This window comes from Pseudonocardia charpentierae (assembly GCF_031845345.1).
GTDB lineage: Bacteria > Actinomycetota > Actinomycetes > Mycobacteriales > Pseudonocardiaceae > Pseudonocardia > Pseudonocardia charpentierae.
Genome location: NZ_JAVREJ010000010.1, coordinates 1 through 115,343, shown reverse-complemented (window position 1 = coordinate 115,343; position 115,343 = coordinate 1). Strand labels below are relative to the sequence as shown.

Here is a 115,343-nt window from a genome sequence, read left to right as displayed (position 1 = left end):
CCGGCTCGCAGCCCCGGCCGAAGAAGTAGGCGGTGCGGGCGTGTAGGAGATCCACGGACGTGTCCGGCAGTGGGAGCGCCGCCGCCCCGGCCTGCAGCACCCGGATCCCGGGACGGCCCGCCAGCCGGGTGCGGGCACGGGCGACGAGCGGGGCGTGGGGCTCGACTCCGGTGACCGTCGCGGCACCGGTGAACAGCGGCAGGTGAAAGCCGTCGCCGCACCCGACGTCGAGCACGTCGCGGCCCTCCCACGGCACGGCCTCGCGCAGGGCCGTCCAGACCGCGCCGTGGACGTCCTGCGCCCGGTTCTCCCACTCGTAGACGTCCGGCCAGTTCCAGATGTTCGGGCTGGGGATCGGCCGGTCGCGGGAGCCGTGGGACGCGGCGGCACGGCGGAAGGCGCGTGTCACGGCCGTGCCCCTACCGGGTGGATCCTCACTGCATGGGGACGAGCAGGCCGAGCACGAAGTAGGACACGACGGCGGTGGGCAGCATCGAGTCGAGCCGGTCCATGAGGCCGCCGTGGCCGGGCAGCAGCCTGCCCATGTCCTTGATGCCGAGATCCCGCTTGACCAGGGACTCGACGAGATCGCCGAGCGTCGCGCTGACCACGAGCAGCGCACCGGTGAGTGCGCCCTCCCACCACTGCCCCCCGAGCATCAGCGTGAGCGTGAGCGCACCGGTGATCATGCCCGCGACCAGCGAGCCGCTGAAGCCTTCCCACGACTTCTTGGGGCTGATCGACGGCGCCATCGGGTGTCTGCCGGCGAGCACGCCGATCGCGTAGCCGCCCACGTCCGACGCCACCACGCACAACATGAACGTCAGCGCCCGGCCGACGCCGTCCGGCTCGACGGTCAGCATCACCACGAAGGAGCAGAACAACGGCACGTAGACGGCGGTGAACATGCCTGCCGAGACGTCGCGCAGGTAGTGCGCGGCACCGGCACGCATCCGCCACACCAGGCAGCCGAGCGCGGTCGCGACGAACGACAGCGCGAGCCCGCGCAGACCGAACGGCCAGCTCGACCAGATCATCGCCTGGCCGCCGACGAGCAGCACCGGAAGCGGCACCTCGATGCCGGCTCCGCGACGCAGCGCGTCGCGCAGCTCCCAGGTCGCCACCGCCGTCGCTCCCGCGAGGACCCCGACGAACGTCTGCCGCACGGTCAGCAACGGCACGAGGATGATCGCCCCGAGACCCAGCCCGACGGCGATCGCCGAGCCGAGGTCGCGCCCGGCGCGTGAGGAACGGGCGGCCGGGGGGTGCTCCGACGCGGTGAGGTCGCGAGCCGGCCGGTCCGGCGCGGGGACGTCGGGGGATGCGGTCACCGGCAGCGGCCCTCTTCTCGGGGCTCCTCGTCGCGGCTCGCGGGCGAGCCGCGCGGTCTGGATCAGACCTCGAGGAGCTCGGTCTCCTTGTGCTTGACCAGGTCGTCGATCTGGTGCACGTAGCGGTCGGTGGTGCCCTGGAGCTCCTTCTCGGCGCGGCCGACCTCGTCCTCGCCCGCCTCGCCGTCGCGCACGATGCGGTGGAGCTCGTCCATCGCCTTGCGCCGGATGTTGCGGATGGTGACGCGCGCGTCCTCACCCTTGCCCCGGGCGACCTTCACCATCTCGCGGCGCCGCTCCTCGGACAGCTGCGGGATGACCACGCGGATGATCTGGCCGTCGTTGCTCGGGTTGAGCCCGAGGTCGGAGTCGCGGATCGCCTTCTCGATGGCCCGCAGCTGGCTGGCGTCGTAGGGCTTGATGATCGCCATGCGCGCCTCGGGGATGTTGATCGAGGAGAGCTGATTCAGCGGCGTCATCGCACCGTAGTAGTCGACGACGACCCGGGAGAACATGTTCGGGGTCGCCCGGCCGGTGCGGACGCTCGCGAGATCGTCCTTGGCCACCGTGACGGCCTTCTCCATCTTCTCCTCGGCGTCGAAGAGCGTCTCGTCGATCACGGCTGCTCCCTAAGGGCTCTTCGACCGCGCGCCGGGGTCCGGCGCGGGCGTGCTGACCAGGGTGCCGATCCTCTCACCCGCCACTGCGCGGGCGATGTTGCCCTCGGTCAGCAGGTTGAACACGATGATCGGCATCCGGTTGTCCATGCAGAGGCTGAACGCGGTGGCGTCGGCGACCTTGAGGCCCTGCTCCAGCGCCTCCCGGTGGGTGATCTCGTCGTACATCTTGGCGTCGAGGTCGATCTTGGGGTCGGCGGTGTAGACCCCGTCGACGCTCTTGGCCAGCAGCAACGCCTCCGCGCCGATCTCCAGCGCCCGCTGTGCACCCGCGGTGTCCGTGGAGAAGTAGGGCATGCCCACGCCGGCGCCGAAGATCACCACGCGGCCCTTCTCCAGGTGCCGGATCGCCCGGCGCGGGATGTAGGCCTCCGCGACCTGACCCATGGTGATGGCGGTCTGGACGCGGGTGTCGATGTGGTGCTCGCGCTCCAGGAAATCCTGCAGCACGAGGCAGTTCATCACCGTGCCGAGCATGCCCATGTAATCGGCGCGGGCACGTTCGATCCCGCGCTGGTGCAGTTCGGCGCCGCGGAAGAAGTTGCCGCCGCCGATGACGACGGCGATCTGCGCGCCCGTCGCCACGACCTCGGCGATCTGCCGGGCCACGGCGTCGACCACCACGGGGTCGACGCCGACGGCCCCGCCGCCGAACATCTCGCCGCCGAGCTTGAGCAACACGCGACGGAAGCCGGGGCGGGAGCCCTCACGGATGGCGTCCACGCGATCAGGCCTGGCCGACCTCGAAGCGGGCGAAATCCTTGACCGTCAACCCGGCTGCGTCCACCAGGGACTTGACGGTCTTCTTCGGGTCCTGGACCGAGGGCTGCTCGAGCAGCACGACGTCCTTGTAGTAGCCGTTGACGCGGCCGTCCACGATCCGGGCCAGCACCTGCTCGGGCTTGCCCTCCTCGCGTGCCGTCGCCTCGGCGATGCGGCGCTCGTTGTCGAGCAGCTCCGCCGGGACCTGGTCGCGGGTGGTGAAGCGGGGCCGCGCGGCGGCGACGTGCATCGCGACACCGCGGGCGGCGTCGGCGTCGGCGCCCTCGTAGGACACCAGCACGCCGATCGCGGGCGGCAGGTCCGTGGAGCGGCGGTGCAGGTAGAGCGCGACGGGGCCGTCGACCGTGATGTAGCGCTTGAGCTCGAGCTTCTCGCCGATCCGCGCGGACAGTGCCTGCACGGCGTCCTCGACGGTGCCCTCGCCCAGCTTCGCGGCGCGCAGGCCGTCGAGGTCGGAGGGCTTCTGGTCCAGCGCGACCTGCAGGATCTGGTCGGCCAGCGCCTGGAAGTCGCCGCTCTTGGCCACGAAGTCCGTCTCGCAGTCCAGCTCGACCATCGTGCCGCCGGCGGCGACGACCAGGCCGTTGCTGGTGGCGCGCTCGGCACGCTTGCCGACGTCCTTCGCGCCCTTGATGCGCAGCAGCTCGACGGCCTTCTCGATGTCGCCGTCGGACTCCTCGAGCGCCCTCTTGCAGTCCATCATCCCGGAGCCGGTGAGCTCACGGAGCCGCTTCACGTCGGCGGCGGTGTGGTTCGCCATCGTGGGTCTCTCACGTCCTTGTCTGAAGGTGTGCGCCGTGCGACCGGGTGGAAGGCACGGAGCGGGGTGTCAGCCTGCGGTCTGCTGGGTGCCGTTGGAGCTGGCGGCAGCAGCGGCGGGGGCGGCGGCCGGGTCGGTCGCCTCGGTGGCGGTGTCGGGCAGGCTGGCGCCGTCCGAACCGGTGCCGCTGGTGAGCAGCTCCTGCTCCCACTCGGCGAGCGGCTCGTCCGTGCCGGTGCCGGCCTCGGCACCCTCGCCGCGGGCGCGCTGCGAGCGGGCCATCAGGCCGTCGGCGGCGGCGCGGGCGATCACCTTGGTGAGCAGCGCGGCGGAGCGGATCGCGTCGTCGTTGCCCGGGATCGGGTAGTCGACCTCGTCCGGGTCGCAGTTGGTGTCGAGGATCGACACCACCGGGATGCCCAGCTTGCGGGCCTCGCCGACCGCGATGTGCTCCTTCTTGGTGTCGACGATCCACACCGCGCTCGGGACCTTCGCCATGTCGCGGATGCCGCCGAGGGTCTTCTCCAGCTTGGTCTTCTCGCGGGTGAGCATGAGGATCTCCTTCTTGGTGCGACCCTCGAAGCCCCCCGTCTGCTCCATCGCTTCCAGCTCCTTGAGGCGCTGGAGCCGCTTGTGGACGGTCTGGAAGTTGGTGAGCATTCCGCCCAGCCAGCGCTGGTTCACGTACGGCATGTTCACCCGGCCCGCCTCGTCGGCGATGGCCTCCTGCGCCTGCTTCTTGGTGCCGATGAACATGATCGTGCCGCCGTGCGCGACGGTCTCCTTGACGAACTCGTAAGCCCGGTCGATGTAGGAGAGCGTCTGCTGCAGGTCGATGATGTAGATGCCGTTGCGCTCGGTCAGGATGTAGCGCTTCATCTTCGGGTTCCAGCGCCTTGTCTGGTGCCCGAAGTGCACGCCGCTGTCGAGCAGCTGCTTCATGGTGACGACGGCCATGGCCGGTGTTCACCTCTCGGTCCGACGCGACCACGAGGCCGCGCCACGGTTGTCGCGATGCGCCGGTCGGCGGCACCGCCCTGGCGTCGCGCCGGAACCCGGACCCGTGTCCACGTGTCGGCGGCGAGCCGCCGGCCGTGGTTCGCGGGACCGCCCGGGCACCGTTCCGCAGGCCGACCCTGTGGCCGGAAACCTGACGGGCACGCGGACGCGCGAAGTCACCTCGTTTTGTCGAGGTGCGATGTCGAGCATACGCCGCGGGCTCCACCCGCCCTTCCCCGCATCCCGCGTCGATGTGCAGTTGTCCACATCGACGTCGACCCGTCCACACCATCGTGGCGGGGGTTCCCCCGGCGCCTCGCCGGCAGCACGGTCGGAGCATGGACGGCTCACCGACGACAGGCCTTCTGCGGCGCACCGGACGGACGGCGCTGCGACGGCTCGCGGCGGTGCTGTTGTCGGCGGCCGGGATGCTCGTCGTGATGTGCACGGGCACGCCGCCCGCCGCGGCAGCGCCGATCGGGATCACCTCGGCCGACCCCGGGCCACGCGGCGGCGCACCGGGCACCGTCCGGTACTCGTGGCCGCTGTCGCCGGTGCCGGCGGTCGCGGCGCCGTTCCGCGAGCCGACGCACCGGTTCGGCCCGGGTCACCGCGGGGTGGACCTGGCGGCGGCGCCGGGCGGCGCCGTGATCGCCGCCGCGGCGGGCACCGTGGTGTTCGCCGGACTCCTCGCCGGCCGCGGCGTCGTCTCGCTACAGCACGCGGACGGGCTGCGGACCACCTACGAACCGGTGGTCCCGGCCGTCGTCGCCGGGACCACCGTGGGATCGGGGGCCGTGCTGGGCGCGGTCGCCGCCGGTCATGGAGCCTGCCGGACGGCCTGCCTGCACTGGGGGGTACGCCGCGAGCGGGGCAGCTACCTCGACCCGCTCCTGCTGCTGATGCCGACGCACGTCCGGCTCCTGCCGGTACCCGAGCCGTGGCCCGGGCCGGCCTCAACGGGCGAGCTCCCCGAGCCGGGTCCGCAACCGGCCCACCAGACGGCTGTGCAGCTGGCTGACCCGCGACTCGGTGACGCCGAGCATCCTGCCGATCTCGGCGAGGGTGCGGTCCTCCAGGTAGTACATGCGCAGGACCAGGCGGTCCCGCTCGCCGAGCTGGTCGACCGCGTGCCACAGCTGCCTGCGGGTCTCCTGCTCCTGCAGGGCGACCGCCGGGTCCGGGCCTGCACAGGCCAGCATGTCCAGGGAGCCGCCGTCGGCGCCCGAACGGAGTTGCTCCACGCTGAAGGTCCGCGCCGCGGTGTTGCTGCGGAGCTCGCGCAGCGGCATCCCGAGGGCGTCGGCGACCTCCCGCTCGGACGCGGTCCGCCGCAGGTGCATCGCCAGCTGTTCGCGGACCCGCTCGGCCTCGCGGACACGGAGCCGGATCGTCCTAGGCACCCAGTCCTGCGCACGCAGCTCGTCCAGCACGGCGCCGCGGATGCGCGGCACGGCGTAGCTCTCGAACCGTGCACAGCGGTCGGGGTCGAACCGGTCGATGGCCTCGAGCAGCCCGAACACCCCGGACTGCACGAGGTCGGCCGGCTCGACGTGCGCGGGCAGGCGCTCCGCGGTGCGGTGCGCCACCATCCGCACCAGAGGCCGGTAGTGCACGGCCAGGTGGTCGCGGGTGCGGCGGCACGGGGCGCTGCGATGGGCGGTCCACAGCGCGGTCGCCACACCGCCCGTGGCGCAGGTCCGGGAGAGCGCGGTGGCCAACGTGGTCGCGAAGGCCGCCGGACCGCCGGACTCCGAGGCGAGTGGATCTCCTGGCGTGGGGTCGGACACCGGTGGCTCGCCGGCGACGGTGGTGATCGCGATCGGGTCATGCTCGAGGATGAGCCTGCTCATGGACCACCTTCAGCCGTTCGACGGTGACGTGCGTGTAGAGCTGAGTGGTTGATAGCTTAGCGTGACCGAGCAACTCCTGTACGTAACGGAGGTCCGCGCCGCCGTTGAGCATGTGGGTTGCCGCCGCGTGACGGAGGCCGTGCGGCCCGATGTCCGGGACGTCCGACACGGCCGTCACGGCCCGGTGGACCACCGTCCGGGCGACGCGGGGGTCCAGCCGTCCGCCCCGGGTTCCGAGCAGCAGCGCAGGTGGGGACCCTGCACGGGCGAGCGCCGGACGGCCCACCGCTTTCCAGGCTTGCAGGGCTCGGCCGGCCGGGACCCCGTACACGACGGTGCGCTCGCGGTCCCCCTTGCCGACGACGCGCAGGGCGCGGCGCTCCTCGTCGACGTCGTCCAGATCGAGACCGCACAGCTCGGCGACCCGCATCCCGGTGGCGTAGAGCAACTCGACGACCAGCCGGTCCCGCATCGCCACCGGATCACCCTGCTCGGCCGCGGCACCGGTGGCGTCGAGAACCGCGGCGGCCTGCTCGTGGTCGAGCACCGTGGGCAGGGCGGACCGCGGGCGCGGGGCGACGAGCCGGGCTCCGGGGTCGTCGGGCAACAGGCCTCGGCGGTCGGCCCACGCGGTGAACGTCCGGGCGGCGGCGGACTTGCGCGCGAGAGTGGACCGCGCGGCTCCCGCAGCGTGCGCGTCGGCCAACCAGCCGCGTAGCCGTGCGAGGTCGAGGCCCCGCAACGCGGGCAGTCCGGCCAGCAGGCCGGCGAGGTCGGCGCGGTAGGCCCGCACGGTGTGCGGCGACCGACCCCGCTCCAGCCGCAGGTGCTCGACGAACTCCGCCAGGGCTCGCTCCACGTCGGGTGCGTGATCCGGCGGGGCGCACGGCTCGGGGTCCGGGGTCATCGCACGACCGTGGAGGGCGGGGCCGGGCCGGTCAAGCACCGTCGCGGAGCGCGTCGCCGGCACGGGCGCCCTCACCGTGCAGGGAGCGCAGGAGACCGGCCAGCCCGCCGTCCGCCCGGCCGCGCAGCCGCGCGCTCGTCCGCACCCGAATCCCGATGGGTTGAGCCAGCGTGTAGCCGGCGGCCGCGAGGCGTTGCCACAACGCGTGGTCCTCCCCCGCCCCGTCGCACGGGAAGCCGCCGAGGGCGAGGTACGCGTCGGCGCGCACACCGAGGTTGGCGCCATACATATGGCGGTGCGCGACGCCGTGCATCCCGTGCTCGACGATCGTGCGGTAGCGGGAGAGGGCCGCTGCGGCCAGGTGGTCGGTCGCCGTGAGGTCGGCGAGGCCGGCCACCCCGTGGACGCCGTCGGCGGCGTGCCGCAGATGCGCGCGGGCCCAGTCGGCCGGGACGGTGGTGTCGGCGTCCGTGCTCAGCAGCCAGATCCCGGCCGCGGGATGACCGGAGAGCCGATCGAGGAGCGCGCGCAGGCCGAGGTCGCGCAGTGCGCCGACCCCACCTCCGCGAGGCCGACCGACCGACCCGGCACGCCCGATCGTCGGGCACGGTTCGCTCTCGTCGTCCTGCACCGTCAGCATCGTGGCCTCGGGCCAGTCGGAGAGCGCGGCGGCGACCCGCTGCGGGGTCGCGTCCGTGCAGCGGTCGAGCACCACCGCCACCGCGGTGTCGACGCCGTCCGGCACGTGGGCGAGGGCGCGACGCAGGCTCCGGAGGCACCTGCCGATCCGCTCCTGCTCGTCGCGGGCCGGGACGACGACACCGACGGCCGCGACCGATGGGTCCGGCGTGAGGGCGAGGGCGGTCACCGGCGCCGCGACACCAGCAGGACGAACCTGTCCGACGTGCTCGACGACGGTCGTGAGCTCGGGCCGGGCACGCAGCATCCGGTGGGTGGCCACCGCATCGCGCGGGGCCTAGGCCGGCCAGCCCCGCCAGTGCACCACCACGACGTCCCCGCCGGGCTCCACGGCCGTCAGGGTCCGGTCCAGCGTGGCCTCGACGGCGGCGTCGTCGAGGTAGTAAAGGACTTCGCTGAAGACCGCCAGGTCGACCGGCTCCTCGGGCACGGCCTCAGGCAGTGCGGATCGCTCCACGCGGACGCCGGGGCTGTCCGCGACCCGCTCGCGGGCCTGCCGGACCGCGTCGGCCACCGGGTCCGACGCCAGCACCGCATCACAGCGCGCCGCCAGCTCCCGGGTCAGCTCGCCGGTCCCGCAGCCGGGCTCGAAGGCCCGGCGGTACCGCTCGCGCGGCAGGCTCGCCAGTACGACGGCCCGCTTGCGCCGCTCGTACCAGGATCCGGCCCGCCACGGATCCGCGCCGTCGGCGTAGAGCTCGGCGAAGCGCGCGACCGGCGCCGAGGCCGTGCGGGCGACGCGGAACAGCAGCTCCGCGGGTCGAGCCGTGTGCGCCAGCATCGCGGCGTCCAGCACCGGCGGTGAGCCGTCCGGGCCGGGGCCGACCTGCGAGGTGAACGCGGCGACGGCGGCCCGCTTCGCCGCGAGGGCCGCGGCGTCGAGCCGGAGCAGGCGGGCCCGGTCCCACGGCACGGTGGGGTCGCCCGGGGTGAGCCACGCCCACATCCAGATCGGGTAGGCCCAGCCGTGCGCCGTGACCGGCGCGACGTCGGCGGCCGCGAGCCCGGCGGCGCGGTGGTCCGGGTGCGGATCGCCGTCCCAGGGAGCGAGGTAGGCGTCGGCGTCGGCGAGCAACGGCCGCAGCGCCGTGCGCAGCGCGGCTGCGCATCCCTCGAGCCCCGAGTCCGGCAGGCCCAGCCAGTGCACGTCCACGTCGTCGAGCCCCTGCGCCCGCAGCGCCGCGGCCAGTTCGAGGCGCCGGGCACGAGCGAGCGCACGCCGGCCGTCGACGTCGAGCGCCGGGTAGGCGGCCTCCCCGTCGGTGGCCACCGCGAGGGTGATCCGGGCACCGGCCCGGTGCAGGGCCTGCAGGCAGCCGCTCGCGCCGAGCGTCTCGTCGTCGGGATGGGCCGCGACGACCGTGACGCGGTGGTGTCCGGCAGGCTCGAACAGCGACGGACCGCGTTCCTCCAGCGCCGTCGTCCAGTCGTGCACCGGGGTGACCGGCCGAGCCGCTGCCGACGGCGCCGGTGAAGCTTCGCTCATGCCGAGCGCCACCGGTCGACGACCTGGCCGCCCAGCGCCGCGTGGTCCCGCTCCGCATGGTGCTGCCGCACGTACAGCGCGAGATCGGCCAGCGCGCGGGCCAGGCCCACGTCCCGGCTCAACGGCGCCGGGCCCACGATGCGCGGCACGCGGTCGAGCACCTCTCGCGTCGCACGCTCCACCGCGGCACGGACGGTCGCGACCGCGAGGCCGTGATCCGCCGCCGGGTCGTCGTCGACCGTCGCGGCGGTCTGCGCGAGCAGCGCGTCCGATGCGGCCAGAGCGGCGTGCAGTTCGCCGACGTGGGCGAGCTGGTGCGCGTCCGGTACCGGGCGGAGGTGGCCGAGCACGCGGTCGAGCACCCCGGCGGCCCCGCCCCACCACACGGCCGCGACGCCGGCACCGCCGAGCGCGAACCCCGGGCGCGCGACGTACCAGCCGGGTGGGCCGACCAGATCGGCGTCGGCGACGGCCACCTCGCGGAAGGCGACGTCCAAGGTGTCGGCATCCGCCATCGCGGCGGTGCACCAGCTGTCGGGCTCCGGCTCGGCGCCGGCCACGCGGACGTCCACGTCGACGAGCAGCCGTTCCGTGGACGACGAGTCCGCGGCGGGGTCGGCGACGAGGAGCACCCGGTCGAGCACCCGGGCGCCTGAGCAGAACCGCATGTCCCCGGTGAGCACGCGGGACGTCCGGCCCTGCTCGAGCCGGACCGCGGCACCACCGGAACGCGATGCCCAGACTCCGTAGAGAGCGCCCGGCACCGGGGGGCGACCGGCTTCGGCGAGGATCGCGAGGGCGTCGACGTGCCCTTCGGCGAGCCGCGCGAGGGAGAGGTCGCGACCGCCCCAGTCGGCCAGCGCCGCCCAGCGTCGGGCGGTCTGCCCGGCTCCGGGTAGCGGCAGGTCGAGCTCCCCGGCGTGCAGCATCTGCCGCAGCTGCCCGGCGAGGGGTCCGTCACCCGCCCGAACGCCTCCCACCGCGCTCGCGACCTCCACCACGCCCGGGCCGCCGATGGACCGGTCGAGTGGGCGGGCGACGTGCGGGCGCCGTCTGGATCATGGTCGCATCTTCCCCGCAGGGTGGCCCACGAATCCGCCACGGCCGGCTTTGTGACCAACGTCTGCCCCGCTTAGCCACCCACCCCACCCCCGGCCCGCAGCAGCCACAGCCCGTCGCGGCTCTGGGCGAGACCGCGCCGCTCGAGCTCGGTCAGTGCGGCGCGGATCGCGTCCGGCGGCACCCCGGACTCGCGGGCCAGCCACCGCGTGTCGCGTGCCCCCTGCGCGGGCAGCGCGTCGTGCACCAGGGCGGCAGCCTTTCCCAGGCCGTCCGTGCGGCGGACCGCCGTCTCCGGCTCGGGCGCCAGGTCGACCCCGAGGCGTCCGACGGCTTCCAGCACGTCGTCGACGGAGGTGACGAGCAGCGCACCGTCGCGGATCAGCTGGTGGCAGCCGGCCGACGGCCCGGAAGTCACCGGTCCCGGAACGGCCATCACGAGCCTGCCGAGCGTCTCGGTGTCGATCGCGGTGCGCTGTGCACCGCTGCGCAGTGCCGCCTCGACGACGACCGTTCCTCCGCCGAGCGCCGCGATCAAGCGGTTCCGCACCAGGAAGCGGTGCCGGGCGGGGACACTCCCCGGCGGGTACTCGCTCACGACGAGGCCGGTCGCCGCGATCCGCTGGAGCAGGGTGGCATGGCCGGCCGGGTAGGCCCGGTCGACGCCGCACGCGAGCACCGCGACCGTCGGGCCGTCGGCCGCCAGGGCCCCGCGGTGCGCAGCTCCGTCGATCCCGATGGCCGCGCCGGAGACCACCGTCGTCCCGGCCGCGGCGAGGCCGGCGCCGAACTCCCCGGCGAGGTGCGTGCCGTATCCCGTCGCCGCCCGCGCGCCGACCACGGCGACCGCGCGGTCGCTCAGCTCGTGCGCCGACCGCGGCCCGCGTACCCACAGGGCCACCGGCGGCGCGAGGGTCGCGACACCGCTGAGCGTGCACGCGGCGAGCGCGCTGTGCGGCCATGCCGGGTCTTCGGGCACGAGCAGCCGGGCCCCCACAGCGTGCGCGGCTGCCAGGTCCGCCTCGGAACGGTCGATCGTGCGGCGGGCCGCGGTCTCGCCGGCGACGAGGTCCGGGACGTCCGCGGCCCGCACCCGGTCGGCCGCCTCGACCGGTCCCAGGGCGTCGACGAGGGCGATCAGCGCGGGCGACGGCGGTTCGGCCACCCGCGACAGGTAGGCCCGGGCCCGGAGCACCTCGGCGGAGGGGCAGCTCATGCCGCCCTCCGGTCGCGGAAGTACAGCGCCTGCTCGACGCTCTCGCGGTCCGGCCGGGCGAGCCCCTGCAGATCGGCGACGGTCCAGGCGACCCGCAGCGCCCGGTCCGCGCCGCGCGCCGTCAGCTCACCGCTGCGCAGCCCCGCATCGAGCGGCCGCACGACGGCGGCCGGCAGTGCGAACCGCGTGCGGAGCGCGGGACCGGGCACGTCGGCGTTGCACCGCCAGCCGTGCGCCACCCACCGTTCCTCCGCCACCGCGCGGGCAGCCAGGACCCGGGCGCGGACGGTCGCGGTGTCCTCCGCAGGCTCGCCCACCGCGGACAAGGCCGTGACCGGGTACAGGCGTGCGCGCAGGTCGACGCGGTCGAGCAGCGGTCCGGACAGGCGACCGAGGTAACGGCGCCGCACGAGCGAGGGGCAGACGCAGTCGCGGTCGTGCGCGGGGGCGCACGGGCACGGATTCGCGGCGAGGACGAGCTGGAACCGGGCCGGGTAGCGCACCGTGCCCTCCGTCCGGGCGAGCCGGACCTCCCCCTCCTCCAGCGGGGTACGCAACGCGTCGAGAGCGTGGCTCTTGAACTCCGGAGCCTCGTCCATGAACAGCGTGCCCCGGTGCGCGAGTGAGACCGCGCCCGGTTTGGCGAGCCCGCTGCCCCCGCCGACCAGCGCCGCCATCGACGTCGAATGGTGGGGCGCCACGAACGGCGGCACGCGGGTGAGCCCTTCGGCGGGAAGCCGGCCCGCCACCGAGCGGATCGCGGCGAGGGCCAGCGCGTCGTCCGCGGAGAGCTCGGGCAACAGCCCGACGATGCGCTGGGCGAGCATCGTCTTCCCGGTCCCGGGCGGCCCGACCAGCAGCAGGTGGTGCCCACCGGCCGCGGCGACCTCGAGCGCCCGGCGTGCGTCGTCCTGCCCGACGACGTCCGCGAGGTCGTGGGACGGCGCGGCCGACAGAGCGGGCGGCGGTCCCGGCCGAGTCAGTACCGGGGCGCCCTCCAACCAGGCGAGGACCTGCCCCAGCGTCGCCGCTCCGTACACCTCGATCCCGTCCACGAGCGCGGCCTCGGGCAGGGCGGCCTCCGGCACCACCACCCGGCGGAGACCCGCCGTGCGGGCCGCGAGCAGGCAGGGCAGCACGCCGCGCACGGCTCGCAGGCGCCCGTCGAGCGCCAGCTCACCGACCAGGACGGTGTCCTCCAGCGCGCGTTGCGCGACCGTCCCGGCCGCCGCCAGCACGCCGCAGGCCAGGGCCAGGTCGAAGCCACTCCCGGTCTTGCGCAGGGTGGCCGGCGAGAGCGCCAGCACCACCCGCTCGTTCGGCCACGTCCGACCGGAGTTCACCACCGCCGCCCGCACCCGGTCGCGCGACTCCTGCAGCGCCGTGTCCGGCAATCCCACCAGGTGCACGCCGGGCAGCCCACCCCCGATGTCGGCCTCGATCTCGACGATGTGGCCCTCGACGCCACGCAGCGCCACCGACCACGCCCGCGCCAGCCCCATCAGAACGCCGCCTCGTAGTGCTGCAGCGTCGCCGGGCGACCCGGCTCCATGAGGACCGCGACGACGTCGAACCGGATCTCGCACCACCGCACGTGGTGCGTCGCCAGCCAGGCTTGGGTCAAGCGGCGGATCCGCGCGGCCTTGCGTGGTGTGACGGCCTCGGCGGGCTCGCCGAACCGGGTGCCGGACCGCGTCTTGACCTCGCACACCACCAGCCGGTCGCCGTCCACGGCGACGACGTCCAGCTCACCGTCGCGACATCGCCAGTTCCGCGAGAGCACCACCAGCCCGCGTCGTTCCAGGTAGTGCACCGCCTCGTCCTCGCCGCGGCGGCCCAGCTCGTCCTTCGCTGCCATGCGTCAACGATCGGGGCTCCGGGGGCCGCCCGACAGACTTGGTCATCTTCTGTGGACGGCCGCACCCGCATGGGGACAACCGGGGCTGTCGGCAGGCCGGAGCCCGGGACTGTCGGTGGGACGTGCTAGGAGCCGAACGGCCCGTCGCCCGGCAGGCGCAGGTCCGGCTTGTCGAGCTCCTCGACGTTCACGTCCTTGAAGGTGAGCACCCGCACGTTCTTGACGAACCGTGCCGGGCGGTACATGTCCCACACCCAGGCGTCCGACATCCGGACCTCGAAGTAGATCTCCCCGTCCGCGTTGCGGGCAGCGACGTCCACGGAGTTGGCCAGGTAGAAGCGGCGCTCGGTCTCCACCACGTAGGAGAACTGGGACACGATGTCCCGGTACTCCTTGTAGAGGGTGAGCTCCATCTCGGTCTCGTACTTCTCGAGATCCTCGGCGCTCACTGTTGCATTCCTCCCAAGTCCGGCGGGACGTCTCCCGGCCCGCCTTCCCCGTTCCTGTGATTGTCATTGTGGACCAGGGCGGACGAGCCTCCCACAGCGGCGCGCACGTTGACGAACGAGTACCGGTGGACGGCGCTGGGCCCGTGGGCCGCGAGCGCCGCGTCGTGGACCGGCGTGCAGTAGCCCTTGTGGGCGTCGAAGCCGTACTGCGGCAGCTCGGCGTGCAGCTCCACCATGATCCGGTCGCGGGTCACCTTCGCGAGCACAGACGCCGCGGCGACGCAGGCCGCGGCCTGGTCGCCCTTCGGCACAGCGAGCGCAGGACGGCCGAACCCACGGACGGCGAATCCGTCGGTGAGGACGTATCCCGGGGGTGTGACCAGTGCCGCGACGGCCCGGCGCATGCCTTCGATGTTCGCCACGTGCACCCCGCGCCGGTCGATCTCGGCGGGCGGGATGACGACCACGGCGCTGTCCGCGCAGCGACGGACGATCAGGTCGTAGTACTCGTCGCGGGCGGCCGGGGTGAGCAGCTTGGAATCCGTCAGCCCGTCCAGCCGCCTGGCGTCTCCGGGCCGGAGCACGCACGCGGCGACGACCAGGGGGCCCGCACACGCCCCACGGCCGGCCTCGTCCACGCCGGCCACCGGCCCGAGGCCGTGCCGGTGCAGCGTCGACTGCAGGGTCCACGTCCCCGACGAGCGGCGGACGACGGCCCGGGAGGGGCGCCACTCGGGCGGCAGCGGCGAGCGGCGGACAGATCGTGCGGTCATCGCGACGAGCGTGTCAGGTGCGCCGCCGACGCCGCGCAGGGGGCCGCACATCAGACGCCAGGAACTGCTCCCGTCGCGGACGCCGGAGCGCCGGCACGGCGGCGAGCACGGCCAGGGCCGCCGAAGGACCGCCGATGCTTCCGGCCATGGCCTCAGCCATCCCCACCGCGTCCGTGTGCGGGTCGACCGCGGCGATCGTGCCGAACCTGTCGAACGGCATGACGATCAGGCGGGCCTGGCCGATCACGTTCTCGAGCGGCACCGCGCCGTGGCCGGGAACCCGCGAGTCGGCGGAGTTGTTGCGGGAGTCGCCCATCATCCACAGCTCGTCGGCAGGCACCGTGACGGGCCCGAACGGCGCCTGCCGCGCCGGCCCCGCCTCGGGCAGGTAGTAGATGTAGGGCTCCTCGAGCGGCTTGTTGTCGACGAGCACCCGGTTGCGCGGGTCGCAGCAGGCGATCGTCTGGCCGCCCACGGCGATCACGCGCTTGACGAAGTCCTTCTCGTCCGGCGGCGCGAGCCCGATGAGCGACCCGAGCCCCTGCAGGCCACGCACCAGCGGGCTCGCGGGCTCGTCGACCGTGAACTCGCTGCGCCAGCTGTCGGGCCCGCGGAAGACCACGACGTCGCCAGGCTGCGGATCGCGGAACCGATACGTGATCTTGTCGACCAGCACGCGGTCGTTCACGCACCCCGTGCACCCGTGCAGCGTGGTCTCCATCGATCCCGACGGGATCACGTAGACCTTCGCCAGGAACGTCTGGATGAGGAACGTCAGCACCAGGGCGACGACGACGAGGATCGGCAGTTCGCGCCAGAAGCTGGGCCGGCGACGCCGACCCGACCGAAGCGATTTGCTACCCGCCTTCGGAGCCTGGTAGCTCGACGCCGGGCGCTCCGTGGGCGAGCCGCCGAGCTGCCGCCGTCGCCGTGACTCGCTCGAAGGCTTCTCGTCACAGGGCTCCGGTACGTCGTCCGCGACGACGGGCAGCGATTCCGTCGGCTCGTCGTCGACGGGCCGACGCGAATGTCGCACCGTCGGCACCTCGGTACTGCGCCGGTCACGCGGCGGGACCGGGCGGCCGGGCGAACGCGGCACCGCCGTCGGTTCCGCCGGACCGTACCGACGGGGATGTGCCCGCCGGTCGTCGGGGAGCTCGGATAGCGCCACGCGACGAGGCTACGGCAAGCCCGACCGACGCCGTCAGGACGCGGAGGTCGTCTCCCGCTTCTCCTTGATCTTCGCGGCCTTCCCGCGCAGCTCACGGAGGTAGTAGAGCTTCGCCCGGCGGACGTCACCGCGCGTGAACAACTCGATCCGGTCGATGTTCGGCGAGTGCACCGGGAAGGTGCGCTCCACGCCGACGCCGAACGACACCTTGCGGACGGTGAAGGTCTCGCGGGCACCGGCGCCCTGCCGACGGATGACCACGCCCTGGAAGATCTGGATGCGGGAGCGGTTGCCCTCGATGACCCTGACGTGCACCTTGAGCGTGTCGCCCGGCCGGAAGGCGGGGATGTCGGAGCGCAGTGTCTGCGCGTCGAGGGCGTCCAGGGTGTTCATCGGGGGGTCCGTTCCTCGTCTGATCGCGGTCATGCGTGGGCGCCACTCCGCACGTGGGGTTCGGCGCCCGGCGGGCCCGACGCTCGTGCGTCGGACGCCAGCAACCCGTCCATAGTGCCAGACGGCGCAGCGCGCCGTGAAATCAGCCCTCGTCAGCCAGGGAGCTGAGCAGACTCCGGTCGGCGGCGTCGAGGGCGCCGTCGGGCAGCGCCGCGAGCAGCTCGGGCCGCCGGGACGCCGTCCGCTCCAGTGCCCGGTCCCGGCGCCACCGGGCGATCGCGGCGTGGTTACCGCTGCGCAGCACCGCGGGGACTGCATGCCCGCGCCAGACCTCCGGACGGGTGTACGAGGGGCCTTCCAGCAGCCCGTCGGAGAACGAGTCCTGCTCGGCGGACGCGGGATTGCCCAGCACGCCGGGGAGCAGTCGGACCACCGCCTCGACCATCACGAGGACGGCCGCCTCGCCGCCGACGAGCACGTAGTCGCCGATGCTCACCTCGTCGACCGGCATGCGCGTGGCGGCGTCGTCGACGACCCGCTGGTCGATGCCCTCGTACCGGCCGCACGCGAACACCAGGCGCTCCTCCGACGCCCACGCCCCGGCTGTGGCCTGCGTGAACGGACGACCGGCCGGCGTGGGCACCACGAGTCGGGGTGGCCGCGGATCGTCGGCGACGACGGCGTCGAGCGCCTCCCCCCACACCTGCGGCCGCATGACCATGCCGGGCCCCCCTCCGTAGGGGGCGTCGTCGACCGCCTGGTGGACGTCGTGGGTCCAGGTGCGCAGGTCGTGCACGGCGAGGTCGATCAGCCCCCGCTCGATCGCGCGGCCGAGCAGCGCCTCGCGTAGGGGCATGAGATAGGCCGGGAAGATCGTGACGACGTCGATCCGCACGGCCCGATGCTCGCAGGGCGGCCGTCCGGGAGTGCAGCATGGTGGCTTTGCTGCACTCCGACCGCAGCAAAGCCACCATGCTGCGGTCCTCGGCGGACCCCGGTTCAGCCCGCCCGCCGCCCCCGCAACAGCTCCTCGACGATCACCCGCGCGACGTCGAGCTGCACTCCCCGCGCGACGAGCACGTCGTGCGCGATGCCCTCGCCGTGCACCATCCCCAGCAGCATGTGCTCGGTGCCGATGTAGTTGTGCCGCATCCGCAACGCCTCACGCAGCGACAACTCGAGCGCCTTCTTCGCCTCCTTGGCGAACGGGATGTGGCCGCCGATCCAGCGTCGCTTCGGCGAGCGGGGCCGGTCCAACGCGCCCGGGCCGAACGCCTCCTCGACGCGCCTGCGCACCTCGTCGAGATCGATTCCCAGCGCGGCCAGCGCGTCGGCATCCGCAGCCGAGCCATCCGGCGCCGTCTCAGGACGGGCGGCCAGGTCGGCCTCGACGTCGGCCTGCCGCACCGAGAACCCCTCGAGCACCATGATGGCGAGGTTGTCCGGCACCGCGAACAACGCGCGGAGCACGTGGCCGGTGTCGATCGCGGAGTCGCCCCGCTGGCGGGCGTCCTGCTGCGCCAGCACGACGACGGTGCGGGCCTTCTCGGTGAACCGTTCGAACATGACGTCTCCCCTACGACACGATGCGGCGGTACTTCTTGTGCACCGCCTGCCTGCTCACGGCCAGCGAGTCCGCGATCTGCTGCCAGGACCAGCCCTGCGCGCGGGCGTTGGCGACCTGCAGCTCCTCCAGCGACTCCGCGAGCCGCCGCAGGGCCGCGACCGCCGCCAGTCCGACGGCGGGATCCCTGCTGGACGCCGCGGCCGCGACGTCGGTGGCCTCGCTCATGTCGTCAACCTAGGTTGACGTGAGCAACTTGTCAACCAAAGTTGACGTCGAGAACACGAAGAAGGGCGCCCGCCGGGTAGGTGGGGGCCCTCGCCGTCGATCAGAGTTCGAGCAGACCCTCAGGCGGGGTCAGCACCACCCGGCGCCCGTCGAGGTCGACGGTCGGCACGATGGCACGGACGAACGGCACCAGAGCGTCCGGCGCGTCCGGGCGGGCGACGACCAGCAACTCCCCGCCGGGGCCGTGGGCTATCTCCCGGACCATGCCGACCACGGTGCCGTCCTCCAGCTCGGCGGACAGGCCCTCCAGCTGGTGGACGTGGAACTCGTCCGGGTCGCCCGTCGGCGGCAGGGTCGCGGCGTCGACGAGCAGCCGGCTTCCGCGGAGGGCCTCCGCGGCGTCGCGGTCCACGGCTTCGACGAACCGCACGAGCAGACGACCGGAGTGCGGCCGCGCCGCTTCCACGGTCAGCACGCCGGCGTCCGTGCCGTCCGGCAGCCTCCGCGTGAGCACCGCACCCGGTGCGAACCGCTCCTCGGGAGAGTCGGTCCGCACCGCGACGACCACCTCGCCGCGCAGGCCGTGCGCCCGCCCGACCACTCCCACCAGGAGTGGCGGCGGGGTCGGCTGGGCCTCAGCGGTCGGTGTCGACGACATCCACCCGCACACCCCGACCACCGATGCCGTTCACGACGGTGCGCAGGGCGGTGGCGGTCCGTCCACCCCGGCCGATGACCTTGCCCAGGTCTTCCGGGTGCACCCGGACCTCGAGGGTCCGGCCACGCCGTGTGGTCACCAGGTCCACGTGCACGTCGTCCGGATGGTCGACGATGCCCCGGACCAGATGTTCGAGAGCGTCCGCGAGCACACTCACGCGACCTCCTCGGTCAGGACTCGGACGGGGCCTCAGCCGCGTCGTCAGCCTTCGGGCGCCGGTCGGCCTTCTTCCGCGGCGTGGTCGCCTCGGTGGCGGGCTCCTCGCCGGCGGCTGCGAGCGCGGCCTGGAACCGGGCCAGCTTGTCCAGCTTCTCCGCCTGCGGCTTGAGGGTGCCCTCCGCGCCGGGGAGACCCTTGAACCGCTGCCAGTCGCCGGTGATCTCCAGCAGGTGCTGCACCGGCTCCGTCGGCTGTGCACCGACGCCGAGCCAGTACTGGGCGCGCTCCGAGTCGACCTCGATCAGGCTCGGCTCGTTCTTCGGGTGGTACTTGCCGATGGTCTCGATCGCCCGGCCGCTGCGCCGCGTGCGCGAGTCGGCGACGACGATGCGGTAGTACGGCTGGCGGATCTTGCCCAGCCTCATCAGCTTGATCTTGACGGCCACGCTGTCCGGTGCTCCTCGCTCAAGTGGTACTCGTAGTCGGCTTGTGCCGATGAGAACTGCACAGCTCGCGTGGGGTTACGGGCCGCGCGGTCCTCGACGTCTGGGTGGCCGCGGCACAGTAGAGGGCCAGCCGCGGGGCCGATCCACCATTGTGCCAGACGGTCCGCCGTCAGGAGCATCCAGCTGGTCGTCCCACCTGTGGATCAGCCCATGTCGGCCGGCAGCACACCGACGAGCGCCAGGGCGAGCACCACGCCCGGAAGCAGGTTGTTCACCTGGTGGGCGACGACGCTGGCAGCCAGCCGGCCGGTCTGCATCCGCGCGAACGCGATCGGCAGTGCGACCACGAAGAGCAGGGGCGTGCGCGTGAACTCGAAGTGGGCCAGCGCGAACAGCAGGGTCGTCACCACGAACGGCACCCAGCGCGGCACCGCGTAGCGCTCCACGGCCCCCCACAGCAGGCCCCGGTAGACGATCTCCTCGCACAGCGGTGCCAGGACAACCACGACGAGGGCGACACCGATCGCCGCGAGCGGCCCGGCACGCAGACCCTCGAACACGTCGCCCACCGCCGAGCTGGCCTGATCCGCGCCCACCAGCACCACGTAGAGCAGGGACGCCGGGATCGTGACCACGAGCCCGCCGACCCCGTAGAGGACGCCGACCCGCACGTCGTGCCACGACCAGACGAGGCCGAGGTCGGTCCGCGGACCGTTGCCCCGCAGCCGCGTGATCAGGACGGCGGTGCCGGCGGCGAGCACCGTCGGCACCGCGAGGGCGACGGTGAGCGCACCGACGGACACCGGCCTGCCGAGGAAGGCGAAGCCGATCAGCAGGGACACCCCGAGGAACACGGCCTCGACGACGACGTAGGCGCCGATCCCCCAGCGGTGCGTGCGCCGCAGGGGAACCGGGACTCCATCGGGCACCCGGAGGTCGGGAACCGTGGCGGCCTCGACGTCGACCAGGTCGGCTACAGGTGGCTGTGACGGTGCGGGGACCACGACACCCGGATCGGGCACGGTCCGCGGCAACGGAATGTCCTGACGCGACGGGCCGACCGGTTCGCAGGATGCGCTCCGCTCCCCTTCCGGTGCTCCCACGCTCTCGACGCTACAGCCCGCGTTCGACGGACCGCTTGCTGACGACCGGGCGATCCGCCTTCCGTGGAGGACTGGGTGAAAGAAAGATCGGAGACGAGCATCGGCGCTGTCGCGGGACCCTTCACCGTGAACCGATCGGGCCCGCCGGGACCCCTCGTTTGAGGGGTCGAGGCCCCCGCATCGTCGGCTTCCGCTGCGAACGGGCAGGACAGACGATTGTTCGACGGTTTCTGTCCACCCCACGCGGTGCCGACGAGTTCTGGGGGATCGCGATGGACGACGGCACGCGTTCCGTCAGGTTGTGGCACATCGTGCTGACCCTGCTTGCCGCGACGCTGACGGCGCTGGCCACGGCCCCGACCGCGGCCGCGAGCGCCCTTGCGGGACTCACGGCCGAGGCCGCGATCGGCATCGACGGCGTCGACGTCTTCGCCACGTCGACGAGCTCGGCACTGCAGGTCGACGGCCAGGACGGCAGGTTCCCGACCACGCCGATGCGACACGACGGCGACAGCACCCGCTTCTATGCCCGCGTACCGGTCAGTCCGGGCCAGTCGGTCACCTCGGTCACCGTCCGCGACACCCAGGCCGACCCGCCCACCACCGTCTCGGTCGACGTGCAGGCGATCTCGATCCTTCAGGCCACGTACGACGGGGCGACGCTGACGATCGCCGCGGTCACGGACGCGACGAAGTACCCGCTCACGGTCGACGCCGGCGGTGCCGTCGGCATCCTGTCCTCGTCGGCCCCGGTCACGTTTCCGCTCTCCGCACCGCCGCGGACGATCACGGTGTCGTCCGGCGCGCTGCGAGCCGTCGCACCGGTGACGATCACCGACGGCACGGCGTCCACCGACGGCACGGCGTCCACCGCCGTCACCGCAGCTGCGCCACCGACCGCGACCGTCGCTGCGGCCACGCTGTCCGCCCCGCGTGGGGTCGCCACCGCCATCGACGGCAGTGGGTCGACGAACGCCACCACCTTCAAGGCAGTGATCAAGAACGGCCCGCAGGGCGCGACCTTGGTCGACGACTCCACCAGCAGACCGTCGATCCTCCTGCCGACCTGGGCGGCACCCACCGACGTCCTGCCACGCGTCGCCGCGGCCCTCACGCCGACGGTGGTCACCTTCACCGCGACCAACGGCACGGCGTCGAGCACCGTGGACGTCACCGTGAATGCGGTCGGCGACACCGTGGCCGTCTCCACGGCCCGGTCGCGAGCTGGAGCGGAGTTGCAGGTCGCCGGCACATCGACGATCCCCGGCGTGGGCCCGACACTCGCACCCCCGACCCAGGTCGTGGTGTACGCCCGCCCGAACCTGGTCGACGACCCCACCGGCCTCGAGCAGGGCTGGGTCAAGGTCGGCTCGGCAGCGGTCGACGCCACGGGGGCGTTCTCGGTCCGCCAGCGACCGGCATCGAACGTCGCCTACGTCCAGTACCTGGTGCAGACCTCCCGCGGCACCCAGGTGGCGGGCGCGCTGAGCCGATAAGCCCAGCGCTCTACCGCGACGAGGGCCCGTCGCCTCCCGCGACGGGCCCTCTTCCTGTGACCCGTACAACAACGTCCCCTCGCATTGGGGGCCGGTGCTCCCCCCTAGCTCGGCTGTGGCAAATCGCAGGTAAAGCGAACGCTGAGGAGACCTCAAAGGACCGCTTCACAGGGGTGGGCGGCATTCGGGAGCACAGGAGCACCACATGAAGATCCCCAGTCGGACCGGGGTCACCGCTGGGGTGACCACTGGTTCGCCACCGGACGAGCGGTCGCGGGGGCGCCGCCGCCGGGCCGTCGTGGCCGGGCTCGTGGCCTCGGGCCTGGTCGGCACCTCGTTGATCATGCCCGGCATCGCGGCCGCCGCCGTGCCGGCTTTCCCGGACAATGTCGTGGTCTTTCCCGACCGCGACTTCGTCACCCTCGAGGGCTATCAGGACCACGTCGGCCAGACCGCGACCGTCGAGGTCTGGCGTGGCACCCAGATCGTCGGCTCGGCGCAGGGCGTGGTCGAGGCGGGCGATGTCGCCTTCGAGATCAATCACCCCGGTGGCGTCTGCTGGGGTGCCGGCACGAACCTCAAGGTCACGCCGGACATCAAGCCGGGCGACCGGGTGTCCATCCGGTTCGGCACTGCCGCGAACGCCGCTGCGGACGACTCCACCACGGTGGCCGACGCGTTCGTCAACGCGAAGTCCTCGCTCGACGAGGCCACGAGGACGCTCACCGTCACCGGCCACTTCAATCCGACGCTCGACCCCACCCGGGTCGAGCAGCGCATCGTCAACCCGGATCTCACGGGCACCGACGTCGCGCGTCGGGACGTCCGCGCGGTCCCGGGCGGGCTGGTTGCCGCCCCCAAGGGGGGCTACTCGTCCGACCTCGTGATCACGGGCGACACCTTCAAGGCCACCTACGTGTTCAACACCATCGAGACCGCACGGATCGCCGCCACCGGCGGTGGCGAGCGGTTCATGTCCTGGCAGGAAGAGGACGCAGAGGCGAACCGTCAGGGCCTGACCATCGCCGAGTACGGCGAACTCGGCGGTCCCGGAATGGGTGGTTGCCCCGCCGGCCCCACCGACGTCGCCGCCCCGGCCGGCACCGCCCAGGTGATCCGGTCCGGCGCCTCGGCCCAGGTCAGCTGGACGCCGCAGACCGCTGTGCCCGACGCATCGCCGGTGAGCGGCTACAGCGTCCTGGCCATCGACACGAGCGTGACACCGGCTGCGCAGGCCGGTGTGCGCACCGACGCCGCCGGCAAGCAGGCCACGATCAACGGCCTCGTCGAGGGCAAGAACTACACGTTCGAGGTCCGCTCACTCGCCGCGGACGGCAGCAGCAGCAAGCCGTTCACGATCGGCACGGCGGGCACCGGCGGTACGCAGACGCCCGGCGCGGAGGCCGGCATCACCCTCGCCCCCGGCGCGGGTGCCACCGATCTGACCGCGGTCGCGACCGGACTGGTGACTGCCACTCCCAACTCGACCGGCGGACAGATCTGGTACACCGACGGCCCGGTGGATGTCGTCACCGGCGACGCCCTCGCCGAGACCGCCAAGCTCTACACCGCCCCCGTTGCGGTGACGGCGCCCGTCCGCTTGTCGTTCGCCTACTTCAATCCGGACGGCAACGTTGCTCAGGCGTCGGGCTACTACAAGCCCGGTACATCACAGCCGGCTCCGGTCGCGCCGACCGGCCTGGCGTCGTCGGCGATCGGCTCCGACCGCGTCACCCTGACCTGGGCAGCCGTGACCGGTGCGACCGGATACCAGGTCGAAGCCACGCCGGCGCTGGCAGTCCCGATTGCGGCGACCACGGCGGCCACGCAGGTGGTCACGGGCTTGGCGCCGAACACCGCGTACACCTTCACGGTCAAGGCCAAGAACGCGGAGGGCACGCTCGGCCCGGCGTCCAACTCGGTGCCCGTCACCACGACGGCGACCACCGACCGGGTCACGATCGGTACGGCCCGCTGGAAGGCCGGTGACTTCCGGGTCAGCGGCACCGGCTCCGTCAACGGCAACACGGTGCAGATCTACCGCGCCAACCCCGACGGCACGATCGGCACGCAGACGATCGGGACCCCGACCACCATCACAGCGAACGCGTTCGACATCCGCCTCAGGAACGGCGCCGCCCCGGCGACCAACCCGGGCCGGATCTTCCTCAAATCGAGCGGCGGCGGGGTGACCGGACCCTTCACCGTGACCAACGGCTGACCTACCCGCACCACACCGAGGGCCCCGTCGCAGCCGGCGACGGGGCCCTCGGCCGTTTCGGCAAAGCAACGGCCAAGACATGGCCGAATGTGTGCTGTCCCTCAACGACGGGGTGCTAGTGTCCTGCGCCGTTGATTCGGCGTAGAAGTCGTCCGAGTCGTTCGAGGATGTCCTCGGCGGTCTTGGTCCAGATGAACGGTCTTGGGTTGTCGTTCCAGGCCTTTACCCAGGTTCGGATGTCGGCTTCGAGGGCGTGGACGCTGCGGTGGTCACCGCGTTGGAGCAGGTCTTCGGTGAGGTAGGCGAACCAGCGTTCGACTTGGTTGAGCCAGCTGGAGTAGGTCGGGGTGTGGTGCAGGGTGAAGCGGGGATGACGGGCCAGCCATGTCTTGATCGCCGGGGTCTTGTGGGTGCCGTAGTTGTCGGCGATCAGATGGACCTGCAGGTGCGCGGGGACCGTGGCGTCGATCTTGGTGAGGAACTTCTTGAACTCGACCGTGCGGTGCCGGCGGTGCAGCGAGGAGATCACGGTGCCGTCGGCGGTGTTGAACGCCGCGAACAGGCTGGTGGTGCCGTGACGGACGTAGTCGTGGGTGGCACGCTCGGGCATGCCGGGCATCATCGGGAACGCCGGCTGGGACCGCGCCAGGGCCTGGACCTGCGACTTCTCGTCCACCGACAGCACGACTGCACCCTCGGGCGGGTTGAGGTAGAGCCCGACGACGTCGAAGACTTTCTCCACGAACAACGGGTCGTTTGACAGCTTGAACGTCTCGGCGCGGTGCGGCTTGAGTTCGAAGGTCTTCCAGATCCGTCCGATGCTCGAGCGCGACAACCCGGTCCGTTCGGCCATCTTCGCCCGCGACCAGTGCGTGGCGTTCGCCGGCGTGGACTCCAGCGTTGCCACGACAACGTCCTCGACTTGCTCGGCGGTGATCGACGATGGGCGACCGGGCCGCGGATCATCGGCCAGCCCGTCGAGGCGGGCCTGCACGAACCGGGCCCGCCACTTACCGACCGTCTGGGGCGAGACCCCGAGTTCGTCGGCGACTGCGGTGTTGGACCGACCCGCCGCGGCGGCCAGCACGATCCTCGACCGCATCGCCAGCGCCTGCGCCGAGGTGGCCCGCCGCGCCCACCGCTGCAACTGCTCGCGCTCGTCATCGGTCAGTTCCAGCACGGCTTTGGGGCGTCCGGTCCGGGCCATACCTCCAGTCTACGACTTAACTTGCGAAATACTGGCGCAGGACACTAGCACCTCCTTCTCATGGCTGCTGATCAGCCGACTTCCGACGGATTCTGTGCGGCATCGACTGCGCCGGCTGCGGCTGCCGGGAGCACGTTCGACGCCCGGGGCGCCACCGCCCAGACCCGCCCGCGGTTCGAGTAATCGCTCGCAGTAGCGGCGGCGGTGAGAGCCCGGCCGTGGCGGTGCCGTAACCACCCGCACGACCGCACGACCTGAGGGCCCCGTCGCCTCCCGCGCGACGGGGCCCTCACCCCGTCCGGAGCACGCGGGGCGGAGGGAACGCGGCGTTGGGCAAGTCGTACTTATCCAACGCCGCGTTCGCTCACCTCAGGCCGGGCGCTCAGGACCAGACGTCAGGGGCGGTACGGTCGCCCGCGCAGCAGCACCAGTTCGGGATGACGCAGGGCTGCAGGGTCCGCCCGCGGGTCGTCGCGGTAGACGACCAGGTCCGCCTGCGCCCCGAGCTCCACCGCAGGCCGGCCCAGCCACGCCCGCGCCGCCCAGCTCGCCGCACCCAGCGCGTCCGGCACACCCGCGGCGTGCAGCGCCGCGACCTCGTCCGCGATCCGGCCGTGCCGGATGCCGCCGCCCGCATCCGTGCCTGCGTACACGGGCACTCCCGCTTCCGCCGCGCGTCGCACCACGTCGCGGGCCCCGGCGTGCAGCTCCCGCATGTGCGCGGCGTAGGTCGGGAAGCGGCGCGCGCTGTCCGCGATGCCGGGGAAGTTGTCGACGTTGATCAACGTCGGCACGAGCGCAGTTCCGCGGCGGGCCATCTCGGCGATCAGGTCGTCGGTCAGCCCGGTGCCGTGCTCGATGCAGTCGATCCCCGCGGAGATCAGCCCGGCCAGCGCGTCCGTCCCGAAGACGTGTGCGGTCGCCCGCGCGCCCTCCGCGTGCGCCGCGTCGATCGCCGCCACGAGCACGTCGTCCGGCCACACCGGGGCGAGGTCGCCGACCTCCCGGTCGATCCAGTCGCCGATCAGCTTGACCCAGCCGTCGCCGTCGCGGGCCTGCTGCCGGACCGCGTCCGGGAGCAGCGCCGGGTCGTCGAGCTCGACGGCCAGACCCGGGATGTAGCGCTTGGGCCGCCCGAGGTGCCGACCGGCGCGAATGATCTCCGGCAGGTCCGCGCGCCCCTGCAGCGGCCGGGTGTCGACCGGCGAGCCGCAGTCACGGATCAGCAGGGTGCCCGCGTCGCGATCGGTCTCCGCCTGGCCGACGGCCTCGTCGAGCGGCACCGCGCCGTCCGGTCCGAGCCCGACGTGACAGTGCGCGTCGACCAGTCCGGGCACGAGGAAGCCGCCGTCGACCAGGGTGTCCGCCCCGACTCCCGGGTCGACGAACACGCCGCCGTCGACGTGGAGCTCGACCTCGTCGGCTCCAGCAGGTCCGAGCAGGGTGCCCCGCAGCCGGTGCACGCTACTTCTTCGGGAACTTCAGCTTCGACGGGTCGAAGCCGGGGGGCAGCTGGTCCATCCCACCCAGACCCGGAGGAAGCTCGCGGAGGCTCGGCGGCAGCTGGGACAGGTCGGGCATCCCCGCAGGCAGCCTGGCCGGCCCTCCCTGGCGAGCGGCCGGGCGTCCCTTGGCGCTCTTCTTCCCCTTGCGGCTCTTGGCGAGGCGCTTGGTGGCGCTGCGGCTGCCGAACCCGAACTGGCCCGCCATCTGCTTCATCATCTTGCGGGCCTCGAAGAACCGGGTGACCAGGTCGTTCACGTCGCCGACGGCCACCCCGGACCCGTTGGCGATGCGCAGCCGACGGGAACCGTTGATGATCTTCGGGTCAGCCCGCTCCGCCGGCGTCATGCCGCGGATGATCGCCTGCAGCTTGTCGAGCTGCCGGTCGTCGACCTGCGAGAGCTGGTCCTTCATCTGGTTCGCACCGGGCAGCATCCCGAGGATGTTGCCGATCGGACCCATCTTGCGGATCGCCAGCATCTGCTCGAGGAAGTCCTCCAGCGTCAGCTCGCCCGTGCCGATCTTGGCGGCGGTCTTCGCCGTCTGCTCGGCGTCGAACGCCTGCTCGGCCTGCTCGATGAGGGTGAGCAGGTCGCCCATCCCGAGGATCCGGCTCGCCATCCGGTCCGGGTGGAAGACGTCGAAGTCGGCCAGCTGCTCGCCGTTGCTCGCGAACAGGATCGGCTCGCCGGTGACCTGCCGGACGGACAGCGCGGCACCACCGCGCGCGTCGCCGTCCAGCTTGGTCAGCACGACGCCGGTGAAGCCGACGCCGTCGCGGAACGCCTCGGCCGTGGCCACGGCGTCCTGGCCGATCATGGCGTCGACGACGAACAGGGTCTCGTCCGGCTGCACGGCGTCGCGGATGTCCGCGGCCTGCCGCATCAGCTCGGCGTCGACACCGAGGCGGCCCGCGGTGTCGACGACCACGATGTCGTAGTGCTTCTCGACGGCGTGCGCGACGCCGCGGCGGGCCACATCGACGGGATCACCGACGCCGTTGCCGGGTTCGGGAGCGAACGTGGGCACGCCCGCGCGCTGGCCGACGATCTCCAGCTGCGTCACGGCGTTCGGGCGCTGCAGGTCGCACGCCACCAGCAGAGGCGTGTGGCCCTGCCCCTTGAGCCAGCGCGCCAGCTTTCCGGCCAACGTCGTCTTGCCGGAGCCCTGGAGGCCGGCAAGCATGATCACCGTCGGCGGCTCCTTGGCGAACCTCAGCCTGCGGGTCTCCCCGCCGAGGATGCCGACGAGCTCCTCGTTGACGATCTTGACGACCTGCTGGGCGGGGTTGAGCGCACCCGAGACCTCGGCGCCCTTGGCCCGCTCCTTGATCCGGTTGATGAAGGCGCGCACCACCGGCAGGGCGACGTCCGCCTCCAGCAGCGCGATGCGGATCTCGCGCGCGGTGGCGTCGATGTCGGCGTCGGAGAGACGCCCCTTGCCGCGCAGGTCGCGCAGGGCCTCGCTGAGCCGGTCGGAGAGGGTGTCGAACACACCACGAGACTACTTGCAGGGGCTGGGGTCCAGCACCAGTCCCGCCCGGGCCGCGGAGCGGTCCGCGACGGTGACCGTCCGCCAGCCGATCGCGCGGCCCTCGCGAAGGGCGACGGTGGTGGCCGCGGCCCGGCGGACGTGCCCGGCGAACGAGGCCGACGGGATGAGCCGCCCGCGGTCGCGCTGGCCGCGGAGGGCCTCGGCGGGGTCGACGTGCAGCCACAGCAGGTGCGCGGTGCGGCCGGTCATCGCAGCGACCAGCGCGACGGCCGACCGCAGGACGGTCGAGGTCGCGGGCAGGTGCACGACGACGGTCGACGCGTCCGAGAACGCGGCACGGACGACGGCGGCGCGGTGCCGTAGGTGCACCAGCGCGCGGTAGCGGCGGTAGGGCAGGCGGGGGAACCGGCGGGCGAGCGCGACGCGGTGGTCGTCGGAGTCGAGGACGACGATCCCGGGGCGGCGACGCAGCCCGGCGAGCAGCGTGGACTTGCCGGCGCCGGGCATGCCGGCGACGAGCACGAGGGCCCGCCGGGACACGGCGAGGCGGATCGGGGCCGACCCGGCGTGACCGCGGCGGTGCGGCGCGCGGGCAGCGCGCGGCGCCGGGACGGCGGGCACGGGCAGCTCGAGGGTGGTCACGCCGGGTCAACGTCCGGTACGACCGGTTCGTTCCACGCCGACGGCCGGCCGGAGGGATTCGCACCGGCGATGCCGACGCCGGATCAGCGGGCCGCCGCGAGTACCGCCGTCTCCATCTCGCGGCGCCGCGCCGCCGTCGGCCCGCCCTCCAGCCGGCACCGGATGCCGAAGGAGTCGACCACCGACGAGCCCAGCGTCGCCACCCGGGCCCACTGGATCTGCGCGTTGCACGCCTCCAGCGCCGCCGCCACCCGGTGCAGCATCCCGATCCGGTCCGTAGCCCGCAGTTCCAGCACCACGCCACCGGTCGCCTCGTCGTCGAACCACAGCGCCCGCGGCGGGGTGGGCACCTCGCCCGGCGGGAGTACCGGGGCGTAGTCGCGCTCCTTGCGGGCCAGCGCCTCGCCGAGCACGAGCGAGCCGTCGAGCACCCGCCCCAGCTCGGCGCGGAGGAGGGCCGGATCAGGCAGACCGCCGAACCGCGGCGACACCGTGAGGCGCAGCACCGCGACCGGCGACGGCTCTGCGCCGTCCGGCGCGTCGCCGGGCCCGGTGGCGGTCTCCAGCTCGGCCGCGTGCACCTCCAGCGAGTGCAGCGCGAGCACCCCGGCCGCGGCCGAGAGCACTCCCGGGCCGTCGGCGACGACGATCAGCACCGTGGCCGGCTCCCGCTTGGTGAACCGCACCTGCGGGCGGCCGCCCGCAGCGACCGCCGCCACCAGATCCGGGGCCACGGGCTCGGACGGGACGCGACCGATCCGCTCGCCCGCCAGCGCGGACCGGCAGCGCCGCGCCAACTCGCCGAGCAGCGTCTGCTTCCACGGGCTCCACACACCGGGCCCGGTGGCCAGCGAGTCGGCCTCGGCGAGGCCTTCGAGCAGGTCGAGCAGGAGGCCCGTACCGCCGTCGACCTTGCGCGCCCCGTCGGTGGCCGCGAGGGTCTCGACGACGCGGGTGATGGTCGCGGGATCGTCCAGGTCGCGGCGGGTCGCGGTGTGCGGTAGCAGCAGGTGGTGGGCGACCATCGCTCCCAGCAGCGCGACGTCGGGCTCACCGAAGCCCAGCCGCCGGGCGATCTGCTGGGTGACCGACTCCCCCACCACGGAGTGGTCGCCACCGCGGCCCTTGCCGATGTCGTGCAGCAGGGCGCCGACCAGCAGCAGGTCCGGACGGGCGACCTGAGTGGTGAGCCGCGCGGCGAAGGCCGCGGCTTCGACGAGGTGCCGGTCGACCGTCCAGATGTGCGCGCGGTCGCGGGGCGGCAGGTCACGCACCGCGCCCCACTCCGGGAACAGCCGGCCCCACAGCCCGGTGCGGTCGAGCGACTCGACGACGTCCACGAGCGCCCGCCCCGCGCCCAGCAGCGACAACAGCTCGTCGCGCGCCGCCCGCGGCCAGGGCTCGCGCAGCTCCGGCGCCGTGTCGGCGAGGTGGTGCAACGTGCCGGCGGCGACCGGGAGCCCGGTCCGGGCGGCGGTTGCCGCCACGCGCAGGACCAGCGCGGGGTCGCGGGCCGCGGCGGCGTCGCGGGCCAGCGCCACCTCTCCGAGGTGTTCGACGACCCCGGCCGCCAGCGGGCGGCGCACCGGCGGGCGGCGCAGCGCGGCCAGCCCCCGGCGGGGCAGTGCGGACCGTGCCGAGCGCAGCCCCACCTCGGCGGCGAACGCGATCGCGCGGGCCGCGCCGGACAGGGCCCTTGCCAGGTCGAACCGGTCGCCGATCTCCAGCACGGCGGCCACCTCGTCGGCGTCCTGGGCGCGCAGGACGTCACGGGGGCGTCCGGCGAGGCGGTGCAGCTCGGTGCGCACGTCCAGCAGCAGGTCGCGCGCTTCCAGCACGTCGCGCCCGGGGCGGTCGAGGAGTTGCGCGACCGCGAGCGCGTCGATCAGGTGGACGTCGCGCAGTCCGCCGTGCCCGTTCTTCAGGTCGGGCTCCACACGGTGGGCGATCTCCCCCACCTTCGTCCAGCGGCCGCGGGCGGCGTCGGCGAGCTCGTCGAACCGGCCCCGGATCCCCGCCCGCCAGGCCTGCCGGACGGCACCGCGGACGGTGTCGGAAAGGGACTCGTCGCCCGCGATGTGGCGGGCCTCGAGCAGCCCCAGCGCGGCGCGCAGGTCCATCGCGGCGACCTGGACGGCCTGCCCGGGCGTCCGTACGGAGTGGTCCAGCCCGATCCCGGCGTCCCACAGCGGGTACCACATCTGCTCGGCGAGACGCTCGATGTCCTTGCGACCGTCGTGCAGCAGCACGAGGTCGAGGTCGGAGTACGGCGCGAGCTCGCGGCGGCCCAGCGCGCCGACCGCGACGAGTGACGCGCGTTCCGTGAGGCCGATCGCCTGGGCGTGCGACGACAGCCAGAAGTCGTGGAGGTCGACCAGCGCCGCGCGCAGCGCCACGGGGCCGAGCCGGCGGCGGCCGCCCGCCTGGGCCAGCAGCACCGCCTTGGCCCGCACGAGGTCCTGCGCCGACGTGGGTGCCGTCGGCACCGGGCCGGTGGCTCCGGGGTTCGTCGAACTCACAGCGCGTCGGCACCCCGCTCCCCGGTCCGGACGCGGACCACCGTCTCGACGGGCGTCACCCACACCTTGCCGTCGCCGATCTTGCCGGTACGCGCCGCCTTGACGACGGAGTCGACGACCCGATCCACCGCGGCGTCGTCGACGACCACTTCGACGCGCACCTTGGGCACGAAGTCGACGTGGTAATCCGCGCCCCGGTAGAACTCGGTGTGTCCGCGTTGCCGACCGTAGCCCGACACCTCACCGACCGTCATCCCGGACACGTCGACGCGTTCGAGCTCGGAGCGCACGTCGTCCAGGGCGAAGGGTTTGAGGATCGCGGTCACGAGCATCATCAGGGAGGCTCCTTCGCCGGGTCGGGGAACGGGTCGGGCGGAAACGGCGGGGCCCGCCGCACCGGGATGGGTGCGGCGGGCCCGGGCCGTGCCGGCGGCGTCTGTGGGCGCCGCCGTTGTCGAACGACGTCAGACGGCGTCGCCGCCGCGCTCTCCCGTGCGGACACGGACGACGCTGTCGACCGGGATCACCCAGACCTTGCCGTCGCCGATCTTGCCCGTGCGGGCGGATTCAACGATGGCGTCGACGACCTTGTCCGCGAGGGTGTCGTCGGCGACGACCTCCACCCGGACCTTCGGCACGAAGTCGACGGAGTACTCCGCACCCCGGTAGACCTCGGTGTGGCCCTTCTGGCGGCCGTAGCCCTGCACTTCGCTGACCGTCATGCCCAGCACCCCGATCTGCTCGAGGGCACCCTTGACGTCCTCCAGGACGAACGGCTTGACGATCGCCGTGACCAGCTTCATCGGGGCTCAGCCTTCCTTGCTGGCGTGGGCGGGGACGTGGGCGGCGGCCTTCGCGGTCGCGGCGTCCGGGCGAGGCGTGCCCCCACCGCTGATGCTGCGGAGGGTGGAGAAGTCGTAGGCCGTCTCGGCGTGCTCGGCCTCGTCGACGCCGTTCGACTCCTGCTCGTCGTCCACCCGCAGACCCATGATCGCCTTGACGACCAGGGCGATGATGTAGCTCAGGACGAACGAGTAGATCAGCACCGCGGCCGCACCGACGATCTGGCGCCACAGCTGGTCGACACCGCCGCCGTAGAACAGGCCGGCGACGCCCGCCGGGCTACCCGGGTCGGCGAGGAAGCCGACCAGGATCGTGCCGGTCAGACCACCGACGAGGTGCACGCCGACCACGTCGAGCGAGTCGTCGTAGCCGAAGCGGAACTTCAGGCCGACGGCCAGCGCACAGAGCACGCCGGTGATCACGCCGAGCAGGATCGCGCCCATCGGGGAGATCGACGAGCAGGACGGGGTGATGCCCACCAGGCCCGCGACGATGCCGGAGGCGGCGCCGAGACTGGTCGGGTGGCCGTCGCGGATCTTCTCGGTGACGAGCCAGCCGAGCATGGCGGCGCAGGTCGCGACGATCGTGTTGATCATGGCGAAGCCGGCGATGCCGTTGGCGCCCAGCGCCGAGCCGGCGTTGAACCCGAACCAGCCGAACCACAGCAGGCCGGAGCCGAGCATCACGAACGGCAGGTTGTGCGGGCGCATGGCCTCACGCGGCCACCCGCGGCGCTTGCCGATGACGAGACAGAGAGCCAGCGCCGCCGCACCGGAGTTGATGTGCACCGCGGTGCCACCGGCGAAGTCGATCGCGGCGAGGTCGTTGGCGATCCAGCCGCCGACGACGCCGGTCGCGTCGCTCGAGAAGGCGAAGACCCAGTGCGCCACCGGGAAGTACACGACCGTGGCCCAGATCCCGGCGAACACCAGCCAGGCGCTGAACTTCATGCGGTCGGCCACCGCGCCCGAGATCAGGGCGACGGTGATGATGGCGAACGTTGCCTGGAAGCCCACGAACACCAGGGCCGGGATCGTGCCCGAGAGCGGGTACGAGATGGCGTCGCCGGTGTAGCTGCCGACGAACAGGCCCTTGAGGCCCCAGGCCTCGAACGGGTTGCCCAGCAGACCCCCGCCCACGTCGTTGCCGAAGGCCATCGAGTAGCCGTAGAGCGCCCACAGGATGCCGACGAGTCCCATCGCGCTCAGGGACATCATCATCATGTTCAGCACGCTCTTGCTACGGACCATGCCGCCGTAGAAGAACGCCAGCCCCGGCGTCATCAGCAGCACCAGCGCGGTGCTGGCGAGCATCCACGCGGTGTCGCCGGTATCCAATCCGTCCACGGAACTCCTCCCGTCCAGGCCGCCATCGGGGTGCGGCATATGGAGGAAATCGTCGGAGCGCCGTGTTTCCGTCGTCCTCCGCTCGCGTTTCCTGGAGGTGAACGAGGCAGCCGGAGAGGTTACAAGCGCATTACCGGGCCCGTTTCCGTGGGCCCGGTCACGCGTACGTCCCGGTTGTGCAACGAACCGTACCAACAACACGGTGCGCGAGCATGACGGCCGTCACGTCGCCCACGGGCACCTCTCGGCGACCGTGAACGACTGCGCCGTCACGGCGTCACGTCAGCAGGGCGTCCACGAAGGCGGCGGGTTCGAAGGGCGCGAGGTCGTCCGGACCCTCTCCGAGCCCGACGAGCTTCACCGGCACGCCGAGCTCGCGCTGCACGCGGAAGACGATGCCGCCCTTCGCGGTGCCGTCGAGCTTGGTCAAGACGATGCCGCTCACGTCGACGACATCGCCGAAGACCCGGGCCTGGATGAGACCGTTCTGGCCGGTCGTGGCGTCGAGGACCAGCAGTACCTCGTCGACCTCGGCCTGGCGGGAGACCACCCGCTTGACCTTGCCCAGCTCGTCCATCAGGCCGGTCTTGGTGTGTAGGCGGCCTGCGGTGTCGAGCAGCACGGCGTCGGCGCCCTCCTCCGTGCCCCGCTTCACCGCGTCGAACGCGACGCTCGCCGGGTCTGCGCCCTCGGGGCCGCGCACCACCGTGGCACCCGCCCGCTCGCCCCAGGTGCCGAGCTGCTCGGCGGCCGCGGCACGGAACGTGTCGGCGGCACCGAGCACGACGTGCCGGCCGTTCGCGACGAGCACCCGGGCGAGTTTCCCCGTGGTGGTGGTCTTGCCCGTGCCGTTGACGCCGACGATCAGCAGCACCGCGGGCCGTCCGTCGTGCGGGAGGGCGGCGACCGAGCGGTTCAGCTCCGGGCGCAGTGCGTCGGTGAGGACGTCGCGCAGGAGCTGGCGCGCCTGTGCGGGGGTGCGGACGGCACGCCGGGCGAGCTCGACCCGCAACGTCTCGACCAGCTCCGCGGTCATCTCCGGCCCGAGGTCGGCCTGCAGCAGCGTCGCCTCGACGTCTTCCCACGACTCCTCGTCGAGCTCACCCGCGCCGAGCAGGCCGAGCAGGCCCTGCCCGAACCCGGACCGGGAGCGCGCGAGCCGCCCCCGCAGCCGGTCCAGCCGGCCCTCCGCAGGATCGATGGCCTCGCTCGGGGCGGCCGGTGCGGTGGGCGCCGGTGCGGTGGATGCCGGAGCGGGTGCAGGTGCCGGAGCCACGGGCGGCGCGGCCGGTGCCGTCGTGGGAGGTGCGGGGGGCGCCGTCGTGGGAGGCGCGGCGATCGGCGGCACCAGGGTGGGGGCCGAGCCGTTGGCCGAGCGCGGCTCGTCCGGGGCCGGCGCTGTCGGTGGGTACGGGGTGGTCGGCAGCGTGGGGGCCGACCGTTCGGGCGCCGGCGGAGCGACGGTCTCCGCGGCCGGCGTCGGGACGTCACGTTCCGGCGCAGTGGTCTCCGGCGCGGTGGTCTCCGGCGCGGTGGTCTCCGGCGCGGTGGTCTCCGGCGCGGTGGTCTCCGGCGCAGCGGTCTCCGGCGCAGCGGTCTCCGGTACCGCGATCTCCGGCGGGGCCGGCGGGGCCTGGGGTACCGCGGACTCCGCCGTGGGCACGGCACGTTCGGGAGCGACGGTGGCGGCCGGGCCTGCCGGTGCTGCCTCCTGTGGGGCCTGCGCCGGACGGAGCTCCGGGGCGTCCGGTGGCGGGGCCTGCGGGGCCGCCTCCGGAGCGATCCCGGGCACGCCCGGCTGCGGAGCCGAGGTCGGGGCGGCTTCCGGCGGGACGGCGGACGCGCCCGGTGGCGGGGCCACCGGGGCCGCCTCCCCCAGCGTGGGTGTGGCGGTGGGGCCTGCCGAGAAGGAGAACCCGCTCTCCGCCTTGTACGAGCCGCCCTTGCGCGGCGGAGTGGGACCGGACTCCCGCTCGAGCCGCTCGGACTCGCGCAGGCTGATCCGACGCTGCCTGCGCAGCACCAGGCCGAGCACGGCGGCGATCAGGAATACCGCCACGACGACCGCGACGACGATCCACAAGGTCTGCGTGGTCACCGCTCCACCCTGTCACGCGCGCGCGGCGGAAGCTGCCCCGAGGGGGCCGCGACGTCACGACGCGGCGGGCTCCGCGGCGCGGAGACGCTGCGAGATCACGGTGGTGATGCCGTCGCCGCGCATGGACACGCCGTAGAGCGCGTCGGCGACCTCCATCGTCGCCTTCTGGTGGGTGATGACGACGAGCTGTGACGTGGTGCGCAGCTCCTCCATCAACAGGATCAGGCGCCGGAGGTTGACGTCGTCCAGCGCGGCCTCGATCTCGTCGAGCACGTAGAACGGCGAGGGGCGCGCCCGGAAGATCGCCACCAGCAGCGCCATCGCCGTCAGCGAACGCTCGCCGCCCGACAGCAGCGAGAGGCGCTTGACCTTCTTCCCCGGCGGCCGGGCCTCCACCTCGATGCCGGTGGTGAGCATGTCCGACGGGTCGGTGAGGACGAGGCGGCCGTCGCCGCCCGGGAACAGCGTGGCGAACACGATCTCGAACTCGCGTGCGACGTCCGTGTAGGCCTCGGTGAACACCGCGAGGATCTTGTCGTCGACCTCGCGGACCACCGTGAGCAGATCCCGGCGCGTGTTCTTGAGGTCTTCGAGCTGCGTGGACAGGAACCGGTAGCGCTCCTCCAGCGCGGCGAACTCCTCCAACGCCAGCGGGTTCACCCGGCCCAGCAGCCCGAGGTCCTTCTCGGCACGCGCGGCACGGCGCTGCTGGGTGGCGCGGTCGTAGGGCATCGGCGGGGGCGCCACCACGTCGTCGCCCCGCTCGCGGGCCGCCTCGTACTCGGCCATCTCCGCCGCGGACGCCGGAACGGGCACGTGCGGCCCGTACTCGTCGGCCAGGTCGTCCGCCGCCAGTCCGTGGTCGTCGAGCACCTTGGAGGTGAGCGCTTCCAGCCGGGCCCGCGACTGGGCGCGGAGCACCTCGTCGCGGTGCACGGCGTCGACGAGCTTCTCCAGGAGGGAGGTGAGCCGGGTCGTCACCGTGCGCACCTCGACCAGCGCACGCTCCCGCTCGGCGCGTGCGGCCGCAGCGGCGTCGCGCTCGACGGCGGCCGTGGCGAGCGACTCGGCGATCGCGGAGCAGGCCGTCTCTCCGGCGGAGACGACGACCGCGGCGATCCTGGCTCCGCGTTCGCGGGCCGCCCGCGCGGCGACGGCCCGGGCCCTGGCCTGGCGCTCCGACGACGCCTGGCGGCGCAGCGAGTCGGCCCGGCCGGCGATCGCCCGGGCGCGCTCCTCGGCGGTGCGCAGCGCCAGCCGGGCGTCGACCTCGGTGGCGCGGGCACGGGTCAGCGCATCGGCAGCAGCATCGCGGATCCCGGTGTCGGGCTCGTCGTCGACCGGTTCGTCTTCGGCGACCGCGAGCTGGCGCTCTGCCGCCTCCAGCGCCAGCAGCGCGTCGGACCGCTTCGCCTCGACCGCGTCGCGCCGTACCCGCAGCCGCTCGGCCTCGGCACCGGCCGACCGCACGGCCTGCTCCAGCCGGCCCAGCTGGGCCGCGGCGGCGCTCGCCCGGCGCTCGGCGGCCGTGCGGGCCTCCCGGGCAGCAGTCAGGTCGGCCAGCCGCGCCGCTTCCTCGGCCCGCGCGCCCTCCACCGCCGGTCGCACCCGGGCCAACTCGTCTTCCACGGCGTCGCGGGCGGCCACGGCCTCGTCGACCGCCGCCTGCACGTCCAGCGCGCTCGCCCCGCCACCCGAGCCGCCCGACGCCCGCTCCGGGGCGAGCAGGTCGCCGTCCGTCGTCACGGCGGTCAGCCCGGCGGCCACGACTGCGTGTGCCGAGTCGAGATCGTCCACCACCACGACCCCGGACAGAACCCGGCCGACCGACGCGGCCAGCGCGGCGGGCGCGTGGACGAAATCGGCCGCCCACCGCCCCACCGGCGGCGGGCCTTCGGCCGATGCGCCCACACGCACCCCCGGCCCGTGTCCGCCGTCGACACCCGCGTCCACCCGCCCCACGAGCAGCGACGCCCGTCCCGCATCCGCCACACGCAGGTGGCGCAGGACGCCGACCGCGGCCTCCGCCGACTCGACCGCCACGGCGTCGGCCAGCTCCCCGAGTGCGGCCGCGACGGCGGTGCGGGCCTCGGCGTCGACCGAGACCAACCCGGACAGCGCCCCCACGACGCCGTCCGGGCCGGTGTCGCCCAGCAGCGCGCTCGAGCCGTCGCGCCGGGCCAGGCCGACCGACAGCGCATCCACCCGCGCGCGCCAGTGCGCCCGCTGCTGCTCGGCGGCCCGCTCGGCCGCGACCAGCTCCCGCACCCGCGTGCGCGCGGCCTCGTGAGCCTGGCCCGCCTCCGCCACCCGATCCCCGAGGCCGTCGTCGGCCTCGGCGTCCACTCCGGTCGCGTCGCGGGCGGTCTCGAGCTCCTCCTGCGCCGTCCGGGTGCGCATGTCCGCCTCGCCCAGCGCCTCGGACAGCCGCTCGATCTCCTCGGCGTTCGCCGAGACACCGCTGCGCAGGGCCTCCGCCCGGCCGGCCAGCGTCGCGAGCCCGGCCCGGCGGTCGGCCAGCGCCCGGACGGCGGCGACGTGGGCGCGTTCCGCAGCGGCGAGCGTCGCCTCGTGCTCGGTGCGCTCCTCCAGCACCTCGGCGAGCTGCTGCCGGGCGTCGACGACGGCCTCGGCCAGCTCCGCCTCCTGCTCGGCGACGATCTCGGCCTCGGCATCCAGCTCGTCCGGGTCGCGCCCCGGGGTGCGCGTGTCGCCGACGTCGGCGAGGTGCCGCGCGCGCTCCTGCGCGAGGCCGACGGTGCCGCGCAGGCGTTCGGCCAGCGTCGAGAGCCGGTACCAGGTGTCCTGCGCGGCGGCGAGCCGCGGCGCGTCCTGGGTCAGGGCGTCTTCCAGCCGCTGTTGCTCGGCGCGGGCCACGGCGAGCTGCTCCTCGACCTCCAGCCGGCGGGCCCGCGCGGCCGACTCGTCGGCCTCCTCCCGGGCCAGCTCGCCGCGCAGCGTGACGAGGTCGTCGGCGGCCAGCCGAAGACGCGCGTCGCGCAGCTCCGACTGCACCGCCTGCGCGCGCCGGGCGATCTCCGCCTGCCGCCCGAGCGGCTTGAGCTGGCGGCGCAGCTCGGTCGTGAGGTCCGTCAGGCGGGTGAGGTTGGCCTGCATCGAGTCGAGCTTCCGCAGCGCCTTCTCCTTGCGCTTGCGGTGCTTGAGGACGCCCGCGGCCTCCTCGATGTAGGCACGGCGGTCCTCGGGGCGGGACTGCAGCACGGAGTCGAGCTGCCCCTGCCCGACCACGACGTGCAGCTCGCGGCCGATCCCCGAGTCGCTGAGCAGCTCCTGGATGTCGAGCAGGCGGCACGCCGTGCCGTTGATCTCGTACTCACCGGCGCCATCGCGGAACATGCGGCGGGTGATCGAGACCTCGGAGTAGTCGATCGGCAGCGCGCCGTCGGAGTTGTCGATCGTCAGCGTGACCTCGGCCCGGCCCAGCGGCGCCCGGCCCGAGGTGCCGGCGAAGATCACGTCTTCCATCTTCCCGCCGCGCAGCGCCTTGGCGCCCTGCTCGCCGAGCACCCAGCTGATGGCGTCGACGACATTGCTCTTGCCCGAGCCGTTCGGGCCCACGACACAGGTGATCCCGGGCTCCAGGCGCAGCGTGGTGGCCGAGGCGAAGGACTTGAAGCCCTTCAGCGTCAGGCTCTTCAGATGCACGCGCACTCCCCCGACCGGCCGACCACTCGTGTTCCGTGGCTGGGCGCAGGCTATCGAGCCGCCCCGACAGTTCCGGGAGCTCCCGGGGACGCTCAGCCCTCGACGAAGCCCCGAAGATCACCGCGAGCGCTGGTCCACTGCTCCACGACCTGCCGCACGGCCCCTGGGGCGTGCCCACCGCGCAGGGCCTCGAGCAGGGCCTCGCAGGCTGCACGGTCACCCTCGGCCACCACGGCCACCCGCCCGTCGGTCAGGTTGCGTGCGGAGCCCACCAGCCCGAGCTCCAGCGCCCTCGACCGCGTCCACCAGCGGAAGCCCACGCCCTGCACGAAGCCCTCCACCCAGGCGGTGAGGCGGACGACGTCGCCGGTGCCGGCGCTCCCCGAGTCGGTGCTCACAATCGCGCGACCGTATCCGACGGGCGCGGGGACGGATGGGACGTCCCGGGCGATGCCACGCACCGCACCGGTGCCGGCCCCGACCCGGGATTACGCTCGTCGGTGGAAGGGGGTGGGCACCGTGTCGGTGGTGGACAACGCGATCTACGTCGACGGACGGCGGAAGCTCGCCCCATCGTCGCTCGACACCGCCTTCAGCGCGCTGCGCAGCTGCTCGGACGAAGGCCGCAGCTTCGCCTGGATCGGCATGCTGCGCCCCGGTAAGGACGAGATCGACGCCGTCGCGCGCGAGTTCGGGTTGCACGAGCTGGCTGTCGAGGACACGGTCAACCAGCACCAGCGCCCGAAGCTGGAGCGGTACGGCAACACCGTCTTCGTGGTGCTGCGGCCCGCCCGCTACGTCGACCCCGTCGAGGTGATCAAGCTCGGCGAGCTGCACCTCTTCCTCGGCCCCGAGTTCGCGATCACGGTCCGGCACGCCGACGAGCCGGACCTCGCGGTGGTCCGCAAGCACCTGGAGGAGGACCCGGAGCTGCTCGCGCACGGCCCCTACGCGGTGCTGTGGGGAGTGCTCGACCGCGTCGTCGACGACTACCAGCCCGTGCTGGAGGGGCTGCAGGACGACATCGACCAGATCGAGGAGCAGGTCTTCGGCGGTGACGCCGCCGTGTCGAAGCGGATCTACCAGCTCAGCCGCGAGGTCATCGCGTTCTACCGCGCCGTCGAGCCGCTGCGCGACATCTTCGCGCAGCTGCGGTGGCAGTTCGGCAAGAACGGCGACACGACCGACGTCGAGCTGCGCAGGCGGATGCGCGACGTCGAGGACCACGCCACGCGCGTGCTGGAGCGCGTCGAGAACTTCAAGACGCTGCTGACCAACCTGGTGAACGTGCAGGCCACCCTGGTGGGGCAGCGCCAGAACGAGGAGATGGCCCGGCTCACCGAGGCGGGCTTCGAGCAGAACGAGCAGGTCAAGCGGATCTCGTCGTGGGCCGCCATCGCGTTCGCCCCGACGCTCGTCGCGGGCATCTACGGGATGAACTTCGACAGCATGCCCGAGCTGCACTGGGCACTGGGCTACCCGTTCGCGATCCTGCTGATGGTGCTGGCCGGCGGGCTGCTCTGGGTGCTGTTCAAGCGCAACGACTGGCTGTAGGTCGGCAAGAGATCAGCGACGCGGACGGGGCTGGCAGCGCGGGCATGAGAACGAGCTGCGGTTCATGAAGGACTCGCGGCGGATCGGGGTGCCGCAGCGCGGACACGGACGGTCGGCCTGGCCGTACGCCGCCAGCGAGCGGTCGAAGTAGCCCGACGCGCCGTTCACGTTGACGTACAGCGCATCGAACGACGTCCCACCCTGGGCGAGCGCTTCGTCCATGACCTCGGCGGCGGCCGTGAGCACCGTCCGCCCCTGCGCGCGGGTCAGCTTCTCCGTGGGCCGCGCGCCGTGCAGTTTCGCCCGCCACAGCGCCTCGTCGGCGTAGATGTTGCCGATCCCGGACACGGCCGTCTGGTCCAGCAGCGCGCGCTTGAGTTCGGTACGGCGGCGGCGGATCGCGGCGACGGCGTCGTCGAGAGAGAACGCGGGGTCCATCGGATCGCGCGCGATGTGCGCCACGGGGGCGGGCAGCAGGCCGCCTCCCACCGCGGGGACCAGGGGGTGCACCGAGAGGCCACCGAACGTGCGCTGGTCGACGAACCGCAGCTCCGGCCCCCCGTCTGAAAAGGCGAGCCGGATCCGCAGGTGCTTCTCGTCCGGCCGGTCAGGAGTGGCGACGAGCATCTGCCCGCTCATGCCGAGGTGCGCGAGCACGGCGTCGGACCCCGGCTCCCCACCATCGAGCTCCAGCCACAGGTACTTGCCCCGCCGGCGGGCCGCGGTGATCGTGCGCCCCTGCAGACGGGCTGCGAAGTCGCCGCCGCCTTCGAGGTGCCGCCGTACCGCGCGTGGGTGGGCCACCTCGACGCGGGCGATGGTGCGGTCGACGACGTGGTCGGCGAGGCCCCGCCGGACCACCTCGACCTCGGGCAGCTCGGGCACGGAAGGTCAGCCCGTGGTGGCGCCGGTGCCGGACGCCGCCTCGGCCGTCAGGGTCCGCCAGGCGAGCTGGGCGGCCTTCTGCTCGGCCTCCTTCTTGGTGCGGCCGTCGCCCGAGCCGAGCGAGCGGCCGCCGACCACCGCCGTGGCGGTGAACAGCTTGGAGTGATCCGGGCCCTCTTCGGCGATCCGGTACTCGGGCACGCCCAGATCCGCCGCAGCCGTCAGCTCCTGGAGGCTCGTCTTCCAGTCCAGGCCGGCGCCGAGCAGCGGGGCCGCCTGGAGCAGGGAGTCGAAGAGCCGGTGCACGACGGACCGCGCGGTCTCGAGGCCGTGCTCGAGGTACACCGCTCCGATCAGCGCCTCGGTGGCGTCGGCGAGGATGCTCGTCTTCGTCCGGCCGCCGGTCAGCTCCTCGCCGCGCCCGAGGTACAGGTGCGCCCCGAGCCCGGCCGGGCTCAGATGCGTGGCCACTCCGGCGAGGGCGTGCATGTTGACCACACTCGCCCGCAGCTTGGCCAGCTGCCCCTCCGGCAGATCCGGGTGGTCGCGGTACAGCCGCTCGGTGACGACCACGCCGAGCACCGAGTCGCCGAGGAACTCCAGCCGCTCGTTGGTCGGCAGCCCGCCGTTCTCGTACGCGAAGGACCGATGAGTCAGCGCGAGGGTCAGCAACTCCTCGTCGAGCTCGACGCCCAGAGCAGCGAGCAGCGGCTCCCGGTCCGTGACGGGCCCCTGCAGGCCGCGCTCAGCCATCGTGCCCGGCGCGGTCAGGCCGGGCTGACGACCTGGCGGCCGCTGTAGGTCCCGCACGTCGGGCAGGCCGTGTGCGGCGGCTTCTTCGCGCGGCATGCGCGGTTCTCACAGTTCACGAGGGTGGGAGCAGCAGCCTTCCACTGCGCCCGGCGGGAGCGCGTGTTGGACCGCGACATCCGGCGCTTGGGAACGGCCACGATGAATCTCCTTGCGGTAGTACAGGGACGCCTAGTTGGGCATGCGCTCGCGCAGAGCGGCCCATCGAGGATCCAGTGTCTCATGCCCGTGGTCCGGGCCGAGGTCGGCCCGGCGCTCGCCGCATTCCGGGCACAGACCGGGGCAGTCGTCGGAGCAGAGCGGAGCCAGCGGCAGGGTGAGTACCACGGCGTCGCGCACGGTCTGCTCCAGGTCGACGTGGTCGTCGGCCACCCGCGGCAGCTCGTCCTCGTCCGTGGTCTCGTCCGTGACGCTGTCCGGATAGGCGAACAGCTCACCGATCTCGACGGTGACGTGGTCGGTCAGGTCGTCCAGGCAACGCGCGCACTCGCCCGCCAGGGGCGCCGACGCGGTGCCGGAGACGTACACGCCCTCCGTGACCGACTCGAGCCGCACGTCGAGCACGATGGTCGCGCCCGGAGGCACGGCGAGGACGTCGAGGCCGATGCGTCGGTCGTCGCCCGGAGCGGGGACGTCGCGGTGGAACGCGCGCATGGCACCGGCACGCCTGCCGAGCTCGCGCGTGCTGAATACCCAGGGGTTCGCCGGGTCGACGTGCGTGGTCACCCGACCAGGGTAGGCCCGTCGGCCGCCTGCGTGCCGGGTGCCCGAGAACCGGGGCCCGGGATCAGTCGATGAGATCCATGCCGGTGCCGGACCGCCCCGGCGGCACCGCGGCCCCGTTCGCCGGCCGGCCCGTCCCACGCCACAGGCTCGCCCGGCTGCGGCTCACCATCTGCAGCGCGCCGCCCAGGCTCTCCTCGAGTTCGCGCAGGGTGGTGTCGACGTAGTTGTCGCAGTCGCGGCGCAGCCGGTCCGCCTCGGCGTCCGCCGCGTCGACGATGCGGGCAGCCTCGGCCCGCGAGGCCTGCACGACCTCGGCCTGGGACACGAGCCGGGCCTGCTCGGCGCGGCCGTCGGCGACGAGGCGCTCGTGCGCCGCCCGCCCCGCCGCCGCGAGCCGCTCGGCGTCGGACCGGGCGCGTTCGGTGAGGTCGGTGTACTGCCGGCGTCCGTCGGCCACCGCGAGCTCGGCCTCGTGCCGGGCCTGCGCCACGGTCGCCCCGGCCTCGGCACGGGCCTCGGCGACCAACCGCTGCGCCTCCCCCCGGGCCTCGGAGACGAGTTGCTCGGCGTCCGCGTTCGCGGTGGTGCGCGTGTGCTCGGCCTCCTGCTCGGCCTCGGCGACGATCTCGTCGCGGCGGTCGATGACGTCCTGGGCATCGTCCAGCTCGCCGGGGAGCGCCTCGCGCACGTCGTCGAGCAGCTCGAGGACGTCACCGCGGGGCACCACGCAGTTCGCGGTCATCGGGAGGCCGCGGGCCTCCTCGACGACCGTGACCAGCGCGTCCAGCGACTCGAAGACCCGGTACACGCGCCACATCCTCGCACCGCACACCGCCCAGACGGCGGATTGCACCCACCCGCGTGTCCGGATCCACCGTTCGGGATCACTCTCAGGGGCCCGAGGCCGGGGGACTCGAGCCCGAACGCTCGGCCACGCGCACCGCCCCGGCCTCAGCCCCCTGCCTCACGCGCGTTCGCGGATCCGCTCGACCATGCGCCGGTACACGGGCTCCGGCAGCAGGTGCGCGACGTCGCCCCCGTACGTCGCGACCTCCTTGACCAGCGAGCTGGACACGAAGCTGTACTCGGGGCTGGTCGACATGAACAGCGTGTCGACACCCGAGAGGCGCTGGTTCATCTGCGCCATCTGCAGCTCGTAGTCGAAGTCGGTGACGGCGCGCAGCCCCTTCACGATCGCCCGGATGTCGTGCTCGCGGCAGTAGTCGACCAGCAGGCCGTGGAACGAGCCGATCGTGACGTTGGGGAACACCCCGGTGACGTCCGCCAGCATCCCGATCCGCTCCTCCACGGTGAACAGGCTGCGTTTGCTCTTGTTCACCAGGACGGCCACGACGACCTCGTCGAACAGCTCGGACGCACGACCGATGATGTCGAGGTGCCCGTTGGTCACCGGGTCGAAGGAACCGGGGCAGACGGCGCGCCTCATGGGGCGCGACGCTACCGCGCCGGGATCGTCCCGTGCCGGTCGTGACCTGCGTCGTGCACCACTGCCGCATCCATGCCGCCGACGTGCAGGACCGTGTCGCCGTAGCGCCGCTCGCGCACCCCGACCAGCGGCGCCGGCCACGGGAAGGACGGTCCTCTGCCCCGTTCGACGACGACCACCGCGTCGTCGGCCAGCCAGCCGTTCGCCGACGCGGCGGCGAGCCAGCCGGCGACCTCGGCGTCGGGGGTGGCGTAGGGCGGGTCGACGAGCACGACGTCGTAGACGCGGTCTGCGGGCCCCGCGAGCACGGCCCCTGCCGACGAGGCCCGGACGGTCGCGCCCGGCAGGCCGAGGTCGGCGACGTTGCGCCGCAGCACCGCGGCGGCCCGCCGGTCCGACTCCACGAAGAACGCGTGCGCGGCACCGCGGGAGAGGGCTTCCAGGCCCAGCGCCCCCGAGCCCGCGCACAGGTCGAGCACGGCGGCTCCGTCCAGGCCGGGATCGGCGGTCAGCGAGCTGAACAGCGCCTCGCGGACCCGGTCCGACGTCGGCCGCGTCCCGGCCGGCGGCACGGCGATGCGCCGCCCCCCGGCCCGCCCGGCGATGATCCGCGTCACGGTCCCATCCTCCCCGTCGAGGGGCACGAACGGCCCGCCGGTGCGCGCCGAGGTTCGCAGCATGGTGGCTTTGCTGCACTCCGACCGCAGCAAAGCCACCATGCTGACGTCATCCGCACCGCCGTTGCGGACCCGCCGCTACTCCAGAACCACCAGCAGGTCGCCGCCCTCCACCTGCTCCACGGACCCGATCGCCGTTCGCGCCACCGTCCCGGCGCGCGGGGCGGTGATCGAGGCCTCCATCTTCATCGCCTCGATCATCGCGACCGTCTGGCCCTGCTCCACCGTCGCACCGCTCTCGACGGCCAGCGTCACCACGCCGGCGAACGGGGCCGCGACGTGGCCGGGGTTCGCGCGGTCCGCCTTCTCGGCGGTCTTCACGTCCACGGCGACCGACCGGTCCCGGACCGTCACCGGCCGGAGCTGGCCGTTGAGGGTGGTGACGACCGTGCGCATCCCGCGGGCGTCGGGCTCGGAGACGGCGCCGAGTTCGATCAGCAGCGTCACGCCCGGCTCCAGCTCGACGTTGTGCTCGACGTCCTGCTCGAGCCCGTAAAGGAAGTCCTTCGTCGAGAGCACCGACGTGTCGCCGTAGGCGGCGCGGTGCGCGGCGTACTCCCGGGTCGGCCCCGGGAACAGCAGGCGGTTCAGCGTGGTCCGGCGGGTGGCGACGTCGTCGGCGCGCAGGCCGGAGCGGTCGTCGTCGGTCAGCTCGGTGACGCCCTTGGGCGCGGGCCGGCCGGCCAGCGCGCGGGTGCGGAACGGCTCGGGCCAGCCGCCGGGCGGGTCGCCCAGCTCGCCGTGCAGGAACCCGATCACCGAGTCCGGCACGTCGTACTCACCCGGATCGGCCTCGAAGTCCTTGGCCTCCACGCCGGCACCCACGAGGTAGAGGGCGAGGTCACCGACGACCTTGGACGACGGCGTGACCTTGACGATCCGCCCGAGCATCCGGTCCGCGGCGGCGTAGTAGTCCTCGATCAGCTCGAACCGGTCGCCGAGCCCGAGCGCGATCGCCTGCTGCCGCAGGTTGGAGAGCTGCCCGCCGGGGATCTCGTGCGTGTAGACGCGGCCGGTCGGCGACGCGAGGCCCGACTCGAACGGCGCGTAGACCTTCCGCACGGCCTCCCAGTAGGGCTCCAGGTCGGCGACCGCCTGGCGACCCAGTCCGGTCGCCCGCGGCGTGTGGTCGGTCGCGGCGACCAGCGCGGACAGGGACGGCTGACTGGTGGTGCCGGCCATCGATGCAACAGCGCCGTCGACGGCGTCCACGCCGGCGTCGATCGCGGTGATCAGCGTGGCCAGCTGGCCACCGGCGGTGTCGTGGGTGTGCAGGTGGACGGGCAGGTCGAAGCGCTCGCGCAGCGCCGTGACCAGTGTCCGGGCCGCGGGCGGGCGCAGCAGGCCGGCCATGTCCTTGATCGCCAGCACGTGCGCGCCCGCGTCGACGATCCGCTCGGCCAGACGCAGGTAGTAGTCGAGGGTGTAGAGCGTCTCGGCGGGATCCGACAGGTCGCCGGTGTAGCAGAGAGCCACCTCGGCGACGGCCGTCCCCGTGGCCCGCACGGCGTCGATGGCGGGGCGCATCTGCCCGACGTCGTTGAGCGCGTCGAAGATCCGGAAGATGTCCATCCCGGTCGCCGCGGCCTCGGCGACGAAGGCGTCGGTCACCTCGGTCGGGTACGGCGTGTAGCCGACGGTGTTGCGTCCGCGGAGCAGCATCTGCGTGCAGATGTTCGGAACGGCCGCGCGCAGCGTCGCGAGGCGCTCCCACGGGTCCTCGGCGAGGAACCGCAGCGCGACGTCGTAGGTCGCGCCACCCCAGCACTCCAGGCTCAACAGCTCGGGCACCAGCCGGGCGACGTGCGGCGCGACGGCGGCCAGGTCCCGGGTGCGCACGCGGGTGGCGAGCAGCGACTGGTGCGCGTCCCGGAAGGTGGTGTCGGTGACCGCCACGGCGTCCTGCGCACGCAGGCGGGCGGCGAACCGCTCCGGCCCCAGCGCGGCCAGCAGCTGGCGCGACCCGTCGACGACCGGGGCGTGCAGGATCCCCTCCGGGAGCTTGTCGACCGGTTCGACGGTCGCCGGGCGCCTGCCGTTCGGCTTGTTCACCGTGGTCTCGGCGAGGTAGGTGAGGATCCTCGTGCCCCGGTCCGCCGAGCGGCGGGCGTCGAGCAGCTGCGGGCGCTCGTCGATGAAGCTCGTGGTGATCCGGCCCGCGCGGAAGTCGGGGTCCTCGAGCACGGCGGCGAGGAAGGACAGGTTCGTCGCGACGCCCCGGATCCGGAACTCCGCGATGGCCCGCCGGGCCCGGCGGACGGCGTTCCCGAAGCTGTAACTGTTGCAGGTGAGCTTGACCAGCATCGAGTCGAAGTGCGCGCTGACCTCGGCGGCCACGTGGGTGCCGCCGTCGAGCCGCACGCCGGGGCCGCCCGGCGAGCGGTAGGCGCTGATCACCCCGGTGTCGGGGCGGAAGCCGTTCGCCGGGTCCTCCGTGGTCACCCGGCACTGCAGCGCGGAACCGCTGACCCGGATCTGGTCCTGCCGCAGGTTCATCTCGGGCAGGGTCATCCCGCCCGCGATCCGCAGCTGGGCGATCACCAGGTCGCGGCCGGTCACCTGCTCGGTCACGGTGTGCTCGACCTGGATGCGCGGGTTCATCTCGATGAACACGTGCTGTCCGCGCTCGTCGAGCAGGAACTCCACGGTGCCGGCGTTGACGTAGCCGATGTGGCGGGCGAAGGCGACGGCGTCGGCGCAGATGCGGTCGCGGATCTCCGGGTCCAGGTTCGGCGCCGGGGCGATCTCGATGACCTTCTGGTGCCGGCGCTGCAGCGAGCAGTCGCGCTCGTAGAGGTGCACGACGTTCCCGTGGGCGTCGGCGAGGATCTGCACCTCGATGTGCCGCGGGTTGATCACCGCGCGCTCGAGGAAGACTGTCGAGTCGCCGAACGCCGCCTGCGCCTCCCTCATCGCGGCGAGTGCGGACTCGCGCAGCTGGTCCGGTTCGTCGACGCGGCGCATCCCGCGCCCGCCGCCGCCGGCGACGGCCTTGACGAACAGCGGGAATCCGACACCGTCCGCGGCCGCGACGAGCTCGTCGACGTCGGCCGAGGGCGGCGACGACCCGAGCACCGGCAACCCGGCCTCCCGCGCGGCGGTGATCGCCCGAGCCTTGTCGCCGGTCAGGTGCAGCACCTGAGGCGGCGGCCCGACGAAGATGATCCCGGCATCGGCGCAGGCCTCGGCGAGGTCCGGGTTCTCCGACAGGAAGCCGTATCCGGGGTAGACCGCATCCGCACCGGCCCGGCGCGCCGCGCCGATCACCTCGTCGACCGACAGGTAGGCCCGCACCGGGTGCCCGCGCTCGCCGATCAGGTACGACTCGTCGGCCTTCGCGCGGTGCAGGGAGTTGCGGTCCTCGTACGGGAACACCGCGACCGTCGCCAGATCCAGCTCGTAGGCCGCGCGGAAGGCGCGGATCGCGATCTCGCCGCGGTTGGCGACGAGCAGCTTGCGGAACACGGGACCCCCCGAGGAACGGCCGAGCGTGCGGTGGTCACCGCCGACTCACTGGTGGAGAAACCGTAACGGCGCGCACCCGTTCGGCCCAGGCGCAGCGGTGTGCAGTTCGGTACCAAGGACGTATGCCACATCGTCCGGGGCGGGGGCCCGACCGACGCGCGGCACGCGGCGCCCGGGAGTTCATGCGCGCCGGAGGGCGGTACCCGCACGCCCGTCGACGCCACCCGGCCTGGATGGCCACCTCGGCAGCGTTCTTCGCGATCGGCCTGCTGATGTGGTTCTTCCTCGCGGCGGTCGCTCTCGAGGTCGCCGGGGAGATGCCCGTCCCGGTCTTCCTCGGCATCGCGCTGCTGTTCGTCACCCGGCACCGCCGGCGCCGTCGGCGGAGCCGGCTCGGTGCCGCAGGCATCGCCCCGATCCCGTACCGGCAGCCGCCACCGCCCCGGCCGGTCCCGGTGCGCCCGGAGGCGGCCTGGGCCCGCGCCATGGAGCGGTTCGCCGCCCTGCGCGGGGAGTACGCCGCCTACGAGTGCGACCCGATGGCGGTGCTGCGGCTGCCGGCGCTGTCCGACGTCACGGTGCCGAGCACGGGCCGCTTCGTGGAGGCGTTCGCCGAGGCGCAGGCCCTGGAGACCGACGCGTTCCCACCGGTCGGGCACGCCTCGACGTTCGTCGCTGCGGTCGAGCGCGCCGAGCGGGCCTGGCGCGCCGCGCGCGACGCCGCCGAGCGGATCCGGCTGTCGAACCTCGCCCCGGAGGAGCGCAACGCCGTGGAGCGAGTGATCAAGCTGCTCACCACCGCCCGTGACTCGGACAACGACGCCGAGCGCCTCACCGCCTATGCCCGGGCACGCAGCGAACTGGCCCGCCTGGACCGGGCCGGCGTGATCCACATGCCACGCACGGCGCAGGCGGCGCTGGAGGTCGCAGGCCGCGGCCAGCTCCCGGCCTGACCGGCGCTTGCCGGACTTACGCTCAGGCCTTGTCCAGGTAGGCCGCGCGCTCCTCGTCGCCCACCGTCTCGGCCACCAGCGCGTGCAGCCCCGGGTGGCGCACCAGGCCGGGATCGCCGTCGACGATCTCCGTGGCGCGCACCCGCGCCTTGGCGATGATCTCCTCGTGGCGCAGCAGCGACAGCAGCCGCAGACCGGAGCGGCGGCCGGACTGCAGTGAGCCCAGGACGTCGCCCTCCCGGCGCAGTTCGAGGTCCATCCGGGCCAGCTCGAAGCCGTCCGTGGTGCTCGCCACCGCGTCGAGGCGCTCGCGGGCCGTGGTGCCCGCGGGCATGTCGGTGACCAGCAGACACACCCCGGGCGCCGAGCCACGGCCGACCCGGCCACGGAGCTGGTGCAGCTGGGACAGGCCGAAGCGGTCGGCGTCCATGATCACCATTGCGGTGGAGTTCGGCACGTCCACGCCCACCTCGATGACCGTGGTGGCCACCAGGACGTCGAGCTCGCCTGCGTCGAACGCGCGCATCACGGCGTCCTTCTCGTCCGGGGGCAACTTCCCGTGCAGCACGCCGATCCGCAGGCCCGCGAGCGGTCCCTCGGCCAGCTGGGGTGCCACCTCGAGCACCGCCAGTGGGGCGCGACGCTCGTCCGTGCCCGCACCGGCGTCATCCGGGTCGTCGGGGAACTCCGTGTCGTCCTTCCCCGTGTCGCCCCCCACCCGCGGGCACACGATGTACACCTGGTGCCCGGCGGCGACCTCCTCGTGGATGCGCTTCCAGACCCGCTCCAGCCACGTCGGCTTCTCCCCCGCCGGCACGACGGTGGTCGCGATCGGCGACCGGCCACCCGGCAGCTCGCGCAGCGCCGAGACCTCCAGGTCGCCGTACACCGTCATCGCCACCGTGCGCGGGATCGGGGTGGCCGTCATGACCAGCAGGTGCGGAGCCTTCTCGCCGCGCCCGCGCAGGGCGTCGCGCTGCTCGACGCCGAAGCGGTGCTGCTCGTCGACCACCACCAGCCCCAGCTCGGCGAACCCCACCCGGTCCTGGATCAGCGCGTGCGTGCCGACGACGATCCCGGCCTCGCCGGACTGCGCCTCCAGCAGGGCCTTCTTCTTCGCCGCGGCCGGCAGCGACCCCGACAGCAGCGTCACCCGGGTGGCCTGCTCGGCCCCGCCCAGCTCGCCGGCCTGCGCGAGCGGACCGAGCAACGACCGCAGCGAGCGGGCGTGCTGGGCGGCGAGCACCTCGGTGGGCGCGAGCATCGCGGCCTGGCGGCCGCTGTCGACGACCTGCAGCATCGCCCGCAGCGCCACCACCGTCTTGCCCGCGCCGACATCGCCCTGCACCAGCCGGTTCATCGGGGTCTCGGAGGCGAGGTCCGCGGCGATCTCGGCGCCGACCGACCGCTGGCCGGCGGTCAACGTGTAGGGCAGCCGGGCGTCGAAGGCCTCCAGCAGGCCGCCCGGCACGTGGGGATTCGCGGCCGCGGGACGCTGCACGGCCCGCTTGCGGCGCAGCGCGAGCGCGAGCTGCACACCCATCGCCTCGTCCCACACCAGCCGGTTCTTCGCGGCGTACTGGTCCGCCTCGGTCTCGGGCATGTGGATGCGGCGCAACGCCCTCCCGAGATCGGACAGGCCCTCGGCCCGGCGCAGCGACTCGGGCAGCGGATCCGTCGGGTCGTCGAGCAGCTCCAGCACCTGGCGGACACAGCGGGCGATCTGCCAGGAGTCGAACCCCTGCGTGGCCGGGTAGATCGAGACGAACGGCCGGACGCCCTCGCTCTCCTCGATCGGCTCGAACTCCGGGTGGGTGAGCTGCAGCTTGTCGCGGAACCGGGAGACCTGCCCGGAGAACAGCGCCCGCAGCCCGGGAACCATCACCGCCTTCAGCTTGTACGGGTTGAAGAAGGTGCAGTCGAGCCGCCGCCCGCGGCCGTCCGTGATCACGACCTGCATGAGCTTGCCGCGCCGGTGGCGCATGTCGCGCATGGTGACCTTCTCGACCTCGGCGAGCACCGTGACGTGCTCGCCGAGCTCCAGGCCTGCAATGTCGGTGAGCTTCCCCCGGTCGACGTACCGGCGCGGATAGTGGCGCACGAGATCGCCGACGGTGTGCAGGCCGAGCTTGGTCGACAGCGCGTCGGCCGCCTTCTTCCCGATCGGACCGAGCAGCGGCGTGTCGAGGTCGACCTGCGTCACGACGGTCATTCCACCCCCAGTTCCACCGGGTGGCCCGGACGCGCCCCCCGATGCACCACGACGTCCACTTCCGGATGCGACCGGCGCAGCTCGGCCACCAGCCCCTCGGCGAGCGCGTCGTCGACGCCGTCGCCGAGCAGCACGGTGACCAGCTCGCCACCCGCGGTCAACATGCGCGAAGCCAACCACAGGGCACCGACAGGAAGATCCGGGGCGATCAGCACCACCTCGCCGTCGACGAGTCCCAGCACGTCACCCGGCACGCACGGGCCGGCCCACGTGAGCGCGGCGGCATCGGCGATCCGGAGCACTCCCGACCGGGTGCCCGCCGCCGCCTCGGTCATCGCGACGACGTCGTCGGCCGCGTGCCGTCCGGGGTCGTGCACTGCGAGCGCCGCCAACCCGGCCACCACCGACGCGGTGGGCACCACCACGACCTCCTGTCCGGCTCGCCGGGCGGCCGCGGCCGCCCGCTCGGCGGCGAACGCGAGGGCACCGTCGCCGGTCACGAGGGCGACATGGCGCGCGGCCGTGCCGGCCAGCGCCCCGACGAGGCGGGCCTCGTCGACGTCGGCCGGGAGGTCGCCGGGCAGCGGGCAGTCGCGCACGAGCACGTCCGCGCCCACCTCGCGGGCGAGCGCCGCCACCTGCGGCCCGAAGACCACGGCGAGCACGGCGCGCGCGCGGGGGAAGACCTCCCGTCCGCGGTCCACCAGCGGCATCACCCGCACGCCGTGCGGCCGGCCCGCCGCCATCCCGGCCTCCAACGCGGCGCCGATGTCCGCACAGTGCACGTGCACGGTCCAGGTCCCGGTGCCGCCGGGAGCACCGTCGCCGACCACCGCCGCCGCGTCGCCGAGCCCGTCCAGCGCGACGCGCAGGGTGTCGGCCCGCGCGTCGTCGCAGCCGTCGAGCAGATACATGACCTCGTAGCCGCAGTCGGACGCAGCGGGCAGGTCCGTCGCGAGCGGACCCCGTGCAGCCGTGCCGCCGGTCGCCGCGAGCCCCCCGACCACGGCCGTCTCCTTCCGGACGACGTCGCCGATGTCGGGCAGCAGCGACACGAGCGCATCCAGGACGACGACGAGGCCCATGCCACCCGCGTCGACGACCCCCGCACGGGCCAGCTCCGGCAGCTGGTGCGGCGTCGCGCGCAGCGCGGTTCCCGCGGCTCCTGCGGCGGCGGCGGCGACCAGGTCGAGCCGGTCCGATCCTGTGGCCACCGCACCGTCCGCAGCGGCGGCGAGCACCGTGAGGACCGTGCCCTCCTGCGGCCGCGTGACGGCCTTCTCGGCCAGCCGGGCACCGCGGGTGAGGGCATCGGCCAGCACGGCTCCTGCGCACGGGCCGTCGACCGCCGCCACCGCCTCCGCCAGCCCGCGCAGCACCTGGGAGAGGATCACTCCGGAGTTGCCGCGCGCGCCGAGAAGCGCCCCGCGGGCGAGCGCGTCCGCGACGGCGACGACGGATCCGCCCGGGTGCGGTTCGGCCGCTGCCGCACGCATCGTGAGCAGCAGGTTCGTGCCCGTGTCGCGGTCCGCGACCGGGAAGACGTTGATCTCGTCGATCACCGCGCGATGCCGCTCCAGCTCCGCGACGGCGGTGCCTGCCCAGTGCTCGAGCAGGGCGGCGTCGAGCGTCGGGAACACACCGACGAGCCTAATGCTCGCCGACGGCGCCCGACCCCTGCGCAGGTGCCGCCGGTGCGCGGGTACTCTGGACGGCCGTGACCGGGTTCGCCCGGCAGATTGTGTACGTCTACCCCGAGGAGTGTCCGAGATGGCTGCCGTCTGTGACGTCTGTGGAAAGGGTCCGGGCTTCGGCATGTCCGTCTCGCACTCGCACCGCCGCACCCACCGCCGCTGGAACCCGAACATCCAGACGGTGCGCACCCGGGTCGACGGCGGGAACCGCCAGCGCCTGAACGTCTGCACCTCGTGCCTCAAGGCCGGCAAGGTCACGCGCGCCTGATCAAGCCTTCCCCACTGTCGGCCCGCTCCCCGTCCGGGGACGGGCCGACAGTGCGTGCTGCTACGGCAGCTTCCAGTCCACCGGCTCCCCGCCCAGCTCCTCGAGCAGGGCGTTGACGCGGCTGAACGGCCGCGAGCCGAAGAAGCCCCGGTCCGCGGACATCGGCGACGGGTGCGCCGACTCGACGTAGGGCACGTCGCCGAGCAGCGGGATCAGGTTGCGGGCGTCGCGCCCCCAGAGGATCGCCACCAGCGGCTCGCCCTCCCGGTCCACCAGCGCGCGGATCGCCTGCTCGGTGACGGCCTCCCAGCCCTTCCCGCGGTGCGAGCCGGGGCTCCCGGGCTCGACGGTGAGCACCCTGTTGAGCAGCAACACCCCCTGCTCGGCCCACGGCGTGAGGTCGCCGGTGGACGGCGCGGGGTGGCCGAGGTCGCTGCTGTACTCCCGGTAGATGTTGGCGAGCGACCGCGGGATCGGGCGGACGTCCGGCGCCACCGAGAACGACAGGCCGACGGCGTGCCCGGGCGTCGGGTACGGGTCCTGGCCCACGATCAGCACGCGGACCCCGTCGAACGGGTGCGTGAAGGCGCGCAGGACGTTGGCGCCTGCCGGCAGGTAGCGGCGCCCCGCGGCAAGCTCGGCGCGCAGGAACTCGCCCGCCTGCGCGATCACCGGCTCGACGGGGGCCAGCGCCTGCGCCCACCCGGCCTCGACGATCTCCGACAACGGCTTTCCGGCCACCCGCGGTCCCTCCACGATCTCCTGCACAAGGTCCCGCGCGCCGCCCGACGCAGCGCGCCTGGCGAGCCTAGGACTCCGTCCGGTCGGCGAACCGGCCGGGCCGCCCGGCCGGACGCCACGTCCGCGGACGGGCCCGGAAGGTGTGTACGAGTGTCAGCCGCGGGCGTCGTCGGAGTCCGACGGCGGGTCGTCGCCGACGAGCGCATCCGCCGGAAGGTGCTCGGCGAGCTCGTCGACGACCAGCCCGTCGTCCGGCAGCGCCCCACTGCGGTACGCCGCCCGCCCGACCAGCTGGGAGAGCACCGGTGCGCTGATCACCTGGAACAGCACGACGAGCACCATCGTGGCGGCACTGGCCAGCTCCACCCGCAGCGCCGCACCCAGGAGGATCAGCGACAGGCCCAGCGTCTGTGGCTTGGTCGCGGCCTGCAGCCGGGCCGGCAGGTCCGGCAGCCGCACGAGCCCGATCGCCCCGAGCAGGCACGACAGCGCCCCGAGCAGCATCAGGCAGGCCGCGATGACGTCCGCCACCGGCCCGGCGGCAACAGGATTCATCGGTGCCGCTCCCGCCGCACTGCCAGCCGCGCCGCCGCCGTCGACCCCACGAACCCCACCAGCGCCACGGCCGCCAGCAGCGGGATGTTCGACCCGTCGCGGTAGTACGCCACGTACACCCCCGCAGCCACGACGGTCAGCACGACGACGACGTCCAGGGCGACGATCCGGTCCAGCGTCGTCGGCCCGCGCAACAGACGGTAGAGCGCCAGCGCGGCGGAGACGCCCACCATCGCGAGCACGACCGCGAACACCACACCCATGTCAGCGTCCCCCTTCCGCCAGCAGGCGTTCCGCGGCGGCCAGCTCCTCGGGGGTGCCCAGCGCCGCGAGCACGCGTCGCTGCATGTCCATCGTGCGGCGGCGGCTGCGCTCCACCCCGGCCTCGTCCCGAGGGCCCAGCGCGTAGACGAACCACAGCCCGTGGGCGTGGTCGATCTGCAGCGCCATCGCCCCCGGCGACAGCGACAGCGCGTTCGCGATCACCGTGACCACCCGGTCCGAGCTGCTCAGCAGCGGCACCTCGAACACCGCGCCCCGGGCGGCGGGCCCGTACCGCAGCGTCTGCCAGCTCACCTCGGCGCCGGAGACGACGACGTCGTAGGCCAGGTAGCCGACCAGCCCCACCAGCCGCAGAGGACGCAGGGGCAGGTGCGCCTCGGCAGGCGGGAACCGGAACGCCCCGATCACGGCGACGGCCACGACCACCCCGCCGACGATCGACAACGGGGTGAACGTCCCCCAGAGCAGCACCCAGACCAGCGTCAACCAGACGATCTCGAGCACCCGCGGCCGCACCCGGGCCGTCCGGCGAGGCCGCTGCTTCGCCACCGTCGCGGTCACGGCGCGCTCCCCAGCACGGCCACGCGGTACCCGTCGCGGGCCACCAGGTCCGCACCGGCGCGACCGGTGACCTCCGACAGGGGCCCTGCGAACACGGCGATGGCGAGGCTCACCACCACCAGCCCGGCCGTGGCGGCGTACATGGGCCACGGCGTGCGCGCCGTGCCGACCTCCAGCTCGTCGTCCGGATCGGGGTCTTCGACCGTCTGGGCCTGCGTCCCCCAGAACACCCGCACCCAGACCTTGACCAGCGCGTAGAGCGTGAGGAAGCTCGCGACGATCACGACGCCCGCCACGACGGTGGACCCCACCCCGGCTTCGGCACCCGCCTGCAGCAGTTGCAGCTTCGCGACGAACCCGGCGGTCGGCGGCAGACCGGCCAGCGTCATCGCCGGGATCGCGAACAGCACGGCCAGGGCCGGGGAGGTCCGCAGCAGTCCGCCCATGCGGTCGAGCGCGACGGTCCCGGTCCGCCGCACGATCAGACCGCTGACGAGGAACAACGTGGCGAGCACCGTGATGTGGTGGGCGGCGTACAGCGTGGCTCCCGACAGGCCGCGGGCGTCGGAGACACCGAGCCCGAAGAGCATGAAACCGATGTGGCTGACGAGCAGGAACGACAGGAGCCGGTTGATGTCGTTCTGGGCGACCGCGCCCAGCGCACCAATGAGCATGGTGGCCACCGCGAACCACAGCATCAGCGTCCACGGCTGGTCGTGCGGGAAGAGCAGGGTCTGCGTGCGCACCATGGCGTAGAAGCTGACCTTGGTGAGCAGCCCGGCGAACAGCGCGGTGACCGGGGCGGGGGCGTTCGGGTAACTGTCGGGGAGCCAGAAGTGCAGCGGCACCATCGCCGCCTTGATCCCGAACACGACCAGCAGCATCAGCGAGAGAACGGTCCGCAGGCCGGGCGACAACGTCTGCACCCGCTCGGACAGGTCGGCGAGGTTCACCGTCGCCGTCGCCGCGTACACCATGGCGACGGCGGTGAGGAACAGCAGCGACGACAGCAGGCTGACGGTCACGTACGTCATGCCGGCGCGGATCGTCTGCGTGGTCGTGCGCCGCGTGATGAGCACGTACGAGGCGGTCAGCATGATCTCGAACGAGACGAACAGCGTGAACAGGTCGCCCGAGAGGTAGGCGAGCGAGACCCCTGCCGAGAGCACCAGGTACATCGGGTAGAACGTCGAGCTCGCCATCCGCCTGCCGTAGTCGGCGATGCGTTGGGAGATCGCGTACACGAGCACGGCGAGCGCGACCAGCGTCGAGACCAGCAGCAGCAGCGTCGACAACCGGTCGGCCACCAGGGCGATCCCCACCGGGGGCGCCCAGCCGCCCAGTGCGGCCACGACCGGCCCGGTGCGGTCGGCCGCCACCAGGAGCACGCCGGCCACGGTGGCGACGGCGCCCAGGGTGGTCAGCGCGATCACCCGCTGCGTGGCCACCGAGGTGCCCAGGACGACGGTGAGCGCGGCGCCGAGGATCGGCAGCAGCACCGGCAGGGTGGGCAGGACGGTCATCGCGCTCCCTCGTGGGAGCCGTTCGCACTCCGCCGTTCTTCGTCCGCGTCGTCGTCGCGGTCGTCGTCGCCGTCGGTCTCCAGCGTCGCGACCGGGAGCCGGGTCCGGGCGATGCGGCGGTCCTCGAGGTCGTCCTGCACCTCGTCGTGGCCGACCAGGGTGAACGAGCGGTAGCCCAGTGCCAGCAGGAACGTGGTCAGGGCGAACGTGATGACGACGGCGGTGAGCGCGAGCGCCTGGGGCAGCGGGTCCGCGAACGTGTCGGGCGGGGAGTTGCCGACGATCGGCACCCGGGCGGGCCGGCCACCGACGAGTTGGAGCAGCAGGTTGGTGCCGTGTCCGAGCACGACCACGCCGATCAGCACGCGCATCAGCGACCGCTGCAGCATCAGGTAGAAGCCGACGCTGTAGAGCACGCCGACGGTCAGCGCCATGACGAGGTTGACCGTGGGTGCCGTCACGAGATCGCCGGGGGTCACGTCGCCTCCCCCGCGCCGCGCATGTCGCGTTCGATGCCCGACCCGAGTGCCCGCAGCAGGTCCAGCACCACGCCGACGATCAGCAGGTACACCCCGACGTCGAGGAACAGGCTGGTCACGATCTCCAGCTTGCCGAGGAGCGGCACCGGCACGACCAGTTTGGCGCTCGTGAGCACCGGGGCCCCGAACAGGGCAGGGGCCAGCGCGGTCAGCACGGCGACGGTCAGCCCGACCCCCATCAGCACGGGCGGCCGGATCGTCACCACCGCGCCCGGGTCCGTCGATCCCCCGGCGAGGTAGCGCAGCACGAAGGCCAGTCCCGCGACGAGGCCGGCCGAGAACCCGCCGCCGGGACCGTAGTGGCCGACGCACAGGAGGTAGACGGAGAAGACGAGGATGGTCGGGAACAGCGCCCGCGAGGTGACCTCGAGCAGCAGGGTGCGCCGGCGCGGGTTGCGGCAGCGGCCCGGCAACAGCCAGGGGGTGCGCGGGAGGTCCCACGACTCGAACGGGGTCGACTCGGGGGTCGGGCGGCCCGAGGGCGCCGCCCCGTCGTCGTCGGGGCTGCTCAGCAGCGGATTCATCTCGGTTCGCTCGCGAACTCGCTCACGGGCGCACCTCCTCATGCTCGCTCGGCACAAGGGCTGTCCCCGCCGAACCCTCCGGCGGCTCCTCTCCGGCGACATCCCCGATGACCTCCGCCTCGTGCCCGGGGCTCCCCGCGCCGCTCTCCTTGCCCCTGCGCCTGCGCCTGTCGTAGGGCGTCGCGAGGACGAGGCTCGCGACCCCGACCGCGGCGACGAACAGCACGGTGATCTCGCCGACGGTGTCCAGCGCCCGGAAGTCGACGATGATCGCGCTGATCACGTTCAACGCGCCCGCGCCCTCCGGGGCGAGCCGGATGAACTCGGCGCTGGTCGTCGCCGGCACCTGGCGGGCACCGCTGAGGACGACCGCGGTCCCGGCGACCATCCCTCCCGCGACCACCGAGATGAGGGCCTTGGGCACCTGCGTCCTCGCTCGCTGCCGCTCGAGGGTGAACCGGCTCGGCATCCGGCGCAGGACGAACACGAAGGCGACCAGCGACAGCGTCTCGACGAGGAACTGGGCCAGCGCGAGGTCCGGGGCGCCGTCGACGATGAACAGCCCACCGACGCCGTAGCCGACCACCCCGACCAGCAGCACCGCGGTGAACCGGCGGCGTACGCGCACGAGCGCGAGCGCCGCGAGGGTCGCCAGCACGGCCAGAGGCAGCTGCAACGGCGCGTGGTAGATCGGCTGGTCCGGCCACGAGCCCCCGACCAGCACAGCCGTACCGGGCAGGGCCACGACGGTCACGAGGATGACGACGAGGTAGGTCGGAACCGAGCCCGCCTGCAGCCGCCCGGTGACGGCGGTCGCGACCCGTTCGGTGCCGCCGACGGCGATCTCGTAGGCATGCTGCGCCGACAGTGCCCGCGGGAAGTGGCCGGCGAGCCGCCCGACGCGGCTCCATCCGCGGTGGAGCGAGTAGCCGAGCACGAGCGCGACGGCCGACGCCAGCAGCGGCAGACCGAGGCCGTGCCACAGCGCGAGGTGGTAACCGGCCTCGACCGGCGACGTCGCCGGATACGCGCCGGCGTAGCTCTGGGCGTCGGCGTCGACGACGGGGTTCGCGATGCCGAGCACGAGCCCACCGAGCGCACAGAGCCCGGCGGGCCAGGTCAGCAGCGGCCCCGGCCCGTGCACGGGGGTGTCGGCCACGCCGGGCTTGCGGGCGAACGCACCCCACAGGAACCGGGCGCTGTAGGCGACGGTGAAGACCGAGCCCGCGACGAGCGCGAGCGTGACGAGCCTGCCCCGGAGGTCGTCCTCGGCGAGGAACGCCTCGAACCCGGCCTCCTTGCCGACGAAGCCCAGCAGCGGCGGCAGGCCGGCCATGGAGGCGGCCGCCGCGGCGGCGATGATCGCGCTGCCGCGCATCGACGGCCACAGTCCCGAGAGCTTGCGCACGTCGCGGGTGCCGGTGGCGTGGTCCACGATGCCGGTGACGAGGAACAGCGGGGCCTTGAACAGGCCGTGCGCGAGCAGCATCGCGATCCCGGAGATGGCCGCGATCCGCGTGCCGGCGCCGAACAGGACCATGAGGAAGCCCAGCTGGCTGACGGTGCCGAAGGCGAGCAGCCGTTTGAGGTCGTGCTGCGCCATCGCGCGCCAGCCGCCGATCGCCATCGTGGCCAGGCCGAGCACGACGACCGGCACCCACCACACGGCGGCGTCCGCCACCCCCGGTGAGAGGCGGGCCACCAGGTACACGCCCGCCTTCACCATCGACGCCGCGTGCAGGTAGGCGCTGACCGGGGTCGGCGCGGCCATCGCCGCCGGGAGCCAGGGGTGGAAGGGCAGCTGAGCCGATTTCGTCAGCGCGCCGACGAGGATCAGCGCGAGGGCGGCCGTGACCGTGCCGCCGCCCAGGCCGCCCGCCTGCCCGAGCGCCACGATCTCCGAGATCCGGTAGGTGCCGGCGGCCTCGCCGAGCAGGATGAACCCCAGCAGCATCACCAGCCCGCCGAACACCGTCACCAGCAGGGCCTGGACCGCCGCGCTCCGGTTCTCCCGCGCCTCGCCGCTCTGGCCCACGAGCAGGAACGACGTCACCGACGTCAGCTCCCAGAACAGGTACAGCGTGAGCAGGTCGTCGGCGAGGACGAGCCCGAGCATCACGCCGGCGAAGGCGAGCAGGAGCGCTGCGCTGCGGGTGCCGTCGGGCGAACTCTCCCCGAAGTAGCCGATGCAGTAGACGAGGATCAGCGCGCCGATCCCGGACACGAGCACGACCATCGCCAGCGCCAGGGCGTCGAGCCGGAAGCTCAGGGAGAGCCCCAGCTCCGGCGCCCAGTCCAGGGTGGCGCTCACGCCGGTGGTCAACGCCTCCCTGGCGTGTGCCAGGGCCCAGATCAGCGCGGCCGTCGGCAGCACCGCCGCCACCGCGAAGCCGGCTCGGCGGCTGCGGGCGGACACGAGGGGGAGCACGCAGGCCAGCACGAGATGGGCGACGACGAGCCCGAGCACACACACCCCCGTCCGTCATCTGGTCCGCCCGTCCGGGCGACTGTCCCGAGCGCTCCGGATCAGGTCCGGGATGACCTCCACGGGCGCCGTCGGGCACCGCCACCCTAGACGACAAGCGGCTCAGAACCCCCGGCAGACTAGCGGCGCAGGGGGGTACCCGAGCCTTTCGTGAGGACCCTCACGCGTCTCCACTGGAACGATTCAGAAGATCGATTCGCTGTACCGGGTGTACGACACGGGACAACGACAACAGGAGCTGACATGACAGACCTCATCCGTAACACCCTGCGCCGCCTCGACCGGTGGACGCTCGTGGTCTTCAACCCCTACATCGCCTCCGACCACCGGGCCTCCGACCACCGGCGCTGAACGCCGTGAGCGCGGAGCAGACAGCAGCGCCCCCTCCTCGGAGGGGGCGCTGTTGTGTTTCCGCGTCGAGCAGGGGTGGTCAGTGGTGTCCCATGTGCATGGGACCACCCTCGTCGATCTGGGCCATCTCGTCGGGCTCGGGCGGCATGGGCGGCTTCACGAACGCCCAGACGTAGAAGATGATGCCGACGATCAGCATCGACAACCCCATCCATAGGTTCAGAGCCAGGCCGCCAGCCTTGGCCAGCTCCTCGGGCGTCTCACCGATCAGTCCGAGGACGGTCAGGACCAGCCCGTAGACGACGAACAGCAGCCCGATGACCGAGCGCAGGTCGAAGAGGATGGCCGCCAGACCGGGCCGCTCCCGGAGCGTCTCCTCGATGCCGTGGTGCTCGTGATGTTCGTGCTTGTCGTGGTGCTCGTGCTTCTCGTGCGGCTCGGTCATATCGCTCACCACCAGATGATGTAGAGGACCAGAGTGAGGATGAGCACGGCCGTGCCCATGATCACGGGGTTCTTGATCCAGCCTGCGTCGGCGGCCGCCACCGGCCCGCGGCCCTTCTGGACCGGGGTCGACGTCGCCCAGGTGAGCCCGGCCAGCTCCTCGTCGGTCTTGCCCGGGGTGAACTGGGAGACGACGAAGGCGACGAGGCAGCCGACGACGAACGCCGCGCTCGCCCCCATGAAGCTACCGGCCTGCGACGAGACGTTGATGATGTCGGCGCGGACGAGCAGGTCGACGAGCACCGCGGTGGCCACCCCGGACAGCAGGGCGATCCAGGCGGACGTACCGGTCATCTTCTTGTAGAACAGGCCGAAGATGAAGATCGCGAACAGCGGGGCGTTGAAGAAGCTGGCCAGCGCCTGGATGTAGTCCATCAGGTTCGAGAAGCTGCCGGCCAGGTAGGCGGTGAAGATCGCGATCACGCACCCGCCCACGGTGACGGCGCGGCCGACCTTGAGGTAGTAGCCGTCCTCCCGGCCCGGCTTGACCCAGTCCTGCCAGATGTCGTAGGTGAACACCGTGTTGAACGAGCTGATGTTCGCCGCCATACCGGCCATGAAGGCTGCGAGGAGGCCGGCGATGGCGACACCCAGCGCGCCGTTCGGGAGGACCTCCTTCATCAGGAGCGACAGCGTGTTGTTGTAGGTGACGTCGGTGGCGCCGCCCGCTTTGAGGGTGACCAGCTGCGGGATGAGGACCGCGGCGACCATGCCCGGAATGACGATGACCAGCGGGACCAGCGTCTTCGGGAAGGCCCCGATGATCGGGGTCATCCGACCGGCGTTCATGTTCTTGGCCGAGAGCGCGCGCTGGACCTCGGCGAAGTTCGTGGTCCAGTAGCCGAACGAGAGCACGAACCCGAGCCCGAAGACGATGCCGAACACCGACAGGAACGAGTTGGAGATCTCCGTGATCGGGGTGCCCGGCCAGGACGAGAGCTGCTCGGCCCCGCCCGGTCCGGCGGTGATCTTCTCGACCAGCCCGGAGTAGCCGCCGACCCGGGCCAGCCCGGCGACGGTGACCGGGATGAGCAGCGCCAGGATGACGAAGAACTGCAGCACCTCGTTGTAGATCGCCGCGGACAGCCCGCCGAGGAAGGTGTAGCTCAGCACCACCAGGGCGGCCACCGGGATCGCGACCGCCTGTGGCCAGCCCAGAAGCGCCTCGAGCACCAGGCCCAGCGCGTACAGGTTGACCCCGGCGATCAGCAGCGACGCCAGTGCGAACACCACGGCCTGCACCCGCTGGGTGGTCCGGTTGAACCGGATCGCCAGGAACTCGGGGACGCTGCGGGCCTTGCTGCCGTAGTAGAACGGCATCATCACGATGCCCAGGAACACCATCGCGGGGACGGCGCCGATCCAGTAGTAGTGCGCCGTCGGGATCCCGTACTGGGCCCCGTTCGCCGTCATCCCGATGAGCTCGATGGCGCCGAGGTTCGCCGAGATGAACGCCAGCCCCGTCACCCAGGCCGGCAGGGACCTGCCGGACAGCAGGAAGTCGAGACTGGACGAGATGGATCGTCGGGCCACGAGCCCAATACCGAGTACGAGTACGAAGTAGAACGCGACCAACAGGTAGTCGAGCGCGTTCGCGTCGAGTCTCAGGTCTGTCTGGGCCTGAGCCAGGAATCTCATGCGTGGCCGCCTTCCGCCGCGTCGTCGCCAGCGAGGGGATCGTTCGCCACCCGGGCCGATCCCGCCAGACCTGATCGACGATTCACCCGTTCCTCGGAACCGGTTTCGCGAAGTACCGGCTGTTCGGCGAGTGCCTATAGACCCCGAAACCGGCCATTTCCGTGTACCCGGCGCTCATGTAGAGGGCCATCGCCTCGGGCTGGGACAGGCCCGTCTCCAGCACCATGCGGCGCCGTCCGGCACGGGCCGCGGTGCGCTCCAGCTCGCCGAGCACGGCCCGCGCGTAGCCCCGGCCACGGTGTGTGACCAGCACGAACATCCGCTTGATCTCCGCGTCGCCGTCGCGCAGCGGCTCGCCGAGCTCGCCGAGCTCGGCGTCGCGCGGCCGCCAGCCACCGCATGCGACCGGAGTGCCGGCGACGTAGCCGACGGTGAAGAACCCGTGCGGCGGGGCGAACTCGTCAGGGTCGACCGGAGTCGCGTCCCCGTCACCATATCGTTGCACGTACTCCCACTGAACGGCAGCGACGAGGAGCGTCACGTCCGGGTGTCCGTAGGCGCGAGCGTGCAGCTCCAGCACCCGTGTGATCAGTCGGTCGGGCTCGGAGCGGCGTCGTCCAGGACGGCGGTGCGGGTGCCGCCACCGTCGGCCCCCGAGCCAGCCTTCGCCTGCTGCCGCCAGTGCGTCAGCGCGCGCTCGGTGTAGCCGTTGGGCTCCTGCCGACCGGCGAACACGAGCTCGAGCGCGGCCTGGAACGACGGGCTGTGCTCGAGGTCCTTGCTCATCGGTGCGTAGCCGGGCTCCTTCGCGTTCTGCTCGTCGACGAGCACCGCCATGCGGGCGAAGGTGTCGCGGACCGTGGCCTCGTCGACCAGCCCGTGGTGGAGCCAGTTCGCGATCTCCTGGCTGGAGATCCGCAGCGTCGCCCGGTCCTCCATCAACCCGACTCCCTCCAGGTCCGGCACCGTGGAGCAGCCGATTCCCAGCCCGACCCAGCGCACGACGTAGCCGAGGATCGACTGCGCGTTCGTCTCGAGCTCGTGGCGCTTCTGCTCCTCGGTCAACTGCGCTCCGCGCTCCGGGAGCAGGGGCGCGACCAGCAGCTTCCGCCGGTCCGTGAGCGGGCGCTTCGCGATCTCGTCCTGCACGGCGTGCACGTCGGTGTCCAGGTAGTGCAGCGCGTGCAACGTGGCGGCGGTCGGCGAGGGCACCCACGCGGTGTTCGCGCCGGCCTTCGGCTGGGCGCCCTTCGTGTCGAGCATCGCCCGCATCCCCGCGGGCTGCGCCCACATGCCCTTCCCGATCTGGGCGTGCCCGGCGAAGCCTGCCCGCAGGGCGACGTCGACGTTGCGGTTCTCGTAGGCCTGCAGCCAGACGCTGCCCTTCTCGTCGTCCTTGCGGATCACTGGCCCGGCCTCGAACACGGTGTGGATCTCGTCGCCCGTGCGGTCCAGGAATCCCGTGTTGACGAAGATGACTCGCTCCGCGGCCCTGGCCACACAGGCTTCGAGGTTGACCGACGTGCGCCGCTCCTCGTCCATGATCCCGATCTTGATCGTGGTCGGCGGCAGGTCCAGCGCCTGTTCCACGGCGGTGAACAGGTCGACCGACAGGCCCACCTCGTCCGGGCCGTGCATCTTCGGCTTGACGACGTACAGGCTTCCGCTGCGGGAGTTGGAGAACCGGCCCAGCCCGCGCAGGTCGTACAGGGCCGCGACCGCGGAGACGAGGATGTCGAGGCACTCCTCCAGCAGCGGGTCGCCGTCGGCGGTGCGCACGGCGTCGAGCCGCATGTGGTGCCCGACGTTGCGGACCAGCAGCAGCGAGCGCCCGGGCAGCACGAGCTCGGACCCGTCAGCCAAGTCCGAGTTCACGGCGGTGTAGGTGCGGTCGCCGTTCACGGTGCGGGTAACCGTCTTCCCGCCCTTGGGGAAGGAGGCCTCCAGCTCGCCCGTCATCAGGCCGAGCCAGGCCCGGTAGCCACCGACCTTGTCCGGGCCGTCGACGGTGGCGACGGAGTCCTCCAGGTCGACGATCGTGGTGACCGCCGACTCGAGCACGACGTCCGCGACGTGCGCGTGGTGCTGCCCGCCGACCCGTTGCCCGCCGTCGATCGTCAGCTCGACGTGCAGGTTGTGCCGGCGCAGCAGCACCGCGTCCGGCGAACCCGGTTCGCCTCGGTAGCCGGCGAGCTGGCCGGCGTCGGCGAGCCCGACGGCCCCGTCCGCCGTCTCCGCGGCCAACGTCGCGCCGTCGAGGCGGTAGGCGGTGATGTCGGCGTGCGAGGCGCCCTGCAGCGGGAAGTACGCGTCGAGCAGCCGGTCGGCCTCCGCGATCACCTGCGCACCGCGCTGCTCGTCGTAGCCGCGGGCGAGTTCGTGGTCCAGAGGCAGGGCGTCGGTGCCGTAGAGCGCGTCGAACAGCGAGCCCCAGCGGGCGTTCGCGGCGTTGAGCGCGTAGCGCGGGACCGTCGCCGGCACCACGAGCTGCGGCCCCGGCACCTCCGCGATCTCCCGGTCCACCCCGGTGACGGAGATGCGGGGCTCCTCCTGGGGCAGGAGGTAGCCGATCTCGGTGAGGAAGTCGACGTAGCCGTCGAGCTCGTCTTCACCGGGCGCGCCGTGCTCGCGATGCCAGGCGTCGAGGCGGGCCTGCAGCTCGTCGCGGCGCGCCAGCAGCTCGACCGCGCGCGGGGCGAACCGCTCGTGCAGCCCGGCCAGCGTCGTCCAGAACCACTCCGGCGACAGACCGACTCCCGGCAGCAGCTCGTCCGCCACGAAGGCGCGCAGCGCGGGATCCACCTGCAGGCCGCCGGTCTGGGCTGCGTCGCCGGTCTGGGCTGCGTCACTCACCTGGATCCACCATCCTCGTACGGTTCGTCGTCCGCGGTCGCCCGTTTCCTACCACTCCGGACCGTCGAAAGCCGGGCCTGCGGACAGAGCTGTGCACAACTTCCCGACCGGGGCGGGCCTGATCGGTCGACGAGTGGGTAATCACGCCGTCGCGACGTAGTCTTGCGCTCTGCCCAGTGACGGGAGGTGCGGTATGGCCCTGCCGCTGACGGTGCGGCGTGCGTTCGAGAAGGCACTGAACCCGCACGACGTGCTCACCGACCTTGTGCAGTGCCGCGCCTACGAGTGCGACGGGCTCACCGGCTACCGGGTCGTGCCCGAGCTCGTGCTGCTCCCCCGCGACGCGGCTCAGGTCGCCGCGGCCGTCCGGGTCTGCGCGGAGCACCGGGTGCCGTTCGTCGCCCGCGGCGCCGGCACCGGTCTGTCGGGGGGCGCGCTGCCCGTCGCGGACGGCGTGGTGATCTCGCTGGCCCGGCTCAAGCGGATCCTCGAAGTCGACCCGGTCGACCGGCGGGCCGTCGTCGAGCCCGGCGTCACGAACCTCGAGATCACCGCCGCGGCCGCACCGCACGGGCTGTACTACGCCCCCGACCCGAGCAGCCAGCAGGTCTGCACGATCGGCGGCAACGTCGCCGAGAACTCCGGCGGCGCGCACTGCCTCAAGTACGGGTTCACGACGAACCACGTGCTGGAGATGGAGGTGGTGCTGGCCGACGGGTCGGTCGTCACCCTCGGCACCGAGACGGGCGACCAGGCGGGGCCGGACCTGCGCGGGGTGTTCCTCGGCTCGGAGGGCACGCTGGGGATCACCACGAAGATCACCGTCCGGCTGCTGCGCACACCCGAGTCGGTGCGCACGCTGCTCGCCGACTTCCCGTCGGTGGGCGCGGCGGGCGACGTGGTCAGCGACATCGTGGGTGCGGGGATCGTGCCCGCCGCGGTGGAGATGATGGACACCCTCGCGATCGAGGCGGCCGAGGAGGCCGTGCACGCCGGCTACACCGTCGGCGTGCCCGCGGCGCTGATCGTCGAGCTCGACGGGCCCGAGGCCGAGTGCGACGCCGGGTTCGCCCAGGTCAAGGAGATCTGCGAGAGGCACGGCTGCACGCGCCTGCACATCGCCGGCTCCGCGGAGGAGCGGGCGGCGATCTGGCGGGGCCGCAAGGCGGCGTTCGCAGCGGTCGGCCGGATCTCGCCGGACTACTTCGTGCAGGACGGCGTGGTGCCCCGCACCCGGCTGGCGGAGGTCCTGGGGCGGATCGGGGACATGGGCGACGAGGCGGGGCTGCGGGTCGCGAACGTCTTCCACGCGGGCGACGGCAACCTCCATCCCCTGGTCCTCTACAGCTCCGCCGCCGGGGAGACCGAGCGGGCCGAGCACCTGTCCGGGGCGATCGCCGAGCTCTGCGTCGAGCTGGGCGGGTCGCTGTCCGGCGAGCACGGCATCGGCACGGACAAGGCGTGCTCGATGCCGAAGATGTTCGGTGAGGACGACCTCGCGACGATGGCCCGGGTGCGCTCGGCGTTCGACCCGCACGGCCTGTGCAACCCCGGCAAGGTGCTGCCCACACCGCGCCTGTGCGGAGAGCGGCCCGGCCGGTACAAGCCGCACCCGCTGGAGGAGGCGGGAGTCATCGAGCGGCTCTGACGCGTGTCCTGAGGATCGACGCCGCAGCGAAGCAAGACGAAGATCCCCAGGTGGAAGGAGAGCCCGGACACCTCAGGAGACGACCACCACCGTCGGCGAGGAGCACCCGTGACCGCAACTCTGATCAATCCGACCGACCTCCGCGGCGTCCGCGATGCCGTGCTCGACTCGGCCGGTCCCCTCGCGGTGACCGGCGCCGGTACCGCCGCGAACTGGGCCGGCGCACTCGGCCCCACCGACGCCGTGCTGGACCTGCGCGCGTTGAACGGAGTGATCACGCACAACCCCGGCGACATGACGGTGTCGGTTCGCGCGGGCACGCCGCTGCGCGACCTGAACGCCGAACTGGCCGGTCACGGGCAGCACGTGGCGCTGGACGCCGCCCGCGTCGCCGACGGTGCGACGGTCGGTGGTCTCCTGGCCACCAGCGACGCCGGGCCGGGCGCGCTGGTGCACGGCTCGCTGCGCGACCTCGTGATCGGTGTGACGCTGGTGCTGGCCGACGGCACGGTGGCGCGCAGCGGCGGTCACGTGATCAAGAACGTCGCGGGCTACGACCTCGCGAAGCTGGTGCACGGCGCCTACGGGACCCTCGCCGTCGTCGCGGAGGTCGTCCTGCGGCTGCACCCGCTGCCGCACGCGGTGGCGACGCTGGTGCTGCCGTGTCCGCTGGAGGAGGCCGCCGAGCACGCCGCCCGAATCCTCGGGGGCCCGTACGAGCCGGCCGCGCTGGAGTGGGTGTCGGACCCCGACGCGCTGCTCGTGCGCATCGAGGGCACGGAGGCGGCGCTCCCGGACCGGGTGGAGCGGCTACGGGAGCTGCTCGGGCCGGCCGCGACCGTCGCGGCCGTCTCTCCTGCCGACGGACGGGACAGTCGCCGGAAGCCACCCGACGACGGGGCGGCTCGTCAGGATCTCGACGACGCGCCTGCGGGGACGGACGCAGGGGCGGGAAGTGCGCCCGACGCCACAGCCCCGGACGTCAGCGCGGCCTCGGGTGTCGCCGCGGATCCGGCCGGTCCCGGCACCACCGAGGCCGGACGCCTCGCCCTCTCCCGCAACGAGGGCGACGAACAGCCACCAGCACGGTCGTCGGCGACGCCGACCGATGACGAGGGCCCGCCGATCGACGACCGTCTCGCCAACCCGTGGGACCGGCACGCGCGCCTGACCCGCGGGACGCTCGACGACGCCGTCTTGCGGATCGGGGTGCGGCCCTCCCGGCTCCCGGGCGTGCTCGCCGCGCTGGACGCCCGGTCGGTCACCGCCGGCCTGGGCACCGGCGTCGCCACCGTCGCGCTGCCCGCCGACCCGGCCGTGGTCGCCGCGGCGCATACGACCGTGCACGCCGCAGGGGGCACCTCCGTGCTGCGCAGCCGCCCCGTCGGCTTCGACGCCGCCGCGTGGGGGCCGCCGCCGTCCGCGATCGCCCTGCTCCGCGCCGTCAAGAACGAGCTCGACCCCCACGGCCGGTTCGGACCGGGCCGTCTCGCACCGTGGCTGACCGAAGGAGCCCCGTGAGTACGACACCCGCCGGTTCGGCAGAGACCAACCTCCCGCAGACCGGGCCGAGTGCCTTCGACGACCACCACCCGCCCCAGCGAGAGTTGCTCGACGACTGCGTGCACTGCGGCTTCTGCCTGCCCACCTGCCCGACCTACCAGCTGTGGGGCGAGGAGATGGACTCGCCGCGCGGGCGGATCTACCTGATGAACCTCGCCGAGAAGGGCGAGATCGAGCTGGACGGGCCGTTCACCGAGCACATCGACGCCTGCCTGGGGTGCCTGGCGTGCGTGACCGCCTGCCCGTCCGGCGTGCAGTACGACAAGCTGATCGAGTCGGTGCGCCCGCAGATCGAGCGGAACGTCCGCCGCAAGCCCGCCGACCGGCTGCTCCGCGAGACGATCTTCGCCCTGTTCCCGTACAAGCGGCGGCTGCGGGCCGCCGCGGTCCCCGGGGCGGTCTACCAGCAGCTGCGCCGGCTCGCACCCGTGCGGACGCTCGCCGCGAAGCTGCCCGGCCGGCTGGGCGCCCTCGAGTCGCTGCTGCCGCCGGTGTCGCTGCGGGAGGCGTTCGCGCGACTGCCCGAGCACACTCCCGCGGTGGGCGAGCGGCGGGCCTCCGTCGCGCTGCTCACCGGATGCGTCCAGGACGTGTTCTTCCACCGGGTCAACGCCGCCACCGTGCGGGTGCTCGCGGCGGAGGGCTGTGACGTGCACGCCCCACGCGCGCAACAGTGCTGCGGAGCGCTGGAACTGCACGCCGGGCGCGAGGACGACGCGCTCGCCCGCGCCCGGCGCGAGATCGACGTCCTCGGCTCCCTGGGCGTCGACTACGTCGTCACCAACGTCGCCGGTTGCGGGTCGTCCATGAAGGACTACGGCCATCTGCTCGCCGACGACCCCGAGTGGGCGGAGCGGGCCGCGGCGTTCAGCGCCAAGGTCCGCGACGTGCACGAGGTGCTCGACACGCTCGGCCCTCGGGCCCCGCGGCACCCGATCCGCGCCCGGGTGGCCTACCACGACGCCTGCCACCTCGGGCACGGCCAGCAGGTGCGCACCCAGCCCCGGGCGGTGCTGCGCACGATCCCGGACCTCGAGGTCGTCGACATCCCGGAGGCGGCGATCTGCTGCGGCTCGGCCGGCATCTACAACATCGTCATGCCGCACCCGGCGGCGGAGCTGGGCAACCGCAAGGCGGCGAATATCCGCTCGGTGCAGCCCGACGTCGTGGTCACCGCCAACCCGGGCTGCCTGCTGCAGATCGGCAAGCACCTGGCCGCGCCCGCGCTCGACGGGAAGACGGCGGACGGTCGGGCCCAGGAGGGCACCGAGCCGGACCGGGCCGACGTGCCGCTGCTGCACCCGGTCCAGTTGCTCGACGCCTCGATCCGCGGGGTGCCGGTCCCCCGCACCTGAGCCGACGCGCGGCCGTCGGCGGCCGACAGCCTCAGCAGGGATGATGGTCGCGTGCGCGTGGCCGAGCTGTGGCGGTACCCGGTCAAGTCCCTGCAGGGCGAACCGGTGAGTGCCGCCGTGCTGACGTCGACCGGCCTGACCGGCGACCGCTGCTGGGCACTGTTCGACCAGGAGACGGGCCTGGGGCTGACCGCCCGGCGGCACCCGGAGCTCCTGCATGCCGCCGCGCGGCTCCGCGACGACGGCGGGGTCGACATCACCCTGCCGGACGGCTCGACCGCCGCCGACGACGCCGCACTCTCGGCGTGGCTGGGCCGGCCGGTGGCGCTGCGGGCCGCGGGAGACGCGACCGGTCCGCGCCGCTACGAGAACCCCGAGGCCGCAGAATCCGAGGACTCGTGGAGGGTGTTCGAAGGCTCTGCGCAGGCCTTCCACGACAGCATCCCCGTGACCCTGCTGTCGGCCGCCACGATCGGCACCCGCCCGGTGCGGCGGTTCCGGCCCAACGTCGTGCTCGGCGGCGGCGACGAGGATGCGCTGCTGGGTGCCGTGGTGCAGATCGGGGGCGCGACGGTCGCGGTGACGAAACCGGTGGCGCGGTGCGTCATGGTCACCCGGTCGCAGCCGGACGGCATCGGGATCGACCGCGAGGTGCTGCGGTGGATCCACCGGGAGCGCGGCGGCGTGCTCTCCGTGGGCGGGGCGGTGGTGCACGAGGGCGCCGTTCGCATCGGCGACGAGGTGCGCCCGGTTCCCCGCGCCTGACAGGAGCGTGGTCCGGCGATCGTGTCGGTGGGCGCCGCTAGCGTGCGGCCATGACCTCCACCACACTCGACTGGACCAGGCAGCTGTCCGAGCAGCTGGAGTGGCACTGGACCAGGCAGCTGCGTCCCCGCTTCGACGGCCTGACGGACGCCGAGTACTCCTGGGAGCCCGCGCAGCCGGCGTGGAACGTCCGTCGGCGCACCGCCGAGGGGCAGCCGGGCACCGGTCCGTTCACCGTCGACTTCGCGTTCCCCGAGCCGGACCCGCCACCGGTCCCCACGATCGCGTGGCGGCTGGCGCACGTGATCGTCGGCGTGCTGGCCGTGCGGGTGGCGTCGCACTTCGGCGGGCCTGCGGCCGACTACGGGAGCTTCGCGTACGCCGGCACGGCCGCCGAGGCGCTGGCGCAGCTGGACGACGCGTACGCACGCTGGACCGCCGGGGTCGGCGGTCTCGACCCTGCCGGTCTCGCGCGGCCCTGCGGGCCGGCGGAGGGGCCGTTCGCCGAGTACCCGATGGCCGCGCTCGTGCTGCACATCAACCGCGAGGTGATCCACCACGGGGCGGAGGTGGCACTGCTGCGCGACCTGTACCGGGCTCAGGCGAAGTGATCCCACCCCGCAGGGCCGCCGTCGTACGGGCGTCCGTCGACGAGCACCACGGAATCGGCACCGTCGGCCGCCTCCACGGTGCCCACGCGGACCCAGCCGAACGGCAACAGGGCCTCGGCGGGGAACGTCGCGGCCAGCGCGTGGTCGTCGCCGCCGGTGAGGAGCCAGTGCCGGGGGTCCGCCCCCAGCGCGGCGCCCACGTCGCGGAGCCGGGCGGGCACGTCGAGGGTGGCGCTGCGGAGGTCGATGCGGACGCCCGAGGCGCGGGCGATGTGGCCGAGGTCGGCGAGCAGTCCGTCCGACACGTCGATCATCGCCGTGGCGCCGGCCTTCGCGGCCTCCGGGCCGGCCGCGTACGGCGGCTCGGGCACCCGGTGAGCGTTGACGACGACCGCGGGCGAACGGAAGCCGCGCTGCAGCACCGCCAGCCCCGCCGCCGCCCAGCCCAGCCGCCCCCGCACGGCGACCAGGTCGCCGGGGCGGGCGCCCCCGCGCAGGACGGGAGGCCGCCCCTCGAGCGAACCGAGAGCCGTCACCGCGACCATGAGCTGCGCGGACGACGCGACGTCGCCCCCCACCACACCGGCACCGACGACGCCGGCCTCGGCCCACAGCCCGTCGGCGAGGGCGGTCAGCGTGGCGACGGGGGTGTTCGCCGGGCAGGCGAGGCCGACGAGCAGCGCGGTCGGCACCGCACCCATCGCGGCGATGTCGGCCAGATTCGCCGCCGCCGCACGGCGGCCGACCTGCTCGGGCGTCGACCAGTCGAGGCGGAAGTGCACCGTCTCGACGAGGACGTCCGTGCTCGCGACCACGCGGCCGTCCGGTGCGGCGACGATCGCGGCGTCGTCACCCGGCCCGACGATCGTGGCAGCGGGTTGTGACCGGCCGGTCGCAACCCGTCTGATCAGGCCGAACTCACCGATCTCCCCGAGTGTGCCGTCCGTCTCGGCAGGGGCATTTCCCGCCTGTGACGATGGGGTCAACGGGCCCTCCTCGGGTACGGTCGTCCGACTTTCCTACCCGCAAACACCGTCACAGTCGGAAGGGGCACGCCGTGGTGCACGCTTACATCCTTGTCCAGACGGAGGTCGGCCAGGCGGCCGCGGTCGCCAAGGAGATCGGCGCGATCCCCGGCGTGGTGTCGGCCGAGGATGTGACGGGCCCCTACGACGTCATCGTGCGCGCGGAGGCCGACGGCGTCGACAACCTCGGTCGGCTCGTCGTGGCAAAGGTGCAGGGCGTGCCGGGTATCACCCGTACGCTCACCTGCCCGGTGGTGAACCTGGCCTGAGGCAGCGGGTCGACGACGGACGTCGCCACGCCGGAGGCAGGATGAGGGGGTGACCGACCCCGCCACGTCCGAGACCCGCCCCGCCCGGGGGCGGCGACGGTGGCCGTCCGTTCCGGTGCTGGTCGCCCTGGCGCTGCCGTTGCTGCTCGCCGTGGCGGTCGCGGCCGTCGGAGTCGTCGGGCGCGTGCAGGGGGTCGAACGAGCCGGACTCGGGAGCGCCGGCGGCACCGCCACGACGGCGGCGGCCGCACCGGAGACGGGGCCGCTCGCGGTCGTCCCCGTCGAGGCGCCCGACGCCGGTGGCCCGGACTGCAGCGCGCTGCTCGCAGCGCTTCCGGCCGAGCTGCCTGCGGGCAGCGGCACACTGCCGACACGCCCGCTGGCCGACCCGGCTCCACCGGGGACGCGCGCCTGGGCGGCGGCGCCGCGGCCGGCGGTGCTGCGGTGCGGACTCACCCGGCCTGCGGAGCTGACCCCGACCTCGGCGCTGCTGGAGGTGAACGGCGTCCGCTGGCTGCGCCTGGACGACGGGGTGCCCGACCCGGTGATCGTGACCTACGTAGCGGTCGACCGGCCGGTGTACGTGGTGCTCACCGCACCCACCGACGCCGGGAGCGGACCGCTCCAGGCCGTCGCCGACGTCGTCCGGCAGACGTTGAGCGCCACGGACGTCGCGGTGCGCTGACGGATCAGCGGAAGCCGGCCTTCTTGGAGCACACCGGCCACGCCTTCCAGCCCTGCGTCTTGAGCACCCGCTCGGCGACCCGGATCTGCTCGGCCTTGCTCGCCTTGTGCGCCGAGCCGTGCCCGCCGTGCGCCTTCCAGGTGCTGGGCGAGAACTGCAGGCCGCCGTAGTAGCCGTTGCCGGTGGCGGTGTTCCACTTGCCGCCGCTCTCGCACTGCGCGATGCGGTCCCACTTGGCCGTGGGCGTCGCGGCGTCGGCGGTGCCGGCCAGCGCGACGGGGGCGCCCAGGGCGACGGCGGTGGCGACAGCGGCCTGCAGCAGGCGGCGGCCCTTGGGCTTGCGGGTGGTGAATCGCGATTCCATGAGCTTCTCCTCGGTTCAAGGGGCCCGACGCTCGAATTTCGGCGCTCGGTGACCCGGACGAGAAGAACGCTACGGAGCAGTATTGATTACGACCAGGTAACGCTCCAGCTGAGTGAAACGACATCCCTGTTTCTTGACGACCATCACAACGCGATCACGGTCGATTTACCTGCAATAGTTTCGGTATGGAAACGTCGTTCGATGCCCTCGAACATCGACGCTGACCAGCCGAAAGGTACGACCGCTCGTGCAGATCAACACGGCCATTCCGCCCGTCGCAGCACCCGTATTCGAACTCTGCGTGACCGGGTGGCGACCGCCCCTCGGGAAGTGGTGGCGGTCACGCTTTCCCAGCGATTCTCCGCACCGCCGCACCACTCGTCAGCGCAGGCCGAGCTTGCGGGAGCAGGCGGGCCACGCCTTCCAGCCCTGCGTCCTGAGCACCCGCTCGGCCACCTTGATCTGCTCAGCCTTGCTCGCCTTGTCCGGCGAACCCTTGCCGCCGTGCGCCTTCCAGGTCGACTTGGAGAACTGCAGACCGCCGTGGTACCCGTTGCCGGTGGACGTGTTCCACCTGCCACCGCTCTCGCACTTCGCGAGCCGGTCCCAGTGACCTTTCGGCGCCGCATCGGCGATGTCGGCGACGGCCAACGGAGCTCCGAGTGCGACAATCCCCACAACGGCGAACCGGCCCAGCACGCGACGTGATCGGGCGGCGACGGACTCGTCCATGGATCTCCTCCTCGACGAGGGACCCGGCCGTGATCGGGGACACAACCGGAACGCGCCGGACGATACGTCCGAAACGCGATCACAGCAGCATCACTGAATGGATTCTTGAATATATCTGCAGGTCAAAGGGTGGATCACATCGCTATCACAGCGGAACAGTGCCGGATTGGAAAGGAAATTGCGGCTAGCGCAGGCCGGTCCCGCGGGCCAGCGCCGTGTCCACCAGCGTCGCCAGCAACGTCGGGTAGTCCACACCCGTCACGGCCCACATGCGCGGGTACATCGAGATCGAGGTGAAGCCCGGCATGGTGTTCACCTCGTTGACCACCGGCACGCCGTCCGCACCGAGGAAGAAGTCGACACGCGCGAGCCCCTGGCAGTCGAGTGCCCGGAACGCCGCGACGGCCGCCTCCTGGACCCGCACGGTGACGTCGTCGTCGAGCTTCGCCGGGATGTCGAACTCGCAGACGTCGTCGAGGTACTTCGCGTCGAAGTCGTAGAAGGCCGCCGACCCGACGATCCGGATCTCCGCGGGCAGACTCGCGCGGACCGTCCCGTCGGGCAGCTCCAGCACGCCACACTCCACCTCGCGCCCGATGATCGCCGCCTCGACCAGCACCTTCGGGTCGTGCGCGCGGGCTGCGGAGATCGCGTCGTCGAGCGCCGCCCAGTCCGTGACCCTCGTGATGCCCACCGACGAGCCGGCGCGGGCGGGCTTGACGAACACCGGCAGGCCGAGTCGCTCGCGCTGCTCCCCCGTGAGCGTCGGCGTGCCGGGTCGCAGGACGACGAGGTCGCCGACCGGCAGACCGTCGGCGACCAGCAGCTTCTTCGTGAACTCCTTGTCCATGCCCGCGGCGCTCGCGAGCACGCCCGCGCCGACGTAGGGCACGCCGGCCATCTCCAGCAGTCCCTGGATCGTGCCGTCCTCCCCGAACGGCCCGTGCAGCACGGGGAACACGACGTCGACGCCGCCGAGCACCTCACCGGCCCGCCCCGGCTCGAGCACCACCAGCCCACCGCGGGTCGGATCGCCGGGCAGCACGACGGCGGTGGCCGACGGGTCGACCGACGGCAGCTCCCGCCCGTGGATCGCGAGTTGTTCGGGGTCGTCCGTGCCCAGCACCCAGGCGCCGTCGGGCGCGATGCCGACGGGCACGATGTCGAACCGCTCGCGGTCGAGGTGGCGCAGAACGCTGCCCGCGGAGACGCAGGAGATGGCGTGCTCGCTGCTGCGGCCTCCGAAGACGACCGCCACGCGGGTCCGGCCCGGCCGTGTGCTCATGTTGCCCGAGCCTAGGGTCTCGACGTTTCAGTCCTCGTCGAGACCCAGCAGGCGCAGGTCCGGCGCGCCGAGAGTGCCCGAGTCGACCAGCGCGTCGATCAGGTTCCGGCGGTACGCACTGTCGTAACCCGTGCTGCCGGGGTCGGGCACCAGCGCCTCGACACCCTGCGCCGCGAGCCGCTCGCGGACCCGCTTGACCAGGCGCTCGACCTTCCTCGGCACCCACACGCCGGGCTGGATGACGTCGAGTTCCTCGGCCGCCTCGCGAGAGGTGAGCAACGTCGCGCCGGGACGACGCAAGAGCACGCGCTGGGCGACGACCGTCAGCACCAGCCGCTCCGCCGGGTCCAGCCGGAAGCAGCGGACCGGCACCGTGCCCGAACCAGGTTTGCGGTGCGGCTGCTCGGCCGCACCGACCACGTGCACGCGCACGAGGTGCACATCCCGTGGGTCGGCGCCCTCCACCAGCAGCGAGGTCCGGCCGTCGGCCAGTGGGACCGGCTCGTCCCCCTTGCGGAGCACCTGGGTGCCGCCGACCCGGACCGGCCGCCCCGGGCACGTACCCACCAGCACCCGGAGCTGTACTCCAGGGCGCCGTGCCGGCGGCTCACTCCGGCATCGTCGGAGCCGACGCAGATGTGCACGTTCGGCCGGTCGCGGCCGAACCACAGCACCATCCCCTCGGTTGGGCTCACGGTCAGGCCGCTGTCGGGTTCGAGCACGACGAGGGTGCCAGGTCTCATGCCCGTCAACCGCGTCCCTCCTTCCGAGCAGCTGCGTCGTGCGCACAGGGTACGAAAGCCGCCACAGCAGTGAGCGACCCTCGGTATCCGAAGTGTGACCCGGCACACGGGGACCCCTCCCCGACCATCCCCCGTCACAATGGCGGCCCGCACACAGGATCCCCGGACGAGTGGAGGCGAGGCATGTCCCTCCGAGTGGTCCCGGACGCGCTCGACGCCGAGCTGACCGGCCGCGTCGAGGCGCAGAACCACCTCGCGGACGCCCTCGTCGAGCTGGAGCGCCACCCCGGCAACCGGCTGCTCGGATCCGCGGCACTGACGGGCACGACGGCCGCGAGATGGGCGGCCGTCCGGGACCTCCTCCCCCGGTTGTGGACCGACCTCGCGGCGCATCGCGTCGTCGTGGCCGCCGCCTGTGCCGTGCGCACCCGGCGGCCGCGGCCCGGCGAGCGCGAGTGGGCGGAGCTGCACGAGCTGCTGGTGGCCCGGACCGTGGAGGCAACGACCCTCACACTGGGCGAACTCGCGACCCGGATGGAGGGGCGGATCCGCGAGGTGGCCGACGTCCTGGAGGCGGCCGAGACCGTGCATCTCGCAGCGCTGGCCGGGCTCGGCCCACTCGTCGAGCGGGTACGCGACGCGCAGGCCGCGGACGCGAACTGCTGGAGCCCGACGACCCGGACGCCGCGGCGCTCGCCGCGATGGCGACGGCCGTCGACGAACGGCTCGCGACGTGCACGAACGATCCCTTGTCTCTGCCGGCCCGGCTGCCGCGCGATCTCGCCGAGGGCATCGGCGACGGCCTGGACGCGCTCGAGGCGCGGCTGGCGGAGCTGGCGACGGTCCGCGACGGATGGGCCGACCGACGGCGGGCCGTCGCCGACGCGGTCGCGGCGCTCGACCCGCTGTGGGCACAGGAGGCCCAGGCCCGTGACGAGGCTCTGGCGCGCGTCGCCGTCGTCCTTCCCCCCCCATCGGATGCCCGGCCCGCGCTGCACCGCCGGCTCGCCGCGCTGCCGATGACCCGACCGCAGGCCGCCGCCCTCGCCGCCCTGCCCGGCCTCGACGCCGGCGCGACTGCCGCGGCAGACGCGCTCCGCGGCGCCGTCGAGCGGGCGACGGGGGTGACCGATCGCCGGGCCGAGCCCGCCGGTCGGTTCGCGGCCTACCGGGCGAAGGCACTGCGACTCGGGGTGTCCGACGATCCGGCCGTCGTCGCGCTGGCGACGCAGGTCCGCGCCCTGCTCTCGGCGCCACGGACCGACCTGCAGGCACTCACGCCCGCGCTGGTCGCCTACCAGCAGCGGGTGAACGGCGTGGAGAGGAGACCGGCATGACCGGTGCTGCACGTCCGGGCGCCACCGGCACGGCCGCAGGCGCGTCGTGCACCTCCGACGGGTGCGACGGGGTGCTGGAGGCCGACGGTTTCTGCGACACCTGCGGGCACGCCGCATCCCCCCCTGTCGTTTCGCGGACGGCACCGGCGCTTCCGCTGCCCCGCGCCGCGCCGGAGGCGACGGGCCGGCACGCGACGCCGACCGCAGCCGCCGGCGCGAACAACGGGACACCCACGGCGCCCCCCACCGCACGCCCCACCGCGCCACCGACCGCGGCCCGCCACGGCGCTCTCACCGTCATGCCCACCGGGTCGCAGCACGGCGTCCCGACCGGCGCACCCTCCGAGCCGTCGAGCACCACGGCAGGCGGCCGCTGGAGCGGGCCCCTGTCGACCGGCCCCACCGGCTCGTCGCGACTGCGCCGCGCAGGCGCGACCGACGAAATCCCCCCGGTGCCGCGCGTCAACCCGTCCAGCGCGCTGCTGCGCGACCGCCAGGTGCCCGAGCGCGACCGCTACTGCCGCCACGGTGGCAAGCCCCACGCCGTCGGGCGCAGGCGGGAGGGACGTCCCGGCCTCGTGCGCGGCTACTGCCCCCAGGACGGCACGCCGTACTCGTTCGCCCCGCCGCTGTCGGAAGGAGCGCTGGTCGCCGGCCAGTACGAGGTGCGGGGCGCACTGGCGCACGGCGGGCTCGGCTGGATCTACCTCGCGGTCGACCGCAACGTCGACGACCGCTGGGTGGTCCTCAAGGGCGTCCTCGACGCGAACGACCCGGCCGCGCTCGCCGCCGCCCGCGCCGAGCGGCAGTTCCTCGCCCAGCTCAACCACCCGAACATCGTCGCGATTCACAACTTCGTCCGGCACGTCGATGCCGACGGGGTGGCCGCCGACTACATCGTGATGGCCTACATCGGCGGCTCGACGCTCTCCCAGGTGCGCGACGCCCGGGCCGGCGACGGCGCGCTGCCCGTCGCCCACGCCCTCGCACTCGCCTACATGATCAAGGTGCTGCCGGCGCTCGGCTACCTGCACGCCGAGGGGCACGTCTACAGCGACTTCAAGCCGGACAACGTGATGCAGTGCGAGCGGCACCTCACGTTGATCGACATGGGTGCCGTGGCGCGCATCGACGACGCGGACGCCGTCGTCTACGGCACCGTCGGCTACCACGCCCCGGAGGTCGTCCGCGCGGAGCTGTCGCCCGCCTCGGACCTGTACACGGTCGGCCGCACCCTGGCGGTGCTGGCGCTGGGCATCGAGGCCGCGCAGGACGGGGTCGCGACCGAGCTCCCCGGCGACCACCCGCTGCTGCTCCGCCACGAGTCGCTGCACCGGCTCCTGCTCCGGGCCACGCACCCGGATCCGCGATACCGGTTCGGTTCGGCGGACGAGATGGCCGAGCAGCTCGACGGCGTGCGGCGCGAGGTGCTGGCCGTCGACGAGCAGCGCCCGCGGCCCGGACAGTCGGTGGTCTTCTCCGCGCCGCGAGGCACGTTCGCCGCCAGCCTGCTGATCGGTCGCACCGGGCCGGAGCGGCCCGTAGCCGCCCGGGTCGCGGACCTCCTGCCGATTCCGCTGGACGCCGCGGACGCCGATCCGGACGACTGGAGCCACGGCTGGTCCGCCGCGGTCGCCGCACTGGCGACCGGCGACCTCGACACCGCCCGTGCCGCCTTCGACGCCCTGTACTCGACCTTCCCCGGCGAGCTCGCCCCGAAGCTCGCGCTCGCCGCCGCCGCCGAGTGCGCAGCCGACGACGAGGGCGCACAGCACTACTACGCACTGGTCGCGACCGTCGACCCGAGTTGGGCCGACGCCGCTTTCGGGCTCGCCCGTACCCGCTTGCGTGCCGGGCAGCGGGCTGCCGCGGTGGCCGCCCTGCACGCCGTACCGACGAGCTCCAGCGCCTACATCGCCGCGCAACGCGCTGCCGTCGAGGCGACGCTGCTCCGCCACGACACCGGCGCTGCCGACGACGACGAGCTCCGCGCGGCGGCGGCGCTCCTGGAGCGACTCGACCTGGACCCGCTCACCACCCAGCGCATGCGTGTGGCCGTGCTCGAGGCGGCCGTGGACCGGGTCGACGCGAGTACCGGACCGGGGGCGCCGGTGCTGGGCTGCGCCTGGGAGGGGCGTGCGCTGCGGCTCGAACTGGAGGGGAGCCTGCGCAGGTTGGCGAAGCTGACGCCGGATCGGGCGGAGAAGATCACGCTCGTCGACCGGGCCAACAGTGCGCATCCCCGGACGCTGCGGTGACCACGGAGATCTCGACGGTCGTTCTGTGCCCGCGGTGCGGGACGTCCCCGGTGGCGGGCGACCGCTTCTGCGAAACCTGTGGCGCGGACCTGCGCGAACGCCCGGCCGCGACCGCATCGGGAACCGCCGACCACGTCGAGATCACCCTCGACGGGGGCGGCGCCGCCGTGAGCGACCGCGAGTACGTGCGCACCCGCAACGAGGACGCGGTCGCTCTGAAGAGCGTCGACGCCGCCGAGGCGCCCCTGCGGGCGGTCGCGGTGGTCTGCGACGGCGTGTCGTCGGTGCGGTCGTCCGAGCTCGCCGCACGGGCGGCCGCCGACGCCGCGCTCGACGTCCTCCTCGAAGGCACCGCAGGAGAGGGCCACACCCGTAGAGCCGTCGCCGCGGCCGCCGCAGCGGCCGCGGCGCTGGTGCCCCGCGGCACTCCCGAGCCGCCGGCGTGCACGCTGGTGTGCGGTGTGCACGACCTGGCGGACGGGGTGCTCACCGTCGGCTGGGTGGGCGACAGCCGGGCCTACTGGCTGGCCGAGCCGGGCGCCGCCGAGCCCGCGCGCCTGCTGACTGCCGACCACACGGCGGAGGCGGCTGCTGCAGCCGGGACCCTCGACCCGGCGCTCGCCGCCGTCCGGCCCGACGCGATCACGCGGTGGCTCGGGGCGGACGGCGACGCCGAACCGGACCTCGTCGCCCTCACCCCCGCCGGCCCGGGTGCGCTGCTGCTGTGCACCGACGGGCTGTGGAAGTACCTCCCCGATGCCGACGTGCTCGCCGCCCTCGCCCTCCCGGCGCTGCGGAGCGGCGGTCCGCACGCGGCCGCCGCCGCGCTCACCGCGGCCGCGCTCACCGCGGGCGGCGCGGACAACGTCACCGTCGCCGTCCTTCCCGTCCACCTGCACCAGGAGGAGAGATGACCCCGTCCGGGACCGCCGTCGAGGCCGAGTTCACCGTCCCAGCCAGATTCACTCTCCACACAGACCAGAACCCGTACCTGGCACCCGGCACGACGCGGGTCGACGCCGTGGTCACCGTCAACGCCACGGGCGGCGGCGCGCCGGCCGACGCCGTGGAGATCATCGTCGTGGACTGCTCCGGGTCGATGGCCGGCGAGAAGATCCGGTCCGCCCGGCGGGCCACAGCGGCAGCGATCGCCGAGCTGCGCGACGGCGTGGCGTTCGCGGTGATCGCGGGCGACCACCGGGCGCAGCAGGTCTACCCGGACGCGGGCACCGCACGGGCCGACGAGCGCACCCGGGCCGAGGCCACCCAGCGGGTCGGCCTGCTGCGCGCGGACGGCGGCACCGCGATCGGCGCCTGGCTGCGCGCGGCTCGAGGTCTCGCCGACCGGCACCCCGACGCCGTGCGCCACGCGATCCTGTTGACCGACGGGCAGAACGGCGAGGACGCGCCGGTGTTCACCCGAGCCGTGCAGAGCTGCGTCGGCACGTTCACGTGCGACTGCCGCGGCGTCGGCACCGACTGGCGGGTCGACGAGCTGCGCACCGTCTCGTCCGCGCTGCTCGGCACGGTCGACATCGTCGCCCGGCCCGAAGACCTGGCCGCCGACTTCCGGGCACTGACCGGGGCGGCGATGGCCAGGAACGTGCCCGACCTGTGGCTGCGCCTGTGGACGCCGCAGGGCGCGGTGGTGCGGTTCGTCAAGCAGGTCGCCCCGGCGGTGGAGGACCTCACCGACCGCCGGGTCGCCGCGGGCCGGCAGCGGGGCGCGTACCCGCTGGGTGCGTGGGGCGCGGAGAGCCGCGACTACCACCTGTGTGTGGACGTCATGCCCGCGGCGGTGGGGAAGAAGGTGCGGGCGGCGCGGGTCGATGTTGTCCGCGGCGACGGCTTGTACGGGGACGACGCCCTGGCCGAAGCGAACGTGATCGCCGAGTGGACCGACGACGCGTCGCGCTCGAGCGCCATCGACCCGAGGGTCGCGCACTTCACGGGCCAGGTCGCGCTGGCGGGCGCCATCGCGGACGGCCTTGCGGCACGCGAGGCGGGCGACGTGCCGCGGGCCGAGGAGCGCCTCGACGAGGCGGTGCGGCTGGCTGCGGAGTCGGGCCACGACGACACGGCGCGGCTGCTGGGTGGTGTCGTCGAGGTGCTGGACGTGAAGACCGGCACCGTCCGGCTGCGTCCGGATGCGGACAAGGCGGGCGCGATGGCGCTGGACGCCCGCAGCACGCGGACGATCACCGTGGGCCGGACGGGCTGACCCGTGCCCGCCTGTCCGCAGGGGCACGATTCGGCCGACCCCGACTGGTGCGACGTGTGCGGCCTCGCCCTGGCCGGGCCGAGCTCGGCCCCGTCCCCGTCGCCTCCGCCGGACTGCGTCGTGTGCGGTGCGCCGCTGAGCGGGCGCTTCTGCGAGCGCTGCGGACACGACAGCGACGCTCCGGCGCGGGCGACGTGGCAGGCCGTCGTGCGCGCGGACCCCGCCTGGTTCGAGGAGGTCCGCCGGCGGAACGGGGCCGACGCCGCCGCGCTGGAGTTCCCGCACCACGCCGTCGACCGGTGCTATCCGCTGTCCGGCGTGCGCGTGGCCATCGGCCGGCACAGCCGCATCCGCGGCACAACGCCCGAGATCGACCTCGCCGACGTGGACCCCGGTGTCTCGGCCGTGCACGCGGTGCTGGTGGCCCGCTCCGATGGCGGCTGGGACCTCGTCGATCTGGGCTCCACCAACGGCACCAGCCTCGCCGGCGCCGACGGCCCGATTACGGCGCACGTCCCGGTTCCGCTCGCCGACGGCAGCGTCGTCCGGCTCGGCGCCTGGACGACGATCACCGTCTCCGTCGATCAGTCGCGGTAGCGGGCCGGCGGGGGCTGCGGGACGGGCTTCAGCGTGCCGCCCAGCCACCGCTTGTAGCTCGCGGCGAGGCTGCCGTCGTCCCGGGAGCGCTCGAGCAGCGCGTTCACGAACCGCACCAGATCGGGCTGGTCGGGCCGCATCCCGACGCCGTACGACGAGTGGTCCAGCGCCCGGCCGACGACCTCCGTCTGCGGGTCCTGCGCGGCCAGCCCCGCCAGGATCACGTCGTCGCTGGAGACCGCGGACACCCGGCCCCGCTGCATCTCGACCACGCAGTCCGGAATCCCCCGCCGCGACACCACGTCCAGCCGCAGCGGCAGGGCGCGCAGCACGCCCTCGGTCGTCGACCCGAGCGACGTGCACACCCGCTGCCCGGTCAGGTCCTCGACCTCGCGCACGCCGCTGCCGACCGGCACCAGCAGCCGTTGCGACGCGGTCATGTAGGCGCTGGAGAACTCGACGCTGCGCTGGCGGTCGCAGGTGACGGTGAAGTGGTCGACGACCAGGTCGACCTCGCCGCGCTGCACCGCCCGCACGCGGTCGGCGATGTCGAGCACGACGAACTGGACCTTGTCGGCGTCGCCGAGGATGGCCTTCGCGATCGAGTGGACGATGTCGATGTCCGCGCCCACCAGCTGCCCGGTCTGCGGGTCGCGGTAGCCGGCGAGGAACTTGCCCCGGTCGACTCCCGCGATCAACCGGCCGCGCCCGGCGATCGCGGCCATCGTCGAGCCGGCCGGCATCGCCCCCGCGGCCGGGAGCGGGCCCGTGGGGCGCAGGCTCTCGCGGACGCCGGCACAGGCCGGGCTCTGCGTCGGGCTCGGCGGGGCGGACGTCGCGCTCGGCACCGCGCCGGAGGCGAGCTGGTTTGGAGCGGCGCCGCCGGGCAGCAGCAGCGCACCCACCGCGAGCACACCGGCGGCACACAGGTAGCCCAGCGGGCGTCCGACGTTGACGGTCGCTGTGGTCATCGGTCCTCCCCGATCCGTTGACCGAGACCGACCGCGACACCCGCGGCCGCCATCAGTGCCAGGAGGGCAGGACCGGCGACCAGGCCGGTCAGAGCCGATGCGGCGGAACCGGTGGCGTCGGTGAAGGCCGCGCGCTCCTCGTCGATCGCCTCGCCCAAGGCGGCGTCGAGGCGCTCGAAGGCCGCACCCGAGCCACCGGGCTCGGAGGTGACCACGGACGCCACCGCGTCGGCGTACCGCCCGCCGTCGTCGAGTTCGCGCACCTGCCGGTGGGCGGCCTGCCACTCCCCGACCGCCACACGCAGCGCCGTCACCCGGTCCGCCGAGCCGGGCGCCCCGCCGTCAGCCCGGCCGAGCAGGCCGCTCGCCCCGTCGGCGCCGACCACCGCGACGATCCCGGCGGTGAAGTCGTCGTCGGAGGCGAAACCGGCGCTGCGGGCCACCAGCGTGAGGCTCTCGGCGCTGCGGGCCTGCAGCACGGCGGTCCGGGCACCGTCCAGCGCTGTCACGGCGTCGCTGTGCCGCTGTGCGGTGGCGAGCCGGCTGTTGGCCGTGCCGACCGCCGCCACCCACCACACCAGCGCGGCCACCAGCGCGACCGCGGCGGTGAGCAGCCCGACGCTGACGATGCGGTGGGTGCGGCGCCGCTCGCGCAGCGAGACGTCGACGACCGCGACCAGCGTGGCCAGCAGCAGTGCCCCCACCGCGAACGGGATCGCGACGCCCCGCTCGTAGGCCCCGGCCAGCTCGGCGGCCTGCTGCCGGCGCAGCTCCTCGGCCGCCGGGAGGATCGTCCCGCGCATCAGCTCCGACGCGCTGCCCAGGAATGCCTGCCCCAGTGGCAGCCCCTCGCGGTTGAGCGTGCGCGCGGTCTCCACCAGCCCGGCGTAGACCGGCAGCTGGGCTGCGACGGTCGCGACCGGGATGCTGCCGGGCAGGCGCCCCGCGGCGTCGACCAGCCGGCCGGTCGCCCGGGCGATGTCGTCGTCGTAGCGGGTCCGCACCGCGATCGGTTCGCGGCCGCCGGAGACGTAGCCGCTCGTGGCCATCGCGTCGGCGTCGGCCAGCGAGCGGTAGAGCTCCGCGGAGTCGGCGGTCAGCGCCGCGATCCGGGTCTGCGCCTCCTCCACCGACGCGGTGCGCTGCATCCCGGCGAGCACGCTCACCAGCGCCGTGGCGAGACACCCGACGACCAGCACGATCGCCACCCGGAAGAGCCGCTCCGGTGTCGTGGACCCGCTGCCCAGCGACCGGCGCCACGCGGGCGCAGGTCGGGGCGGGGCGTCGACGCTCATGGCCACCTCCGACGGTCGTGCGGTGCAGCCATCGTGGCCCACGTCACCGGGACCCCTCCCCAGAGGCGCCCGCACGTGCCAGGCTGCGCCCATGAGTGTCGATCTCGACCCCGTCCGGTCCATGGTCGCGGGCGACCACGGCCTCGCCACGGTGGCGGTGGTGCGCGCCGACGGCACCCCGCACGTCTCCCTGGTCAACGCCGGTGTGCTGGACCACCCGCACACCGGCGAGCCCGTCGCCGCCTACGTCACGTACGGCCCGGTCAAGCTCCGCAGCCTGCGGGCCCGGCCGGCGACGGCGCTGACCTGGCGGGTCGGCTGGCGGTGGATCGCGGTCGACGGCGACAGCGAGATCGTCGGACCGGACGAGACCGATCCCGAGTCGCTGCGGCTGCTGCTCCGGGCGGTGTTCGCCGCGGCCGGCGGCACCCACGACGACTGGGACACCTACGACCGCGTCATGCGCGAGGAGGGCCGGGTCGCGGTGCTCGTGACGCCGCGCCGGGTCTACGGCAACAGCTGAGCACGGCACCGTCAGTAGCGGTTGACGACCGCGCTCTCCTCCAGCGCCGCGTCGATCTCCGCCGCCGGGACCGTCACCGCGGGGTGCTGGCTGCGGACGATCTCCCCGGCCGAGGGCACCTCGCCCTTCGCGGGCCACGACGCGGGATCCCACAGCGCGGACCGGCCGAACGCCTTGCTGCAGTGCAGGAACAGCTCGTCCACGACGACCTCGATCGCGAGGTGCGGGACAACCCCGCCGCGCGCCATCTCCGGGAGGTAGTCGGCGTCGGCGACGATCCGCCCGGTGCCGTTGACCCGCAGCGTGTCGCCCGAGCCGGGCACGAGGAACAGCATGCCCACCTGCGGGTTCGCCAGGATGTTGCGCAGGCTGTCGAGCCGGCGGTTGCCCTTGCGGTCGCCGAAGGCGAGGGTGCTGCGGTCGAGCACCAGGACACTGCCCGGGGGGTCGCCACGCGGGGACACGTCGCACGAGCCGTCGTCGGCGGAGGTGGCCAGCAGGAAGAACGGGCTGGCCTCGAGGAAGCGGCGGGAGGCGTCGTCGATGTGGTCGATCGCCTTGTCGGCGACGATCTGCGTGGGCGGGGGCACGATCTCGCGCAGCTCGTCGGCGGAACTGATGACTCTGGCCATGCGGCAAGGCTAGCCTTACGAGCGCTGCGCCAGCCGGGATCGCCGCCGCCCGTACGCCAGGTAGATCACCAGACCCAGCAGGAACCAGATGGCAAAGCGCAGCCACGTCACGGGGTCGAGGAAGCTGATCAGCCAGATCGAGAACCCGACGCCGACCAGCGGCACGACCGGCATCCCGGGGCAGCGGAACGTCCGCGGCAGGTCGGGCTGCTTGTAGCGCAGCACGACCACCGCGATGCAGACGACGATGAACGCCAGCAGGATCCCGATGTTCGTCAGCTCCGCCGCCTCGCCGATCGGCAGGAATCCGGCGATGAGGGCGGACGCGATGCCGAGGATCCAGGTGATCCGCGTCGGCGCGTGGGTCGTCGGTGAGGTGTGCGACAGCCAGCCGGGCAGCAGGCCGTCGCGGCTCATCGAGTAGCCCACCCGCGACGCCCCGAGCAGGAACGTGAACAGCACCGTGAGGATCCCGACGATCGCGCCGACGGAGATGACCGCCCCCAGCACCGGGAGCCCGACGTCGGCGAACGCCGACGCGAACGCCGCCTCGGCGTTGATGTCGCGGTAGTTCACCATGCCGGTCAGCACCAGGCAGGCCAGTACGTAGAGCACCATCGAGATCGCCAGCGAGTACAGGATTGCCTTCGGCATGTGCCGCTGGGAGTCCTTCGACTCCTCCGCGGCGGTGCTCATCGCGTCGTAGCCGAACACGGCGAAGAACACCGTCGCGGCGCCCGCGAACGCGCCGCCGAGCCCGAACGGGAAGAACGGGACGTAGTTGCCCGCCTGGATGTGGAAGGCGCCCACCACGATCACCAGCAGGACGATCGCGACCTTGAGGTAGACGAGCCACGTCTCGAAGCGTGCGGCGCTGCGCATCCCGCGGTTGAGGACGAAGGCGATGAGCAGGCACAGCAGCACGGCGAACAGGTCGATCTTGTAGGTGCCCGGAGGCACGTCGCCGGTCTCGGAACCGGGAGCGCCGAGCATCCACTGCGGCAACGACAGCCCGAGGAAACCGATCAGCTCGCCGAAGTAGCCGGAGATGCCGATGGCGACGACGGAGACGATTGCGGTGTACTCCAGCAGCAGGTCCCAGCCGATGAACCAGCCCGCGAACTCCCCCAGCACCACGTAGCCGTAGGTGTAGGCCGATCCCGCGCGCGGGATCAGGCCGGCGAACTCCGCGTAGGAGAAAGCGGCCGCGGCACTCGCGACGCCGGCGATCAGGAACGAGACGAGGACCGCGGGCCCGGCCTTCTCGTTCGCGACCGCCCCGGCCAGGGAGAAGATTCCGGCACCGATGATGCCGCCGATCCCGATGGCCGTGAGCTGCCACAGGCCGAGCGTGCGCTGCAGGCCGTCTCCGCCCTCGGACTCGATGTCGTCGATCGGCTTCCGGCGCAGGAACGCCGTGCGCAACCCCGACTCGGACATGCCGCCTCCCCCGCGTGATCGGACAAGGCGCCGGTCAGCCTCGGGTGGCCAGCGCCCGCAGGAAGAATGCGACATTGGCCGGTCGTTCAGCCAGTCGACGCATGAAGTAGCCGTACCACTGCGTCCCGTACGGCACGTACACGCGCATCCGTTCCCCGGCGGCGGCCAGGTCGACCTGCGCGCCGGGGCGGACGCCGTAGAGCATCTGCAGCTCGTACGGGCGGTCGCGACCGAGGTGCTGCGCGATCGCGACGAGCCGCGGGTCGTGCGTGGCGACCAGCGGAAGGCCCTCGCCGGCGAAGAGGATCTTCATGCAGCGGACGTACGACCGGTCGACGTCCGCACGGCCGGCGAAGGCGACCGACTCCGGCTCGTCGTAGGCACCCTTGCAGAGCCGGACCCGCGAACCCGGCCCGGCGAGATCGCGGCAGTCGCCCTCCGTGCGGCGCAGCTGCGACTGCAGCACCGCCGCGACCCACGGGAAGTCCGCGCGCAGCGCGGCGACCGTCGCGAGCGTGGCGTCGGTGGTGGTGTGGTCCTCCATGTCGACGGTGACGGTGGTGCCCGCCTCGGCCGCCGCCTCGCAGATCGCCCGGGCCCCGGCGAGGGAGAGCGCGTCGCCGTCGGGGAGGCCCTGCCCGACGGCGGAGAGCTTCACCGACACCTCGACCCGCTCGGCGAGACCCTCGGCGGTGAGCCGCAGCAGCAGGGCCCGGTAGGCGTCGACGGTCGCGTCGACCCCGGCCCGGTCCGTCGCGTTCTCGCCGAGGTGGTCGACGGTGACGAGCCGGTCGGCGGCCAGCCCGGCGATCACAGGTAGGGCGGCGTCGAGGTCGTTCCCGGCGACGAACCGGTCGACCACGGGCCGCATCGGTCGAGCCCCCTCCGCGAACGCTCGCATCCGCGGTGACTTCCCGGCGGCCAGCAACATCGACCTGAGCATGACCGGAAGCTACTGGTGGCTGCCGGCCACCCGCCGCCGACGCGCTGATCGGGCCCGCCACACCAGCCAGCCCAGCGCCGCGAGAACCGCCAGGAGCGCGACGATCACCAGCAGCGGCACGAAGAGGGCGATCAAGCTCAGACCGAGCGCGGCGCCGTCCTCGGCGGTCGAGAGCACCGGGGCGCCCATGCCGAGCGTCGCGACGTTGGCCGCGGGCCGGGCCGTCGTCTTGCCGACGTGGACGATGCCGGCCACCACGACGCCGAGCAGCATGCCCACCCACGGGTGCTGCATCTCCACGGATTTGTCGAGCTCCGCCGCGCCGGCCGTGGCCGCGGCGAGCAGACCGCCCATGGTCGGCCGGATGAAGGTCTGCACGGCGTCGTTGACGGTGTCGACGGCGGGCACCTTGTCCACCACGACCTCGGTGAGCAGCAGCGCCGACCCGATTCCGATCGCCCACCACGACTCGATCCACCCGTACGCCGACGGCAGGACGATCAGGTCGGTGTACTTGGCGATCAGCGCGACGACCAGGAACGGGATGTAGGCGTTGAGACCCGCGGCCGCGGACAACCCCATCCCGGTCAGCACAGCGATCATCGCGACCTCCTCGTGCCTCGGACTTCCTCCGATGATCCCGGTCCTGTCCGGTCGGTCCTCGAAACGTGCCGACTCCGTTATCACCCGCGAGTCCGCGACTTCGTCCCCGCGAGTCCGCGACTTCGTCCCCGCGAGTCCGTGACTTCGTCAGCGCGAGTCCGCCGGTTCGCCGGCGTGAACCCGCGCTTCCGACCTTCTCGGACACCCGAGGTCGTCGTCGGAACGTGCCTTTCGGCCTGACGAAGTCGCGGACTCGCGCGAGCGCGGGGTGCGCCGGGTTCCCGCGGCCAGGCCGATCACCAGACCGGCGGCGACCAGCCCCATGCCCGCCCACACCACCGGCGCCGGGATCGGTGCGCCGAGCAGCACGCCGCCGGCCGCCGCCGCAACCGGGACGACGCCGGTGAAGAGCCCCGCACGGTCTGCTCCCAGCCGGGTGACGGCGGTGTACCAGAGCACGAACGCCAGAGCGGTGACGACGACGGCGAGGTGTGCCGCCGCGAGGAGGTCGCCGGCGTCCAGGGTGACGATCGCCGCGGGCCCCTCGACGACGACCGCAAGCACCGCGAGCATCACCGCGGCGATCCACACCGTGTGCAGCGCGACCGCCCACGGCCCGAGGCGGCCCAGCACCGGCACCGCGAGCAGCGTGAACGCCACCTCCCCCGCGAGCACCACCGCCGCCCAGCCCAGCCCCGCGAGGTCGGTGCGGCCACCGCCGGAGACCAGCGCGGCCCCGACCGAGACGACGGCCGCCCCGGCGACGACGGCGACCGACGGCCGCGTGCCGCCGACGAGAGGGCCGGCTAGGGCGAGCACCAGCGGGACGGCCGCCACCGCGACACCGATGACCGCGGGCTCGGCGTGCGCCGTCCCGCGGACCACACCGATGTTGAAGATCACCAGCCCGGTCAGCGCGATCCCGCCCAGCCACGCCCACTCCCACCCGTGCGGACGCGGAAGGTGCCGTCCGGTGGCGCGTGCGAGGACCACCAGCAGCACCGCGGCGAGGGCGTAGCGCACGGCCTGCAGGGTGAACAGGGGGGCACCGGTGATCGTGGAGGACACGGCGACGGAGCTGCCGACGCAGGTCATGGCGGCGGCCGCGAGCACGGAGCCGGATCGGCGGAGCGACATGACGCTCACCTTCGGGCAGGCTTGGCCCATGGAACAGGGCCAAGCCGGAGCCGCGGCAGTGGACCAAGTCGGCCGGGGAGCGGATTTCCTTCAGCTCGACCCCGCATCCGCGCCCGCGCACGGCCTGGCGGGCTGGCTCACCGCAGCCGTCCGGGACGCGATCACCGACGGGCGTCTGCCCGCGGGCGCCCGGCTACCCGCGACGCGGGTGCTGGCCGGGCAGCTCGGCGTGTCGCGCGGGGTCGTCGTGGAGGCCTACCAGCGGCTCACCGACGAGGGCCTGCTCAGCGGCCGGCGCGGCGGCGGCACGGGTGTGCTGGCCACGTCGCCCCGTCCGGCCGCGGTGCGGGCGGAGACGGCGCCGGTCCGGGTGCCCATCGACCTGCGCCCCGGCCTGCCCGACCTGTCGGCGTTCCCGCGCCAGGCCTGGCTCCGCGCAGAACGCGCCGCCCTCGCCCGCACCCCGGACCACGCGCTCGGCTACGGCGACCCGCGCGGCACCCTCGAACTGCGCGCCGCACTCGCGACGTGGCTGGGCCGGTCGCGCGGTGTGCGCGCCGATCCCACGGAGATCGTGGTCGTGAACGGGGTGGCCCAGGGCCTCGCGCTGATCGCGCAGGTGCTCGCGCGCCGCGGCGTCACCACCGTCGGCTACGAGGACCCGGGCTCCCGCGGCACCCGTGACCAGCTGGAGCGCTGGGGGCTCACCCTCGAGCCGGTCCCGGTCGACGACCGCGGGCTGGACGTCGACGCCCTCACCGCGACCGGGGTCGGCCCCGTGTTCGTGACCCCGGCGCACCAGTACCCGACCGGCGGCGTCCTCGCGCCGGAGCGCCGGCGCGCGCTCCTGGAGTGGGCGCGGGCCGCGGACGGAAGGCTGGTGATCGAAGACGACTACGACGCGGAGCACCGCTATGACCGTGCTCCGGTGGCCGCCCTGGCCGCGGTCGCGCCCGAGCACGTCGTCCACGTGGGCAGCGTCTCGAAGACCCTCGCCCCGGCGCTGCGCCTGGGCTGGGTGGTCGCCCCGCGCGACGTGCGCGAGGAGCTGGTGGCGCGCAAACAGTGGTCGGACATCACGACGCCCGCGCTCGGCCAGCTCGCCCTCGCCGAGCTGATCACGTCCGGCGGGTTCGAGCGGCACCTGCGCAAGGTCCGCGCCCGCCAGCGCGACCGTCGCGACGCGCTGCTCGACGCCGTGCGGCTGCACCTGCCCGGCACCCGCGTGCACGGTGTCGCGGCCGGACTGCACCTGCTCGTGGGCCTGCCGGACGGCGCCGACGACGCCGCCGTCGCCGAACGCGCGCTGGCGGCGGGCGTCGCGGTGCAGCCGCTGTCGCACCACCGCCTGCGCCCCGGGCCGCCGGGCCTGGTGCTCGGCTACGCCGCGACGACCCCGGACCGGCTGCGGGAAGGCGTGCGACTGCTCGCCGACGCCATGTGATCAACCCCGTCGGCTGGGTGTCACCGCCACCGCCGCGACGCCCACGACGGCCGCGCCCGCAGCCGCGGCGCTGACCAGCAGGCGGCCCGGCGAGGGCAGGCGCCGCCAGGTGGCGACGGTCGTCACGGCGTCGACGACGTCGCAGAAGGCGGCCAGCCCGACCCACGTCCGCTCCGCCCGCGGCCCCTGGCTCACGGCGAGCAACGCGCCCGCCCCGAGGGCGATGTCGCGGGCACCGGCCGCGCGGCCGAGTACCTCGCCCGCCGGATGGGTCGACGACCACCCGACCCACGGCGTCGCGGCGAGCCGCGGACTCACCACGGCCGACACCCCCAGCGCGATCCGCGTCGCCGCGAGGGCCCGCCCACCCACTTGCACCAGCCGGTCCAGCTCCACGCCGTCCACCCTTCGCTCCGCGGCAGAACTACCCGACGTCCGCAGGTCTGATGCGCCACCCCGTGACGCACCTCCGAACAAGTAGTTAGCATGTGTCAAACAAGTAGGTGAAGGGATGTGGTGCGCGTGGCGGCCGAGACGGCGCTGCACCGGGCCGGGGCGGACGGGACCCGCCGGGACCACCATGACGAGCGCTACAAGTGGGTGGCGCTGTCCAACACGACGCTCGGGTTGCTCATGGCCACGATCAACTCCTCGATCGTGCTCATCGCAATGCCCGACATCTTCCGCGGCATCGGCATCGACCCGCTGGGCCCAGGCAACACCGGCTACCTGCTGTGGATGCTCATGGGCTTCATGGTGGTCACGGCCGTGCTCGTCGTCGGACTCGGCCGGCTGGGCGACATGTACGGCCGGGTCCGGATCTACAACCTCGGCTTCCTGATCTTCGCGATCTCGTCGGTCCTGCTCGCGGTGACGTGGATGCAGGGCGACGCCGCGGCGCTGTGGCTCATCGGCTGGCGGATCGTCCAGGGCGTCGGCGGTGCCTGCCTGATGGCCAACTCCAGTGCGATCCTCACCGACGCCTTCCCGCCGCGGCAGCGCGGGACGGCGCTGGGCATCAACGGCGTCGCCGCGATCGCCGGCTCGTTCCTCGGGTTGGTGATCGGGGGCCTCCTCGGGCCCGTCAACTGGCACCTCGTATTCCTCGTGTCCGTGCCGTTCGGCATCTTCGGCACGATCTGGGCCTACCTCAAGCTGCGCGACACCGGCGAGCGCCGCCCCGCCCGGATGGACTGGTGGGGCAACGTCACCTTCGCCGTCGGCCTGATCGCCGTGCTGGTCGGCATCACCTACGGCATCCAGCCCTACGGCGCCCACGTCATGGGCTGGACCAGCCCGTTCGTGGTGACCTGCCTGATCGGTGGCGTGCTGGTGCTCGCCGCGTTCGTCGCCATCGAGCTGCGGGTCCCGAACCCGCTGTTCGACCTGTCGCTGTTCAGGATCCGGGCCTTCACCCTCGGCAACACGGCGAACCTGCTCGCCTCGCTCGGTCGCGGCGGACTGCAGTTCGTCCTGATCATTTGGCTACAGGGCATCTGGCTTCCCCAGCACGGCTACTCCTTCGAGGAGACGCCGCTGTGGGCCGGCATCTACATGCTGCCGTTGACGATCGGCTTCCTGATCGCGGGACCGCTGTCGGGCGTGTTGTCCGACCGGATGGGCCCACGCTGGTTCAGCACCGGCGGGATGGTGCTGACGGCGGTGAGCTTCCTGCTGCTGGAGCTGCTGCCCGTCGACTTCTCCTACATGGCCTTCGCCGCCCTGCTGTTGCTCAACGGCGTCGGGATGGGCCTGTTCTCCTCTCCGAACCGCGCAGAGGTGATGAACAGTCTCCCCGCCCGGGCGCGCGGCGCCGGGGCCGGCATGAACGCCACCTTCCAGAACTCGGGGATGGTGCTCTCGATCGGCCTGTTCTTCACGCTCATGATCGCCGGGCTGGCGAACACCCTGCCGGCGGCGCTGTCGAGCGGGCTGACGGCGAACGGCGTTCCTGCCGCCGACGCCGCCCGGATCGCCGAGCTCCCGCCCGTCGCGGTCCTCTTCGCCGCCTTCCTCGGGTACAACCCGGTGCAGCAGTTGCTGGGCCCGGTGCTCACGACGCTGCCCGCGCAGCAGGCCGAGTACCTCACCGGCCGCAGCTTCTTCCCGCAGCTGATCACGGGCCCGTTCTCCGACGGCCTCACCGCGGCCTTCTGGTTCGCGATCGTCGCCTGCCTCATCGCCGCCGTGGCCTCCTGGTTCACCGGGACGCGTGGCCGGGCGGCCGTGCGGGAGTCGGTGGGTGCGGAGCTGGCGTCGGAATCCGGCGAGCTGGTGCGCGACGGGGCGATCGACCCGAGACCCGGCGGCGTGCCGGCGGGCCGGTTGCTCGGCACGTTGCGCCGGCCCGGTGGGGCCGAGGTGCCGCGTGGGAGCGTCACCGTCACCACGGCCGACGGTCTCCCGGTCGGTCGCGCCACGGTCGGCCCGGACGGTCGCTACACGCTGCAGGACCTGCCGGCGGGTACGTATCTGGTGGTCGCCACGGCCCCGGGCCTGCGTGCCGACGCGACCACGATCGTGCTCAACGGCGTCGGCGCGGTGCACGACTTCGCCCTCCGCGGAACCGGCGTGCTGCACGGGACGGTCACCGCTGCGGACACCGGGGCCCTGCCGGACGCGCTGGTGGTGGCGACCGACGGCGAGGGGCGCGTCACCGGCCGCACCCGCACGGCTGTCGACGGCCGCTGGACCCTCACGGGGCTACCCGCGGGCGAGGTGGCGGGCGACGTGACCGTGGTGGCCAGCCACCACGGGTACCGGCCGGCCACCGCCACGGTCGTCACGGGGTGCGAGCCCGGCGCCACCGACCTCACGCTCGTCCCGACCCGCACCGGGCTGGCGGGCACCGTCCGGAGCCCGGCCGGTCGGCCGGTGCCCGGGGCCGCGGTCTCGGCGACGGACGGGCTGGGCGACGTCGTGGCCACCGCGTTCACCGACCCGGCGGGCGACTACGCCCTGCCCGGCCTGGAACCGGGCCGCTACACGGTGGTCGCCACCGCCCTTGTCCCGGCGACGAGCCAGGTCGAGGTCGCGGCGGGCCCGGTGACGCGGTTGGACCTCGACCTGGGCACGCCGACCCACGAGCGCCCGCGCCACGCGGCGCCACGGGAAGGGTGACCCCATGACCGCGGCGACGGGGACGGGAACGGTGGCCGGCTCGACGTCGAACGAGGTGGCCGACCGCCTGCGACTGGCGATGCGACGCCTGGCGCGCAGGCTGGTCCGCGCCGACCCCGACGCGGGCATGACCCCGACCAGGCTGACCGCGCTCGGTGCCCTCGAGGCCGCCGGGCCGCTGCGGATCGGCGGCCTCGCCGACATCCTCGACACCAGCGCACCTACCACGTCGCGCCTCGTGGAGGGTTTGCACGAGCGCGGTCTCGTCGCCCGCACGCCGGATCCGGACGACCACCGCGCGACCCGGGTGGCGGTGACCGCGGAGGGCGTGGAACTGCTGCACTTGCAACGCGGACGCGTGATCGACGCCCTGGCCCGCCGCATCGACGACCTCGCCCCGGACCGCCGTGCCGCCCTCGTCGCCGCCCTGCCCGTGCTGGAACAGATCGCCCTCGCGGACTGACCGGTCGCGTCACCCCGCCGCACGCAGGACGGCCGTGACGGCCGGGAGAGCGCAATCGAGCTCGGCACGGGTCGGGCCGGCGTAGCCGAGGACGATCCCGGCCTGCGAGGGCACGCCGCTGTGGTGACGCGACAGGCCGTCCAGGGTCACCCCGTCCGCCGCGGCCGTCGCGAGCACCGACTCCTCCGCCGACGCCGAGGCCAGCGGCACCACGACGTGCGCCCCCGCCGCGTCGCCCAGGATCTGCCGTTCCGCGTCCGCCACCGCCGCGACGACGGCCCGCCGTCGTTCGGCCAGTTCGCGGCGCAGCCGCCGCAGGTGGCGACCGAGGTCGCCGTGCCCCGCCAGCTCCGCGAACACCCGCTGCCCGGCGCGCGCCGGGCGGACGCCCGCGCGGTCGCGCTGCCCGACCAGCGCGGTGCAGACGTCCGGCGGCCCCACCAGCCAGCCCACGCCGAGCGTCGGGGTGAGGAGCTTGCTCGCCGTGCCCAGGTGCACGACCACGTCAGGACCGAGCGCGGCGAGCAGCGGCAGCGGCGCGACGTCGTAGCGCAGCTCGCCGTCGTAGTCGTCCTCGACGACCAGGAAACCCTCGGTCCGCGCCCGCGCCACCAGCGCCACGCGCCGCGCCGCCGACAGCCGCGCGCCCAGCGGGAACTGGTGCGCCGGCGTGCAGTAGACGGCGGACAGGCCGGCAGGCAGAGCGTCGACGACCAGCCCGTCGCCGTCCACCGGCACCGGAACCACCTCGAGCCCGCCACTGCGCAGCGCCTCGACCGCCCGCTGGTAACCGGGCTCCTCCACGGCCACGGCGGCCCCGCGCGGCAAGATCCTGGCCAGCTCGCCGACCGCGGCCGTCGTCCCACCCGTCGCCAGTACGGTGCCGGGGTCGGCGGGCAGGCCGCGGTGGCGCAACAGGTGCTCGACGACCGCGGAGCGGAACGCGGGCAGGCCGACCGGGTCGGGCCGGATGTCGGGCGGCTCGTCGGCGGCGGCCCGCCAGGCCCGCCGCCACGCGGCCCGGTCCAGCGCCGCGACACACGGCATCCCGGCCCGCAGATCGATCGGTGCGGCATCGCCCGTGGCACGGGCCCGCGCCGGTCGCGCAGCGTCCACGGGACCGCGCGGTCCCGTCACGCTCGGCGGCACCGCCACCACGAACGTCCCCGCGCCGCGCCGGCCCGCCAACCAGCCTTCGGCGAGCAACTGGTCGTACGCCGCGGCCGTCACCGTCCTGCTCACGTCGAGATCGAGCGCGAGCGAGCGGGTCGACGGCAACCGGTCCCCCACCCGCACCGCGCCCGCCCTCGCCGCCGTCCGCAGTGCGTGCGCGAGCTGCACCGCGAGCGGGGTGTCGGCGTCCCGCTCCAGGGCTGGCAGGGGAAGGTCCACGAGTGGCATCCTTGAATCGATGGGAAATGGCCCTCCCAGACTGCCACCGGAGGCCGCACGATGACTATGTGACCGCGTCCCTGTCCCCCACCGCACCCCTGTCCCCCACGGCTCGCAGCACGATCCGCCGCGGTGCGCGCCGCGCCCGGACCGACCGCGCCGAGCTGTACGCCGTGCTCGACGCCGGCCTGATCTGCCACCTCGGGGTGGTCCTCGGCGACGCGCCCGTCGTCCTGCCCACCGCCTACGGCCGGATCGACGACACGCTCTACCTGCACGGATCCACCGGCGCCGGCACCCTGCGCGCGGCCGCGACGGGCGCCCCGGTGTGCGTGACGGTCACCCACGTCGACGGCGTCGTCTACGCGCGCTCGGTGTTCCACTTCTCGATGAACTACCGCAGCGCGGTCGTGCACGGCCGGGCCAGGATCGTCGACGACGCCGACGAGCGTCTGGCCGGGCTGCGCGCCGTGACCCAGCACGTCGCGCCCGGCTCGTGGGACCACGCCCGCCTCCCGAACCGCAAGGAGCTCGCCGCCACGGCCGTGCTGGCACTCGATCTCGACGAGGCGAGCGTCAAGGTGCGGACGGGTCCCCCCGTCGACGACGACGAGGACGTCGCCGCCGGTGGCCGCTGGGCCGGCGTCGTCCCGACCCGCACCGTCTTCGACGTGCCCCAGCCCTGCCCCCTGCTCCCGCCCGACACCCCCGCCCCACCCCACGTGGCCGCCCGCTGACGCGCGAGTCGGTACGACTTGGCGAGCGAATGCGAGGTTCGGGGCACAGTTCCCTGCCCCGGATCGCGCTTTCGCTCGCCACTTTCTGCCGACTCGCGCGCACCAGTACGCACACTCGCGCTGACGAACGTGCCGACTCGCGGGTGAACTACCCTGGGCGCCCGTGACCGTCGCTCCCGCCTATCCCCGGGCCGAGCGCCTGGATCTCGTCGACCACCTGCACGGCCGCCCCGTGGCCGACCCGTACCGCTGGCTGGAGGACCCGGACGACCCGCGCACGCGGGAGTGGTCCGCCGCGCAGGACACGCTGGCCCGCGCGCATCTCGACGCCCTTCCCGGTCGCGACCGGCTCGCCGCCACCCTGGGCGCCCTGACCGATGCCGGCTGGGTGGGCGTTCCGGTCTGGCGGGCCGGGCGCCGGTTCGCGAGCCGCCGGGAACCGGGCCAGGAGCACGGGGTCGTCTCCGTCACCGACCCGGACGGTACCGAGCGCGTCCTGCTCGACCCCGCCGCGATCGACCCCACCGGCCTGACCACGCTCGACGCCTGGATCCCGGACCAGGAGGGTCGCCTGCTGGCCTACCAGCTCTCCTCCGGCGGCGACGAGCAGTCGGTACTGCACGTCCTCGACGTCGGTACCGGTCGCGACGTCGAGCCGCCGATCGACCGCTGCCGCTACTCCGACGTCGCGTGGCTGCCGGGCGGAGAGGAGTTCTTCTACGTCCGCATGGTCGCCGCCGACGAGGCACCGCCGGGCGAGCAGGCGTTCCACCGCCGGATCTGGCGGCACCGCCTCGGCACCCCGACCGACGCCGACGTCCTCCTCGAGGGCCCCGGCCTCTACGAGAACCACAACTACTACGGGGTCGACGTCTCCGACGACGGCCGCTGGCTGGTCGTCTCCGCGAACGTCGGGACGGCCCGCCGCGACAGCGTGTGGATCGCCGACCTTCACGGTGACGCCGTCCTGATCCCCGTGCTCACCCAGGCCGACGACGTGCGCTGCGGCGCCTGGGTGGAGCGCGACGGCCGGCTCTACCTGCTCACCACCGACGGCGCTCCCCGCTTCCGCCTCGCCGTCACCGACCCCACCACCCCCGGTCGCGAGCACTGGCGCGAACTGGTCGCCGAGGACCCCGACTCGGTGCTGGAGGGTGTCCGCTGGCTGCAGCCCGCAGACTCCGCCGACCCCGCCGACGGCGTGCTCGTGCTCGCCCGCAGCCGGCACGCCACCGCGGAGGTGGCGCTGCACGACCGCGAGGGCACGTTCCGCGTCACGGTCCCGCTGCCCGGGCTCGGCTCCCTGCGCGGGCTGACGACCGCCGACCCGGCCACGCCCGAGAAGCAGGGCACGCTGTGGATCGGCTGGACCGACCTCGTCACCCCGCAACAGGTCCGCCGCTTCGATCTCGAGACCGGCGACACCGTCCTGGACACCGCCGCTCCGGGCGCGGTCGAGGTGCCGCCCGTGCGGATCGCGCAGCAGGAGCTGACCTCGGCTGACGGCACGACGGTGCGCATGTTCGTCGTCAGCCCGGTAGGAGGCCAAGGCCCGCGGCCCGCCCTGCTCACCGGCTACGGGGGCTTCGGCATCCACCCCGACCCCGCCTACAGCTCCTCCGCCCTGGCCTGGGTCGGCGCCGGCGGTGTCTACGCGCTGGTGTCGCTGCGCGGCGGCGGTGAGGAGGGCGAGGCCTGGCATCGGGCGGGCAACCGCGGCAACAAGCAGAACGTCTTCGACGACTTCCACGCCGCCGCGCAGGCCCTCGTCGACACCGGTGCCACCACTCCCGACCAGCTGGCGATCCTCGGCGGCTCCAACGGCGGGCTCCTCGTCGGCGCGGCGCTGACCCAGCGGCCCGAGCTCTACCGGGCCGTCGTGTGCTCGGCACCGCTGCTCGACATGGTCCGCTACGAGCACTTCTCGCTCGGCCGCACCTGGAACGACGAGTACGGCACCGCTGACGACGCGGAGGAGCTGAGCTGGCTGCTCTCCTACTCCCCCTACCACCACGTGCGGGACGGGACGGCCTACCCGGCCGTTCTGTTCACCGTGTTCGACTCCGACACCCGCGTCGACCCGCTGCACGCCCGCAAGATGTGCGCGGCGCTGCAGCACGCCACCTCGGGCGACCTCACCACGCGACCCGTGCTGCTGCGCCGCGAGACCGACGTCGGCCACGGCGCCCGCTCCGTCTCGCGCAGCATCACCCTCGGCGTCGACCAGCTGTCGTTCCTCGCCTCACACACCGGGCTGCCCCTGTGATGACCCCGCCGAGCACCCCGCTGACGACGACCCCGGTCCCCACACCAGTGCCGACCACGGACCCGACCGGCTCGATCATCCCCCCGGCCCCGTCCGTGGGCGACCTCGCCACGACCGTCGCCGAGCCCGTCTGCGCCACGGATCCCGGCTCGTGGTGCGAGCGGTTCTACCAGTGGACCGACAACGATTTCCTGGCCCGATCGGCCGACGTCATCGTGGCCAAGTCGTTCACGATCGCCCTCACCGTCCTGCTCGCGCTGATCGCCCGCTTCCTCCTGCATCGAGCCATCCACCGGCTCGTCGAGGGTGCCGCCAGCAGCCGGGTCTCCCGCATCATCAGCCGCCGGACGCGCCCGCAGCTTGGAGAGGGGGCCGCCGCGCCGGTCTCCCCCCGGCGGGCCCAGCGCGCCCGCACGATCGGCTCCGTGCTGCGCTCGGCCAGCTCGTTCGTGGTGGGCGCGGTCGCCGTCGCGATGATCCTGTCGGAGTTCGGCGTGGCACTCGGGCCCATCCTCGCCTCGGCGGGCATCGCCGGTCTGGCGATCGGCTTCGGGGCGCAGAACCTCGTCCGCGACTTCCTCTCGGGGATGTTCATGTTGCTGGAGGACCAGTATGGGGTCGGCGACATCGTCGACCTGGGCTCGGCCAACGGCACCGTCGAGGCCGTGGGCCTGCGGATCACGACGGTGCGCGACGGGAACGGGACCGTCTGGTACGTGCGCAACGGCGAGATCCTGCGGGTGGGCAACAAGAGCCAGGGCTACGCCGTCGCCGTGGCGGACCTGCTGCTCGCGCACAACGCGGACATCGGCCGGGCCGTTGAGATCGCGACCCGGGTGGCGGCCGAGGCCGTGGCCGACCCGGATGTCGCCGAGTACGTGATCGAGCCGCCCGAGGTCGTCGGGATCGAGAAGGTCGGGCCCGAGGGCGTGACGTTCCGGGTCACCGCGCGCACCGCGCCCGGTCAGCAGTTCGGCGTGCAGCGGGCACTCATCACCGCGCTGACCGAGGCCTTCGACCGCGAAGGCCTGCCGCGCCCGCTCGCGTTCCCGACCGCGGCGCCCCCGCCCACGAAGTAGAGGGACAATGGCATCGTGACAGTGCCCCGGAACTTCTACGACGAGGTCGGCGGAGCCCCCGTCTTCCACAAGATCGTCGCGCGCTTCTACGAGGAGGTCCGCGACGACTCCGTGCTGCGTCCCCTCTACCCGGAGGAGGACCTCGGGCCCGCCGAAGACCGGCTGCGAATGTTCCTCGAGCAGTACTGGGGCGGGCCACGCACGTATTCCGACCAGCGCGGCCACCCCCGCCTGCGAATGCGCCACTTCCCCTTCCGGATCGGCCCGATCGAGCACGACGCCTGGCTGCGTTGCATGCGGATCGCGGTCGACGAGGCCGGGCTCGCGCCCGCACACCGCGACCAGCTCTGGCAGTACCTGGAGTACGCCGCGGCCAGCATGGTCAACTCACCGGTCTGACCTCAGAGCATCCCTGGCAGGATGCCCCCGTGCAGTGGTGGAGGGACGCCGTCTTCTACCAGGTCTACGTGCCCAGCTTCACCGATTCCGACGGCGACGGCATCGGCGACCTGCAGGGGATCCGCGGGCGCCTGGGCTACCTGGAACTGCTCGGCGTCGACGCGCTGTGGCTCAGCCCGATCTACGCCTCCCCCATGGTCGACAACGGCTACGACATCACCGACCACCGCGCCGTCGACCCGGTCTGGGGTGACCTCGACGCCGTCGACGAGCTGATCGCCGATGCGCACGCGCACGGCATCCGGGTGACCGTCGACCTCGTGCCCAACCACACCTCGGACCAGCATTCGTGGTTCCGCGCCGCACTCGCGTCGCCGACCGGCAGCCCGGAACGCGACCGCTACCACTTCCGGCCGGGCCAGGGCGTCGGCGGCGCGGAGCCGCCCAACAGCTGGCGCAGCGTGTTCGGCGGGTCGGCGTGGACCCGCGAGCCGGCGCGCGACGAGGGCCCGGGCGAGTGGTTCCTGCACCTGTTCTCGCCCGCCCAGCCCGATCTGAACTGGACGAACCTGGAGGTCTGGGCGGACCTCGACAAGACGCTGCGGTTCTGGCTCGACCGCGGCGTCGACGGCTTCCGCATCGACGCCGCGCACGGCATGTGCAAGCAGCTCGACGGGACGCCGCCGTCGTCGGACGACGACCCGCGCTTCGACCAGGACGCCGTGCACGACGTCCACCGGATGATCCGGGCGACGCTCGACCACTACCCGGAGCGGGTGGCGATCGGTGCGGTCGGCGTGCGCAACGCCACGCGGTTCGCCCGCTACGTGCGCCAGGACGAGCTGCACCTGGCCGTCGACACCCAGCTCGCGGCGAGCCGCTTCGACGCCGAGGAGGTGCGTGCGGCGATCGAGGACTGTCTCAACGCCGTCGGCTCCGTCGGGGCCGCGGCCTCATGGCTGCTGTCGGACCACGACGTGTCGCGGCCGGCCTCGCGCTACGGCGCAGGCCCCGTCGGCACGGCCCGGGCGCGGGCGATGGCGCTGGTGCAGCTCGCGCTGCCCGGCGCGGCCTACCTCTACAACGGCGACGAGCTGGGGCTGCCCGACGCCGACCTGCCCGACGAGGCGCGCCGCGACGCCGTGTGGCACCACGGAGAGGACAGCCGCGACGGCTGCCGCGTGCCGCAGCCGTGGGAGGCCGACCTGCCGGCGTACGGGTTCACCACCGGCGAGCCCTGGCTGCCGATCCCCGACGACTACGCCGTGCTCGGCGCCGCCGAGCAGCTCGAAGACACCGGTTCCACGCTCTCGCTCTACCGGCGCGCGCTGGAGCTGCGCCGTGAACACCCGGGCTTCCAAGCGCCCCCGTCGCCCGGGCCCGCGCTGGAGTGGTTCGGCGCCCCACCCGGCTGCCTGGCCTTCCGGCGGACGGGCACGACGCTCGTGTGCGCGCTCAACACCTCGCCCGCGCCGGTCCCGCTGCCTCCCGGAGACCCGCTGCTCGTCAGCGGCCCGTTGGACGACGGCATGCTGCCCCCGGACACCGCCGTCTGGCTCGCCTGACCCGGCGCGGCAGTCCGGTCAGGTCAGCAGCGGCAGGGCGGTGACCCGGCGGCGGACCACCGCGCCGTAGCGGGCGTCCAGCCGCATCCATGACGACGTCGCCGAGACCCGCACGATCTCGCCGGCCTCGCCCGCCCCGACGAACCCCATCCCGGAGAGCGCGAACAGGCAGCGCAGCGGGATCCGGACGGGCGGCCCGGCCGACCCCGACACGGTGAGCACGGTCTGGTCGAGCAGCGACGTCGGCGGCCCCAGCGGACCGGCGTGCTCGCGGGCCAGCACCAGCCCGCGCTCGGTGAGCCCCTCCAGCTCGGCCGCCGGCACGGTGTCGACGACGGCCCAGCCCTCCTCGGGCGGGAGCAGCCCCTGCCACAGCCCGCCGATGCCGGGATCGACGGTCTCGGCGCGGTCCACGCTCAGCGCCGAGAGCAGCGCGGTCGCGAAGGTCGTGACGTCGCCGGGCTCCAGGCTGCCGGGAACGGTGCGGGTGGCGAGAACGTCGAACGGCGTGCTCGCCCACACGGTCACCCGCCCCGCCCCGGTGGTGCGCAGCCGGACGACGGAGGTCTGGTCGAGACGCACGACCCGTCCGACGAAGGCGCCCAGGTCGCTGCGGTCGTCGGGGTCGGGGACGCGCAGCTCGGTCACGCCGCCCATCGCGCCAGGAACTTCCGTTCGTCGTCGGTGAGCCGGCGCGGGCGACCGGCGTCGAGGTCGTAGGTGGCCATGCGGGTCCAGGCCTGCACCGCGATCGCGTCGGCCGCACCCGGGCCGTCGTGCATCTCGTAGGTGATCCGGAACGACGCGGCGCGGATCTCCTCGATCGCCATGACCACGCGCAGGCCGTCGGACCGGTAGGGGATCTGGCGGCGGTAGTCCACGTGGAGGCCGACGACGAGCAGTCCGGCGGCGAAGCTCGCGACACCCTCGTCGGCGGCGGCGTCGAACATCAACGCGACGCGGGCCTCCTCCAGCAGTGTGACGGCCTTGCCGTTGTTGACGTGCCGGTAGGAGTCCTGGTCGGTCCACCGCACCGGGACCTGCGCGACGAAGCGGGCCACGCCGCACACTCTCTCATCCTGATCTGGTTACCCAGTCACCGCGCCAGGCCACGCAGCTGCCGCGACACCACCGACAGCGTCGCGAGGTCGAGCTGCTGGTCGCCCAGCATCTGGTCCAGCGCCGGGCGCGCCCGCAGCAGGCGCGAGGCGTTCCCGCTCTCCCACTGCGCGATCGCCTCGTCCACCGGGGTGCCGGGCGCCGCCTCGCGCAGGGCGTCGAGAGTCACCGCGCGCAGCGAGCCGTACAGGTCGTCGCGCAGCGCCAGCCGAGCCAGCGAGTGCCAGCGGTCGCCGCGCTCCAGTGCGCTCACCGCTTCCAGCGCCACGCTGATCCCGAGATGCTCCGACATCGCGTAGTACAGCTGTGCGACCTCGAACGGATTCCGCGGCTCCTTCTCGCGGTCCGCCAGCTCGATCAGGTCGACGATGTCGAGCAGCCCGTAGCTCTCGAGCAGCGCCGCGGCTTCCTGCGCCAGCTCGGCGGGCACACCGTCGGCCTCCAGCTTGGCGGCGGCCGCCGTCATCTCCGCGCACTCGCGCCCGACCAGCAGCTCGGGCAGGCGCGGGCGCAGAGCACGCACCTGCTCGGCGAAGCGCGTGATCGCCGAGCCGACCGCCAGCGGCTGGGGCCGGTTGGTGAGGAACCAGCGTGCGGCGCGGTCCAGCAGCCGTCGGGAGACCAGCACGACCCGGTCCGACACCGCGGTGGGGATCTGCGGTGACGACAGGCGCTCCCACAGCTCCGGCAGGTCGAACACCGCGGTGACCACCGCGAAGGCGCGCACGGAGTCGTCCGGGCTCGCCCCGAGCTCGTCCTCCATGCGGAACGCGTAGGTCATGCCGGCGGCGCCGACCGTCTCGTTGATCAGCAGCGTCGTGAGGATCTCGCGGCGCAGCGGATGGTCGTTGATCGCGTCGGGGAACTGCTCGCGCAGGGGCCGCGGGAAGTACTCGGGCAGCCGGCTCGAGAACGCCGCGGTGTCGGGCAGGTCCGAGGCGAGCACCCGGGCGTGCAGGTCGAGCTTGGCGTGCGCGACCAGCGTGGCCAGCTCGGGGCTGGTCAGTCCCTGCCCCGCAGCCTCCAGCGCCGCGAAGCCGGCCTTGTCGGGCAGCACCTCCAGCTGCCGCACGATGCCGCGCCGGGCCTCGAGGTCCGCCACGAAGCGCCGGTGCACGCGGACCATGCTCTTCGCGTGCGCGCGGCCGACGCCCAGCACGGCGTTCTGGTCGCGGTTGTCGTCGAGCACCAGCTCGGCGACCTCGTCGGTCATCTCCGCCAGCAGGGCGTTGCGCGCCTCGCGGTCCAGCGCGCCGTCCACGACGAGCCGGTCGAGCAGGATCTTGATGTTGACTTCGTGGTCGCTGCAGTCGACGCCGGCCGAGTTGTCGATCGCATCAGTGTTGATCTTTCCGCCGTTGCGGGCGAACTCGATGCGGCCCCGCTGGGTCAGCCCGAGGTTCCCGCCCTCGCCGACGACCTTGACGCGCAGCTCGCGCCCGTCGGCGCGGATGGCGTCGTTGGCCTTGTCGCCCGCGTCGGCGTGCGTCTCCCCGCTCGCCTTGACGTAGGTGCCGATGCCGCCGTTCCACAGCAGGTCCGCCGGAGCGCGGAGGATCGCACGGATCAGTTCGGGCGGGCTGAGCCGCGTCACGTCCCCGCCGATCCCGCCGCCGATCCCGCCGCCGATCCCGCCGTCGATCCCGCCGTCGATCCCGCCGTCGATCCCCAGTGCCTCACGGATCTCGGCGCCGATCGGCACCGACTTCGCCGTGCGCGGCCACACCCCGCCGCCCGCGCTGATCGCGGCGCGGTCGTAGTCGTCCCACGACGAGCGCGCCAGCGCGAACAGCCGCTCCCGCTCGGCGAGCCCGCGCGCGGCGTCGGGCGTCGGGTCGACGAAGACGTGCCGGTGGTCGAACGCCGCCACCAGCTTGATGTGCGGGGAGAGCAGCATGCCGTTGCCGAACACGTCGCCGGACATGTCGCCGATCCCGACGACGGTGAACTCCTCGCGCTGGGTGTCGACACCCAGCTCGCGGAAGTGCCGCTTCACGCTCTCCCAGGCCCCGCGCGCGGTGATGCCCATCGCCTTGTGGTCGTAGCCCACCGAGCCGCCGGAGGCGAACGCGTCGCCGAGCCAGAACCCGTAGGACTTCGCGACCTCGTTGGCGATGTCGGAGAACTTCGCGGTTCCCTTGTCCGCGGCGACCACCAGGTAGGCGTCGTCGCCGTCGTGGCGCACCACCTCAGGCGGCGCCACGGTCTCGGTACGCCCGTCGGCTCCGGTGACCAGGTTGTCGGTGACGTCGAGCAGCCCGGAGATGAACGTGCGGTAGCAGGCCACGACCTCGTCGCTGCCCGCCTCGGGCCGGCGCACCACGAACCCGCCCTTGGCGCCGACCGGCACGATCACCGCGTTCTTCACGGCCTGGGCCTTGACCAGCCCCAGGACCTCGGTGCGGAAGTCCTGCGGCCGGTCGCTCCAGCGCAGCCCGCCCCGGGCCACGGCTCCGTAGCGCAGATGCACGCCCTCCACCCGCGGGGAGTAGACGAAGATCTCGAACCGCGGGCGCGGCGCGGGCATGTCCGGCACCGCGGACGGGTCGATCTTGAACGAAAGAAACGGCCGCGCGCGGTAGAAGTTGGTGCGCAGAGTCGCGCTGATCATCCCGAGGAAGCTGCGCAGGATCCGGTCGGCGTCCAACCCGGTCACGGTGTCGATCTGCTTCCGCACGGCGGCGAGGGCGTGCTCTTCGGTGCCGACGCGTTCCTGCGGGTCGAGCGCCGGATCGAAGCGCGCGGTGAACAGGTCGAGCAGCGCCCGCGCGATGGCGGGGTGGGCCAGCAGCGTGTCGGCCATGTAGTTCACGCCGTACGGGTTGCCGAGCTGGCGGGCGTAGCGGGCGTAGGCCCGCAGCACCGCGACCTCCCGCCACGTGAGCGCCGTGCGCAGCACGAGTGCACTGAACCTGTCGGCCTCCGCGTCGCCCCGCCACGCCGCCGCGAACGCCGCGGTGAAGTGGGCGGCGACCTCGGTGTGCGGCCGATCGGCGAGGGCGGTCTGGGTCGCGACGTCGAGGCTCAGCCCGAAGTCGTAGGTCCAGCAGCGCAGGCCGTCGGGCCGGACGATCTCCGAGGGGCGCTCGTCGAGGACGTCCACGCCGAGTTGCTGCAGCACCGGGAGCACCGCCGTCAGGGTGGCGGGGGCGCCGGCGAGGTACAGGGTGAAGCGCTCCTCCTGGCCGCCGGACGGGGCGTAGAGCCGTAGGCCGAAGTCGCCCGGCCCGCTCAGCCCGGCGACGTAGCGCAGGTCGACCAGCGCCTGCGCCGGGTCGACCCCGGCCTTGTACGCCTCCGGGACCCCGGGCAGCAGGTCGGCGACCTCGGCACTGCCGGTCAGGGACAGCAGGCGGTCGTCCCAGGTACGGATCGCCTCGCCGAGCTCGTCCTGGAGGTCGTCGACGTCCACGGTCTCCGGCGGCGTCTCGGGATCGGTGTGCACCGTGAAGTGCACGAGCGCGAGCGCGGACTCCGTGAGCCGGACGGTGAAGTCGACGGACGTGCCCTGCAGGCGGAGCTGCAGCACGTCGGCCATCGCGATGCGCGACGACGTCGTGTACCGGTCGCGCGGCACGTACACCAGGCACGAGACGAACCGGCGGTACGGGTCGGGGCGCAGGAAGACGCGGACGGTCCGGCGACCGGCGACGGCCAGCACACCCACGGCGGTGTCGTGCAGTTGCTGCTGGGTTCCGCTGAACAGCTCCTCGCGGGGCAGCGCCGAGATGACCTCGAGCATCTGCTGGCCCGAGTAGGAGGCCAGCGGGAAGCCGGCGCGGTGGATCGCCCCGCGGACGTGCCGCTCGACGACCGGGATGTCGAGCACGTTCTCGAAGAGCGCGGCGACGGTGAGCATGCCGAGGAAGCGGTGCTCGCCGAGCAGCCGTCCCCCGGCGTCGACGATGCGGACGGCGAGGTAGTAGGGCTGCACCGGGCGGAGAACGCGGCTCTTGGCGCTGGCCCGGGTGAACACGAGCAGCTCGCGCGGGGTGTCGGCCTGCTCCGGGGTGAGCGCAGCAGCGACGCCGCTGTCCGTGCGCATGACGCCGAGCCCGGGCCCCTCGGGAGTCAGCTCGCCGTCCGCCGCGGCCGTGAGGTAGCGGTGGCCGAGGAAGGTGAAGTGCCCGTCGGCGAGCCACCGCAGCAGGTTCGCGACGTCTTCCGCCCGGTTGGCCGTCGACGGCTCCGCCGTGCGGTCGGCGTCGAGCAGGCCGTCGGCGAGCAGCCGGTCGGCCAGCCCACGTGCCTGCCGGGCCATCGCCGGGGCGTCGCGGACGACCTCGCGAACGTCGTGCAGCACCTCCGTGACGTCCGCCTGGAGCCCGGCAGGGACTCGGCCGCCCAGATCGACGTGGATCCACGACTCGACGAGCGTTCCCGGCGGCGGGGTCGTCGGATCGCCGTCGGGCAGGACGGCGCGCAGCTCGCCGTCCGGCGTGCGCTCCACGACCACGATGGGGTGGATGATCCGCCGGGCCTCGCCCCCGGTCCGTCGCACCGCCGCGAGGACGGACTCGACCAGGTAGGGCATGTCGTCCGTGATGATCTCGAGGACCGCACCGCCGGACTCGCCCGCCGCGTCGCGGATGCGGATCAGCTCCTGCCCCGGTGCACGACGCCGGGCGAGCTCGCGGTGCGACTCGGCTGCGGAGCGCAGGATCGGGCCGGGGTCCCCGGAGCGGACGAGGTCTGGCGTGTGTCGGCGGTAGAGGGTGTCGAGGCCGGCGTCGATCGCATCTCGCGGAGCCGTGGAACCGCCGGTCTGAGTTCCGGCGCTGCCGGCGTCGGGATCAGGCGACGGCTCCGCGGCGGGAATCTGCTCACGGGTCCGACTGATCACGTGCGTGCCCCCCGGGGCTCCTGGCTGGTGCTGGCGTCGGCCGGCCTGGCGACGTCAAGGGTAGCCCCTGTGGCATGGCCCACTCGACTCTGCGCACCGCCAGCCGGGATCGCCGTCGTCCGACGAGATCGCGGCGCGCGGCCTCAGATGCTGCGGTAGGCGGCGAGAGCGCCGGCCAGGAGGTCGCCGAGGCCGAGACCGTCGGTGTCGGTCGGGCGGGGACGCCCGGCGCCCGGCGCCGCTCCGGTTTCTCCGGGCCTGCGTCCCTGTTCCCGTGGTTCCGACGACTCGGGGACCCCTGCCGCGCCCCCGTCGCCCGAGCCCGGTTCCCGAGAACGGCTGTGCCCGTTGCGCCGAGCACGAGGGCCGCCGGAGAGCGCCGGACCGACCCGAACCGTGTCGTCGACGACCGAGCCGCGCCCGCCGGCCGACGGTGCGCGACGGCCGCCGTCGGGGGACGTCGCTCCTCGTTCCGACGTGGGGGGCCGCTGGTCGGCGCTGTCGTCGGCCTGTGGAGCGGGTGTGGCGACGACGGATGCCGCCGACCCGCCGCCATCGGCGGGGTGCACCGAGGGCACCGCGACCGTGGAGCCGAGCCGTGGATCGCGCTCGAAGACCACGGTGTCGCGCAGCGCCGGATCCACCTGCCCGACCGGCCGTGCGGACGGCTCGGCGTCGGCGGAGGGCACGCCGGCGGGCCCGGCGGTGGAACTCGGTGATTCCGGGACAGAGTCGCCGACCAGCTCACGGAACAGTGCGTCGCCGATCAGCGACCCGCTCCCCGCCGGTCTGCCGACCGCAACGGATCTGCCCGTGTCGGTGGTGGCGGCAGGCGCTGCGTTCACCTTTCTCGTGGCACCGGCCCGCGCGGACGCGGTGGCACCGAGTTCGGGTGGTGCGGCGTCCGACCACCCGACGGCCTCCGCCGACTCGGCGGCGAGTCGCCGCGCCCGCCGGCTGGAGCCCGTCGCGCCGCCCGGGTTCCCGGCGTGGGCCCGGGCGCGGTCGGCGCCGTTCGGGGTCGGCGCCGGATCCGAGGGTGATCCGTTCTCCGAACCAGCCGCATCAGCTCCGACTGCCACGTTGTGGGTCTCGTCGGCTCGAGGGCCGTGGCCCGGGCCGGCGCCCAGGAGGGCCGCCGCCTCGCGGATGGCCGCTGCGGTCGACGACCGCCACTCCTGCTCACGAATCGCTTCGTTGCTGCTCGGTCTCCGCGCCCAGGTCCCGGTGACAGCGGCCAGCCGCTTGCGCAGGCGTGCCGCGCGGTCGTGGTCGCGCCGCTCCGCGGCCATCGCGGCGCGCACGGCGCTCAGGGCCTCGTCCAACCGGCCCGCCGCCTCGTGCAACTCCCCGAGCATCGACCGGCACGCCGACTCGAGGTCGGGGACGTCGCTGTCCGCCGCGTCACGGGCCGCGGGCTCCAGGGCGGCGAGGACGGCGGCCGCGCCCCCGTCGACGGCCATGACGCGGGCGACGGCGAGACGCAGCCCGGCCAGTTGGCGGCTCGGGCGCGCCGTGCCGACGAGCCTGCTCGCCGCAGGCAGCGCCTCGCCGCGCGCGTCGACCATCCGCCCGACGTCGACCAGTGCCGCGATCCACTCGGCCGTGAGAGCCGCCGCGAGGTGATCCGACTCGGTGCCCCCCGCACGCCGCCCTCCGGCGTTCACTCGTGCCAGACCGCCTGCGGCGACCGCCACCGCCGCGTCCGGACGACCCGCCCGCCGTTCATGGGCGGCCCGGAGCAGCAGGACCGAGGCCACACCGGGCTCGCATCCCGTCGCCAGCCATGCCTGTTCCGCCGCGTCGAGGGCTGCAGCGGCCGTGTCCGGCGCATCGTCGATCGCGCACCGGGCCAGCTCGGTGAGCACGTCCGGCCGAAGCTCGCCCTCGAGGTCGTCGACCCCGGGCTCCGCCGCCAACAGGGCCTGGACGGCGGACGGCGCACCCGAGCGGCGGGCCGGTCCGGCCAGTTCGACGCGCAGCCGCCGACCCTGTGGCCCGGCCATGAGCTCGACCCCGGCCTCACCCCATCGCCCAAGACCGTCGAGCAGGTCGCAGGCGACCTCCCGACCGTCGCCGAGCGCGCTCCGCCCGTGCAGCAGCCAGCCCGCCGCGGCCACCCAAGTCGCGGCGTCGTCCGCGGCGTCGACCGCCAGTTCCGCGAGCGTCGCCGTCAGATCGGGCCGCTTCCAGCGCAGGGCCGCGGCCGCCCGGACGAGTTGCAGCGGGGCAGAGCTGTCGAGGGCCGGGTGGGGGCCCTGCCCGTTCACTGTGTCCACATCGCCTCCCGACGTGCTGTGGCGGACTACAGGGACGAGACGGCGATACCGACCACCCGACCTTGATCTGGCTGCTGTCAGTCGCTCGCGCTGCTGTCAGTCACGAGTGAGCTTACGGTGGGTCACACGATGTGGCCGCGCGGCCTCCGCTCCGAGCCGCTCGACCTTGTTCTTCTCGTACGATTCGAAGTTGCCCTCGAACCAGAACCAGCTCGCCGGGTTCTCGTCGGAGCCCTCCCAGGCCAGGATGTGCGTCACCACCCGGTCCAGGAACCAGCGGTCGTGGGAGATGACCACGGCGCAGCCGGGGAACTGCTCGAGCGCGTTCTCGAGCGAGCCGAGGGTCTCCACGTCGAGGTCGTTCGTCGGCTCGTCGAGCAGGATGAGGTTGCCGCCCTGCTTCAGGGTCATCGCGAGGTTGAGCCGGTTCCGCTCTCCTCCGGAGAGCACGCCTGCAGGCTTCTGCTGGTCCGGGCCCTTGAACCCGAACGCCGCGACGTAGGCCCGCGACGGCATCTCGGTCTGGCCGACCCGGATGTGGTCGAGCCCGTCCGAGACGACCTCCCACACCGTCTTCTTCGGATCGATGCCGGCCCGGTTCTGGTCGACGTACGACAGTTGCACCGTGTCGCCGACCCGCACCGTTCCGGAGTCCGGCTGCTCCAGCCCGACGATGGTCTTGAACAGCGTGGTCTTGCCGACGCCGTTCGGGCCGATGACGCCGACGATGCCGTTGCGCGGCAGCGAGAACGACAGGTCCTTGATCAGCACGCGGCCGTCGAATCCCTTGTCCAGGTTCGCGACCTCGACGACGATGCTGCCGAGCCGCGGGCCGGCCGGGATCTGGATCTCCTCGAAGTCGAGCTTGCGGTGCCGCTCGGCCTCCATCGCCATCTCCTCGTAGCGCTGGAGACGGGCCCGGCTCTTGGCCTGACGCGCCTTCGCGCCGGAACGGACCCAAGCCAGCTCCTCGACCAGCCGCTTCTGCAGCTTGACGTCCTTGCGCCCCTGGACCGCGAGGCGCTCGGCCTTCTTCTCCAGGTAGGTCGAGTAGTTGCCCTCGTAGGGATAGGTGTGACCGCGGTCGATCTCGAGGATCCACTGGGCCACGTTGTCCAGGAAGTAGCGGTCGTGCGTGACCGCCAGCACCGCACCGGAGTACGCGGCGAGGTGCTGCTCGAGCCAGAGCACGCTCTCCGCGTCGAGGTGGTTGGTCGGCTCGTCGAGCAGCAGCAGGTCCGGCCTGCTCAGCAGAAGCTTGCACAGCGCCACCCGGCGGCGCTCGCCGCCGGACAGGTTGACGACGGGCAGGTCGGGCGGCGGGCAGCGCAGCGCGTCCATCGCCTGTTCGAGCTGGGAGTCGATCTCCCATGCGTCGGCGTGGTCGAGGACCTCCTGGAGCTCGCCGAACTCCTCCATCAGCTCGTCGGAGTAGTCGGTGGCCATCTGCTCGGCGATCGCGTTGTACCGGTCGAGCTTCGTCTTGATCTCGCCGAGGCCCTCCTCGACGTTCCCGAGGACGGTCTTCTCCTCGTTCAGCGGCGGTTCCTGCTGGAGGATCCCGACCGTCGCCCCCGGCTGGAGGTAGGCCTCGCCGTTGTTCGCGTGCTCCAGGCCCGCCATGATCTTCAGGACCGTCGACTTCCCGGCGCCGTTCGGCCCGACGACACCGATCTTGGCTCCAGGCAGGAAGTTCAACGTCACGTCATCGAGGATGACCTTGTCACCGTGAGCTTTTCGGACCTTCTGCAGGGTGTAGATGAACTCCGCCACGTCAGCGATGGTAGTTGCGGCCTCGGCCTCACCCCTCGGCGGCCGGTGCCGTGCCGACCAGCGCAGCTGCGCCCTCGACGTCGTCCGGCACCTCAGGAGCTCGGTCGCCGGCCGCCTCGGGCTCGCCGGAGGCGCGCCGGTCGCGCTTGAGCACGACCGTGCAACGGGCGAGGTCGGCGGCGACGTTCTGCGCCTCGACCGTCACAGCCGTGCGCCGCTGCCCTTCGTGCTCGTAGTTGCGGGTCAAGAGCCTGCCGGTGACGACCACCGGATCGCCCTTGACGAGGGAGGCGCTCGCGTTGTCCGCGAGCTTGCGCCAGCACTTCACGTCGACGAACAGCTCCGCACCGTCCACCCAGCCACCGGTCGCGCGGTCGTAACGGCGCTCCGTGCTGGCGATGCGGAACTTGGCCAGTGCCGTGCCGTCGTTCAACCGACTGTGGCCGATGTCGGTGGCGACCCGGCCGACCACGGTCACATGAGTCTCGTACATCGCACTCTCCCGCCTTCACAGGTTCTGGTGCGATCCAGCCTCGACCTGAACAGGGCGGCCGACAATGGACGTCGGAAAACTGTGGATGGCGGCAACGGGATGTGGACAACCCGAGGTGGCGGGACGGAAGCGGCACCGAACCGTCGCCGCCTCGTGCGAGTGTGGAACGGGGGGTGCCCGAAACGGGCGACGCATTCGGCCGGCCAGATCCGGAAATGCAGAATGCCCCGCCGGTCACCCGGCGGGGCATTCTCTTACGTTTGATGTCGGCGGCGACCTACTCTCCCACACCCTGGCGAGTGCAGTACCATCGGCGCTGGAGGGCTTAGCTTCCGGGTTCGGGATGGGACCGGGCGTTACCCCTCCGCCACAACCACCGACAACACTATCAACTTATCCCCACCCCTATTTCACAGGGCAGAGCCGAACACACCACCACCCCGCGACACATGAAT

Annotated in this window: 103 protein-coding genes, 1 rRNA gene and 2 pseudogenes (1 of these 106 running past the window's edge); 27 read left to right on the top strand and 79 right to left on the bottom strand. The window is 73.2% G+C overall.

Going from position 1 to position 115,343, the window contains the following annotated elements; all coding sequences use genetic code 11:
• From RM445_RS15720 to rpsB, 6 genes are all read right to left on the bottom strand, one after another.
• Nucleotides 1–409 carry the 5' portion of a class I SAM-dependent methyltransferase gene (locus RM445_RS15720; RefSeq protein ID WP_311557056.1) on the bottom strand. Its footprint begins 329 nt before the window's first position, so the window shows 409 of its 738 coding nt (coding positions 1–409); the start codon lies at nucleotides 407–409; the stop codon falls past the left edge of the window.
• Nucleotides 410–434: 25 nt separating this feature from the next.
• Entirely contained in the window at nucleotides 435–1,331 is an 897-nt protein-coding gene (locus RM445_RS15715) for a phosphatidate cytidylyltransferase (protein WP_397469316.1), read from the bottom strand.
• A gap of 62 nt (nucleotides 1,332–1,393) precedes the next feature.
• Nucleotides 1,394–1,951: a ribosome recycling factor gene (frr, locus tag RM445_RS15710; RefSeq protein WP_311557055.1), complete on the bottom strand. Its 558-nt coding sequence runs from the start codon at nucleotides 1,949–1,951 to the stop codon at nucleotides 1,394–1,396.
• A gap of 9 nt (nucleotides 1,952–1,960) precedes the next feature.
• Nucleotides 1,961–2,722, bottom strand: a complete 762-nt coding sequence (pyrH, locus tag RM445_RS15705; protein WP_311557202.1) for a UMP kinase — start codon at nucleotides 2,720–2,722, stop codon at nucleotides 1,961–1,963.
• A gap of 13 nt (nucleotides 2,723–2,735) precedes the next feature.
• Complete coding sequence (tsf, locus tag RM445_RS15700; protein ID WP_311557054.1) at nucleotides 2,736–3,551, bottom strand: translation elongation factor Ts; 816 nt, start codon at nucleotides 3,549–3,551, stop codon at nucleotides 2,736–2,738.
• 69 nt (nucleotides 3,552–3,620) lie between these two features.
• Nucleotides 3,621–4,508 carry a 30S ribosomal protein S2 gene (rpsB, locus tag RM445_RS15695; protein ID WP_311557053.1) on the bottom strand — a complete coding sequence of 296 codons (888 nt, stop codon included), beginning with the start codon at nucleotides 4,506–4,508 and terminating at the stop codon, nucleotides 3,621–3,623.
• Between the two features lie 293 nt (nucleotides 4,509–4,801).
• Here rpsB and RM445_RS15690 point away from each other — a divergent pair.
• Nucleotides 4,802–5,428, top strand: a pseudogene (locus RM445_RS15690) (peptidoglycan DD-metalloendopeptidase family protein); the annotation flags it as partial.
• 78 nt (nucleotides 5,429–5,506) lie between these two features.
• On the opposite strand, the gene RM445_RS15685 reads toward RM445_RS15690, so the two are convergent.
• The 19 genes from RM445_RS15685 to RM445_RS15590 all read right to left on the bottom strand — a co-directional run bounded on the left by RM445_RS15685 (nucleotide 5,507) and on the right by RM445_RS15590 (nucleotide 20,563).
• Entirely contained in the window at nucleotides 5,507–6,403 is an 897-nt protein-coding gene (locus RM445_RS15685) for a FliA/WhiG family RNA polymerase sigma factor (protein ID WP_311557051.1), read from the bottom strand.
• Nucleotides 6,378–7,310, bottom strand: a complete 933-nt coding sequence (locus RM445_RS15680; protein WP_311557050.1) for a tyrosine recombinase XerC — start codon at nucleotides 7,308–7,310, stop codon at nucleotides 6,378–6,380. Before RM445_RS15680 ends, RM445_RS15685 begins: the two co-directional genes overlap by 26 nt.
• 31 nt (nucleotides 7,311–7,341) lie before the next feature.
• Nucleotides 7,342–8,271 (bottom strand): glycosyltransferase, encoded by a 930-nt coding sequence (locus RM445_RS15675; RefSeq protein WP_311557049.1) that lies wholly within the window; start codon nucleotides 8,269–8,271, stop codon nucleotides 7,342–7,344.
• A 15-nt stretch (nucleotides 8,272–8,286) separates the two neighbouring features.
• A complete protein-coding gene (locus RM445_RS15670) occupies nucleotides 8,287–9,495 on the bottom strand; it encodes a bifunctional PIG-L family deacetylase/class I SAM-dependent methyltransferase (protein ID WP_311557047.1) in 1,209 nt (402 codons plus the stop codon).
• Entirely contained in the window at nucleotides 9,492–10,475 is a 984-nt protein-coding gene (locus RM445_RS15665) for an acyl-CoA dehydrogenase family protein (RefSeq protein WP_311557046.1), read from the bottom strand. The genes RM445_RS15670 and RM445_RS15665 overlap by 4 nt, the downstream gene beginning before the upstream one ends.
• A 152-nt stretch (nucleotides 10,476–10,627) precedes the next feature.
• Nucleotides 10,628–11,770, bottom strand: a complete 1,143-nt coding sequence (dprA, locus tag RM445_RS15660) for a DNA-processing protein DprA (protein ID WP_311557044.1) — start codon at nucleotides 11,768–11,770, stop codon at nucleotides 10,628–10,630.
• A complete protein-coding gene (locus RM445_RS15655) occupies nucleotides 11,767–13,272 on the bottom strand; it encodes a YifB family Mg chelatase-like AAA ATPase (RefSeq protein ID WP_311557042.1) in 1,506 nt (501 codons plus the stop codon). The genes dprA and RM445_RS15655 overlap by 4 nt, the downstream gene beginning before the upstream one ends.
• The gene (locus RM445_RS15650) at nucleotides 13,272–13,628 is read right to left on the bottom strand and encodes a YraN family protein (protein ID WP_311557040.1); all 357 of its coding nucleotides are present in this window, start codon (nucleotides 13,626–13,628) and stop codon (nucleotides 13,272–13,274) included. Before RM445_RS15650 ends, RM445_RS15655 begins: the two co-directional genes overlap by 1 nt.
• A gap of 125 nt (nucleotides 13,629–13,753) precedes the next feature.
• Nucleotides 13,754–14,077 carry a DUF2469 domain-containing protein gene (locus RM445_RS15645; protein WP_311557038.1) on the bottom strand — a complete coding sequence of 108 codons (324 nt, stop codon included), beginning with the start codon at nucleotides 14,075–14,077 and terminating at the stop codon, nucleotides 13,754–13,756.
• Nucleotides 14,074–14,850 carry a ribonuclease HII gene (locus RM445_RS15640; protein ID WP_311557036.1) on the bottom strand — a complete coding sequence of 259 codons (777 nt, stop codon included), beginning with the start codon at nucleotides 14,848–14,850 and terminating at the stop codon, nucleotides 14,074–14,076. The genes RM445_RS15645 and RM445_RS15640 overlap by 4 nt, the downstream gene beginning before the upstream one ends.
• Before the next feature lie 13 nt (nucleotides 14,851–14,863).
• Nucleotides 14,864–15,841 (bottom strand): signal peptidase I, encoded by a 978-nt coding sequence (gene lepB, locus RM445_RS15635; RefSeq protein WP_397469327.1) that lies wholly within the window; start codon nucleotides 15,839–15,841, stop codon nucleotides 14,864–14,866.
• Nucleotides 15,842–16,054: 213 nt separating this feature from the next.
• On the bottom strand, nucleotides 16,055–16,414 hold the full coding sequence (rplS, locus tag RM445_RS15630) for a 50S ribosomal protein L19 (RefSeq protein WP_311557033.1): 360 nt from the start codon (nucleotides 16,412–16,414) through the stop codon (nucleotides 16,055–16,057).
• 142 nt (nucleotides 16,415–16,556) lie between these two features.
• Nucleotides 16,557–17,309, bottom strand: a complete 753-nt coding sequence (trmD, locus tag RM445_RS15625) for a tRNA (guanosine(37)-N1)-methyltransferase TrmD (protein WP_311557031.1) — start codon at nucleotides 17,307–17,309, stop codon at nucleotides 16,557–16,559.
• Between the two features lie 104 nt (nucleotides 17,310–17,413).
• Nucleotides 17,414–17,980: a Clp protease N-terminal domain-containing protein gene (locus RM445_RS32390; protein WP_397469315.1), complete on the bottom strand. Its 567-nt coding sequence runs from the start codon at nucleotides 17,978–17,980 to the stop codon at nucleotides 17,414–17,416.
• A 10-nt stretch (nucleotides 17,981–17,990) separates the two neighbouring features.
• Nucleotides 17,991–18,206, bottom strand: coding sequence for a helix-turn-helix domain-containing protein (locus RM445_RS15610; RefSeq protein WP_311557030.1), 216 nt, complete (start codon nucleotides 18,204–18,206; stop codon nucleotides 17,991–17,993).
• A gap of 100 nt (nucleotides 18,207–18,306) precedes the next feature.
• Nucleotides 18,307–18,864 (bottom strand): ribosome maturation factor RimM, encoded by a 558-nt coding sequence (gene rimM / locus RM445_RS15605; protein WP_311557028.1) that lies wholly within the window; start codon nucleotides 18,862–18,864, stop codon nucleotides 18,307–18,309.
• Nucleotides 18,842–19,081, bottom strand: coding sequence for an RNA-binding protein (locus tag RM445_RS15600; protein ID WP_311557025.1), 240 nt, complete (start codon nucleotides 19,079–19,081; stop codon nucleotides 18,842–18,844). The genes rimM and RM445_RS15600 overlap by 23 nt, the downstream gene beginning before the upstream one ends.
• A gap of 13 nt (nucleotides 19,082–19,094) precedes the next feature.
• A complete protein-coding gene (gene rpsP, locus RM445_RS15595; protein ID WP_311557023.1) occupies nucleotides 19,095–19,529 on the bottom strand; it encodes a 30S ribosomal protein S16 in 435 nt (144 codons plus the stop codon).
• Nucleotides 19,530–19,732: 203 nt separating this feature from the next.
• On the bottom strand, nucleotides 19,733–20,563 hold the full coding sequence (locus RM445_RS15590) for a CPBP family intramembrane glutamic endopeptidase (RefSeq protein WP_311557022.1): 831 nt from the start codon (nucleotides 20,561–20,563) through the stop codon (nucleotides 19,733–19,735).
• A gap of 341 nt (nucleotides 20,564–20,904) precedes the next feature.
• On the opposite strand from RM445_RS15590, the gene RM445_RS15585 reads away from it, so the two are divergent.
• Both RM445_RS15585 and RM445_RS15580 read left to right on the top strand, forming a co-directional pair.
• Nucleotides 20,905–22,128, top strand: coding sequence for a hypothetical protein (locus RM445_RS15585; RefSeq protein WP_311557021.1), 1,224 nt, complete (start codon nucleotides 20,905–20,907; stop codon nucleotides 22,126–22,128).
• Nucleotides 22,129–22,333: 205 nt separating this feature from the next.
• Nucleotides 22,334–24,349, top strand: coding sequence for a fibronectin type III domain-containing protein (locus tag RM445_RS15580; RefSeq protein WP_311557019.1), 2,016 nt, complete (start codon nucleotides 22,334–22,336; stop codon nucleotides 24,347–24,349).
• Nucleotides 24,350–24,464: 115 nt separating this feature from the next.
• Here the strand turns inward: RM445_RS15580 and RM445_RS15575 are convergent, their stop codons facing one another.
• The 11 genes from RM445_RS15575 to RM445_RS15525 form a co-directional block, all read right to left on the bottom strand.
• Entirely contained in the window at nucleotides 24,465–25,556 is a 1,092-nt protein-coding gene (locus RM445_RS15575; protein WP_311557017.1) for an IS630 family transposase, read from the bottom strand.
• Between the two features lie 395 nt (nucleotides 25,557–25,951).
• Entirely contained in the window at nucleotides 25,952–27,019 is a 1,068-nt protein-coding gene (locus RM445_RS15570; RefSeq protein WP_311557016.1) for an amidohydrolase family protein, read from the bottom strand.
• A 1-nt stretch (nucleotide 27,020) separates the two neighbouring features.
• Entirely contained in the window at nucleotides 27,021–28,553 is a 1,533-nt protein-coding gene (gene ffh / locus RM445_RS15565; protein WP_311557014.1) for a signal recognition particle protein, read from the bottom strand.
• Between the two features lie 9 nt (nucleotides 28,554–28,562).
• Nucleotides 28,563–29,195 carry an AAA family ATPase gene (locus RM445_RS15560; RefSeq protein ID WP_311557012.1) on the bottom strand — a complete coding sequence of 211 codons (633 nt, stop codon included), beginning with the start codon at nucleotides 29,193–29,195 and terminating at the stop codon, nucleotides 28,563–28,565.
• A gap of 83 nt (nucleotides 29,196–29,278) precedes the next feature.
• Nucleotides 29,279–31,714: a [protein-PII] uridylyltransferase gene (locus tag RM445_RS15555; protein ID WP_311557010.1), complete on the bottom strand. Its 2,436-nt coding sequence runs from the start codon at nucleotides 31,712–31,714 to the stop codon at nucleotides 29,279–29,281.
• Entirely contained in the window at nucleotides 31,711–32,049 is a 339-nt protein-coding gene (locus RM445_RS15550; protein ID WP_311557008.1) for a P-II family nitrogen regulator, read from the bottom strand. The genes RM445_RS15555 and RM445_RS15550 overlap by 4 nt, the downstream gene beginning before the upstream one ends.
• 129 nt (nucleotides 32,050–32,178) lie before the next feature.
• Nucleotides 32,179–32,517: a P-II family nitrogen regulator gene (locus RM445_RS15545; RefSeq protein WP_311557006.1), complete on the bottom strand. Its 339-nt coding sequence runs from the start codon at nucleotides 32,515–32,517 to the stop codon at nucleotides 32,179–32,181.
• Between the two features lie 6 nt (nucleotides 32,518–32,523).
• The gene (locus tag RM445_RS15540; protein WP_311557201.1) at nucleotides 32,524–33,894 is read right to left on the bottom strand and encodes an ammonium transporter; all 1,371 of its coding nucleotides are present in this window, start codon (nucleotides 33,892–33,894) and stop codon (nucleotides 32,524–32,526) included.
• A 286-nt stretch (nucleotides 33,895–34,180) separates the two neighbouring features.
• Nucleotides 34,181–36,001, bottom strand: a complete 1,821-nt coding sequence (ftsY, locus tag RM445_RS15535) for a signal recognition particle-docking protein FtsY (RefSeq protein ID WP_311557004.1) — start codon at nucleotides 35,999–36,001, stop codon at nucleotides 34,181–34,183.
• A 54-nt stretch (nucleotides 36,002–36,055) separates the two neighbouring features.
• Nucleotides 36,056–39,667: a chromosome segregation protein SMC gene (gene smc / locus RM445_RS15530; protein WP_311557003.1), complete on the bottom strand. Its 3,612-nt coding sequence runs from the start codon at nucleotides 39,665–39,667 to the stop codon at nucleotides 36,056–36,058.
• A gap of 92 nt (nucleotides 39,668–39,759) precedes the next feature.
• The gene (locus tag RM445_RS15525) at nucleotides 39,760–40,068 is read right to left on the bottom strand and encodes an acylphosphatase (RefSeq protein WP_397469326.1); all 309 of its coding nucleotides are present in this window, start codon (nucleotides 40,066–40,068) and stop codon (nucleotides 39,760–39,762) included.
• Nucleotides 40,069–40,177: 109 nt separating this feature from the next.
• On the opposite strand from RM445_RS15525, the gene RM445_RS15520 reads away from it, so the two are divergent.
• Nucleotides 40,178–41,221, top strand: coding sequence for a magnesium and cobalt transport protein CorA (locus tag RM445_RS15520; RefSeq protein ID WP_311557000.1), 1,044 nt, complete (start codon nucleotides 40,178–40,180; stop codon nucleotides 41,219–41,221).
• A 12-nt stretch (nucleotides 41,222–41,233) separates the two neighbouring features.
• Here the strand turns inward: RM445_RS15520 and mutM are convergent, their stop codons facing one another.
• The 8 genes from mutM to RM445_RS15480 form a co-directional block, all read right to left on the bottom strand.
• Nucleotides 41,234–42,106 (bottom strand): bifunctional DNA-formamidopyrimidine glycosylase/DNA-(apurinic or apyrimidinic site) lyase, encoded by an 873-nt coding sequence (mutM, locus tag RM445_RS15515; protein ID WP_311556999.1) that lies wholly within the window; start codon nucleotides 42,104–42,106, stop codon nucleotides 41,234–41,236.
• Nucleotides 42,107–42,112: 6 nt separating this feature from the next.
• On the bottom strand, nucleotides 42,113–42,859 hold the full coding sequence (gene rnc, locus RM445_RS15510; RefSeq protein ID WP_311556998.1) for a ribonuclease III: 747 nt from the start codon (nucleotides 42,857–42,859) through the stop codon (nucleotides 42,113–42,115).
• Nucleotides 42,860–42,873: 14 nt separating this feature from the next.
• Nucleotides 42,874–43,056 carry a 50S ribosomal protein L32 gene (rpmF, locus tag RM445_RS15505; protein ID WP_311556996.1) on the bottom strand — a complete coding sequence of 61 codons (183 nt, stop codon included), beginning with the start codon at nucleotides 43,054–43,056 and terminating at the stop codon, nucleotides 42,874–42,876.
• 31 nt (nucleotides 43,057–43,087) lie between these two features.
• Nucleotides 43,088–43,642 (bottom strand): YceD family protein, encoded by a 555-nt coding sequence (locus RM445_RS15500; protein ID WP_311556995.1) that lies wholly within the window; start codon nucleotides 43,640–43,642, stop codon nucleotides 43,088–43,090.
• 61 nt (nucleotides 43,643–43,703) lie between these two features.
• A complete protein-coding gene (locus RM445_RS15495) occupies nucleotides 43,704–44,450 on the bottom strand; it encodes a DivIVA domain-containing protein (RefSeq protein WP_311556994.1) in 747 nt (248 codons plus the stop codon).
• Between the two features lie 156 nt (nucleotides 44,451–44,606).
• Nucleotides 44,607–45,089 carry a pantetheine-phosphate adenylyltransferase gene (gene coaD / locus RM445_RS15490; RefSeq protein WP_311556993.1) on the bottom strand — a complete coding sequence of 161 codons (483 nt, stop codon included), beginning with the start codon at nucleotides 45,087–45,089 and terminating at the stop codon, nucleotides 44,607–44,609.
• A gap of 11 nt (nucleotides 45,090–45,100) precedes the next feature.
• Nucleotides 45,101–45,706: a 16S rRNA (guanine(966)-N(2))-methyltransferase RsmD gene (gene rsmD / locus RM445_RS15485; protein WP_311556991.1), complete on the bottom strand. Its 606-nt coding sequence runs from the start codon at nucleotides 45,704–45,706 to the stop codon at nucleotides 45,101–45,103.
• A gap of 138 nt (nucleotides 45,707–45,844) precedes the next feature.
• Complete coding sequence (locus RM445_RS15480) at nucleotides 45,845–49,231, bottom strand: pyruvate carboxylase (RefSeq protein WP_311556989.1); 3,387 nt, start codon at nucleotides 49,229–49,231, stop codon at nucleotides 45,845–45,847.
• Nucleotides 49,232–49,464: 233 nt separating this feature from the next.
• Between RM445_RS15480 and RM445_RS15475 the strand changes: the two genes are divergently transcribed.
• Nucleotides 49,465–50,184, top strand: coding sequence for a hypothetical protein (locus tag RM445_RS15475; RefSeq protein WP_311556988.1), 720 nt, complete (start codon nucleotides 49,465–49,467; stop codon nucleotides 50,182–50,184).
• A gap of 22 nt (nucleotides 50,185–50,206) precedes the next feature.
• Here the strand turns inward: RM445_RS15475 and recG are convergent, their stop codons facing one another.
• Both recG and RM445_RS15465 read right to left on the bottom strand, forming a co-directional pair.
• Nucleotides 50,207–52,396 (bottom strand): ATP-dependent DNA helicase RecG, encoded by a 2,190-nt coding sequence (gene recG / locus RM445_RS15470; protein WP_311556986.1) that lies wholly within the window; start codon nucleotides 52,394–52,396, stop codon nucleotides 50,207–50,209.
• Nucleotides 52,393–54,036, bottom strand: coding sequence for a DAK2 domain-containing protein (locus tag RM445_RS15465; protein ID WP_311556984.1), 1,644 nt, complete (start codon nucleotides 54,034–54,036; stop codon nucleotides 52,393–52,395). Before RM445_RS15465 ends, recG begins: the two co-directional genes overlap by 4 nt.
• Nucleotides 54,037–54,166: 130 nt before the next feature.
• On the opposite strand from RM445_RS15465, the gene rpmB reads away from it, so the two are divergent.
• Nucleotides 54,167–54,358, top strand: a complete 192-nt coding sequence (gene rpmB, locus RM445_RS15460) for a 50S ribosomal protein L28 (RefSeq protein ID WP_311556983.1) — start codon at nucleotides 54,167–54,169, stop codon at nucleotides 54,356–54,358.
• A 60-nt stretch (nucleotides 54,359–54,418) separates the two neighbouring features.
• Here rpmB and RM445_RS15455 read toward each other — a convergent pair whose 3' ends face one another.
• The 12 genes from RM445_RS15455 to RM445_RS15400 all read right to left on the bottom strand — a co-directional run bounded on the left by RM445_RS15455 (nucleotide 54,419) and on the right by RM445_RS15400 (nucleotide 66,914).
• Nucleotides 54,419–55,099: a uracil-DNA glycosylase gene (locus RM445_RS15455; protein ID WP_311557199.1), complete on the bottom strand. Its 681-nt coding sequence runs from the start codon at nucleotides 55,097–55,099 to the stop codon at nucleotides 54,419–54,421.
• A 153-nt stretch (nucleotides 55,100–55,252) separates the two neighbouring features.
• Nucleotides 55,253–55,654: a monovalent cation/H(+) antiporter subunit G gene (gene mnhG / locus RM445_RS15450; protein ID WP_311556981.1), complete on the bottom strand. Its 402-nt coding sequence runs from the start codon at nucleotides 55,652–55,654 to the stop codon at nucleotides 55,253–55,255.
• Nucleotides 55,651–55,917 (bottom strand): monovalent cation/H+ antiporter complex subunit F, encoded by a 267-nt coding sequence (locus RM445_RS15445; protein ID WP_311556980.1) that lies wholly within the window; start codon nucleotides 55,915–55,917, stop codon nucleotides 55,651–55,653. Before RM445_RS15445 ends, mnhG begins: the two co-directional genes overlap by 4 nt.
• Before the next feature lies 1 nt (nucleotide 55,918).
• Complete coding sequence (locus RM445_RS15440) at nucleotides 55,919–56,497, bottom strand: Na+/H+ antiporter subunit E (RefSeq protein WP_311556978.1); 579 nt, start codon at nucleotides 56,495–56,497, stop codon at nucleotides 55,919–55,921.
• Nucleotides 56,494–58,020, bottom strand: coding sequence for a Na+/H+ antiporter subunit D (locus tag RM445_RS15435; RefSeq protein WP_311556977.1), 1,527 nt, complete (start codon nucleotides 58,018–58,020; stop codon nucleotides 56,494–56,496). The genes RM445_RS15440 and RM445_RS15435 overlap by 4 nt, the downstream gene beginning before the upstream one ends.
• Entirely contained in the window at nucleotides 58,017–58,454 is a 438-nt protein-coding gene (locus RM445_RS15430) for a Na(+)/H(+) antiporter subunit C (protein ID WP_397469325.1), read from the bottom strand. Before RM445_RS15430 ends, RM445_RS15435 begins: the two co-directional genes overlap by 4 nt.
• Nucleotides 58,455–58,495: 41 nt before the next feature.
• Nucleotides 58,496–59,083, bottom strand: coding sequence for an MnhB domain-containing protein (locus tag RM445_RS15425; RefSeq protein WP_311556974.1), 588 nt, complete (start codon nucleotides 59,081–59,083; stop codon nucleotides 58,496–58,498).
• 22 nt (nucleotides 59,084–59,105) lie between these two features.
• Nucleotides 59,106–61,550: a hydrogen gas-evolving membrane-bound hydrogenase subunit E gene (gene mbhE, locus RM445_RS15420; protein WP_449619185.1), complete on the bottom strand. Its 2,445-nt coding sequence runs from the start codon at nucleotides 61,548–61,550 to the stop codon at nucleotides 59,106–59,108.
• A 448-nt stretch (nucleotides 61,551–61,998) separates the two neighbouring features.
• Nucleotides 61,999–62,373 (bottom strand): hypothetical protein, encoded by a 375-nt coding sequence (locus RM445_RS15415; protein WP_397469313.1) that lies wholly within the window; start codon nucleotides 62,371–62,373, stop codon nucleotides 61,999–62,001.
• Nucleotides 62,370–64,061, bottom strand: a complete 1,692-nt coding sequence (locus tag RM445_RS15410) for a sodium:solute symporter family protein (protein ID WP_311556972.1) — start codon at nucleotides 64,059–64,061, stop codon at nucleotides 62,370–62,372. Before RM445_RS15410 ends, RM445_RS15415 begins: the two co-directional genes overlap by 4 nt.
• Before the next feature lie 82 nt (nucleotides 64,062–64,143).
• Nucleotides 64,144–64,638, bottom strand: coding sequence for a GNAT family N-acetyltransferase (locus RM445_RS15405; RefSeq protein ID WP_311557197.1), 495 nt, complete (start codon nucleotides 64,636–64,638; stop codon nucleotides 64,144–64,146).
• A gap of 11 nt (nucleotides 64,639–64,649) precedes the next feature.
• Entirely contained in the window at nucleotides 64,650–66,914 is a 2,265-nt protein-coding gene (locus RM445_RS15400) for a malate synthase G (protein ID WP_311556971.1), read from the bottom strand.
• Nucleotides 66,915–67,107: 193 nt separating this feature from the next.
• Between RM445_RS15400 and RM445_RS15395 the strand changes: the two genes are divergently transcribed.
• The 5 genes from RM445_RS15395 to RM445_RS15375 all read left to right on the top strand — a co-directional run bounded on the left by RM445_RS15395 (nucleotide 67,108) and on the right by RM445_RS15375 (nucleotide 72,856).
• On the top strand, nucleotides 67,108–68,562 hold the full coding sequence (locus tag RM445_RS15395; RefSeq protein WP_311556969.1) for an FAD-linked oxidase C-terminal domain-containing protein: 1,455 nt from the start codon (nucleotides 67,108–67,110) through the stop codon (nucleotides 68,560–68,562).
• 108 nt (nucleotides 68,563–68,670) lie between these two features.
• Entirely contained in the window at nucleotides 68,671–70,083 is a 1,413-nt protein-coding gene (locus RM445_RS15390; protein ID WP_311556967.1) for an FAD-binding oxidoreductase, read from the top strand.
• On the top strand, nucleotides 70,080–71,480 hold the full coding sequence (locus tag RM445_RS15385; protein ID WP_311556966.1) for a (Fe-S)-binding protein: 1,401 nt from the start codon (nucleotides 70,080–70,082) through the stop codon (nucleotides 71,478–71,480). The genes RM445_RS15390 and RM445_RS15385 overlap by 4 nt, the downstream gene beginning before the upstream one ends.
• A 51-nt stretch (nucleotides 71,481–71,531) precedes the next feature.
• Nucleotides 71,532–72,245 (top strand): MOSC domain-containing protein, encoded by a 714-nt coding sequence (locus RM445_RS15380; protein WP_311556965.1) that lies wholly within the window; start codon nucleotides 71,532–71,534, stop codon nucleotides 72,243–72,245.
• Between the two features lie 50 nt (nucleotides 72,246–72,295).
• Nucleotides 72,296–72,856 carry a DinB family protein gene (locus RM445_RS15375; protein WP_311556964.1) on the top strand — a complete coding sequence of 187 codons (561 nt, stop codon included), beginning with the start codon at nucleotides 72,296–72,298 and terminating at the stop codon, nucleotides 72,854–72,856.
• Here RM445_RS15375 and RM445_RS15370 read toward each other — a convergent pair.
• A complete protein-coding gene (locus RM445_RS15370) occupies nucleotides 72,844–73,842 on the bottom strand; it encodes a thiamine-phosphate kinase (protein ID WP_311556963.1) in 999 nt (332 codons plus the stop codon). The two genes, RM445_RS15375 and RM445_RS15370, sit on opposite strands and share 13 nt — an antisense overlap.
• 71 nt (nucleotides 73,843–73,913) lie before the next feature.
• Between RM445_RS15370 and RM445_RS15365 the strand changes: the two genes are divergently transcribed.
• Together RM445_RS15365 and RM445_RS15360 are read left to right on the top strand one after the other, a co-directional pair.
• The gene (locus RM445_RS15365; protein WP_311556961.1) at nucleotides 73,914–74,150 is read left to right on the top strand and encodes an Lrp/AsnC family transcriptional regulator; all 237 of its coding nucleotides are present in this window, start codon (nucleotides 73,914–73,916) and stop codon (nucleotides 74,148–74,150) included.
• A gap of 49 nt (nucleotides 74,151–74,199) precedes the next feature.
• A complete protein-coding gene (locus tag RM445_RS15360) occupies nucleotides 74,200–74,835 on the top strand; it encodes a DUF3515 domain-containing protein (RefSeq protein WP_311556959.1) in 636 nt (211 codons plus the stop codon).
• A gap of 13 nt (nucleotides 74,836–74,848) precedes the next feature.
• On the opposite strand, the pseudogene RM445_RS15355 reads toward RM445_RS15360, so the two are convergent.
• From RM445_RS15355 to RM445_RS15340, 4 genes and pseudogenes are all read right to left on the bottom strand, one after another.
• Nucleotides 74,849–75,199: pseudogene (locus RM445_RS15355) on the bottom strand (transglycosylase family protein); the annotation flags it as partial.
• Nucleotides 75,200–75,580: 381 nt separating this feature from the next.
• Nucleotides 75,581–75,931 carry a transglycosylase family protein gene (locus RM445_RS15350; RefSeq protein WP_311556957.1) on the bottom strand — a complete coding sequence of 117 codons (351 nt, stop codon included), beginning with the start codon at nucleotides 75,929–75,931 and terminating at the stop codon, nucleotides 75,581–75,583.
• A gap of 184 nt (nucleotides 75,932–76,115) precedes the next feature.
• Nucleotides 76,116–77,216 (bottom strand): D-alanine--D-alanine ligase family protein, encoded by a 1,101-nt coding sequence (locus tag RM445_RS15345; protein ID WP_311556956.1) that lies wholly within the window; start codon nucleotides 77,214–77,216, stop codon nucleotides 76,116–76,118.
• A 27-nt stretch (nucleotides 77,217–77,243) separates the two neighbouring features.
• A complete protein-coding gene (locus RM445_RS15340; RefSeq protein WP_311556955.1) occupies nucleotides 77,244–77,789 on the bottom strand; it encodes a hypothetical protein in 546 nt (181 codons plus the stop codon).
• A gap of 871 nt (nucleotides 77,790–78,660) precedes the next feature.
• On the opposite strand from RM445_RS15340, the gene RM445_RS15335 reads away from it, so the two are divergent.
• From RM445_RS15335 to RM445_RS15315, 5 genes are read left to right on the top strand one after another with little or no spacing between them, the layout of a single operon-like run.
• Complete coding sequence (locus RM445_RS15335; RefSeq protein ID WP_311556954.1) at nucleotides 78,661–79,296, top strand: hypothetical protein; 636 nt, start codon at nucleotides 78,661–78,663, stop codon at nucleotides 79,294–79,296.
• Entirely contained in the window at nucleotides 79,293–81,554 is a 2,262-nt protein-coding gene (locus RM445_RS15330) for a serine/threonine-protein kinase (protein ID WP_311556953.1), read from the top strand. The genes RM445_RS15335 and RM445_RS15330 overlap by 4 nt, the downstream gene beginning before the upstream one ends.
• Nucleotides 81,551–82,468 carry a protein phosphatase 2C domain-containing protein gene (locus RM445_RS15325; protein WP_311556952.1) on the top strand — a complete coding sequence of 306 codons (918 nt, stop codon included), beginning with the start codon at nucleotides 81,551–81,553 and terminating at the stop codon, nucleotides 82,466–82,468. Before RM445_RS15330 ends, RM445_RS15325 begins: the two co-directional genes overlap by 4 nt.
• Nucleotides 82,465–83,775 (top strand): VWA domain-containing protein, encoded by a 1,311-nt coding sequence (locus RM445_RS15320; protein WP_311556950.1) that lies wholly within the window; start codon nucleotides 82,465–82,467, stop codon nucleotides 83,773–83,775. Before RM445_RS15325 ends, RM445_RS15320 begins: the two co-directional genes overlap by 4 nt.
• A 3-nt stretch (nucleotides 83,776–83,778) precedes the next feature.
• Nucleotides 83,779–84,372, top strand: a complete 594-nt coding sequence (locus tag RM445_RS15315; protein WP_311556948.1) for an FHA domain-containing protein — start codon at nucleotides 83,779–83,781, stop codon at nucleotides 84,370–84,372.
• Here the strand turns inward: RM445_RS15315 and RM445_RS15310 are convergent.
• Nucleotides 84,360–85,343 (bottom strand): glutamate ABC transporter substrate-binding protein, encoded by a 984-nt coding sequence (locus RM445_RS15310; RefSeq protein WP_311556946.1) that lies wholly within the window; start codon nucleotides 85,341–85,343, stop codon nucleotides 84,360–84,362. The two genes, RM445_RS15315 and RM445_RS15310, sit on opposite strands and share 13 nt — an antisense overlap.
• Entirely contained in the window at nucleotides 85,340–86,638 is a 1,299-nt protein-coding gene (locus tag RM445_RS15305; RefSeq protein ID WP_311556944.1) for a hypothetical protein, read from the bottom strand. Before RM445_RS15305 ends, RM445_RS15310 begins: the two co-directional genes overlap by 4 nt.
• 91 nt (nucleotides 86,639–86,729) lie before the next feature.
• Here RM445_RS15305 and RM445_RS15300 point away from each other — a divergent pair, with 91 nt between their 5' ends.
• Nucleotides 86,730–87,161, top strand: a complete 432-nt coding sequence (locus RM445_RS15300; RefSeq protein WP_311556942.1) for a TIGR03618 family F420-dependent PPOX class oxidoreductase — start codon at nucleotides 86,730–86,732, stop codon at nucleotides 87,159–87,161.
• An 11-nt stretch (nucleotides 87,162–87,172) separates the two neighbouring features.
• Here the strand turns inward: RM445_RS15300 and RM445_RS15295 are convergent, their stop codons facing one another.
• The 5 genes from RM445_RS15295 to RM445_RS15275 all read right to left on the bottom strand — a co-directional run bounded on the left by RM445_RS15295 (nucleotide 87,173) and on the right by RM445_RS15275 (nucleotide 91,916).
• Nucleotides 87,173–87,793 carry an MSMEG_1061 family FMN-dependent PPOX-type flavoprotein gene (locus tag RM445_RS15295; RefSeq protein WP_311556941.1) on the bottom strand — a complete coding sequence of 207 codons (621 nt, stop codon included), beginning with the start codon at nucleotides 87,791–87,793 and terminating at the stop codon, nucleotides 87,173–87,175.
• Nucleotides 87,794–87,808: 15 nt separating this feature from the next.
• Nucleotides 87,809–89,233: an amino acid permease gene (locus tag RM445_RS15290; RefSeq protein ID WP_311556940.1), complete on the bottom strand. Its 1,425-nt coding sequence runs from the start codon at nucleotides 89,231–89,233 to the stop codon at nucleotides 87,809–87,811.
• Nucleotides 89,234–89,267: 34 nt separating this feature from the next.
• Complete coding sequence (locus tag RM445_RS15285; RefSeq protein WP_311556938.1) at nucleotides 89,268–90,176, bottom strand: proline dehydrogenase family protein; 909 nt, start codon at nucleotides 90,174–90,176, stop codon at nucleotides 89,268–89,270.
• Between the two features lie 9 nt (nucleotides 90,177–90,185).
• On the bottom strand, nucleotides 90,186–90,779 hold the full coding sequence (locus RM445_RS15280; protein WP_311556936.1) for a DUF4126 domain-containing protein: 594 nt from the start codon (nucleotides 90,777–90,779) through the stop codon (nucleotides 90,186–90,188).
• Nucleotides 90,780–90,926: 147 nt separating this feature from the next.
• A complete protein-coding gene (locus RM445_RS15275; RefSeq protein ID WP_311556935.1) occupies nucleotides 90,927–91,916 on the bottom strand; it encodes a DMT family transporter in 990 nt (329 codons plus the stop codon).
• Between the two features lie 28 nt (nucleotides 91,917–91,944).
• Here RM445_RS15275 and pdxR (RM445_RS15270) point away from each other — a divergent pair, with 28 nt between their 5' ends.
• A complete protein-coding gene (gene pdxR, locus RM445_RS15270; protein ID WP_311556934.1) occupies nucleotides 91,945–93,360 on the top strand; it encodes a MocR-like pyridoxine biosynthesis transcription factor PdxR in 1,416 nt (471 codons plus the stop codon).
• Here the strand turns inward: pdxR (RM445_RS15270) and RM445_RS15265 are convergent, their stop codons facing one another.
• Nucleotides 93,361–93,765, bottom strand: a complete 405-nt coding sequence (locus RM445_RS15265) for a hypothetical protein (RefSeq protein ID WP_311556932.1) — start codon at nucleotides 93,763–93,765, stop codon at nucleotides 93,361–93,363. It lies immediately after the preceding gene.
• 228 nt (nucleotides 93,766–93,993) lie between these two features.
• On the opposite strand from RM445_RS15265, the gene RM445_RS15260 reads away from it, so the two are divergent.
• Together RM445_RS15260 and RM445_RS15255 are read left to right on the top strand one after the other, a co-directional pair.
• Entirely contained in the window at nucleotides 93,994–96,480 is a 2,487-nt protein-coding gene (locus tag RM445_RS15260) for an MFS transporter (protein ID WP_311557195.1), read from the top strand.
• A gap of 4 nt (nucleotides 96,481–96,484) precedes the next feature.
• A complete protein-coding gene (locus RM445_RS15255) occupies nucleotides 96,485–96,943 on the top strand; it encodes a MarR family winged helix-turn-helix transcriptional regulator (protein WP_311556930.1) in 459 nt (152 codons plus the stop codon).
• Nucleotides 96,944–96,952: 9 nt separating this feature from the next.
• Here the strand turns inward: RM445_RS15255 and pdxR (RM445_RS15250) are convergent, their stop codons facing one another.
• Nucleotides 96,953–98,344 carry a MocR-like pyridoxine biosynthesis transcription factor PdxR gene (gene pdxR / locus RM445_RS15250; RefSeq protein ID WP_311556929.1) on the bottom strand — a complete coding sequence of 464 codons (1,392 nt, stop codon included), beginning with the start codon at nucleotides 98,342–98,344 and terminating at the stop codon, nucleotides 96,953–96,955.
• A 59-nt stretch (nucleotides 98,345–98,403) separates the two neighbouring features.
• On the opposite strand from pdxR (RM445_RS15250), the gene RM445_RS15245 reads away from it, so the two are divergent.
• The 5 genes from RM445_RS15245 (at nucleotide 98,404) to RM445_RS15225 (ending at nucleotide 104,381) form a co-directional block, all read left to right on the top strand.
• Nucleotides 98,404–99,072 carry a pyridoxamine 5'-phosphate oxidase family protein gene (locus RM445_RS15245; RefSeq protein ID WP_311556928.1) on the top strand — a complete coding sequence of 223 codons (669 nt, stop codon included), beginning with the start codon at nucleotides 98,404–98,406 and terminating at the stop codon, nucleotides 99,070–99,072.
• A gap of 163 nt (nucleotides 99,073–99,235) precedes the next feature.
• Complete coding sequence (locus RM445_RS15240; RefSeq protein WP_311556927.1) at nucleotides 99,236–101,338, top strand: prolyl oligopeptidase family serine peptidase; 2,103 nt, start codon at nucleotides 99,236–99,238, stop codon at nucleotides 101,336–101,338.
• Complete coding sequence (locus RM445_RS15235; protein WP_311556926.1) at nucleotides 101,338–102,417, top strand: mechanosensitive ion channel family protein; 1,080 nt, start codon at nucleotides 101,338–101,340, stop codon at nucleotides 102,415–102,417. Before RM445_RS15240 ends, RM445_RS15235 begins: the two co-directional genes overlap by 1 nt.
• 15 nt (nucleotides 102,418–102,432) lie before the next feature.
• Nucleotides 102,433–102,816 (top strand): globin, encoded by a 384-nt coding sequence (locus RM445_RS15230; protein WP_311556924.1) that lies wholly within the window; start codon nucleotides 102,433–102,435, stop codon nucleotides 102,814–102,816.
• A 29-nt stretch (nucleotides 102,817–102,845) separates the two neighbouring features.
• A complete protein-coding gene (locus tag RM445_RS15225; protein WP_311556922.1) occupies nucleotides 102,846–104,381 on the top strand; it encodes an alpha-amylase family glycosyl hydrolase in 1,536 nt (511 codons plus the stop codon).
• 18 nt (nucleotides 104,382–104,399) lie between these two features.
• On the opposite strand, the gene RM445_RS15220 is transcribed toward RM445_RS15225, so the two are convergent.
• The 7 genes from RM445_RS15220 to rrf all read right to left on the bottom strand — a co-directional run bounded on the left by RM445_RS15220 (nucleotide 104,400) and on the right by rrf (nucleotide 115,269).
• Nucleotides 104,400–105,029, bottom strand: coding sequence for a hypothetical protein (locus tag RM445_RS15220; protein WP_311556920.1), 630 nt, complete (start codon nucleotides 105,027–105,029; stop codon nucleotides 104,400–104,402).
• On the bottom strand, nucleotides 105,026–105,442 hold the full coding sequence (locus tag RM445_RS15215) for an acyl-CoA thioesterase (protein WP_311556919.1): 417 nt from the start codon (nucleotides 105,440–105,442) through the stop codon (nucleotides 105,026–105,028). Before RM445_RS15215 ends, RM445_RS15220 begins: the two co-directional genes overlap by 4 nt.
• A 35-nt stretch (nucleotides 105,443–105,477) precedes the next feature.
• Complete coding sequence (locus tag RM445_RS15210) at nucleotides 105,478–110,343, bottom strand: NAD-glutamate dehydrogenase (RefSeq protein WP_311556918.1); 4,866 nt, start codon at nucleotides 110,341–110,343, stop codon at nucleotides 105,478–105,480.
• 143 nt (nucleotides 110,344–110,486) lie between these two features.
• Nucleotides 110,487–112,622, bottom strand: a complete 2,136-nt coding sequence (locus RM445_RS15205; protein WP_311556916.1) for a hypothetical protein — start codon at nucleotides 112,620–112,622, stop codon at nucleotides 110,487–110,489.
• Nucleotides 112,623–112,718: 96 nt separating this feature from the next.
• Nucleotides 112,719–114,395: an energy-dependent translational throttle protein EttA gene (gene ettA / locus RM445_RS15200; protein ID WP_311556914.1), complete on the bottom strand. Its 1,677-nt coding sequence runs from the start codon at nucleotides 114,393–114,395 to the stop codon at nucleotides 112,719–112,721.
• 28 nt (nucleotides 114,396–114,423) lie between these two features.
• Nucleotides 114,424–114,888 (bottom strand): single-stranded DNA-binding protein, encoded by a 465-nt coding sequence (ssb, locus tag RM445_RS15195; protein ID WP_311556913.1) that lies wholly within the window; start codon nucleotides 114,886–114,888, stop codon nucleotides 114,424–114,426.
• A gap of 264 nt (nucleotides 114,889–115,152) precedes the next feature.
• Nucleotides 115,153–115,269, bottom strand: a 5S ribosomal RNA gene (rrf, locus tag RM445_RS15190).
• Nucleotides 115,270–115,343 lie beyond the last annotated feature (74 nt).

What these genes read in the sequence shown, in the direction of transcription:
- tsf (WP_311557054.1), bottom strand. Translation starts at nt 3,551, where the DNA reads ATGGCGAACCACACCGCCGCCGACGTGAAGCGGCTCCGTGAGCTCACC.
- rpsB (WP_311557053.1), bottom strand. Translation starts at nt 4,508, where the DNA reads ATGGCCGTCGTCACCATGAAGCAGCTGCTCGACAGCGGCGTGCACTTC.
- RM445_RS15685 (WP_311557051.1), bottom strand. Translation starts at nt 6,403, where the DNA reads ATGAGCAGGCTCATCCTCGAGCATGACCCGATCGCGATCACCACCGTC.
- RM445_RS15680 (WP_311557050.1), bottom strand. Translation starts at nt 7,310, where the DNA reads ATGACCCCGGACCCCGAGCCGTGCGCCCCGCCGGATCACGCACCCGAC.
- RM445_RS15670 (WP_311557047.1), bottom strand. Translation starts at nt 9,495, where the DNA reads ATGAGCGAAGCTTCACCGGCGCCGTCGGCAGCGGCTCGGCCGGTCACC.
- dprA (WP_311557044.1), bottom strand. Translation starts at nt 11,770, where the DNA reads ATGAGCTGCCCCTCCGCCGAGGTGCTCCGGGCCCGGGCCTACCTGTCG.
- RM445_RS15655 (WP_311557042.1), bottom strand. Translation starts at nt 13,272, where the DNA reads ATGGGGCTGGCGCGGGCGTGGTCGGTGGCGCTGCGTGGCGTCGAGGGC.
- RM445_RS15650 (WP_311557040.1), bottom strand. Translation starts at nt 13,628, where the DNA reads ATGGCAGCGAAGGACGAGCTGGGCCGCCGCGGCGAGGACGAGGCGGTG.
- RM445_RS15640 (WP_311557036.1), bottom strand. Translation starts at nt 14,850, where the DNA reads ATGACCGCACGATCTGTCCGCCGCTCGCCGCTGCCGCCCGAGTGGCGC.
- rplS (WP_311557033.1), bottom strand. Translation starts at nt 16,414, where the DNA reads ATGAACACCCTGGACGCCCTCGACGCGCAGACACTGCGCTCCGACATC.
- RM445_RS32390 (WP_397469315.1), bottom strand. Translation starts at nt 17,980, where the DNA reads ATGTTCGAACGGTTCACCGAGAAGGCCCGCACCGTCGTCGTGCTGGCG.
- RM445_RS15610 (WP_311557030.1), bottom strand. Translation starts at nt 18,206, where the DNA reads ATGAGCGAGGCCACCGACGTCGCGGCCGCGGCGTCCAGCAGGGATCCC.
- rimM (WP_311557028.1), bottom strand. Translation starts at nt 18,864, where the DNA reads ATGTCGTCGACACCGACCGCTGAGGCCCAGCCGACCCCGCCGCCACTC.
- RM445_RS15585 (WP_311557021.1), top strand. Translation starts at nt 20,905, where the DNA reads ATGGACGACGGCACGCGTTCCGTCAGGTTGTGGCACATCGTGCTGACC.
- RM445_RS15580 (WP_311557019.1), top strand. Translation starts at nt 22,334, where the DNA reads ATGAAGATCCCCAGTCGGACCGGGGTCACCGCTGGGGTGACCACTGGT.
- RM445_RS15575 (WP_311557017.1), bottom strand. Translation starts at nt 25,556, where the DNA reads ATGGCCCGGACCGGACGCCCCAAAGCCGTGCTGGAACTGACCGATGAC.
- RM445_RS15550 (WP_311557008.1), bottom strand. Translation starts at nt 32,049, where the DNA reads ATGATGCTCGTGACCGCGATCCTCAAACCCTTCGCCCTGGACGACGTG.
- RM445_RS15545 (WP_311557006.1), bottom strand. Translation starts at nt 32,517, where the DNA reads ATGAAGCTGGTCACGGCGATCGTCAAGCCGTTCGTCCTGGAGGACGTC.
- rnc (WP_311556998.1), bottom strand. Translation starts at nt 42,859, where the DNA reads ATGGCTGAGCGCGGCCTGCAGGGGCCCGTCACGGACCGGGAGCCGCTG.
- coaD (WP_311556993.1), bottom strand. Translation starts at nt 45,089, where the DNA reads ATGAGGCGCGCCGTCTGCCCCGGTTCCTTCGACCCGGTGACCAACGGG.
- RM445_RS15475 (WP_311556988.1), top strand. Translation starts at nt 49,465, where the DNA reads ATGGCCACCTCGGCAGCGTTCTTCGCGATCGGCCTGCTGATGTGGTTC.
- recG (WP_311556986.1), bottom strand. Translation starts at nt 52,396, where the DNA reads ATGACCGTCGTGACGCAGGTCGACCTCGACACGCCGCTGCTCGGTCCG.
- rpmB (WP_311556983.1), top strand. Translation starts at nt 54,167, where the DNA reads ATGGCTGCCGTCTGTGACGTCTGTGGAAAGGGTCCGGGCTTCGGCATG.
- mnhG (WP_311556981.1), bottom strand. Translation starts at nt 55,654, where the DNA reads ATGAATCCTGTTGCCGCCGGGCCGGTGGCGGACGTCATCGCGGCCTGC.
- RM445_RS15445 (WP_311556980.1), bottom strand. Translation starts at nt 55,917, where the DNA reads ATGGGTGTGGTGTTCGCGGTCGTGCTCGCGATGGTGGGCGTCTCCGCC.
- RM445_RS15435 (WP_311556977.1), bottom strand. Translation starts at nt 58,020, where the DNA reads ATGACCGTCCTGCCCACCCTGCCGGTGCTGCTGCCGATCCTCGGCGCC.
- RM445_RS15430 (WP_397469325.1), bottom strand. Translation starts at nt 58,454, where the DNA reads ATGGCGCTGACCGTCGGCGTGCTCTACAGCGTCGGCTTCTACCTGATG.
- RM445_RS15425 (WP_311556974.1), bottom strand. Translation starts at nt 59,083, where the DNA reads ATGAATCCGCTGCTGAGCAGCCCCGACGACGACGGGGCGGCGCCCTCG.
- RM445_RS15410 (WP_311556972.1), bottom strand. Translation starts at nt 64,061, where the DNA reads ATGAGATTCCTGGCTCAGGCCCAGACAGACCTGAGACTCGACGCGAAC.
- RM445_RS15395 (WP_311556969.1), top strand. Translation starts at nt 67,108, where the DNA reads ATGGCCCTGCCGCTGACGGTGCGGCGTGCGTTCGAGAAGGCACTGAAC.
- RM445_RS15375 (WP_311556964.1), top strand. Translation starts at nt 72,296, where the DNA reads ATGACCTCCACCACACTCGACTGGACCAGGCAGCTGTCCGAGCAGCTG.
- RM445_RS15350 (WP_311556957.1), bottom strand. Translation starts at nt 75,931, where the DNA reads ATGGACGAGTCCGTCGCCGCCCGATCACGTCGCGTGCTGGGCCGGTTC.
- RM445_RS15345 (WP_311556956.1), bottom strand. Translation starts at nt 77,216, where the DNA reads ATGAGCACACGGCCGGGCCGGACCCGCGTGGCGGTCGTCTTCGGAGGC.
- RM445_RS15335 (WP_311556954.1), top strand. Translation starts at nt 78,661, where the DNA reads ATGGCGACGGCCGTCGACGAACGGCTCGCGACGTGCACGAACGATCCC.
- RM445_RS15330 (WP_311556953.1), top strand. Translation starts at nt 79,293, where the DNA reads ATGACCGGTGCTGCACGTCCGGGCGCCACCGGCACGGCCGCAGGCGCG.
- RM445_RS15320 (WP_311556950.1), top strand. Translation starts at nt 82,465, where the DNA reads ATGACCCCGTCCGGGACCGCCGTCGAGGCCGAGTTCACCGTCCCAGCC.
- RM445_RS15310 (WP_311556946.1), bottom strand. Translation starts at nt 85,343, where the DNA reads ATGACCACAGCGACCGTCAACGTCGGACGCCCGCTGGGCTACCTGTGT.
- RM445_RS15305 (WP_311556944.1), bottom strand. Translation starts at nt 86,638, where the DNA reads ATGAGCGTCGACGCCCCGCCCCGACCTGCGCCCGCGTGGCGCCGGTCG.
- RM445_RS15300 (WP_311556942.1), top strand. Translation starts at nt 86,730, where the DNA reads ATGAGTGTCGATCTCGACCCCGTCCGGTCCATGGTCGCGGGCGACCAC.
- RM445_RS15295 (WP_311556941.1), bottom strand. Translation starts at nt 87,793, where the DNA reads ATGGCCAGAGTCATCAGTTCCGCCGACGAGCTGCGCGAGATCGTGCCC.
- RM445_RS15290 (WP_311556940.1), bottom strand. Translation starts at nt 89,233, where the DNA reads ATGTCCGAGTCGGGGTTGCGCACGGCGTTCCTGCGCCGGAAGCCGATC.
- RM445_RS15285 (WP_311556938.1), bottom strand. Translation starts at nt 90,176, where the DNA reads ATGCTCAGGTCGATGTTGCTGGCCGCCGGGAAGTCACCGCGGATGCGA.
- RM445_RS15280 (WP_311556936.1), bottom strand. Translation starts at nt 90,779, where the DNA reads ATGATCGCTGTGCTGACCGGGATGGGGTTGTCCGCGGCCGCGGGTCTC.
- RM445_RS15275 (WP_311556935.1), bottom strand. Translation starts at nt 91,916, where the DNA reads ATGTCGCTCCGCCGATCCGGCTCCGTGCTCGCGGCCGCCGCCATGACC.
- pdxR (WP_311556934.1), top strand. Translation starts at nt 91,945, where the DNA reads ATGGAACAGGGCCAAGCCGGAGCCGCGGCAGTGGACCAAGTCGGCCGG.
- RM445_RS15260 (WP_311557195.1), top strand. Translation starts at nt 93,994, where the DNA reads ATGGCCACGATCAACTCCTCGATCGTGCTCATCGCAATGCCCGACATC.
- RM445_RS15255 (WP_311556930.1), top strand. Translation starts at nt 96,485, where the DNA reads ATGACCGCGGCGACGGGGACGGGAACGGTGGCCGGCTCGACGTCGAAC.
- pdxR (WP_311556929.1), bottom strand. Translation starts at nt 98,344, where the DNA reads ATGCCACTCGTGGACCTTCCCCTGCCAGCCCTGGAGCGGGACGCCGAC.
- RM445_RS15235 (WP_311556926.1), top strand. Translation starts at nt 101,338, where the DNA reads ATGACCCCGCCGAGCACCCCGCTGACGACGACCCCGGTCCCCACACCA.
- ssb (WP_311556913.1), bottom strand. Translation starts at nt 114,888, where the DNA reads ATGTACGAGACTCATGTGACCGTGGTCGGCCGGGTCGCCACCGACATC.